Below are 113216 nucleotides of genomic sequence, written 5' to 3' on the forward strand. Positions count from 1 at the left end.
CCCGGACAAGCCTCCCGAGGAGGTCGACGATGCCGGGTGAACGGCTACGGGTGGACGTCGAGGGCCGCCCACTGGAGTTGTCCAACCTGGACAAGGTGCTCTATCCGGCGGCCGGCTTCACCAAGGGCGAGGTGATCGACTACTACACCCGGATCTCCCCGGTGCTGCTGCCGCATCTGCGGGACCGGCCGGTCACCCGGATCCGCTTCCCCAACGGGGTGGACGACAAGTCGTTCTTCGAGAAGAACACGCCGGCCGCGACCCCGGACTGGGTGCGTGTGGAAAACCTGCCCGCGCCCGGCTCGACGAAGGGTCGCGAGACCATCGACTACGTGGTGGCCGACGACCTGCCCACCCTGGTCTGGCTGGCCAACCTGGCCGCGTTGGAGCTGCACACACCGCAGTGGAAGGTCGGCGAGCACCCGGACATGATGGTCGTCGACCTGGACCCGGGGCCGCCCGCAGGGCTCGCCGAGTGCTGCCCGGTGACGGTGCTGATGCGCGACCGGCTCGCCGACGACGGCATCGACTCGTACCCGAAGACGTCCGGCAAGAAGGGCATGCAGCTCTGTTGCCCGATCGCCGGCACACAATCCTCCGAACTGGTCTCCGACTACGCCAAGCGGATCGCCCAGGAGTTGGAGAAGGCGCACCCGAAGCTGATCGTGTCGAAGATGGCCAAGAACCTGCGCCCGGGGAAGGTCTTCATCGACTGGAGTCAGAACAACGCGGCGAAGACCACCGTGGCGCCGTACTCGCTGCGGGCGCAGTCGGTGCCGTCCGTGTCGACGCCGCTGACCTGGGACGAGGTCGAGGCCGGCGCTCGCGGCCGGAAGCCGGCCGTCCGCCAGTTCACCGCCGCCGAGGTCCTGACCCGGGTCGAGGAGTACGGCGACCTGCTCGGCCCACTGCTCGACGGCGGCCCGGAGTTGCCCCTCTGACGGTGGGTCTCTGGATGGCGCGGCGGGCTGTCCGTGACTGAGCGCGACAAGCGTCAGTGCCTCCGCCGGACCCCTCAACCCCTTTGCTCTGCTTACCTATACGCAACACCGCGTTGAGCTGCGGCTTCATGCGGGGCCTCCGAGGGCGGCGGCCGAACCCGTGCTCGCGGAGGGTGAGCGTTGCGTATAGGTAAGCAGAGCAAAGGGTCTGGGGTAGGGGTGATGGCCGCGCCGCGCATCAGCTTGTGGCGACGTGAACAGCGGGCGAAGCGGCGCGCAGCCGCCACCAGGCACCGCCGACCAGGGCCACGGTGATGACGACGGGAGCGACGAAAGTCGTTGAGTAGGGTGGTGCCGATGTCGTCATCGGGGAGCGTGGACATGCAGCCAGCCGTCACGGCCGACCTACCCGTCGACGTCGAGCGCCCCCTGCTCAGCTACCGCGACGAGGCGACCGGCGAACGCGTCGACCTGACCGCACACCAGGTCGGTGCCTGGGCGGCGCGCAGCGCCAGCCTGCTGCGGGACGGATGCGGGCTCGGCCCCGGCAGCCGCGTAGCGGTGCTGTTGCCGCCGCACTGGCGTACCGCCGCGGTGTTGTTGGGCGCGTGGGCCTGCGGCCTGGCGGTGTCGTTCCGGCCACGCGCCACGGCGGGCCTGCCGGTGCTCGAACCCGGCGGCGACCGGCCGTTCGACGCGGTCATCGTGACGCCGCAGCGGCAGGACGACTGGCTGGAGGACGTGCCGGACGCCCCGCACCGCTACCTCGTCGGCACGGGGCCGGGCCGGCTGGCCGACGTCCCGTTGGGCTGGTTGGACTGGTCCGCCGAGGTGCTTCGCCACCCCGAGGTCACGCCCGACCACACCGCCATCCATCCGTCGGACCCGGCCAGCGCGGACGGCACCACCTACGGGCAGTGGGGTGCGCTCGCCCAGGAGGTCGCCGGGATGCTGGGCCTGCGCGCCGGCGACCGGCTGCTGGTCGACGCCGCCGAGCACGAGCAGCCGCTGAAGTGGCTGCTCGCGCCGCTCTCCGCTGGCGCGTCCGTGGTGATCAGCGCCAACCTCGACCCAGCGAACCGGGACACAGTGGTCGCCGCCGAGCGGGCCACCCGGGTTCTGTAGGTCGCCGTCACCCTTCCGGTGGAGCCGCCGCGTTCCATCGGGTTTCACGTTTTCCCTGCTCCTACGCTTCGCCGAAAGCGCGCGCTGTCGCGTTTTCCACACGGGGCGAAGGGGACATGGTGTCGAGGCGTACACGTCGGACTGTGGTTTCGGCGGTGGCCGGCGGCCTCTTCGCCCTCGGGGTGATCGCGCCCGGCCCGGCCGGCGCGCCGCTGCCCCGCGCGGCTCAGGCCGATGGCGCTTCGGCCCCCGCTCCGAGGGAACCGCGCCCCCCGCAGCTCCCGGCCGACTTCCAGGGCACCGGCCGGTACGTCGTGCGCGACCTCGGCATCGACGTGCCGTTCACCTGGCAGGGCAGGGACGGCAACAGCCAGATGGTCGCCGGAGGTCCCGAGCATCCGATCTGGTTCACGAACCTGATCTACGAGAACACGCTCTACACGCTCACCTACAAGTGGCCGAACATCCCGCTGTTCCCGCCGCGCGCGTGCAGCAAGGTCCCGGGGTTCTTCAACCGGCAGATCTTCAACGACAGGCTGAAGACGTCTCGCTTCGTGGGGCCGGAGATCCTGCAGGGCAGGAAGGACCGGCACGTCGAGCACTGGCGGGTGGGTGTCGTCGGCGGTTCCACCGTGCCGGGGGAGTTCTTCCGGTTCCCGATCGCGCTCGGCGACATCTACGTCGACCAGCGGGACCCGAGCCGGTGGTGGCAGGTGTTGCAGTTCGGCCTGCAGAACCTCTTCGACCCAGAACTGGACGAGTGGTTCACAATGGACACCTTCGACCACCGCCCCGGCGAGGTCACCCTCCCGGACCGCTGCCCACCCCCCACGTCCTGACCCCGCCTGCGCCCCACCCCTTGATCGACTCCGTGTCGGCGATGTGGGGGCATCAAAGCGCCCGGATGCCGCCACATCCCCGACATGGAGTCGATCAAGGGCTGCGCCGATCAGTCGATTGTCGGGAGCTTCGGGCCGAGGACGTCGTCGGCGTCGACGATCGTGTACGCGTACCCCTGCTCGGCGAGGAAGCGCTGCCGGTGCGCCGCGTACTCCGTGTCGATCGTGTCCCGGGACACCACCGTGTAGAAGTGCGCCTGCCGCCCATCGGCCTTCGGCCGGAGCACCCGACCCAGCCGCTGCGCCTCCTCCTGCCGTGACCCGAACGTCCCGGACACCTGGATCGCCACCGCCGCCTCGGGCAGGTCGATGGAGAAGTTGCCGACCTTGGAGATCACCAGCGTGCGGATCTCACCGGTGCGGAACGCGTCGAAGAGCCGCTCCCGCTCCTTGTTCGTGGTCGAGCCCTGGATGATCGGCGCGTCGAGGTATTCGCCGAGCTGGTGCAACTGGTCGATGTACGCGCCGATGACCAGCACCTGGTCGTCGGGGTGCCGGTCGACCAGCGCCTTCACCACCGGCAGCTTGGTGCGGGCGGTCGCCGCCATCCGGTAGCGCTCCTCCGCCTCCGCCGTCGCGTACGACATCCGCTCCGCGTCGGTCAGCGTCACCCGGACCTCGGTGCACTGGGCCGGGGCGATCCAGCCCTGCGACTCGATGTCCTTCCACGGCGCGTCGTACCGCTTGGGCCCGATCAGGCTGAACACGTCGCCCTCGCGGCCGTCCTCGCGTACCAGCGTCGCCGTGAGGCCCAGCCGACGGCGGGCCTGGAGGTCCGCGGTGAACCGGAAGATCGGCGCGGGCAGCAGGTGCACCTCGTCGTAGACGACCAGGCCCCAGTCGCGGGCTCCGAACAGGTCCAGGTGGGTGAACGCGCCGCCGCGCCGCGAGGTGAGCACCTGGTACGTCGCGATGGTGACCGGCCGGATCTCCTTGCGCTCGCCGGAGTACTCCCCGATCTCCTCCTCGGTCAGCGAGGTGCGGGCGATCAGCTCCCGCTTCCACTGCCGGCCGGCCACGGTGTTGGTGACCAGGATCAGCGTCGTCGCCTTCGCCTCGGCCATCGCCGCCGCGCCGACCAGGGTCTTGCCGGCGCCGCAGGGCAGCACCACCACACCCGACCCGCCGGCCCAGAACGCCTCGACAGCTTCCCGCTGGTACGACCGCAGCGTCCACGGCTTGCGGCCGTCCTTGCCGGCCTCGGCCAGCTCGATCGGGTGCGCCTCGCCGTCGACGTACCCGGCCAGGTCCTCCGCCGGCCAGCCCAGCTTGAGCAGCGCCTGCTTGAGCCGGCCCCGCTCGGACGGGTGCACCCGGATGGTGTCGTCGTCGATCTTGTCGCCGAGCATGCCGGCGAGCTTCTTGCTCTTGGCCACCTCGATCAGCACCAGCCGGTCCAGTGCCCGCAGCACCAACCCGTACGCCGGGTCGTTGGCGAGCTGGAGCCGGCCGTAGCGGTCCATCGTCTCGGCCACGTCCACCAGCAGCGCGTGCGGCACCGGGTACCGGGAGTACTTGATCAGCGAGTCGACGACACCCTCGGCGTCGTGCCCCGCCGCGCGGGCGTTCCACAGCCCGAGTGGGGTCAGCCGATAGGTGTGCACGTGTTCGGGCGAGCGCTCCAGCTCGGCGAAGGGCGCGATCGCCATCCGGCAGGCCTGCGCGTCGGGGTGGTCGATCTCCAGCAGCAGGGTCTTGTCCGACTGAACGATCAGTGGTCCACCGCTCACGCCAGCGTCCTCTCCTCGGTTGGCCGTCGGGTCGCGGCGGTCGCTTACCCACCGCTGGCCGACCATCCAGTGTTGCACGATGCGGGATCTGCGAAGAAAAATGCCGACCGGGCGCAACCGCAGTGGCACCGGCAGACGTCTAGCAATGGGACGACTGTCCAGGGGAGGTCCCATGAAGCGCTTCCGGATCACTTCCCGACTCGTCGCCCCACTGGTGGTCGTGCTGGTCGGCACCGGCGCGTGCGCGTTCGATCCGCAGTCCGGCGCGGGTGGCGGCGGGGGAGCCGCCCCGGCCGGTGCGGCGGAACAGGTAACGGGGGCGAGCGGCACGTCCGGGCCGGACCAGCGCGGCCGGCCAACGCCGGCCGCGCCGACGCCAGGGCCGACCAGGAGCGCCACGCCGAAACCCACATCAAAGCCGACCCGCGGCACGACGGCACCGGCCACCCCCGCGACGACCACCACGCCGCCGGCCGCCGGCTGCCCGCAGGGCGAGCATCAGCGCGCAGTGGAGACCTACCTGGCCCAGTTGGGCGGGTTCGGGCCGGTGACCGTGGACGGCCGCCAGTCCGCCGCCGACTGCGCGGCCATCAAGAAGTTCCAGAAGAGGTACGGCATTCGCCCCGTCGAGGGTCGCGCCGGGCCGACCACCTCCGACGTGGCCCAGCGGCTCGCCACCACCGACCCGGCCCGCTGCAAGGCCGGCACCGGCACCACGTTCTGCGTGGACCTGACCCGACAGACCGTGTGGGCGGTCCGCAACGGCAAAGTGATCATGGAGCCGACGGTGACCCGGACCGGAATGTCCGGCTATCGCACCCCCTCCGGCACGTACGCCGTCAACTACCGCAACCCCAAGGAGTGGTCCAACCCGTACGAGGTGTGGTTGCCGTACTGGCAGCACTTCACCCAGGGAATGGGCTTCCACGAGACCACGACCTACCTGCACAGCAAGTCCATCGGCTCGCACGGCTGCGTCAATCTGCTGCACGCCGACGCCGTCCGGATGTGGGAGCTGGGCAAGGTCGGCACCCGCGTGGTGCTGGTGGGGCGCCGCCCCGGCACCTGAGTGAGCTGCCCGACTCCGGGTTTTAACCCCTGTCACAGAGGTCCCACAAGTGACACTCTTGGGAGTTCAGGGGTTGGACCGGGCGGGGAGGCTGGGCATGACGGTCGACCGTGACGTGATCGCAGAACATGAGCAGGCGCCGCCCGACGAGGTGTCCCGCGCGACAGTCGTCGCCTACGGCGTCGCGGCAGCGCTCCTGCTCGGGTGGTTCCTCTTCGGCTGGCTGGTGTTGCAGCAGGGCTTCATCGACTCGGTCGGGGAGTCCGCCGGCGCCGGCTTCGCGCTGCTGCTGATCATCTCGGTCGTCGGCACCGTACGCCGCAGCCGCAGCCGCCGCTGATCGACAGCAGCGGCTGCGTTCGCTGTTCCGGTCAGTCCGCCAGCACCGCCGCAGTGATCCGGTGCAGCGCGAACGTATGGAGCATCTCGGTCCGCTCGTCCTCGGCGCGTAGGTAACCGGCGCCGATCGACACCGGCTTGACCAGCCGTGACGCTGTCGCCCCGTGCGCGTCCACGTACCCGACCCAGACCAGCGCCTTGTCGCGGACCGCCTGTTGAAGCACCGCGAGGGCCTCGCTGTGCGTGTGCGCCGGCACCGGGCCGCCGCCGAGCCCCGCCGCGCCGCCGCGTACGACCGCCGGTGCCCGCCGGGCCGCCCGCGCCGCCGCGTCGCCCCGCCGGATGTGCTCCACCACGCCGAGCAGCCGCGGCATCGGCAGTTTCGGGGCGGCCAGCGGATCGAGGGCCCGGGTGGTCATCGGCACCCGCGCAGGGGCCCGCCTGATCCGAGGTCGGGACAGGATGGTGCTGCCGGTGCCGTCCTCCTGCACCGGGGCGTACCCGGCGTCGCGCAGCGCACCCAGCAGTCGACTGACCTGGTACGTGGTGCACAGCACCGTCGGCGCGAGCCGTCGCAGGGCCAGCGATTCCAACCGTCGGTCGGCCAGCACCTCGGTGAGCAGCGTCTCGTCGTCGCTCCGCAGGTACGCCCCGGCCGACCCGACCCGCAGCCCGCCGTGTTTGCGGGCCACGTCGTCCACCAGATAGCTGAGCCCCTGCGGCACCGGGGTACGCGAGCGCCGCCGGAACAACTCGTGCAGGTCGTCGGCCGAGTAACCGGCGTCCAGGGCCCGCCGGATGCTCGCCGTGGTGACCCGGTGAACGCTGGCCCCGCCGGCCGACTCCGGTTCGGTCGTCGCTTCCAACTCGGCGGCGAGCGCGGGCTCGGGCGGGCCGGGCACCACCACGGTCAGGTCGGCCTGCACCAGGAAGTGATCGACCGGGGCGGGCAGCAGCGCGTCCAGCGCCCGGGCGGCGTTGGACGGATCACCGCTCTCCGCGTCCGCGTGCAGCCCCAGCGGGTCGCCGCCGCCCGGCTCGTCGGCCGACGTCAGCTCGCCCAGCAGCAGCCGGCCGTACGAGGTGAGCGCCCCCAGGCCGGTCACGCCGAGCTGCGCCGCCTCGCCCAGCACCTCCCGATGGGCGGCCTCCCGGCCCCGGCTGCGCCGCGGCGCACGCCAGTCCAGCAGGGACTGGACCTCCTCGGGGGTAGGAGAGGTCGCGGGTTCCAGGTCGGCGAGCACAGCGAGCACCGCCCGCCGGGTGGCGGGCGCGCCGGCCCGCTCAGCCTCGGCGGAGAGCGCCGTGATCGGCCGGTCCCGATCGTCGCGCTGGCCGACCAGGCCGACCTGCCGGGTCATGGTCAGCCAGGCGCGGGCCAACTGCTCCCAGCGCTGGGCCAGCGAGGCGGCCCGCCACACCTCGAACCCGCCGGTCGGCAACACCTGCTGATCCGCCCCGTACCGGCCGGCGCTCGAACCGGGCATCTCCAGCTCGCCGGCGATGCCTGCCGCGTACGCCACCTCCAGCAGCAGCGCGGTCGTCGCCTCGTCCAGCCCGGCGGTACGCGCCAGCCGCCGCAGGTCCCGGACGCCGATACCGCCTGAGCGCAGCACCGGCGCGGGTTCGGCGGCGAGCTGCTCCAGCAGCCCTTCGGTGTGCCGGACGACCTCCATGGTCTGCCCGGCCCCGGCCGAGTCGACCGCCTTCGGCTCGCGCGGAGCGCCCGCCACCGGTGGCGGGCTGGTGCGCAACGGTCCGAGTGGGCCGGTGTCGCGGCGCAGCAGGAGGCCGACCTCGCGGGGCAGCTCCACCGTGCCGCCACCCGTCGGCGAGCCGGCCGAGACGGAGACCAGCAGCCGGTTGTCGACCAGCCAGCGCACCGGTGAGCCGGTCGGCGCGCCACCGTTGGTCGGGTCGGCGAGCACGGCGTCCTCGGCGCCGATCGGCGGTGCCTGCAACGCGCCCGGCGGCACGCTGCCGACCGGTGGTCCGGCCGCCAGCCGGTCGAGGATCGCCCGGGCCGACGGGGGCGCGGCGAGCAGCGTCCGGCGCAACTTCGCCGGGTCCGCGCAGAGCGCGGCCGCGCGCAGGTCCAGGTCCGCGGCCGGCCGGCCGAGTCCCGCGGGGTACGGCGAGACCTCGTCGACGGCGGCCGCCACGTGCAGGGCGTGCTCCGGGCCGTACAGCAGAAAAAGCGCCCTGAGCCGGCCGACGGCGGCCCGGACGGCCGTCGGTGCCGGCGGGTGAGGGCCGGCGGTCGCCATGGCGAGTACGGCGTCGGTGGCCGTGGTGCCCTCGTCCGGGTGCCGGGTGAGCCGGGCGGCGTCGAGGATCTGCATGGTGAACTGGTCCAGCCCGTCCAGCGCGCGGGCCACCGAGACCCGGGACTGGGCGCGGATGGCCAGGGCGGAGACGTCGGCTGGCACGGGCACGACGAGGTCCGGCCGGAGCTGGAGCAGCGCGGCCAGTGACTCGTCGGGCAGTGACCGCAGGTGGTCGGCGAGTGAGGTGGTCATCGTCTTTCCACGCTAGCCCGGCACCGGGCCGTCGGCCCCTCGGACGTCCGGCCGGTCCGGAGTCGCCGGGTACGTTTCTCGACATGCCCGCACTGACCGTCGGATTCGACCTCGACATGACCCTGGTGGACTCCCGGCCCGGCATCGCCGCGACCTTCCGGGCGCTGACCGCGAAGACCGGCGTGCCGGTGGACGCCGACCTGGCGGTGTCCCGGCTCGGCCCGCCGCTGCGCACCGAGATCGCGCACTGGTTCCCACCGGAGGAGATCGAGTCGGCGGTGCGGGTGTACCGCGAGCTCTACCCGGCGTACGCGATCACCCCGACGGTGCCGCTGCCCGGCGCGCGGGAGGCGATCGACGCGGTCCATGCTCAGGGCGGTCGTGTGTTGGTCGTCACTGCGAAAATGGGCCGGCTGGCCCGGCTGCACCTGGACCACCTCGGTCTCACGGTCGACGAGTTGGCGGGCGACCTGTTCGCCGAGCAGAAGGCGACCGCCCTGCGGGAGCACGACGCCACCCACTACGTCGGTGACCACGTCGCGGACATGGCGGCTGCGCAGGCCGCCGGGGTGCCGGGCATCGGCGTCGCGACGGGCCCGTGCTCCCCCGATGAGCTGCGCGCGGCCGGGGCGAACGTGGTGCTGGACGAGCTCACCGAATTCTCGGCCGCGCTGAACGGCATGATCCAGCTAGCCTTGGAGCAGTAGCGGCTCAAGTGAAGCAGGGGTTTTCAGGTGCCTACGGGTCGAGTGAAGTGGTACGACACGGCCAAGGGATACGGCTTCGTCACCAGTGACGAGGGCGGCGACGTGTTTTTGCCCAAGGGTGCCCTGCCGGCGGGCGTCACCGACCTCAAGGGTGGCCAGCGGGTCGACTTCAGCGTGGTGGACAGCCGCCGGGGCGCGCAGGCCATGGGGGTCAAGCTGCTGGACGCGCCGCCGTCGATGGCGGAGCTGCGCCGTCGGCCGGCCGAGGAGCTGCACGGTCTGGTCGAAGACATGATCAAGGTGCTGGAGGCGAAGGTCCAGCCGGACCTGCGCCGGGGCCGGTACCCGGACAAGAAGGCCGCGCAGAAGATCGCTCAGCTGGTCCACGCGGTCGCGCGCGAGCTGGAGGTCTGAGGCACCAGGCCGGCGGTGGCGGCCCGGTCGAGCAGTGCCGCCACCGCGGCGAAACCGGCCTCGCCCAGGTCTGCGGTGAACTCGTTGACGTAGAGGCCGATGTGCCGGTCCACCACGTCGAGTTCCATCTCCTGGGCGTGCGCCAGCACGTACTCCCGGCTGGCCGCCGGGTCCGCCCACGCCTGCCGGACCGACTCGCGAACCCAGCCGGCCGCGGCCTCCGGGTCCACCGCGCCACGCTTGGCCAGGATCGCTCCGAGGGGGATGGGCAGGCCGGTGTCGGCCTCCCACCACTCGCCGAGGTCGACCAGCGCGCTCAGGCCGTGCCGGTGGTAGGTGAACCGCGCCTCGTGGATGACCAGCCCGGCGTCGTACCGACCGGCCGCGACGCCCGGCATGATCTCGTGGAACGGGACCACCTCGATCCGGGCCGGCGGCCGACCGGCCGACCAGAGCCGGAACAGCAGGTACGCGGTGGTCCGGTCACCCGGCACCGCCACCGTGGCACCGGTCAGGTCGGTGCGGTCCGGCCCGCCGTCGCGGTCGCCCCGGGTGAGCACCAGCGGCCCACATCCTCGGCCGAGGGCGCCGCCGCAGGGCAGCAGGTGGTAGTCGTCGAGCAGCCACGGCAGCGCCGCGAAGCTCACCTTCACGAGGTCGAAGGCGCCCCGCTCGGCCGCCGTGTTGGTGACGTCCACGTCGGCGTACGTCACCTCGACCGGCGGCGCGCCGGGCACCCGACCGTGCACCAGGGCGTCGAAGACGAACGTGTCATTGGGGCAGGGCGAGATCGCCAGGGAGAGCGCCACGCCCCTCACGTTAGCCCCGCACCCGGCCCGCGGTCCGCGCCCACCCCCGCCCACTGTGATCCGCGACGGCGGCGCGGCACCCGTGAGCAGGCGGTGCCGCGCGCCCCCGTTCGCGCTCAGCTCGCCCTCGCCCTTGTGGGCGTAGTGGGCCCCTCCCGACTCGGCCACCTACCCACCTCGGCTCCCTTTGGAGCTGATGTCGTGAGCGAATCAGTGTTACTTCGGTCGTGGTGGTGCGGGTGGTTGGTGGTGGTGCCGGCCCCTTTGGAGCTGATGTCGTGAACGAATCAGGTTGAATTCGGTCGTAATCGCGCGGGTCGTTGTGGTGCCGACTGTGGTAGCGGCGGCTGCGGTGAAGCGGGCGGTCCGTCGGCGGTTTGCCGCAACGCCACCTGGCTTTCGGCTCGGCCAACCGACAACCGCTCCGGCTGGTCGGGGGCGTGGACGGCCGTGGCGATGTCGCAAACGGTTCAACTCCAAAGGGCCCGTGGAGTGGGTCATCCACCGCCCCGGACAGTTGTCCACAGCATTATCCACAGGCTCGACGAGGGTGTTGATAGCTCGCTGACCAGCGGGGACGATCGGCCTGTGAGCGAGGCGACTGACCACACCGACGGGACTGACCACACCGACGGGACTGACCGCATCGAACTCGGCAGGATGCTTCGAGCTCTGCGTCGTCGTGCCGATCTGAGCCAGCGGGAGTTGGCCGAGAAATCCGGCGTGCCGCAGCCGACGCTGGCGCGGATCGAGTCGGGGCGATCGGTCGATCCCCGGTTCCGGACTGTGGAGCGGCTGGTCCGGGCGGCAGGCGGGGAGGTGGCAGTCGGCGTGCCAGCACCGACACCCGCGATCACCGCGCCGACGCTTGTCCCCCACGACGACATGCGGGACGAGGCCGGACGGCGGTATCCCGCTCACCTGGACGTCTGGGAGGTCCACGAGCCCCGGGACTGGCCGGGCGCATGGTGGGCGGAGTGGTACCGGTTGCCGCCCGAGCGTTATCCACTTCCGCTGCCACCGGCTGCCTACGAGCTGAACCGACGCTACCGGGACAACCGGCGCTGGGGCGCTGAGGTTCGGCGCACGGCTCAGGTGCGGCGGATCACCGGCGACAACCTGCCGGCCACCTGCTGGCGGTTTCTGGCCGAGCTACCCGACGGGGAACTGGTCGGTGAGCTGCGGGCGCACGAGCGGAGCCCGCACCTCGAATACGGGGAGTGGCATCCCGGCATGCCGGAGCGGGAGATGGTGCTCGACGGAGTTCTCGTCGCTGCCCGGTACCGACGGCTGGGGCTCGGGCGCCGACTGGTGACGGCCCTGGTCACCGAGATGCGCCAGGCGGGGATCGAGGACGCGGCGGGGATCGCCGAGGGCTTCGGCGTCGAGCTGCTGCTGGCCTGCGGATTCGAGATCGAGGCCCGCCGGCCGTTCGCCCTACGGCTGAGTCCCAGGTGGCGGCCCTACGGCTGAGCGCAATGCCGCCGCCCTACGGCTGAGCGCAATGCTGCGGCCCTACGGCTGAGCGCAAGGCTGCCGCCTTATGGCTGAGCGCAAGGCTGCGGCCTTACAGCCGAGCCCAAGCCGGCGGCGTTACGGGTGGGTCAGCGCAGTGCGGGAGCCGCCTCGGTCAGGGCGGTGAGGGCCTCGTGCAGGCGCCAGGCGTCACGGTCGCGAGGGCCGATCGGGTTGGAGATGGTGCGCAGTTCGACGAAGGGCACGCCGGCCTGCGCGGCGGCGACCGCCACCCCGTACCCCTCCATGGCCTCGGCCACGGCGGTCGGATGGCGGCGGCGTAGCTCCTCGGTGCTGGCGGCGGTGCCGGTGACCGTGCTGACCGTGAGGACCGGACCGGTCGTGGCGGCCGGCAGGGCGGCCCGCAGCGCCGCCAGCAACTGCGGGTCGGCCGGCACCACGCTGCCGCCCCCGAGCAGCGCGGGCGGCATCCCCAGTTCGTCGACCGGGATGAAGCCTTCGGGTGACTCGGCCCCGAGGTCGGCGGCGACGCTCGCGGTGCCGAGCACGGTGTCACCGACGGCGGCGCGCCCGGCGAAGCCGCCGGCCACGCCGGCGCTGACCACGGCACGGTACGGGCGCCCGGCCGCCTCGGCCAGCGCCAGCAGCCGGGCGGTGGCGGCGCCGGCCACGGCGGGGCCGACCCCGACCGGGGCGACGGTCACGGTGGTGTCCGTCAGGCCCGCCCGCACCGCGTCGGCCTCGGCCGGCACCGCGGTCACCACCAGCAGCCCGGTCACGAGAGGGGCCAGGTAACGGCAGAGTCGGTCACGGCAGGGCCGGTCACGACACGGGCCCGGGGGACTCTCGGCGGGTTTCGTCGTCGGCGCCGTTTCCGGGGCCGCCAACAGCCGAGGATGGGCGGTAGATGTGGTAGCCCGGCGGGGCGAGCCCGGGGTCTTCGTACTGTGGCGAGTTGGCCTGGGCGGGTGCCGGCGAGGTGGGGGCGGCGTCGTTCGGAGTCGTGGGCTCGTCGGCCGTCTCGTCGTCTGCCAGTTCGTCGTCACCCAGCGGCCGGCCGGCCAGCTTCTCGGCGCGCAGCCGGGCGGCTACCAACACCCCCCGGCCGGCGGCCAGGACGCCCACGCCGGCGGCGACCGCGATGCCGGTGCGACCGTCGAACGGGACCAGCCCGAGCCCACCGCCGACGACGAAGGCGAGCATCAGCACCGTCTCGGAGTGGGCGAACGAACTGGCCCGCAGCCGCTCCGGGATGCGCTCCTGGATCGAGGCGTCCACGGCCAGTTTGGCCACACCGCTGACCAGCGCGGTGACCAGGCAGAGCAGGGCCACCATCAGCAGTGAGAACTGGATGACGGCGAGCACCCCCACCCCGGCCACGATGATCATGCTGCTGGACTGGATGGCGGTCGGCCGGTGGATGCGCAGACGGGTGCCGACCGCGGTGGCCAGGAAGCTGCCCACGGCCAGCGCGGCGCCGACCAGCCCCAGCGCCCACTCGGCGCCCAGGTCCCGGCCGAACACCTCGGTGTCCAGGTCGCCCTTCTTTATCGCGAAGGCGAGGAAGAGCAGCAGGAAGCCGTACATCGCGCGCAGGGTCGCGGCGCCGATCAGGCTGGCGATCACCAGCCGGCCGGCGGGGCGGCCCCGGCCCAGCGGCCGGTCGCCCCGTCGCCGGCCCAGAGCCCGCAGCGGCCGAGGGACCCGCTCCGGTGGCTCCGAATCCGCCTTCGGCGGCAGTCGCAGCGAGATGACCATGCCGACCAGGAAGATCACCGACGCGACGCGCAGCGGCCACTGCGGCCCGAACCAGAACGCGGCCAGCCCGATGGGCGCCACGAGTGCGCCCGCCACCGTGCCGTAGACACTGGCTCGTGCGCCCACCTGGGAGAGGCCGAGCCCTGCCGGCAGCAGCCGGGGCACCGCCGCGGACCGGGCCACGCCGTACGCCCGGGACAGCGCGAGCACCCCGAAGGCGGCCGGATAGAGCCCGAAGCCGTGGATGTAGTCGGAGATCAGCCACGCCAGGAATGCCCGGCCGAGCATGGTGGCGGCCAGCGCGTACCGCCGGCCGTGCCGGAAGTGGTCCAGCAGCGGGCCCACCACGGGGGCGAGCATCGCGAACGGAACCATCGTCACCAGCAGGTAGAGCGCGACCTTGCTGCGGGCCTCGCCCAACGGCACGTTGAAGAAGATCGTCCCGGCCAGGCCGATGGCGATCAGGGTGTCGCCCGCGCAGGAGACGGCGTGCAGGTCGAACAGGCGGACCATCCCGACCTCGCCGCCGGCCCCCCGGGTCCGGGCTCGGCCGGCGTGGCGGGTCACCCAGCGTCCGCTGCCCACCGAACCACGCAGGAGCAGGCGGATGGCCCGAATAAGATTGCCGACGGTCCGCCCGAGGACGGATCGCCCGGAGCGGGAGTACGGCGGCATGTGCACCATCCTCGCCCATCCGCTGCCCATACGCCGCACCACTGCGGCGAAAGGTTCCCCGGGAGTCCCTGTCACCCGTGCGGGGCGCATGAGGAACAATGGTTGGGTGACCAGGCCCGCCTCCACCCGTGCCGCCCGTCTCGACCAGGTCTGCGCCGCCGCCGTCGAGGTGGCCCGTGCTGGCATCACCGAGGTGGGTGCCGATGACGTCGGCGACCACCTGCAGGTCGTGGCCGAGGGTGATCGGCTGGTCACCCACTACTTCGACTGTCGTCTCGCCGGCTACCGGGGCTGGCGGTGGGCGGTCACCGTGACCCGGGTGCCGCGCAGCCGGACGGTGACCATCTGCGAAACGGTGCTGCTGCCCGGCCCGGACGCGCTGCTCGCGCCCGGCTGGCTGCCCTGGCAGGAGCGGCTCAAGCCGGGCGACCTCGGCCCGGGCGACCTGCTGCCGACCTCACCGGAGGACGAGCGGCTGGCCCCCGGCTATCTGCTCTCCGACGACCCGGCGGTGGAGGAGACGGCTTGGGAGTTGGGCTTCGGCCGGCCCCGGGTGCTGTCCCGGGAGGGTCGCGCCGACGCGGCGCAGCGCTGGTACGACGGCGACCACGGTCCCAGCGCGGCCATCTCCACCGCCGCCCCGGCCGCCGCCCGCTGCGGCACCTGCGGCTTCTACCTGCCGCTGGCCGGTGCCATGCGGCAGGCCTTCGGTGCGTGCGGCAACTTCTACGCCCCCGACGACGGCCGGGTGGTGAGCGCCGACCACGGTTGCGGCGCCCACTCCGAGACGTTGATCGAGGCCGCCGACACCACGGTCGACGATCTTCCGACGGTGTACGACGACAGCGCGGTGGAGGCCATGTCGGTCAGCCGCGCCCCTGGTTCGGTGGAGTCCGCCGAGCCGGCGGAGCCGTACGGGCACTCCTGACCGTTCGCGGCGGTGCCGGGGCGGGCGGCTGAGGTCAGCTCGCCCGGCGGCGACGTCGGTTGGCGTCGTGCCGCATCATCACGGCGAGGCCCGGGAAGCCCCACAGGAAACCGGCCAGGCAGGTCCAGAGCCAGTTCTGGTGGTCGTGCTCGGTCAGCCAGCTGCGGAAGAAAACAAGCAGGACCAGCCCGGCGACCGCCCAGGCGATCAGCCCGGCGACGGCGAACGGCACCATCGGTGGGTCCAGCGGCGCGGGCCGCGGTTGCTGGTCGTTCGGCACCCGGCAAGCGTACGCGATCTACTTCCCCTGCCCGCCAGTGATCTGGGACGATGCCGGCGTCAAACCGGAAGATCACCCTGCGAGGACCTGATGGCAGTTCTGCCGCCCGAGAACGGCACACCACCCGCTCCCGCTCAACCGCGTAACGGCTTTGACCGCTTCTTCGAGATTTCCGCCCGTGGCTCGACGGTGAGCCGTGAGGTACGTGGTGGTCTGGCGACCTTCTTCACGATGGCGTACATCGTGGTGCTCAACCCGCTGATCCTGGGCGGTGCCGTCGACGGTGACGGAAAGTCTCTCCCGATTCCCGCGCTCGCCGCGGTGACCGCGCTGGTCGCCGGCCTGATGACGATCCTGATGGGGGTGGTCGGCCGGTTCCCGCTGGCGCTCGCCGCCGGCCTGGGTGTCAACGCCCTGGTGGCGTACGAGATCGCACCCGAGATGACCTGGGCCGACGCGATGGGCCTCGTGGTGATCGAGGGTGTGATCATCGCGGTGCTGGTGCTGACCGGCCTGCGGACCGCCGTTTTCCGCTCGGTGCCGACCCAGATGAAGACCGCGATCGGCGTGGGCATCGGCCTCTTCCTGACCATTATCGGCCTGGTGGACGCCGGTTTCGTCCGGCGGATTCCGGACGACGCCAACACCACCGTCCCGGTCGGTCTGGGCATCGGCGGCAAGCTGGTGAGCTGGCCGATGCTCGTCTTCGTGGTGGGTCTGCTGATCACGCTGGTGCTCGTGGTGCGGCGGGTGAAGGGCGCGATCCTGATCGGCATCCTCGCGTCCACCGTGCTGGCGGTGATCGTGGAGGCGGTCGGCAACATCGGCCCGTCGTTCGTCGACGGTAAGCCCAACCCCAAGGGTTGGTCGCTGAACGTGCCGGAGCTGCCGAAGACGGTGGTGGACGTGCCGGACCTGTCGCTGCTCGGCAAGTTCAACGTGCTCGACTCGTGGGGTCGGGCCGGCTGGCTGGTCGTGTTGATGTTCGTCTTCACCCTGTTGATCACGGACTTCTTCGACACCATGGGCACGATGGTGGCGGTCGGCCAGGAGGGCGGTCTGCTCGACGAGAAGGGCACTCCGCCAAGGGCGAAGGAGATCCTGCTGGTCGACTCGATCGCAGCGGCGGCCGGCGGTGCTGCGAGCACCTCCAGCAACACGTCGTACATCGAGAGTGCCGCCGGTGTCGCGGAGGGTGCCCGGACCGGCGCGGCCAACCTGGTCACGGGCGCGCTCTTCCTGCTGGCGATGTTCCTGGCGCCGCTGGTGGTGATCGTGCCGTTCGAGGCTGCCTCGACGGCCCTGGTGGTGGTCGGCTTCCTGATGATGACGGCCGTGCGGACGATCGACTGGTCCGACTACGAGATCGCCATTCCGGCGTTCCTCACCATCGTGCTGATGCCGTTCACCTACTCGATCTCCAACGGGATCGGCGCCGGTCTGATCACCTTCGTGGTGGTCAAGCTGGCCAAGGGCAAGGCCCGGGAGATCCACCCGCTGCTGTACGGGGTGGCCGCGCTGTTCGTGCTGTATTTCCTGCGCGGGCCCATCGAGTCCCTGGTGCTCTGACGACGTTCGGGCGGGGAGTCGAACCAGATTCCCCGCCCGAAACGACGCAAATGTCCTCGTGAGCCTGGTCATATCGGATGTCGTTAGCCAGGCTCATTAGTTAAGCTAACTATCGTGACGGAGCGGACGGTGACGGCGGAACGCGTGCCACCGGCGCAACTGGCTCCCCAGTTGCGTGATGCGATCACCCGACTCAACCGGAGGGTCCGACGGGCCCGGCCGGTCGGCGACCTCACGGTCACCCAGGTCTCGGCCCTCACCAGCCTCCGGCTGGCGGGCACGATGACGCCCCGGGAACTGGCCGAGGTCGAACGGGTGCAGCCACCGACGATGACCAAGATCGTTGCGAAGTTGGAGGAGCGCGGCCTCGTGCAGCGGACCCCCCATCCGACCGACGGCCGGCAGGTCATCCTCGCGGCGACCGAAGGAGGGCAGGCCGTGCTCGACCAGTTCGAGCGGGCCCGCGATGAGTGGCTGGCCCATCGGCTGGCCGCGCTCGACGAGGACCAACGGGAGACCCTGCTCAGGGCCGCCGGGATTCTCCAGCAGCTCGCTCGCGCCTGAGCCCGCGCCCGCGCCACCGGGCCGTGCCGTCACGTGTCGATGACGCGTACGTCCAAGGAGGCGCACCAAGAGTGCAGGCCAAGCTGAGCACGATGTTCCAGTCCCTACAGGTCCGCAACTACCGGCTCTTCGCATCCGGGCAGCTGATCAAAATGATCGGCGTCTGGATGATGTTCATCGCCCAGGACTGGCTGGTCCTCGAGCTCTCCGACAACTCGGCCACCGCGCTCGGCGTGGTGACCGCACTACAGTTCACCCCGGTGCTGCTGCTCACGTTGCTCTCCGGCCGGCTCGCCGACCGGTACGACAAGCGGATGCTGCTCTTCGTCGCCAACGCCTTCTGGACCGTGCTGGCGCTCGGCATGGCCGTGTTGGTCCTCACCGACATGGTGCAGCTCTGGCACGTCTTCGCGTTCGCCGCGCTGCTCGGCACCGCCAACGCCGTGGAGACCCCGGTCCGCCAGTCGTTCGTCTCCGAACTGGTCGGCACGCCGCTGCTGCCCAACGCGCTGTCGCTGAACGCGGCCGTCTTCAACTCCGCCCGGATCGTCGGCCCGGCCGTCGCCGGCCTGGCCATCGCCGCCTTCGACGTGGGCCCGGTGTTCCTCTTCACCGCGCTCAGCTCGATCGCGCCGCTGGTCAACGTGGTCCGGATGCGGACCGCCGAGCTGTACCGAGACGCGCTGCTACCGCGCGACGAACGGGCGCCCGCCCGGGTGGTCGACGGGCTGCGGTACGTGTGGCGTCGCCCGGACCTGCTGCTGCCGATGGCGGTGATGTCGGTGATCGGCATGTCGCTGTTCAACTTCCAGCTCACCCTGGCCGCGCTGGCCAAGACGGTCTTCCACACCGGCGCCGCCTCCTTCGGCCTGTTCAGCACGGCACTGGCGGTCGGCGCGCTCGGCGGCGCCCTCAGCGGCACCGGCCGGCGCAGCCGCCCGTCGGTCTGGCTGGTGCTCGGTGCGGCCATCGCCTGCGCCAGCTTCGGCACCATGGTCGGCTTCGCGTCGACGTACTGGCTGGTCGTGGCGCTGCTGGTGCCCACCGGCTTCTTCATGGTCTTCTTCGCCCAGGCCGCCAACCAGCGCGTCCAGCTTGGCGTGGACGCCGCCTTCCGGGGTCGGGTGATGGCCCTGTGGGTGCTGGTGTTCCTGGGCACCAACCCGGTCGGCGCACCGCTGATCGGCTGGGTCGCGGAGCACTTCGGTGCCGGCGCGAGCATCTGGATGGGCGGGCTGATCTCGCTGACCACCGCCCTGATCGCGCTCACCTGGCAACTGCGCCGCTCCGGCGCCCGGGTGCGCTTCCGGGTGCTGCCGATGCCCCGCTTCTACGTCGTCTCCCCCGACTGCTGACGGGTGCGCAGCGGTCCCTTCCTGCCAGTTCCGTGGAGGAGGGGACCGTTGCCGACAGGGGGAGCCCTGATCGGCGGATCTCGCGGATGCGGCCAAATCGCTGGCGGGGTGGCACGACGGGGCTTAGCGTCGATACGTGGGAGCCGAACGCGCGCTGATGCTGGTCCTGGCGTTCCTCGCCGTGGCCAGCCTCCCGGCGGCGTTCGCCCTGCTCTTCTGCGCCGACGAGATCCTCGACCGGGTGGTCTGCGGCTGGTCGGAGTGGCGCGAGCGCCGTCGGGAACGACGCACGATCGCCCGTCTCGACCGTGCCGTCGAGGCCGACTCGCTGACCCGTGACCTCGACCTCAGCGAGTTCGACCGCACCGACCGACGTCCCCTGGAACAGCTCGCCGCCGACCTGCGTCGCCTCGGCGGCCAGCGGCTCGGCGGCACCGGCCGGTCGATGGTCTGGCACAGCACGGTGGTCCAGGCGTACGACGACCGGCTCCGGCTGGCCTGCCGCGCCCTCGGCATCACCGAGCACCTCGCCGAACTGACAGGCGTCGACCAGGAGATCGAGCGCGTGCGGGTGGAGGGTGTGCTGCACTCCGCCGGCCTGACCCTGCCAGCGGCTCGGGCTGGGCACCGGCAACGGCACCACTGAGCCACCGGGGGTGAACCGCCACCCGTCGACGCGGAGCGTCAGGAAGACTCGCGCGCGGCCGGGCCGCTGCCGAAGAGGACGTCGTCCCAGCTCGGCAGCCGCTTACGCGGCTTGCCGTTGGCGTCGGTGGACTCGCCACCGGCCGCCGCGGCGGCACCGGTCCGTCGAGGCCGCAACACCGCCAGCGATGGCACGGCCGGGACCTCCTTGGGCGCGTCCGCGTCGTCGTCGAAGGCCGACCCCTGGCCACCACCGAGGAGCGCGGCGGCACCGCCGCCGACCGGCCGCTGCCGGGGCGCGTCCGACCCGGCCAGAGCAGCCGGGGTACGCGGTTCCAGGCCGCGACCCGACGAGGAGCCGAGCGGGCGGTCCAGTGAGGCGAGCAGGGCGTCCCGCCCGGCCCGGATCGGGTCACGACCGGGGCGGGGGTGCTCGGACGCCGCCGGCAACCCGTGGCCACCACGGCTCGGCTCACCACGTGACGGACCGGGCAGGGCATGCCCGCCCCGCTCCGGTGCCGGCTCCTGACCGAGGATCGGCGTGGGCCGCTCGGCGCACAGGTACTGCGCCATGTCGTCGTGCGGCGTGACCGCCTGCCGGGTCTTGTCGAGATCCCAGATGGCCTGCGCGGTGGCCTTGCCGGACGGCCAGGTGGCGATGATCCGCCAGGTGCCGTCGTCGCGCCGGTATGCGTCCCAGGAGATCTTCTCGGTGTCGATGCCGTGCTGGCTCAGCCGGCCGTTGACCACCTCGGCGAGTGGCGTGGGCTTCTCCGCGCCCTTGAGGCGGGTGCGGCGGGCGTGCTGGGCGAGCATCGCCCGCTCCTGGAGCACCGGGCCGGCATAGCGCAGCACCCGGTCGACCGGCACACCGGCGATCCGGGCGACGTCCTCCGCGGACTCACCGGAGCGGATCCGGGCCTGAATGTCCCGGGGGGACAGTGAGGGGATCGGGTCGGCGGCGCTCGGTGCCACCGCGAGCGGCGGCGCGCCGGGCTCGGCGTGCATCGCACCGGCGATCCGCTCGTCGATCGGCAGGGCGAGCAGTCGCCCGACCTCGTCGGCGAGAACAAGAGCATGGCCGTCCTCGGAGAGGGCGACGAAGCGTACTGGGCGCATTGCGTTGCCTCCGTCCCGCTTCGCTGGCCGCACGCCACGAGTCGGCCACCCAGGCGTCTCCGAACACCGTACGCGCATCTGCCACGGGGTGGGGGAAGCGACACCCCGCATGTCGCGACTGAGCTGCGGCGATGATCACGGTCGGTGTCGGTCGAGGCTCCGACCAACACCGACCGTGACGATCGTCAGAGGCGTTCGACCACGTAGTCGATGGAGGCGGTCAGCGCCTCGACATCGGACGGCTCGACGGCCGGGAACAGCGCCACCCGCAGCTGGTTGCGACCCAGCTTCCGGTACGGCTCGGTGTCGACGATGCCGTTGGCGCGCAGCGCCTTCGCGATCGCGGTGGCGTCCACCCCGTCGGCGAAGTCGATTGTCGCGACCACGTTGGACCGCAGCGCCGGATCGGTCACGAACGGGGTGGCCACGGTGGACCGCTCCGCCCAGCCGTACACCGCTGCGGCGCTCTCCGCGGTGCGCTTCGCGGCCCAGGTCAGGCCACCCTGCGCGTTCATCCAGTCGGTCTGCTCGGCGGCCAGGAAGATGGTCGCCAGCGCCGGGGTGTTGTACGTCTGCTCCAGCCGCGAGTTGTCGATCGCGGTGACCAGGTCCAGGAAGGCCGGGATGTAGCGCCCGGACGCCTTGATCTCGGCGGCCCGGTCCAGTGCGGCCGGCGACATCAGGGCCAGCCAGAGGCCACCGTCGGAGCCGAAGCACTTCTGCGGCGCGAAGTAGTAGACGTCGGTCTCGCCGACGTTGACCTCCAGGCCACCGGCGCCGGAGGTGGCGTCGACCAGCAGCAACGAGCCCTCGTCCGCCCCGGCGACCCGGCTGATCGGCACGGCCACGCCGGTCGAGGTCTCGTTCTGCGGGGTGGCGTAGACGTCCACGCCGCTCTCGGCGACCAGGGTCGGCGCGCTGCCCGCGTCGGCCTTGCGGACGGTCGGCTCGCCCAGGAACGGGGCGTCCTTGACCGACTTGGCGAACTTGGCGCCGAACTCGCCGAAGCTGGCGAATTGCGCTCGGTCGCGTACGAGGCCGAACGTGGCGACCTCCCAGAACGCGGTGGTGCCGCCGTTGCCGATCACGACCTCGTAGCCCTCGGGCAGCGAGAAGAACTCGGCGATGCCGGCGCGCAGCCGGGCCACCTGATCGCGGACCGTCTTCTGCCGGTGCGAGGTGCCCAGGTAGCTGGTGGCCACGTCGGCGAGGGCGGACACGGCCGCCGGACGGACCTTGGACGGGCCGCAGCCGAATCGTCCGTCAGCGGGCTTGATCTCGTCGGGAATCCGGATGGTGGGTGCGTCAGCCACGGTGTTCAAGATCCTTCCGCATGGGCCAATAGCCCGGTGAGCTGGCAGGGCGCGGACGATGTCTTGCCGCCTACGGCGCGTCCGAGCCTGTTCAGGCGACACTGCCGTGGCCATCCTCGCACCTGCGCCGGCCCGCCTCGACGCCAGTCCCACCCCGGAGAGTGAGGCGTCCGCCACAGGCGCGTCGATGACCTGGAGCTTCTGGCGGGAAGTGACCCGGGAATGCCCGAGGGCCCGTGCCGCTGGTGCGGAGCGGGCCCCCGGGTGCGGCCTTCCTCAGACGCCGTGCGGGATGGCGGCCCAGCCCTCGACGTCGGACGGCTTGCGGGTCTCCGGGCCGACGTAACGGGCGGACGGGCGGACCAGCCGCTGCAGGCGCTTCTGCTCCAGGATGTGCGCGCTCCAGCCGCCCATCCGGGCGCAGGTGAACATCGACGTGAACATGTGCGCCGGCACCTCGGCGAAGTCCAGCACGACGGCCGACCAGAACTCGACATTGGTGGCGAGCACCCGATCCGGGCGGCGGGCCTGCAACTCGGCGAGGGCCGCCTTCTCCAGCGCCTCGGCGATCTCGAAGCGCGGTGCGCCCAACTCCTTGGCGGTACGCCGCAGCACACGGGCGCGCGGGTCCTCGGCCCGGTAGACCCGGTGGCCGAAGCCCATCAGCCGCTCACCCCGGTCGAGGACGCCCCTGACGTACCCCTCGGCATCGCCGCTGCGCTCGACGGCCTCCAGCATGCTGAGCACCCGGGACGGCGCGCCGCCGTGCAGCGGGCCGGAGAGGGCGCCGATGCCGGAGGAGATGCACGCCGCCGCGTCGGCCCCGGTGGAGGCGACGATCCGGGCGGTGAAGGTGGAGGCGTTCAGGCCGTGCTCGGCGGCCGAGATGAAGTACGCGTCGACGGCCTTGACGTGGCGGGGGTCGGGCTCGCCACGCCAGCGCTTCATGAACCGCTCGACGATGGTCTGCGCCTTGTCGATCTCCTTCTGCGGCACCGCCGGCAGGCCGAGGCCCCGGGCGGACTGGGCGACGAAGGAGAGCGCGGTCACGGAGACCCGGGCGAGGTCCTCACGGGCCTGCTCGTCGGAGATGTCCAGCAGTTGGTTGAGCCCCCAGTACGGGGCCAGCATGGCGACCGCGGACTGCACGTCGACCCGGATGTCACCGGAGTGCACCGGCACCGGGAACGGCTCCGCCGGCGGCAGACCCGGCCCGAAGCGGCCGTCGACCAGCAGCGCCCACACGTTGCCGAACGAGACCTGGCCGATCAGATCCTCGATGTCGACCCCGCGATAGCGCAGCGCGCCACCCTCACGGTCAGGTTCGGCGATCTCGGTCTCGAAGGCTACGACGCCCTCCAGCCCGGGTTTGAAATCGGCCATGTCGCTCTCCTGGATCTGCTCGGTGCGCCCGATCAGCTCATCCGGCCCGGTCGGCCGAGGCCCTTAGGCGACCCTCAGGGATGTGTTCGGAACATCTTGCCTGCTGAGTAACTGGATACGCGACCCGCTGCGACTGTGCTGCACACGACATCCCCGGACGCGCATTCTCCGCGCCACTCGGTGAGACTGGGCGGTGCGGGCTGGTCAGCGCGGGAGTGCGCCGACAGGGCCACCGAAAAGGAGTAGGACGTGACGGGGGACACACCTGGTCCGTCCGCGATGCGTAACGAGTACGCCGCGGATCTGGGCCTGACCGAGGCTGACCTGGCCGCCGACTGGCACACCCAGTTCGACCGCTGGTTCGCCGACGCGGTGGCCTTCGGGCTACCCGAGGTGAACGCGATGGTGGTCGGCACGGCCGACGCCGACGGCCGGCCCAGCGGCCGGACGGTACTGCTGAAGGGGTACGACCCCGGGGGCTTCGTCTTCTTCACCAACCACCTCTCGCGCAAGGGTGTCGAGGCGTCCGCGAACCCGTACGCCAGCCTGGTCTTTCCGTGGTTCCCCATGCAGCGGCAGGTGGTCGTCGCCGGCCGGATCACCCCGGTCGACCGGTCGGTGACCGAGGCGTACTTCGCCAGCCGGCCGCGCGGTTCCCAACTGGGTGCCTGGGCCAGCCCGCAGTCGCAGGTGGTGCCGGACCGGGCCGCGCTCCAGGAGCGCTACCGGGAGGTGGCCGAGCGGTTCGTCGACGAGGCGGTCATCCCGACCCCGCCGAACTGGGGTGGGCTGCGGGTCCGGCCCGATTCGGTGGAGTTCTGGCAGGGCCGGGCCGGCCGCCTGCACGACCGGCTGCGCTTCCGCCGTACCGACGACGGGCCGCCGGGCGGCGCCCCGGGCGGCGACGGAAGCTGGATCGTCGAGCGGCTGGCGCCATGACCGGCGTGCAGGAGGCTCGGCGGCGAGGGGTAGGCCGCTGGACGATCGACGTACGTCCGCTGCGCGTGCCCGCGTACCGGCGGCTCTGGCTCGGCAACACCGTGGCGATGTTCGGCTTCCAGTTCACCGCCGTCGCCGTGCCGGTGGAGATGTACGCCCTGACCAGGGACTCCTTGTGGGTCGGCCTGCTGGGCGTGGCGGCCTTCGTACCGCTGCTGGTCTTCGGGCTCTGGGGCGGCGCTATCGCCGACGCCCGCGACCGCCGCGTGGTGCTGCTCGGCGGGTCGGTGCTGCTCTGGGCGTCCACCCTCGGTCTGTTGGTCCAGGCGCTGCTGGACGTGGGCAGCCCGGTGCTGCTGCTGGCGTTGATGGCGGTGCAGTCGGTGGCGTTCGCGATCAGTTCGCCGGCTCGCAGCGCCATGCTGCCCCGGCTGGTTCCGGAGAACCTGGTGCCGGCCGCCAGCACCCTGAACTACACGACGTTCACCGCCGCCTCGGTGGCCGGACCGCTCGCCGCCGGTCTGATCCTCGCCGCCTCCACGGACACCAGGCTGGTCCTCTCGGTCGCGTACGGCGTGGACGCGGTGCTGTTCACCGCGATGCTCTGGGCCGCGCTGCGCCTGCCCGCGCTGCCGCCCGAGCCCGCCGCCGACGGCGAGCCCCGCCGCGGCGGCCTGGCCAGCGTGGTCGACGGGTTCCGCTACCTGGCCACCACGCCGGTGCTGCTGCTCTCCTTCGGGGTGGACCTGATCGCGATGATCCTGGCCATGCCGAGGGCGCTCTTCCCGGAGATCGCGCACGAACGGTTCGGCGGTGGTGGTGCGGTCGGCCTTCTCTACGCCGCCATCGCGATCGGCTCGATGATCGGCGGTTTGACCTCCGGTTGGATCGGCCGACTCCGCCGGCAGGGGCTCGGGCTGGTGGTCGCGGTGGTCGCGTGGGGCCTGGCGATCGCCGCCGCAGGGTTGGCCCACCAACTCTGGCTGATGGTCGTCCTGCTCGCCGTGGCCGGTGCCGCCGACCTGGTCAGCGCGGTGCTGCGTCAGTCGATGCTGTTGATCTACGCGCCGGACCGGATGCGCGGTCGACTTCAGGGCGTCAACACGGTGGTGGTGGCCGGCGGGCCGCGACTGGGCGACCTTCGGGCCGGCACCATGGCCGCCGGGTTCGGCGGAGGGGTGGCCTGGGTGGCCGGCGGGCTCGCCTCGGCGGTGCTCGTGGTGGGGCTCGCGGTCGCCTTCCCGGCGCTGCTGCGCTACCGGGCCGCGACGCCGTCGAGCGGTGACCGGCCGTGACCGGTTAGGGTCGCCGGCATGGACAGCCCCGACCAGCGCCCGTTCTCCGGCGCCCAGTGGACCATCGCCGCAGCCGGCCACGAGGCCGTCATCGTCGAGGTGGGCGGCGGGCTGCGGACGTACCGGCATGACGGTGTCGACCTGCTCGACGGGTACGGGACCGACGAGGTCTGTCCCGGCTGCGCCGGGCAGGTGCTGGCGCCCTGGCCGAACCGGATCCGGGACGGCCGCTACCCGTTCGCGGACCGGACGCACCAGCTCCCGCTGACCGAGCCGGAGCGGCACGTGGCCATCCACGGACTGGTCAACTGGGTGCCGTGGCGGCTGTTGGAGCAGACGGCGGACACGGTGACGGTCGGGTACGACCTGCCGCCGCAGCCCGGCTACCCGTGGCCGCTGCGGCTGGTCAGCAGGTGGAGCGTCGACGCGGACGGTCTGCGCGCCGAGCACGAGGTGACCAACATCGGTGCCGAGGTGGCGCCGTTCGGCTTCTCCGTGCACCCGTACCTGCAACTGCCGGGTGTCGCGGTGGACGACCTGGTCATGCGGCTGCCGACGCGTAGCCGGGTGCTGGTGGACGGTCGGCTGCTGCCGGTCGGGGTCACCCCGGTGAGCGGCACCGAGTACGACTGGACCAGCCCGCGCCGGATCGGCGCGGCCGTGCTGGACCTCTGCTTCGGTGAGGTCATCCGCGACGCCGACGGCGGCTCCTCGGTAAGCCTGGCCGCCCCGGACGGCTCGTCCGGGGTGAGCATCTGGGCGGACGCCGAGTTCGGCTGGTGGCAGGTCTTCACCGGCGACGCGCTCACCGGCGAGCGGCACCGGCGTTCGGTGGCGATCGAGCCGATGACCTGCCCGCCGGACGCGTTCCGTTCCGGCAAGGACATGCTCACGCTCAAGCCCGGCACCACCTGGCGGGGCTCCTGGGGCATCCGGCCCGGGGCCTGAGCGGGCCGACGAGGGGGCGCGGGATGGAGTTCGCCGAGGTCGTCCGGCGTCGACGGATGGTGCGCAACTACGACCCGGACCGTCCGGTCCCGCCCGACGTGGTGGACCGGCTGCTCGACCACGCGGTCCGCGCCCCGTCGGCCGGGTTCGCCCAGGGGTGGGGCTTCCTGCTGCTGGAGGAGGCGGCCGACCGGGAGCGGTTCTGGGCCGCCACCACGCCCGAGGGCGGAGGGCGGGAGCGCTGGCTGGCGGGGATGCGTCGGGCACCGCTGATCGTCGTGCCGCACGCCAACGAATCGGCCTACCTGCGGCGGTACGCGGAGCCGGACAAGGGCTGGACGGACCGTTCCACCGAGCGCTGGCAGGTGCCCTACTGGTACGTGGACACCGGCTTCGCCTCGCTGCTGATGCTGCTCACCGCCGTGGACGAGGGTCTGGGGGCGTGTTTCTTCGGCATTCCGCCGCAGCGGCTGGCCGCGTACCGGGACGCGTTCGGTGTGCCGACGGAGTACCACCCCATCGGCGCGATCACCATCGGTTACCGGGCGCCCGACCATCGGTCACCGTCCCTGCGCCGAGGGCGTCGTGGGCTGGACGAGGTGGTACGACGCGGGCGGTGGAGCTGAGGTGTTCATCCTGTTCGTCCGGGTGCGGAACGGACGAGGGGTAGCGAAACTGACATCAGGCAGCAGAACGCGACGTGCGCTGGGCCGCTAGGCTGGCACGGTCATCGGTGCTGCGCCATGCGGTGCCCGCTGCGGCCCGGCCGGCTCGGCGCCGTCGGTCGGTCCGGCCACAGGGGAGGGGAGCGTGCCGTCGTGATCTTCAGAGCGGTCCGGGACGGGCGTCCCTATCCGGAGCACAACCTGACGCTCAAGCAGTGGGCGGAGATCCCGCCCCGTCCGCTGCGCCTGGATCAGTTGATCACCACCAAGCGTGAGCTCGCGCTCGACAAGCTCCTCGCCGAGGATTCCACCTTCTACGGTGACCTCTTTCCGCACGTGGTGCAGTGGAACGGCGGGCTCTACCTGGAGGACGGTCTGCACCGCGCCCTGCGCGCGGCCCTGCAGCAGCGCAACCAGATCCACGCCCGGGTGCTGGTGCTCTCCGGGTCGATCGAGTGACGCGAGCACTCCTGAAGCTTCGTTAAGGTGACGGCATGGCTGCCCTCGACCTGCTCGACCTGGACCCGTCGCTCAGCGAGGAGGAGCGGCAGATCCGCGACGTCGTCCGCCAACTCGTCGACGACCAGGTCCGCCCGTACGTCGCCGACTGGTACGACCAGGGCCGCGTACCGGCCCGGGAGCTGGCCCGGGAGTTCGGCAAGCTCGGGCTGCTCGGCATGCACCTGACCGGGTACGGCTGCGCCGGCGCCTCCGCCATCGCGTACGGGCTGGCCTGCCAGGAGCTGGAGGCCGGCGACTCCGGCGTCCGCTCGCTGGTCTCGGTGCAGGGCTCGCTGGCCATGTACGCCATCTGGCGCTACGGCAGCGAGGAGCAGAAGCAGCGCTGGCTGCCGTCGATGGCGACCGGCGAGGCGATCGGCTGTTTCGGGCTGACCGAGCCGGACCACGGCTCCGACCCGGCGTCGATGACCACCCGCGCACGCCGCCACGGCGACGACTGGGTGCTCACCGGCGGCAAGATGTGGATCACCAACGCGCCGATCGCCGACGTCGGGGTGATCTGGGCGCGCACCGACTCCGGCGTGCGGGGTTTCGCCGTACCCATGGACACGCCCGGTGTCACGGCCCGCGAGATCCGTCGCAAGATGTCGCTGCGCGCCTCGGTGACCGGCGAGATCGTGCTCGACGACGTCCGGCTCCCGGCGGACGCCCAACTGCCCGAGGCGATCGGGCTCAAGGCTCCGCTGAGCTGCCTCACCGAAGCCCGCTACGGCATCGTCTGGGGCTCGGTCGGCGCCGCCCGGGACTGCCTGGAGACCGCCCTGACGTACGCCACCACCCGCACCCAGTTCGGCCGCCCGCTGGCCGGGTTCCAGCTCACCCAGGCCAAGCTCGCCGACATGGCCGTCGAGCTGGTCAAGGGCCAACTGCTCGCCCTGCACCTCGGCCGGCTCGCCGACGCCGACCGGTTGCGCCCCGAGCAGGTCAGCGTGGGCAAACTGAACAACGTGCGGGAGGCCCTGGCCATCGCCCGGCAGTGCCGCACCATCCTCGGCGCCAACGGCGTCTCCGGTGAGTACCCGGTCATGCGGCACGCGAACAACCTGGAGAGCGTGCTGACGTACGAGGGCACCTCGGAGATCCACCAGTTGGTCATCGGGCAGCGGCTCACCGGGCTCTCTGCCTTCGCCTGACCTGCCCTTTTGCTCTTTCCGTCCGCTCGCCGCGCGACTGTCGTACGGGGGCCGTACCGTCATTGACAGACGACGTGTCTGACGAGGACGGTGAGTGTGATGGCTCGCGACGCTGGCATCAACGAGCCCACGAGGGAGTTCCCCGGTTACCCGACCGGCGACGATCTCAAGGAGCGCTCGACCGCGGCACCCGACCCGACCGCGGACACACCCGACGGCCCGACGACCGGTGGCACGGGTGGGGCAGGTGGGGCGGCTCGTGGCCTGCTCCTGCTGCTCGGCGCTGCCGCGCTGGCCGTGGTGGTGCTGCTCGGTGTGCAGGCGACCGGCTTCCTGCCGGATTTCCGCAACCCGTTCGCCAAGGAGCAGACCGACCGCAGTCAGCCGCCGCTGCTGAAGTCGATTCAGGACCTCAGCCGCTACGTGGCCGCGGAGGGCAACTTCCAGGTCGTGGTCGACACCCAGAACGACCGGCGCAACGTCCCCGACTTCCTGCTCAACGAACGCACCCTCTTCGTCGGGGCCGGCAGCGTGGAGGCGTACGTCGACTTCGCCAAAATCGGTGAGGGTGCGGTCGTCGAGTCCGCCGACGGCACCTCGGTCGAGATCAAACTGCCCGCTCCGCAACTCGGTGAGACCAACCTCGACCTCGAGAAGAGCTACGTCTTCGCCGAGCAGCGCGGTCTGCTCAACCGGCTCGGTGACCTGGTCGGCAACGACCCCAACCGGCAGCAGCAGGTCTACCAACTGGCCGAGGAACGCATCACCGCCGCCGCCCGGGACAGCGGGCTCTCCGCCCGCGCGGAAGAGAACACCCGCAAGATGCTGGAGGGGCTGATGCGCTCGCTGGGCTACCAGCGGGTCGCGGTCACCTACACCGCACCCTGACCCCGCCCCGCGTCCGTACGCGAGCGCCCGCCCTGACGGTCACGTCGGAGCGGGCGCTTCGTGCTGAACACCCCCCGCGCCGTCACCCAAGATCTGCGCAACTTCAGGGATGTTGGTGCTTCCGCCGGTCGCGAGGCAGCAACATCCCTGAAGTTGGCGGCCCGGGGGCGGGGCGTTCTCGGATGGGCGGGAGGCTGTGCAGCGCTTGCCGTGTGAGTCAGTGGCCGGTGGAGGCGAGGTAGCGGTCCTCGTTCGGCATGAGGACCCAGAGGATCAGGTAGACGATCACCTGGGTGCCGGGCAGCAGCAGCGACAGCAGGAACAGCAGCCGCACCATCCCGGCGGACATACCGAACCGCTGACCGAGGCCGGCGCAGACACCGGCGATCATGCGCCCCTGGCGGGGCCGAACCAGTTTGCGACTCATGTCGTACTCCCACTCTGCGGCAGCGCGCCGCGTCTGCAATCCACGGTACGAAGGGGTCACCGTCCCGCCCTCGGTCTGGGGGATGATCGGCAGCCCGTGGACCCGTAGGTACATACCCGTGCGGCCCCACTCCAACGCCCCGCGCCCCGCGCCCCGCGCCCCGCGCCCCGCGCCCCGCGCCCCGCGCCCCGCGCAAGATCGTGCTCGATCCTGGATGTAGTGGGGTCCCAAGCGGCACGAGGCCACTGCATTCAGGATCGTGCGTGATCTTGACGTGTGCATCCCCGCATCCGGCACTCGCGCGCTCGCACCCGGGCTGCCCGGCGGCCCGGGAGCGGCTGGAGCGGCCCGGGAGGGGCGTCCGGGAGGGGGCGAGGGGCGCGAGGGGCGCGAGGGGCGTCCGGGGGAGGCCCCGGAGGCTCCCGGAGGCTCCGGGGAGGTGGCGGTGAGACGGCGGGCGGGTTGCGGGTGGCTGGCGCCGTTGCCGTCGTCGGTCGGGGGATGGCTGGGCGGGTAGGCTCGCTGGTTGGGCACCCATTACCCCGGGTGTCCGAGCGGCCGTCCGACCGGGCGGCCACGAGCGGGGCCGCCTACCGGTGACCACGAGCGGGCCAGATCCCGTACGACGGGACGGCGAGGAAGCGCAGCCATGATCAGTGTTTTCGACCTCTTCAGCGTCGGCATCGGGCCGTCCAGTTCGCACACGGTGGGGCCGATGCGGGCCGCCCGTACGTTCGTGGCGGGGCTCAAGGCCGACGGGCTGCTCACCGACACGGCGCGGGTGCAGGCCGAGCTGTTCGGTTCGCTGGGCGCTACCGGGCATGGGCACGGCAGCGGTCCGGCGGTGCTGCTGGGGCTCTCCGGCGAGGCACCGGAGACGGTCGACACGGACACCGTCGGCCCACGGGTGGAACGGATCAAGGCCGAGCGGCGGATCAGCCTGCTGGGGGCGCACGAGATCGACTTCGACCCGGATCGGGATCTGACGCTGCATCGTCGCCGGTCGTTGCCGTACCACCCGAACGGGATGACCTTCGCGGCGTACGACAGGGCTGGCACTCAACTGCGTGCTCGCACCTACTACTCCGTCGGCGGCGGTTTCGTGGTGGACGAGGCGGCGGCCGGCGCGGACCGGATCAAGCCGGACAGCACTGCGGTGCGGTACCCGTTCCTGACCGGGGCGCAGCTCCTCGACGTCACGACCGCCACCGGCCTGTCGATCAGCGAGGTGATGCTGGCCAACGAGCGCTCCTGGCGCAGCGAGGCGGAGATCCGGGCCGGCCTGCTGGACATCTGGCGGGTGATGCGGGAGTGCGTGCGGCAAGGCTGCGAGCGGGACGGCGTACTCCCTGGTGGTTTGAAGGTTCGGCGGCGCGCGGCGGAGCTGCGGCGCAGCCTGGAGGCGGACACCGGGAGCACCGACCCGCTGCGCGTGATGGACTGGGTGACGCTGTTCGCGCTGGCGGTGAACGAGGAGAACGCGGCCGGCGGTCGGGTGGTCACCGCGCCGACCAACGGCGCGGCGGGGATCATCCCGGCGGTGCTGCACTACTACAGCCGCTTTATCGAGGACGCCGACGAGGATGGAGTGGTGCGGTTCCTGCTGGCGGCCGGGGCGATCGGCGTGCTGTTCAAGGAGAACGCCTCGATCTCCGGCGCGGAGGTCGGCTGCCAGGGTGAGGTCGGCTCGGCCTGCTCGATGGCCGCCGCCGGGTTGGCCGAGGCGCTCGGCGGCACCCCCGAGCAGGTGGAGAACGCCGCCGAGATCGGGATGGAGCACAACCTCGGGTTGACGTGTGACCCGGTGGGTGGCCTGGTGCAGATCCCCTGCATCGAGCGGAACGCGGTGGCTAGCATCAAGGCGATCACGGCCGCCCGGCTCGCGCTGCGCGGTGACGGGGTGCACGCGGTGTCGCTGGACAAGGTCATCAAGACCATGCGGGAGACCGGCGCCGACATGAAGGTCAAGTACAAGGAGACGGCGCGCGGCGGTCTGGCCGTCAACGTGATCGAGTGCTGAGTCGGCCGATTCGGGGCATTCGTTCACCGACTGCTAACCTGTCGTCCGTTTCAGGAGGCGGGAGGCTGCGGTGACCGCTGGCGTCGCGGCGTTGTGGTCGCACCGCAACTCGCTGCGCATCCTGGTCAGGCGGGATCTGGCGGTCAAGTACCAGCAGTCGGTGCTGGGCTACTTCTGGTCGTTGATCGAGCCGCTCGGCATGGGCGCCATCTACTGGTTCGTCTTTGGCGTGCTCTACTCCCGGGACACCGGGCGGCACCTCGGTGAGGCGGCCGGGTCGTACCCGCTGTTCCTGATCACCGGGATCTTCGCCTGGATGTGGACCAGTTCGGCGCTGAGCGAGGCGACGAACGCGCTGACCGGCCAGTCCCGGCTGATCACCACGATGAACGTGCCGCGGCAGGTCTTCCCGATCGGCCGGGTCACCGGCCGGTTCGCCGAGTACGCGGCCGGCCTGCCGATCCTCGTCGCCATCGCGGTGATCTACGCGGTGCACGGTCGGATCCACCCCGGCTGGTCGCTGCTCGCGCTGCCGCTCGCGGTGGCCGTCCAGGCGGTCCTGCTGATCGGGCTGGCCCTGCTGCTGTCGGCGTGGAACGTGCTGATGCGCGACGTGGAACGGTTCATGCGGCTGATCATCCGGCTGCTCTTCTACGCCACGCCGATCATCTACCCGCTCAGCCTGGTCCGGGATTCCAGCCTGCCCGGTTGGCTGAAGGTGGTGTACGAGCTGAACCCGCTGGTCGGGATCTTCCAGCTGCACCACGCGATCTGGTACCCGGACGAGTTCCCGGACGCCCGACTGCTCGTCACCACCGTCGCCGGCAGCCTGCTGGTGCTGGTCGCCGGCTGGTGGTCGTTCCGCCGGCTGGAACCCGCCGTGCTCAAGGAACTCTGAGATGGCCGCGCCGATCATCGAGGCCGATCACCTGGGCATCCGGTTCGTCCGCAACCGTCGTCGGCAGCTGCGGCTGCGGGAGTTGTTCATCCACCGGGGCGGACGCGGTGCCCTGCCCGGCCAGTTCTGGCCGCTGCGCGACGTGTCGTTCGCCGTCGAGCCGGGCGAGACCGTCGGGGTGATCGGCCGCAACGGCACCGGCAAGAGCACCCTGCTGCGGCTGATCGCCGGGGTGCTCATTCCGGACGAGGGCAGCATCCGGGTGCACGGTGCGGTGGCGCCGCTGCTGGAGTTGTCCGCCGGATTCTCCAACGACCTGACCGGGCGGGAGAACCTGCACCTGGTCGGTGGGCTGCACGGGCTGTCGGCGAGCTACCTGAAGCGGCACTTCGACGAGATCGTCGAGTTCGCCGGTGAGCAGGTGGAACGGGCCATCGACACGTCGGTGCGGCACTACTCGTCGGGAATGAAGGTGCGGCTCGGCTTCGCGATCATCTCGCACCTGCCGCACCCGATCCTGCTGATGGACGAGGTGACCGCGGTCGGAGACGCGGAGTTCCGCAAGAAGTGTTACGCGACGATTGATCGTCTGCTCGGGGAGGGGCGCACGCTCGTGTTGGTGTCACACAACGAAAAGGACCTGACCCGGTTCTGCCGTCGGGGGTTGTACCTCGACGCGGGCCGGTTGACGCTCGACGGCACCATCGCCGAGGCGCTCGACGCGTACCACGCCGCGGTCCCGCGGTGACGCTCGCGATCGTGCTCGCCGCCGGGACACCCGCGGCGGGCCTGACCACCGCGACCGGCGAGCCGCTGGCCGACCGTCTCGCCGCCCAGTTGCGCCGGGCCGGGGCGGACGAGGTGCGCTTCGCCGCCAACCTCGACGAGTTGGCCGCGCTGGCCGACGCCGCCACCGGCCCGCTGCTGGTCACCGGCACTGACCTGGTGGCGCACACCGCCGTCCTGCGGCACCTGGCCACCAGCCCGGTCGGGCCCACGGTGGCGTTGGTGCTGAGCGACCCGCCGGTGCCCGGCCGGACGGCCGTGCGCGAGGAGCGCGGACAGGTCGTCGACGCCGGCGCGGTGGGCGATCTCGACGGCGACGCCACCGGCGTGTTCGGCGGAGCGCTGCGGGTCGGCGTGGACGACCTGCCGACCCTGGCCGCCGCTGCCCGGGCCGCTACGGCGGGCCTGCTGCCCGTCGCCACCCCGCTCGGCCCGGCCGGCGACGTGTCGCCGCTGCCGGTGGCCGGGGGAGCCGGCCACAACAGCCCCGGGTCCGCCGTGGACCGGCTCTTCGCGGGTCTCGCGGGGCTCGGCACCCTGATTTTCGCCCAGCGGGTACGCCTGCTCGTCGCGCACCGGGTCGAGGACGCCGCCGGGTTGGCAGCCGCGGAGGCGGCGGTGACGGCGGTCGACGAGGACCGCGCCGAGTTGCGGCTGTCGGTGAAGGAGAAGGACGACTTCTTCTCCACGTACTTCGTCAGCACCTGGTCGCCGTACGTGGTGCGGCTGGCGGCCCGGCTGCGGCTCACCCCGACCGGGGTGACCGTGATCTCGGTGCTGTTCGCGCTGGCCGCCGCCGTGCTGTTCGGCGTCGGCGGGCGACCCGCGCTGGTGGGCGGCGCGGTGCTGCTCTACCTCGGGTTCGTGCTGGACTGCGTGGACGGCCAGTTGGCCCGCTACACCCGGCATTTCAGCGCCTGGGGTGGCTGGCTGGACACGATGGCCGACCGGGCGAAGGAGTACCTGGTCTACGCCGGTCTCGGCTTCGGCGTGAGCCACGCCGGGCTGGGCAACGGCTGGGCGTTGGCGATCGCCGCGATGACGTTGCAGACCGTCCGGCACATGACCGATACCTGGTACGGGGTGCTGCACGACGAGGCGGCACGCCGGCCCCGGTCGGCGACGGGTGCCAGCGGCGGGATCGGCGACCGGCTGAACGCCGCGTCGACCCGGGTGCAGGCCGACACGGGTTCGCTGTCGTACTGGCTGAAGCGGACCGTGGTGTTCCCGATCGGCGAGCGGTGGGCGCTGATCGCGGTGACCGTGGCGCTGTTCAACCCGCTGGTCAGCCTGATCGCGGTGCTGGTGTGGGGCGCGCTGGCGTTCGCGTACACGGGGGCGCTGCGGACGTTGCGGGCCCGCTGGATGTGGGTGCCGGTGCTGGACACGGTCGATGCCACGCTGCACCGTGACGACGGGCCGCTGGCGCGCCGGCTGCCGGTGGTCCGCCCGATGGGGCCGCTCACCCTGGCGGTGGTCGCCGCGCTCGGCCCGGTGGTGCTGCTGGTCGCCGCGCTGCTGGGCGACTCGCCGGAGGACCTGCGCTGGGCGGTGCCGGTGGCGTTGCTGGTGCTGCTTGCCGGTGGCCTCGGCGCCGGGGCGGCGCACAACGGCCCGCTGGACTGGCTGGTGCCGGCGGCGCTGCGGGCCGCCGAGTACCTGTTCGCCATCGCGGTCGGGGTGGTCGGCGGTGCGCCGGGGTGGTTGATCTTCGGGTACGTCTTCGTGCTGACCGTGCACCACTACGACCTGACGGCCCGGCTGGAGAAGCGGCAGGCGGCACCGCCCCTGCATGCGGCCACGCTGGGCTGGGAGGGGCGTTCGGTGCTGCTGGCCCTCGTGGCGATTGCCGGAATCGTCGGTATCGGCATGGCTACACTCGGTGCGTACCTTCTCGTGGTTTTCTTGGCGAGCGCCGTCCTGGCCTGGTTCGTCCGGCCGGCCCGTAGCGCGCGGGCGTCGGCCGCGCCCCTGGGCGCGGGAGGTGTCGCGCCGCGCTGACGGAGGGACGGCCGGATGACCCTGATCAGTTTCGTGGTTCCGGCCTTCCGGGTGCAGGGCTATCTGCGTGAGTGTCTGGACTCGATCCTCGGTCAGCCGGAGACCGACCTCGAGGTGATCGCCGTCGACGACTGCTCGCCGGACGCCAGCGGCGAGATCATCGATGAGTACGCGGCCCGTGACCAGCGGGTTCGATCAGTCCGGCTGCCGGAGAACGTCGGCCTCGGTCCGGCCCGCAACATCGGGCTGGACCGGGCCGTCGGCGAGTACGTGTGGTTCATCGACGGTGACGACTGGCTGGCGCCCGACTGCCTGCCGGAGGTCGCCGAGCGACTGCGGGCGACCCGACCGGACGTGCTGCTGGTCGATCACGTCCGGACGCACTGGAACGACACCGCCACCCGCAGCGCGATGGCCGAGGTGTTCCCGGAGTCACCCGGGCCGGCCACCTTCCGGCTGCGGGACCGGCCGGAGGCGATGCGGCTGCTGCACACCGCCTGGAACCGGCTGGTCCGGCGGGAGTTCCTGGTCGAGTTGGGGCTGCGCTTCTCGGCCGGCTGGTACGAGGACGTCTCGTTCAGCTATCCGGTGCTGATGGCGGCGCGGCGGATCGGCGTACTGGATCGGGTCTGTGTCAACTACCGGCAGCGCCGGGCGGGCGCGATCACCAAGACCCGGGGGGATCGGCACTTCGAGGTGTTCCCGCAGTGGCACCGGGTCTTCCACCTGATGGACGCCTGGGCGCCGGCGGTGGACGCGCTGCGGCCGGCGGTCTTCGAGCGGATGATCTGGCACTACCTGACCGTGCTCGGCAACGGCCAGCGGATCGCCCCGGAGCTGCGCGCCTCCTTCTTCGCGCAGATCACCGCCGACTACGCGCGGTGGTTGCCCGACGGTGGCTACCCCGTGCCGGAGGGGGTGGAGGGGGTCAAGCACCGGTTGGTCGCGACCGGCCGGTGGCGGACGTTCACCGCCTTGCGGACGGCCAGCCGGGCCCGTGACACGGCCCGCCGACAGGTGCGTACCGCCCGCCGCCGGGTCGGGCCGGTCGCCCGGCGCGGTGCCCGACTGACCCGCGACGGCCTGCTGCGCGAGTACTACCGGGCGGAGCTGCGCCGACCGGTTGATCCGACCCTCGCGGTGTACGCGGCCTACTGGTACCGGGGCTACGCCTGCAACCCGGCGGCGATCTACGAGGTCGCCCGCCGGCTGGCCCCCGGTGTGCGCGGGGTGTGGATCGTGCGCCGCGACCGGGTGGACGCCGTACCGGCCGGGGTGGAGTACGTGGTCGCCGGCACCCCGGCCTACTACCGGGTGCTGGCGCGGGCCCGCTGGCTGATCAACAACGTCAACTACCCGGATTTCGTCCGCAAGCGGCCGGAGCAGGTGCACGTGCAGACCCACCACGGCACTCCGGTCAAGGTGATGGGGCTGGACCAGCAGCGCTACCCGATCGGTGCCGGCCGGATGGACTTCGCCGGCCTGCTGCGCCGCGTGGACCGTTGGGACTTCAGCGTCAGCGCCAACAGCTTCTCCACCCAGATGTGGGATCGGGCGTACCCGGCCGCGTACACCACGCTGGAGGTGGGCTATCCGCGCAACGACCGGCTGGTCACCGCCGGCCCGGACGAGGTGCGCCGGCTGCGGGCGGAGTTCGGCTTCGGCCCCGACCAGCAGGTGGTGCTGTACGCCCCGACGCACCGCGAGCACCTGCCCGGCTACCGGCCACCGTTCGACCCGGACCGGTTCGTCGAGGCGCTGGGTGACTCGGGCCGGCTGCTGATGCGCAGTCACTACTTCCACGACCGCGATCGCCGCCCCGGCCGGCCGGTGGACTGGGAGCGGGTGCGCGACGTCAGCGGCTACCAACGGGTCGAGGACCTGTACCTGGTGGCCGACGTGCTGGTCACCGACTATTCCTCGGCGATGTTCGACTACGCGGTGCTGGACCGGCCGATCGTGCTCTACGCACCGGACTGGGAGGCGTACCGCCTGGCCCGGGGTGTCTACTTCGACGTCACGGCCGAGCCACCGGGCGCCGTCGCCACCACCTTCGCGGACTTGCTCGACCTGTTCCGCACCGGCGCGGAGCGCTCGGACGCGGCAATGAGGGCCCGCGAACGTTTCCGGGGCCGTTTCTGCAGGTTGGATGACGGTCGGGCGGCGGAACGGGTGGTGCGTCGCGTGTTCCTGGGCGAGTCGCCCGAGCAGTCGGCGGGGTGCTGATCGCCGACCAACGGTGCCTGGTGTCGCGTAATAGGTGCGTCATCAGCCGAACATGAGACGTTTACCCGATGTGCGGATGGAATGATCCTGGTCACAGTCTTGTGGGGTTCGGCCGACGAGCTGGGGGAGGTGACGGTGAGCACCGTCGCGCTCAAGGATGTCAGCAAGATTTTCAAGGACGGCACGCTGGCCGTCGACAGCGTCAACCTGGACGTGAACGACGGCGAGTTCATGGTGCTGCTCGGTCCATCCGGGTGCGGCAAGTCCACAGTGCTGCGAATGATCGCCGGTCTGGAGGACCCGACCCACGGTGCGGTCCTGCTCGACGGCGAGCTGGCGAACGACCTGCCACCCCGGGACCGCAAGATCGCCATGGTCTTCCAGGACTTCGCGCTCTACCCGCACATGACCGTCGGTGACAACATCGCCTTCCCGTTGCGGCTGGCCGGGGTGGAGCCGACACCGCGGGGTGAGCGGGTCACCGACGTGGCCAGCGCGCTGGGCATCAGCGACGTGTTGGGCCGCAAGCCGGGCCAGCTCTCCGGCGGGCAGCGCCAGCGGGTCGCGATGGGCCGGGCGATCGTCCGCCGACCGGGGTTGTTCCTGATGGACGAGCCGCTGTCCAACCTCGACAGCGGCCTCCGCGCCGAGCTGCGCGCGGAGATCTCGGGCCTGACCCGGGAGTTGGGTGTCACCACCGTCTACGTCACCCACGACCAGGCCGAGGCGTTGACCATGGCCGACCGGGTGGCGATCATGCGCCGTGGTGTGCTCCAGGACGTGGGCACACCCACCCAGGTGTACGGCCGGCCGGCGACGCTCTACGTGGCCGCCTTCCTGGGCAGCCCTCGGATGAACCTGCTGGAGGCGTCGGTCTACGTCCACCTTGACCGGTACGTCACGCTCAACCTCGGTGAGCAGTCGCTCTATCTGCCCTGGAACGACATCCGTAGCCGGGCGGTGGCGCACTACCACGGCGAGCGGATCGTGGTCGGGATGCGGGCCGAGGCGCTCACCCCGGTAGCCCCGGACAGCCCTGGCGACGTGCTGCGCGGCCGGATCCGCTACCTGGAGCACCACGGGCACGAGTCGCTGGCCTTCCTCGACATCGGGGCGACCGCGATCATGGTGGACGAGATGGGCGCGCCGCTGGACACGCCGCCGGTGGGCCAGCGTGGCCTGCGCCGGTTCGGCGCGGTGATGCAGCGGCTCACCGGCAAACCGGTGGAGGCCGAGGAGCCGCCGCCGACCGGCGGCACCCGCACCAGCGTGCTCCCCGACCCGGGCCGGCACCACCGCCGCCCGGCGGAGCTGGCGGTGCGGCTGGCGCCGTACCCGGCGGTCACCGCGGGTCACCCGCTCGCGGTCTCGGTCCGGATGGACGCCCTGCATTTCTTCGACGAGCGCGGTGACCGGATCGACGTGGGTTGGCGGTGACGCCACGCCGGAGCGGGGTGGCGGGGCGGTGGCCCGGTGGCCTACCGTCTGCCCACCCAGTCCACAGTGAAAGTCATCGAGAGGGGTGCACCCGTGTCGGGTGACCGTCCCAGCCCGCTCGTCATCGAGCGCATCCTGCGCGACCGGCAGGGCATCTGGCAGCAGATCGTGGCCGAGCGTGATCTGAACGCGTTGACCGGTCGGATGCTGGCCAGCTCCGCCATCGCGCTCGCCTGCTACGGTGCGGTGCTCGGGGCCTTCCATAGCCCGCTGATGGCGCTGACCTCCGCGCTGAAGCTGCCGCTGCTGTTCCTGGTCACGCTGGCCATCTGCCTGCCCACGCTCTACCTGTTCAACCTGGTGTTCGGCGCTCGGCTGTCGGTGCGCCAGTCGCTGGCGCTGGTGATGGTGGCGATCACGGTCACCTCGATGCTCGCGGTGGCGTTCGCGCCGATCAGCCTCTTCTTCCTGATCACCGCTCCGGACTACGGCTTCTTCAAGCTGCTCAACGTCGCCATCCTGACGCTGTCGGCGTTGGTCGGGCTGCGTTTCCTGACCGGCGGGATGCAGGTCCTCAACGACCACGGTCTGCTGGCACCGGCGGTGGCGACCGCCGAGGCCCCGGCCCAGGTCAACGCCCAGGTTGTGCCGGTCGCCGTGCCCGCCAGCTCGGCGCCGGTCGCCGTGGCCGCCGGTGCGGCCTCGTCCGCCGGTGCGAGTGCCGCGCCGGTCGCGGTGCCGGCCGGAGCGGCGGTGGCGGCCTCGAACGGCGGCACGCCCGACGCGGTGCCGGCCGTCCAGACCCCGCCCCAGGTCCCGGCGCAGGTCCCGGCCCAGTGGGGCGGGCAGCCGGTAGCCGGGTCGTTCCCGCCCGGCTACCCGGTGCCGCAGCGCCCGTGGGGCACCCCGCCGGTACGGCGCGGCGAGCCGACGCAGCGGCCGGCCAGCATGACGCTGCTCTACATCTGGATCCTGCTCTTCGGCTTCGTCGGGACCCAGCTGGCCTGGACACTGCGACCGTTCTTCGGCGACCCGGGTCAGGATTTCGCCTTCTTCCGCAGCATCGACGGCAACTTCTACGCGGAGATCCTGCGCACGATCGCCAACCTGTGACCTCGGCGGCGGCCGGGAAAACCCTGGTTGCCGCCTTGGTTACTGGCGAGTAACGTCGGGCCATGACCATCGACTCACGGCAGGTGGCGGCCGGATTGCTCGAAGCGGTGCCGTTCGCCCGCACACTCGGCATCGAATTCGTCGAGGTGGCACCCGAGGCGGACGGCGGCGTGCGGGTCACCGTGCGGCTCCCCGACACTCCGGCCATCCACAACCACATCGGCGGGCCACACGCCGGGGCGATGTTCACGCTCGGTGAGACGGCCTCCGGCGCGGTCGTGCTGGTCGCCTTCGGACACCTGCTCGACCGGGCCGTGCCCCTCGTCGTCCGGGCCGACATCGCCTACCGCAAGCGTGCATTCGGGCCCGTCCTGGCCACCGCGCGACTCGGGCGACCCGCCCAGGAGGTGGCCGACGAGCTGGAATCTGGTCGGCGACCCGAGTTCCCGGTCGAGGTGGAGATCGGCACCGAGGACGGCAAGCACACCTCGACGCTGACGGTGATCTGGACGCTGCGACCGAACTGACCGAGCGTCGTTCCTCCGCGAAACGGTGGGATCGCCCGTAACGTTGGCTAGATTCGTAGGGTGTTGGGTCTACCTGATCATGTGACCGCCTGTCTCTTCGATCTGGACGGTGTGCTGACGCAGACCGCCCGGGTGCACAACGCCGCCTGGACGCAGACGTTCGACGAGTTTCTGCGCCAGCACGCGACGACCACCGGAACACCGTTCCAGCCGTTCGACCCCGGCCCGGACTACAACCGCTACGTCGACGGCCGACCCCGCGCCGACGGCGTCCGGTCGTTCCTCGCCTCCCGTGGCATCGTGCTCCCCGAGGGCAGCCCGGACGACCCGCCGGACGCCGACACGGTCAACGGCGTCGGCAACCGCAAGAACGTTCTGCTGCTGGAGCGCCTGCGCAGCTCCGGTGTCGAGGTCTACCCGGGCTCGGTGCGCTACCTGGAGGCGGCGACCGCCGCCGGGCTGCGCCGGGCCGTGGTGACCGCGAGCGCCAACGGGCGTGAGGTGGTCAGCGCCGCCGGGCTGGAACACCTGCTGGAGACGCGGGTCGACGGGCTGGTCGCTCGGCAGCAGGGGCTGCGCGGCAAGCCGGAGCCCGACACCTTCCTGGCCGGGGCCGCACTGCTCGGTGTCGACCCCACCCAGGCCGCCGTCTTCGAGGACGCGCTCTCCGGCGTGGCCGCCGGTCGTGCCGGCGGCTTCGGCTACGTGATCGGGGTCGACCGGGTCGGGCAGGCCGACGAGTTGCTCGCGCACGGCGCCGACATCGTGGTCGAGGACCTCGCCGACCTGCTCGACGCGGGCGACGCCGACGCGCCTCGGCGCCCGGCCGCTGCGACATCTGCCGACGAGCGGGGCGCCGCGTGATCCGGGAGCGGGCCTATCCCGTCGAGCCCTGGCACATCCGCGAGACCCGCCTGGACATGGACGTGCTGGCCCAGTCGGAATCGGTCTTCGCGCTCTCCAACGGGCACGTCGGGCTGCGCGGCAACCTCGACGAGGGCGAGCCGCACGGCCTGCCCGGCACGTACCTCAACTCGTTCTTCGAGCTTCGCCCGCTGCCGTACGCGGAGGCCGGCTACGGCTTCCCCGAGTCCGGGCAGACCATCGTCAACGTCACCAACGGCAAGCTGATCCGGCTGCTCGTGGACGACGAACCACTCGACGTGCGCTACGGCCAGTTGCTCTCCCACGAGCGGATCCTCGACATGCGGGCCGGCACCCTGCACCGGGAGCTGCACTGGCGCTCCCCGGCCGGCCGTGAGGTCAAGGTCCGCAGCACCCGGCTGGTGTCGTTCACCCAACGGTCGGTCGCCGCGATCAGCTATGAGGTGGAGGCCGTCGACGGCCCGCTGCGGCTCATCGTGCAGTCCGAGCTGGTGGCGAACGAGTCGCTGCCGGCACAGAGCAAGGATCCCCGGGTCGCGGCCGTCCTGGAGTCGCCCTTGCAGGCCGAGGAGGAGCTGACCACCCCGGACGGCGGGCAGCTGATCCACCGCACCAAGGTCTCCGGGCTGCGGGTGGCCGCCGCCATGGAGCACGAGGTGCACGGCCCGGACCACACCACCATCGAGTCCGAGGGGTACGAGGACTGGGTTCGCACGACCATCGGCTGTGTGCTCCAGCCCGGCGAGAAGCTGCGGGTGGTCAAGTACCTGACGTACGGCTGGTCGAGCCGCCGCTCACTGCCGGCGCTGCGCGACCAGGTCGGCGCGGCGCTGGCCGGCGCCCGGCTCGACGGCTGGGAGGGGCTCCACCGGGAGCAGCGCAGCTACCTCGACAAGTTCTGGGACGCGGCGGACGTGCTGGTCGAGGGCGACCCGGAGATCCAGCAGGCGGTTCGGTTCGGCCTCTTCCACGTGCTCCAGGCTGGCGCCCGCGCCGAGCAGCGGCCGATCTCGGCAAAGGGGCTCACCGGCCCCGGGTACGACGGTCACGCCTTCTGGGACACCGAGATGTTCGTCCTGCCGGTGCTCACGTACACCCAGCCGAGCGCGGTCCGCAGCGCGTTGCAGTGGCGGCACAGCACGCTGGACCAGGCGCGGGAGCGGGCCGAGACGCTCAACCTCAAGGGCGCCGCATTTCCCTGGCGGACCATCGAAGGGCCGGAGTCCTCCGGGTACTGGCCGGCCGGCACCGCCGCGTTCCACATCGCCGCCGACATCGCCGACGCGCTGCGGCGGTACGTGCTGGTCACCGGCGACACCGAGCTGGAGCGGGAGATCGGGCTGGAGTTGCTGGTCGAGACCGCCCGGCTGTGGCGCTCGATCGGGCACCACGATCGGCAGGGCCAGTTCCACATCGACGGGGTGACCGGCCCGGACGAGTACACCGCGGTGAAGAACGACAACATCTACACCAATCTGATGGCGCAGCGGAACCTGCTCACGGCCGCCGAAACGGTGATGCGCTACCGGGACGAGGCGTTCCGCCTGGGTGTCACCGACGAGGAGGCGGCGAGTTGGCGGGACGCCGCCGCCTCGATGCACGTCCCGTACGACGACGAGTTGGAGGTGCACCAGCAGGTGGAGGGGTTCACCCGCCTCCAGGAGTGGGACTTCGCGCACACCCCCGCCGAGAAGTACCCGTTGCTGCTGCACTACCCGTACTTCGAGCTGTATCGCAAGCAGGTGGTGAAGCAGGCCGACCTGATCCTGGCGATGCACTGGCGGGGGGACGCCTTCACCCCCGAGCAGAAGGTGCGCAACTTCCTCTACTACGAGCGCCGGACGGTGCGGGACTCCTCGCTGTCGGCCTGTACGCAGGCGGTCCTCGCCGCCGAGGTGGGCCATCCCGAACTGGCGCACATCTACCTGCGCGAGGCCGCGCTGATGGACCTGCACGACCTCAACGAGAACACCCGCGACGGCGTACACATGGCCTCGCTGGCCGGCGCGTGGCTCGCCCTGGTGGGCGGGCTCGGCGGGTTGCGGGACCACGACGGTCGGCTGTCGTTCGCGCCCCGGCTCTCCAGCCGGCTCAGCCGCCTGGAGTTCTCGTTGCAGTGGCGCGGGCTGGCGCTGCGGGTGGACGTCCGGCCGCACCAGACGACGTACTCGCTGCGCCACGGTGGCCCGGACGACGTGGTGGAGTTGCGCCACCACGACCAACTGCTGCGGGTCACCTGCGACGAGCCGGTGACGGTGCCGGTGCCACCGGCGGAGCCGACGGCAGGACCTCCGGAGCACCCACCGGGCCGGTCACCCCTGCTCCGGTTGCCCGAGCGCGAACAGTGACGGCCGGGGCGGGAGTGATCCCGCCCCGGCCGTGCCACGCGTACGTCAGATGGGCTCTCCGGTCGACGGGCGTCCCAGGGCGTCCCTGGGCGCCATCGCCCGCGGGTCGTCGGGCAGGCGGGCCTCGGAGGCCTCGTCCCCCCAGTTCCGGGGCCGCTCGGCGTCCTGTTCACGCCGGTTGCGTTCGTCCATCTGCTGCTGCCGGGAGGTCTGCTGCTTGCCCATGGCGGTCCTCGCGATCCGTCGGGGCGCGGTTGCGCCTACACGGTCTGCGGTCACCGTTGGCCTACCCGGCGGCCCATTCGACAAACGCGGCCGGGCATCGGGATGCCCTCGGCGTCGGGTGCGTGCGACGCGACGGGCGGGGTACGCGGACCGTAGGCGAGCACGCGGAGGTGTGGCATGGACGAGCAGAGCAACACGGTGACCATTCCGGTCGGGGACGTCCAACTCCCCGCCGACCTGCTGCTGCCCGCTCAGCCGCTCGGCGTGGTGCTCTTTGCGCACGGCAGCGGCAGCTCGCGGCACAGCCCGCGCAACGTGGCGGTGGCCCGGACGCTCAACCGGCGTGGTCTCGGCACCGTGCTCGTGGACCTGCTCACCCCGGCCGAGGACGAGGTGGACGCGCGCACCGCCGAACTGCGGTTCGACATCGGGCTGCTGGCCAGCCGGCTGGCCGGGATCGTCGACTGGCTGGCGGTCGAGCGCCCCGCCGGTGACGCGCCCATCGGCCTCTTCGGGGCCAGTACGGGTGCCGCCGCCGCGCTGGTCGCCGCCGCGTCCCGCGCCGACCGGGTGGGCGCGGTGGTTTCCCGGGGTGGCCGACCCGATCTGGCCGGGGGCGCGCTGGCCCGGGTGCGTGCCCCGACGTTGTTGCTGGTGGGCGGTTCGGACGAGGAAGTGATCGCGCTGAACGAGCAGGCGCTGGCCGAGCTGGGCGAGGTCGGCAAGCTGTGGGTGGTGCCCGGCGCCACGCACCTCTTCGAGGAGCCCGGAGCGCTGGACCAGGTCGCCGACCACGCCGGCACCTGGTTCACCGACCACCTGGCCCGCGCGGCAGCCCCGACCCGTCGAGGATGAGGTCGGCGGACCTCATGGGGTGGGTGGGACCGCCAGGGTTGGGGTGGTGTGGTGGCGTTGGACGGTGTCGATGACGCGCCAGAGGACGGCGGTGATCGGGACGCTGACGAAGGCGCCGGCGATGCCCGCGATCAGAGTGCCGGCGGTGACGGCCACCAGGATCACCGCCGGGTGCAGCCGGACCTGCCGCTTCATGACCAGCGGTTCGAGTAGGTTGCCCTCGATCTGTTGTACGGCGATCACCGCGGCGAGGGTGAGCAGGGCCGTCGTCGGCCCGTTGGCCGCCAGTGCCACCAGCACCGCCACCGCGCCGGCCACCGTCGCCCCGATGATCGGCACGAAGCCGCCGAGGAAGGTGATCAGCGCCAGCGGCAGAGCCAACGGCACCCCCAGCACCACGAGGGCCAGGCCGATGCCGAGCGCGTCGATCGCGGCGATCAACATCGTGCCCCGGCTGTACGCTCCCAGGGTCTGCCAGCCGCCCCGACCGGCCTCGGCCACCACGAGCCGGTTTGGGCCGGTCATCCGGGACAGCACCCAGTGCCACATCGATCGGCCGTCCTTGAGCAGGAAGAAGAGCAGCACCAGGGCGAGCAGCGCGGAGCCGAGCACCTCGGTGGCCGTCCGGGCCCCGGCGACCGGGTCCGGCGAGCTGCCGCTCAACCCCTCCCGGGCTTGGTCGATCAGTCGGTCCAGTTGGGCGTCGGTGACGGGCAGGGTGGACGTGACGAAGTCCCGGCTGCGGTCAAGCCCCTGGGTCAGCTCCTGGCTGAGCTGGTCGAACTGGTTGGCGGTCAGGTTCCACACCAGCGCGCCGACCCCCACCAGGATGCCGAGCAGCAGCAGGACGGTGAGCAGCGCGGCCAGTGCCGCGGGCACCCGCAGCCGGCGCAGTCGGAGCAGCACCGGGTCGAGTAGCGCGGTGAGGAAGATGGTGGCGGCCAGCGCGATGGCCAGTGGTGCCAGCAGCACGGCGATCCGACCCAGCAGGTAGAGGCCGGTGACGATAACCACCAGGCAGGCACTCCACAGCACCGCGGTTCGGACGAGCCACGGCAGCGCCGTCCACCCCTGGCGAGGCCCTGAGCCGTCCGTTGTCTCCCCGGCGCCTGCCCCGGGTTCCTCTGCCGTCATGTCGGTCCTCCTCGATCTCCGCGAGGGTCGGTACCCGGCCTGACGCGCGCCGACACCCGTACTGCTCCAACCTGGGTCTGGTCGTCGTGGCCAGGTGTGTCCGTGCCAGAGCGCTAAGTCTGGATTATCCAGGTTTGAGCATCCTGGACCAGGGAACGTCACCAGGAAGTCAGTCGGAGTGGAGGAGGACCGCGATGAGCGACTTCATGGACAAGGCCAAGGACTTCGCGGACAAGCACGACAAGCAGGTCGACCAGGGGATGGAGAAGGCCGGCGACGCGGCCGACCGCCGTACCGGTGGAAAGTACGACGACCAGATCGACAAGGGTGTGGACCAGGCTCAGGCCCGTACCGGCGAGGGCGACCAGGTCCGCTGACGACGTACCCCGGGTCGCCGCTGACGTGGCGGTGACCCGGCGGCACGGGCCGATGCCCACCGTGTCGCGGGCGGGGTCGAACGGGCACGATTGCCGTGACGACGCCGGGGTATCCGCCGCCATGGCCGACGACCGTCCACCACCCGGCCGCGACCGATCTCGACTCGAAGTGGCTGCCGACAAGGGCGGCCAGATGGTCGAATCAGTGCGGCACCGCAGCGGGCAGGCCGGCCGGATCCGCGCCCGGCAGTGGGAGATCACCCTGGTGATCGCCGCCCAGGCCGGGCTGGCCGCGGCGCTCGCCGCCCTGATCGCCCAGCACTTCCTCGGCCCCGGATCGCACGTCTTCGCTCCCGCCGCCGCCGTCGGAACGATCGCCACCGCCATCGGGCAGCGAGCCCGGCGGACCTTCGAACTGCTGGCCGGTGTCGCGCTGGGCCTCATCATCGGTGACACGCTGCGCTTCGTCGTCGGCTCGGGACCGTGGCAGACCGGCGTGGTCGTCGCTCTCGCCATCGCCACCGCCCTGCTGGTGTCCGGCAAGGGCGGCCCGTTGGTCGGTCAGGCCGGCGGTACCGCCGTGCTGATCACCACGCTGGCCCCGATGGAAAGTGGCCTGGAGGTGCCCCGGATCTTCGACGCGCTGGTCGGTGGGGTTGTCGGCCTGGTGGTGGTCGCGCTGCTGCTGCCGGTCAACCCGATGCGGGTGCTGGACCGGTCGGCCGCGCCGATCTTCGCGATTCTCTGCGAGCAACTCGGCGAACTCGCGCAGGCGGTGCGGGAACGCGACAGCGACCGGACGTTGCGCGTCCTCGACCGGCTCCGCGCCGCCGACGACGACCTGGGGCGACTGCATGACGCGCTGAGCGGTGCCGAGGAGGTGGTGACGATCGCGCCAGCGCGGTGGCACCGCCGCCAGCAGTTCCACCGGTACGCCCTCAGCGCGAGTCACCTCGAACGGCTGCTGTTGGACAGCCGCGCCCTGGCCCGCTGGTCGACGACCGCGCTGCAGTACGACGAGCCGATCCCGCCGGAACTGCCGGACGCGATCGCCCGGCTGGGCGAGGCGGTGACACAGCTGCGTACGGAGTGCAAGGGCGACGACGCGTTCCAACAGACCCGCACGCTGGTCGAGGAGTGCGCCGATCTGGCCGGACGGGCGAGCGCCCGCGGGGTCAGGTCGTTCGGTGACGCCCTCGTCACCGGCCTGCGCACCGCGGCCAGCGACCTGCTCCGCGCCACCGGCTGCGAACCGGACGACGCCAACCGGATCGTGCGCGGTGCCGCCGGAGCCGGGGAGGCCACCGTGCATCCGCCGCCCCGGCGACACCTGTACCGGACCCGGCCGACCCGCGCCGCGCGGACCCGACGGCGGGCGGACCTCGCCGCCCGCCAACGTGAAGACGGCAGGACCGGCCCCCCCGATCGGGGGAGGCCGGCCCGGTGAACCGCCGTATCAGGAGGAGTAGCCGCGCTCCGCGACCCAGTTGGCGACCTTCGGCAGAGTCACCCAGTACTCGCCCAGCGCCGGGTCGGCCGGGTCGGCGACCCGGACGGTGTCCCCACCGTCGCGGTAGCCGACAAGCGTCACGTAGTGGCCGCCCTCGTACGAGTGCGGGTTGCCGTCGACGTCCACGGTCGTGCCCTTGATGTTGGCCACCACCGGCCGTCCGGCGTCGACCGCGGCCAACACGTCCCGCCGCAACTGCTCGACCTGGTCGGGGCGGGCCGCCGAGTCACTGATCTCGGTCGTCCGGTACTTGCCGCCGGTCAGCTCGTTCAGCACCCGGGTCGTGTCCAGGGCCGACGGGGTGCCCGCCTCGGTGGTGCCGAGCAGCTTGGCCACCTCGTCCTGGGGCAGCGCCTTGCCCTGGGCGGAGAGTGCGATCCGGGTCGCGGCCGGCCCGCAGTAGTAGAAGTTCGGCTGCGCCTGGTAGTCGATGTCGAGCACCCGCTCGCCACTCCGGTTGCCCTGGTTCGACGAGGTTGCGGCAGCCGGTGCGGGGGCGGCCTGCGCGGCGACCGCGGGGCCGAGAGCGCAACCGCCGGCGACCAGCAGGCCGACGACGGACAGACCGCTCTTCTGCATGATCGGGTTCATGGTCGAGTCTCCGTTCGAGGGGTTGGAGCCTCCGACTGGCGGAGGGCAGCAGCACCGGGAATGGCGCTCGGCTCATCAGGGGGCGGCCCGCGGCGGTCACGGCCGTGGGCGTACTGGTGTAACGGCCCTGGTCCGGCCCGCATTCCACCCGCTGCCGGGGTCGCCCTCGGACCCCAGATGGGCACAAACCACTCAGCTTTCCCCGAAGGGGGGAGACGGTGGGTCAGAGGCTCCCGAGCAGGCCGGTCACGGTGATCTCGATGACCACCCGCTCCGGATTCGGACGCGGGGTCCGATACCGCTCGGCGTAGCGGCGTTCCGCCTCCGCCACCGAGGCCCGATCCGACCGGAGCACCGCCCGGCCCTCGATGGTCAGCCAACGTCGGCCATCCACGTGGCAGACGGCCACCGGCAGGCCCGCCGCGCCGGCATCGGCCACGTGACGCGCCTTGCGGGACGTACCGGAGGTGATCACGCGGGCCAGCCCGGCCGCCGGGTCGAGAGTGACGCCGACGGGCACCACGTGCGGGGTGCCGTCGGCACGCGGGGTGGTCAGCGTCGCGAGGTGCCGCTCCGCGCAGAAGGCGGCCACCCGGTCGTCGCGTACGTCCAGCCGGTGATCGCCCGCCATGCCCGTCCCCCGTCCGCCGAACCGATCTCGATCATCGTACGGAGCGGCGGGCGCTCTCCGACGCGGGTGGCGCGTCGAGCTGCCCGGGCAGCCGGTGGCTCGCCGCCCGGCGCTGGTGGACCAGCCGGGTCAGATAGATCAGCGCGCCGGCCAGGACGCCCATGTCGTCCAGGTAGATGGGGTCCGGAAGGACGTCGACCGGGAAGATCGTGTAGATCAGCGCCCCGTAGAAGACGACCTTGCCGCTCGCGCCGAGGCCGGTCAGCATCCGCCGGGTACGCACCACCCGTACCGCCAGCAGCACCGCGCCGACCAGGGTGGCGATCGCCAGGATGCCGGCGATCACCACGAGAACCCACGCCTCTCGGGACATGCGGTCACGCTAACGCACCGACGTCCGCCCGGCCGGCTGTCGGCACCGGCGCGCTCTCAGCTCAGAGCGGAGGCATCCGGTGTCGACTGCACAGAACGCCGGGCTGCCGGGCTGCCGGGCTGGGTCGCCGGGCTGGGTCGCCGGGCCGTCCGGTCAGAACGCGGGAACCGCCGCCGAACCACGGGCGACCACGACGTTCTCCCGGGTCGGCTCGGCCGGCGGCCGGACGACCTCACTGAGCGGCAGCACCGAGGCCGACTCCGCCACCCGTCGTCCGGTCGCGGCGTGGGCCTCCTCGCGGAGGCTGCGGGCCGCGGCCACGGCCAGTTCGGCGGCCCGCCAGGCGGCCTGCTCCCGCTCCTGGGCGGCGACGTGCCGGGCCGCCAGATTGTCGCGGATCGCCCGCTGCAACACGAGCTCCTGCTCGACCGGGTGCAGCCGCGGATCCCAGCCGTCGCGGTGCGCGAAGACGTCACTGAGCTGCTCCACCGACAGCTCCTGCCGCCAGTACGCGGTCAGCGCGGCCCGATGCAGGAAGCGCTCGCGGTCGGCGTACTCGGAGGGGGTCTGTGCGGTGTACGGCAGCGGCATCGCGGCCGCGCCGCTGAGCCGACGGACGCCGGCCTCGGCCGCCTCACGAGCCTGCCAGGCGGCCTCGGCCGTCTCCTGAGCGGCCAGCCACTCCGCCCGTCGGCGCTGGGCGGTGGTGGTGGCGCGCTCGGCGGCCACGCCGACCTCCTGCGCGTAGCGGCTCTGCTCCCGCTCCTCGTGCGCCTCTTCGACCTGACTGGGCATGGCGGCGTCGCGGATCCGGGCGGCCGGGTCGAGGCGGAGCCGGCCGGGTCGCAGCAGGAGGACGGAGACAGCGACCACGACCACCCCGAGCAGGCCCAGCCAGATGGCGGCGGCCCGGGGCACGTCGGGTTGGAGGGCGGAGAGGACGGTCTGCATGATCAGCACCTCGCGGTCGAACAACGGGTATCGACGGATGGGTCCTGAGCGCGCCGGGCCGCTGATCGACTGATGTCGACGCGGTCGGCTCCGAGCGGTCGGGAGGGGGCTGTCCGGATGGCCGGCCAAGGACGATCATCGCTGGGCGGATGTGCGGCCCGGTGACCTCAGGCTGCGGGTCGTACCGCGCACCGAGGGCCCGGACGCGCGACCCGGGGTCGGGTCGCGCGGATCGTCGGGCGGCCTGGGTCAGCGGGTGGGTGGGCCGCGTCGGGGCGGTGTGCCCCGGCCGGGCTCGACGGACGGCGCGTGCCTCAGCGCTGCGGTGACCGGGCCGGCTGCCGTGGCGGTGACGATTCCGTCGGCCGGGCGGGACGGGATCGGCCGGCTCGCGTGGTCGGCGGTCGGAGCGGCCTCGGGCCGGAGGGTGTCCACCCGGCTGCTCACGGCGCTCGGCTGCGTCGGGGCGGGAGGCGGTGTCGCGGCGAGGGCGCCGCTGAGGCCGACCGCGAGCACCAGCGCGGTGAACGCCAGCCGGGTCAGCTCCCGCAGTGACCGCAGGGTGACCCACCGAGTTGGGTGGACCAGGTTCGCGGACGGCACCCGACAAACCTATCGTCCGACTCGGCGTGGTGCCGCATGAAAGCCGTGCGATCAGAGTGACCGCCGCCACTGTGCCTACTGTGGATGGACCGAACCGCGGTGCCCCCTGGCGGACCGGGTCCGGCAGGGGTCACCGGGGCGTCGTGTGCGGCCTCGCCGACGGCGGAGCGGTCAGCCCGCTGTGCCGAGCACCGGCGGCGCGGCGTCCCCGCTGTCCCGCCACACCATTTCGTCCTCGGTCAGCCAGGTCAGCCGCTCGTCGGACTCGTCGTCGGTCGGCTGACCGTGCCCGCCGAGAATGCCGGGGCGGTTGGCGCCCGCCGCGCGGCCGGAACCCGGCCGGCCGCTACCGGCAGCGGCCGACCGACCGGTGGCCTCACCGCGCCGACCGTCGATGCCGCGCCCGACTCCGCTGGCGGAACGGGCCTCGGTTGCGGCAGCACCACCGGCCGGTCGGGCCGAGACGGTGGGCGTGCTGCTCGAACCGGCCAGCGCGGAGGTGCGCAGCACGCCGCCGGCCGGTGCCCCACCCGGTGCCCCGAAGAGCAGACCCGGGCCGGACCCGGCGCTGGCGGGCGCGGTGGTCGGCCCGGACAGGCCGACCAGCCCGGCCGTGCCGCCGGCGAGCAGGGCCCCGCCGAGCAGCGGGTCCGCCCCGGCGAGGGAGGTGGTGCCCTCGGAGCCGCCCGGCCCGGTGACGACGCCCGGCGTGCCGCCGGTGGTCGTGCCGCCCACCTCGCCGGTGACGGTCCCGCCGCCGGGGACCGGCGAGGCGGACGAGTGCGTCGGCGCGACGGTCGCGCCGCCGGTGTGCGCGGTGGACTTGGTGGCGGTGGGAGCGGCGGACGGCGTGTCGGTGGCCGGGACACCGCGGGGCGTCGTCTGGTCCTGGTTGGTCGTCTTCGGCGTCTCGGCGTGGGGATGCGGCGGATCGACCACGCGGTCGTAGGCGGAGAGGTCGTAACCGGCGGCCAGTTCGGCCACCACGTTCACCATCCGCTGGTGGGCCTTCTCCTGCTCCGCCTTGTCCTGCTGGTGGCCCATGACGCCCCCGACGACCGCACCGGGCAGACCGAAGACGGCGCCCTTGAGCGCGCCGGAGATCGCGCGGTCGTTGTCGTCGGTCTCGTCCGGGCTCTCCGCCTTCTTGTGGGCGGTGCGAAGCTGGCCGGCCATCATGGTCAGGCCCTGCTGGACGCCGGACATCCCCTCGCTGAGCGCGTCGGTGTGGTCGACGATGAGCGTCAGCCGCCGCTGGAACTCCCGGCCCGCCGAGCCCGTCCAGCTGTTGCCGAGCTTCGCGAGGTCGCCGCTGAGCTCCCGGCTGAGGCTGTCCAGGATGCCCTTGAGCGTGGCCCACTTGGCGGCCAGCGCTTCGATCTGCTCGGGCTCACCGGCCATCACCGCGTCGTACAGCTGCTGGTGGCTGTTGCCCTGGTAACGCTGGGTGTATTCAGACACGCCCATCCCCCTTCGGCTGCAACGCCCGATCGACCCCGGTCAGCGCGGCGGTGATGTCGGTGGCGTTGGCCGCGTTGCGCGCCTCCGCGGTGCGGTAGTTGGCCAAGATGGTGCTGGTCGCCTGCTGTGCCGCCAGCAGCGCCTGCCGGAGTCGCTCAGCCTGCTCCACGTAGGACTGGTGCACGGCGCTGTATCGGCGGGCGTTCTGGGTGGCGTCGGTGAACAGGCCCAACGCCGGAGGGCTGCACTGCATCTCGGTGTTGAGCTTGCGCAGCACCGCCTCGGCCTGACTCAGCCGCGCCGCCAGGTGCTGGTGGAAGTCCTCAAGGGACAGCAGATCGACTTCCGTACGCCCGGTCATGGCAACATCCCCGTCGTTCTGGTTGACAACCGTCAGCGAAACCAGGCTAGTCCACCGCACCAAGCCTCGGCGACCCGTATTGGCCGCTCAGCCGTCGGCGTCGGTCGATTCCCCGGGGGCCCCGCCGCCCGTCCCGCCGCTCGTCGGGGCACCCGAGGCGGGTGCGGACGAGGCGGGTGCGGACGAGGCGGGCGCGGACGAGGCGGGTGCGGACGAGGCGGGCGCGGACGAGGTCGATTGCGGAACCGGGTCGGTCGCCGGCGTGCCGCCGGGCGAGAAGTGCGCACGCGCGTCCCGGCGGTCCAGCGTCGGCCCGGTGGGGATCAGTGCGAGCAGCGAGCCGGGCACCGCCAGCGGCGTGACGCCCTCGTAGCCGAGCGCCCCCAGCGTCTCGCCGGACCCGAGCGGATAGCGGATGCCCTGCGGGCTGATCAGGTAGACCGTCGACCCGGCGGCGCCGGAGCCGCTGGTCCCGGCCCCGGGTGCGGCCTGGGCCAGCACGCCCTTGCCGCCGGGCAACAGCACCGACTCGGCCGTACGGACCGCGTCCCGGTTGGTCTGCCGCACTGGCACCGAGTCCGGTTCGTTGGCGGTCAACTCGGCCGGTGCCCGGTCGAAGACCTCCAGCGTGGTGGTCGGCGGGCCGCCTCCGCTGCTGGCCCGGTACGTAGCGCAGAGCAGCGTCTGTCCGGCCCGGGCCTGGTGCAGGGTCGGCAGCGCCCGAGGCATCCCGTCCGGGTCCACCCGCTGGTCGGTCAGCAGTCGGCCGGCCTGATCCGGCGTGATGTCGGTGATCTGACCGCCGCCGCTGATCATCAGTAGCGCGGTGATCTCACTGATCGAGGCGATCCCCTCCCGGGTCAGCACGTAATGCTGCCCGGCCGCCCGGAACACCTGCCCGATGGTGGCCGGCCGGTCGGCCACCATCAGCCCGCTGCGGTCACCGATGCCCGGCAGTGACGGCTTGCGCAGCGGCGGCCCGGCTGGCAGGGCGTTGAGCAGTTGCTGCCCGACCGGCAGCGGCGCGGTGCCGGTCATCCGCAGCGCCGCGATCGACTGATCCCCGCCGAGCACCTCGAGTCGGGAGTTGCCGGTGAGCAGGTGCCGTTGACCGTCCACGGTGACCAGGACCGCGCGGTCGCCCAACGGCGCGCCTCCGGGCAGTGCGCGGTCGATCACGACGCGGGTGGTGGAGCGGCGCGGGTCGACGGGATCGGGCACGTCGCAGACCGACCATGGCAGGCCGGTCAACGACTTGCGGTCGGGCAACGCGTCCGGGGCACCGACGATGCCGACCGTGCGACCGCGCGGCCGGTCCCGCAACGAGGCCTGGGACATCGTCCGGACGGCCGGGGCCGGCTCGTTGAGGATCAGCCGGGCGGAGGTGTAGTTGAGCGTCGGGTGGAGCTTGCCCTCGACGAACACGTACGTCGCGCCCGTCTCACGCTCGATGACCAGCGTGTTCTCGTCCAGCGGCGCGGTGTTCCCGGTCAACTGGCCGTAGGCGCCCACCCCACCGAGCACCACGGCCGCGGCGATCGCACTGCCGAAGACGGCCATCCCGAGCCGTCGCATCGGCAGGTTCGTGGTCTCCGGGTCGCCCGACAGGAGAGCGGAGACGATCCGGCGGGTGACGAAGCGGTACGCCTGCACCTGATCGCGGCGGGTCCGCATGACTTACCTCCGGCGGGGTGGATCCGCGACGATCAGGTCGGGGTGCCGACGCGGACTTCCCTACGATAAGGGGCCGACGGCCGGCCCTCGGGCCCGCCGCCTTGGTCGGCGCCGGGCCTTCCGGCGCAGAGCCACATCGTGCAGGAGGGACAGTCAGCGATGACGCAGGTTCAGGCGCGACCCGCCCGAGCGGTCACGAGCCCGTCCGACGTCCCGGCGCGGGTGGCCCCGACCGCCGACCGGCCGGGCCGGGGCCGCATCGGCCCGGTGCTGGTCGGCCAGCTCGTCGTGCTGGAGGTGTGCGCGGTCGCCGTCTGGGCCGCGACGGCCGGCCCGAGTTGGCTGCTCGCCGTGGTGGGTGCCGTGGCGGCGCTGGTCGTGGTGGCGGTGTTCGCCCGGCGGGGTGGGCGCTGGTGGTTCGAGGACGTGCTGCTGCGCCGCCGGTTGCGTCGACGCCGCGAACGCGCCGCGGCGGCGCTGGCCGGCGGTGCGACCGCCGATCCCCGGCTGGCCGCGCTCGCGCCGGAGTTGAGCGTCATCGAGCTGACCGACCGGGGCACCCGGCTGGGCATCGGGCAGGACGACCAGGGCTGGTTCGCGGCGGTCGCCCTGCAACCCGCGACCGGCGCGGCGGTCGGTTCGGTCGAGGCGTCCACCGTGGACCGGGCGATGCGGGTGCTCGCCGACTTCTCGGCGCCGGTCTCCCGGGCTCAGGTCGTCGCGCACACCCTGGTCTGGTACCCGGCCCCCGGTGCGCCGCCGGCGGCGCACCGGACCGTCTGGGTGGCTTTGCGGCTCACGGTCCGCGACGCCCGGGTGGAGACGGTCAGTCGGGGCGGCGGGCTGCCCGGCGTCCACCGGACGCTGGCCGCCGGGATCGGCCGGCTGGGCAAGGCGCTGACGGCCGCCGGGCTCGCCCATCGGGCGCTGGGCCGCGACGAGCTGCGCGCGGCCGTGGTCTCGGCCGCCGGTCTCGATCTGGTCCCGGAGCCGCCGACGGAGACCTGGTTGGGGCTGCGCGGCGGCGGCTGGACGCACCGCTGCCTGGCCCTGCGCGGTCGGCCGGACACCCCGCTCGGCCCGCTGGTGGACGCGATCACCGCCACGTCGGCGCCGTCCCACACGGTGGCTGCGGCGGTCTCGTCCAACGGCCGCGTGGCGGCGCCGCTGCTCCGCGTCGCGGCGATGGACAACCACGTCGAGGCGCTGGTCAAGGTCGTGCGGGACGTGGCACAGCGGGCCGGCGTCCCGGCCCGGCCGCTGGACGGGCAGCACGGCCCGGGTGTGTACGCCAGTGCGCCGGTCGCGTCGGCGCCGGGCGACACCGCCCGCCGGCAGCCACGCTGACGAGGTTGTCGGCGGGTCAGGGCCGCAGGTTGACGATCCAGCCGTACAGGCCGCAGACCCAGAAGGCGAGCGGGACCAGCGAGATGATCAGCATGATCTCGACGATGTCGAGCAGCCGGCCCCAGACCGGTGAGATGCGTTTGCCGGCGACGGTCAGGCCGTAGATCAGGCTGACCACGGCCGCCAGCAGCAGGCCGCCGAGGATCAGACCGAGCCGGACCAGCAGCGAGCCGCCGGCGAAGGTGGCCGCGGCGGTCAGGCCCAGCCCGACCGTGCCGGCGAGCAGCACCGGGATGCGCTGGGCCCGGCCGAGGAGCGGGCGGGCCCGCAGCAGCGAGAGCAGGGCCAGCACCAGGCACAGCAGCACCGCCGGCAGGCGGCCGTCCAGGGCCAGCACCAACTCCGCGCCGAGCACCAGCACCGATACCGTCCACAGCAGACTGGCGAGGAACTGGTCGGCCCGGTCGCTGCGTTCGAGCACCTGACGGCCGTCGACCGACTCGCTGTCGGTCTTCAGGTCCTCCGGGCCGGTCGGGATCGACGGCACCGGCAGCCGGGCCAGCCGGTAGGCCGCCATCGGCAGCGCCGGCACCGCGCCGAACGCGATCGTCGCCACCACGGCTGCCGCTGCCGCGGCGTCGAGGCCGAAGGCCAGGCAGAGCAACGCGCCCAGCCCGGCACCCGCACCCACCCCGAGCGCGGCGAAGAAGAGCGGATAGCGGTCACCGACAGCCAGCACGGCCACCGCCCCGAAGACCACCACGGCGGTGGCCGCGAGCAGGGCGTGCGGGCTGGCCAGCTCGGTCAGCCGCCGGTCGCCCGCGAGCAGCAGCAGGCCGCCGGCGCCCGCGTACACCAGGCCGACCACGGCCAGCACCGCGCCGGTCCGGCTGTCACCGGCGGCGCGGGAGAGCACCGCCGCGCCGACCAGCAGCGCCACCGCGACCAGCAGGGCCGCCAGCGCGCCGGGCAGGTGCGGAGGGCCGGCGAAGAGAGCGGCCAACGCGCCGGCGCCGAACGCCGCCGCGGCGAACAGCACCGCGAAGGACCGGGTCGCGCCGACCTGCCAGGAGCCGGGGCGTTGGTTGGTCGCGGTGGCGACCGCGTCCACCACGTCATCGAAGACGATCTCCGGCGCGGCGGCCGACCGGGGGTTGAAGTACAGCACCTCGCCGTCGCGTACGCCCAGCTGCGCGGCGGTGCGCCCGCCGTCCAGGGGTGCGCCGCCCAGCCGGGACAGCGCCCAGCCGCCGTGCCGCACCCCCTCGTCGGCCAGGTCCTCACCGGCGTAGCGCAGCAGGGTGGGGAGCAGATCGGCCATCGGTACGTCCGACGGAAGGGCCAGATCCATCCGGGTACGGGGAGCCACAATGGTGATCCGGCTCAAGCCACCAGTCGCCGTCTTCGTCGCCACAGTGGCCTCCTGGGTCCATCTACGATCGGCGGGCCGCGGTGCCGCAGTGCGGGTGCACCGCGCCCACGGGAGATTACCTACGATGACGAGCACGTACAGTGCCCACCCGCGGGCTTCGATCCGCGACGGCACGTCATCAGGCCGCTTCTGGGGAGGAGACAGCCGTGAGCACGGTGGTGTTCCGCAGACTCCCGCGCCAGCCGGGGCCGGCCCTGCCACGCGGCGAGGTGTTGCTGGAGTCGCCGCCCGAGCTGCCTGAGCCGACACCCCGCGGGATGGGGCAGTTGCTCATGATCCTGCCGATGGTCTGTGGTGTCGGCGCGATGGCCTTCCTCTACGCGGGCCGGGGCGGCGGCATGATGACGTACGTCGCCGGTGGGCTCTTCGGCGTCTCGATGCTCGGCATGGCGATCGGTTCGCTGGCCAACGGCGGCGGCAACGACAAGGCCGAGCTGAACGCCGACCGCCGCGACTACATGCGCTACCTGGCCCAGATGCGCAAGCGCACCCGCAGGGCGGCCGAGCAGCAGCGGGCGGCGATGGCCTGGCGACACCCGGAGCCGGACGCGCTCTGGTCGATCGCGGCGTCGCGCCGGCTCTGGGAGCGGCGGATCACCGAGGACGACTTCGGCGAGACCCGCATTGCGCTCGGCCCGCAGCGGCTGGCGGTCGAGATCGTCCCGCCGGAGACCAAGCCGGTCGAGGACCTGGAACCGATGAGCGCCATCGCGCTGCGCCGGTTCGTACGGGCGCACTCCACCGTGCCCGAGCTGCCGACCGCGCTCTCGGTCCGCGCGTTCAGCCGGGTGGTGCTGCGCGGCGACCGGGAGCCGGTGCTGGACCTGACCCGGGCGGCCCTGGGGCAGCTGGCGACCTTCCACGCCCCCGACGACCTGGTGATCGCGGTGGTCGCCGCGCCCGACCGGCAGTCGGCCTGGGGGTGGGTGAAGTGGCTTCCGCACGCCCACCACAGTGGCCGGACGGACGCGGCCGGTGCCCGCCGGTTGGTCTTCGCCAGCCTGGCCGAGGCCGAGGAGTCGCTCGCCGGGGAGTTGGCCGGGCGTCCCCGGTTCGCGGCCGAGGCCAAGCCGTTGACCACCGCGCCGCACCTCGTCGTGGTGATCGACGGCGGCGAGATCGCACCGACCTGTCAGCTGGTGGGCCAGGGCCTGCTGGGCGCCACCACGATCGACCTCTCGGGGACGGTGCCGCGCGACGCCGGTCGCTGGCTGCTCTGTCTGGACGTCGGCGACGGCAGCTCACTCGACCTGGTCCGGGGCAAGTCGTCGTCGCGGCTGGGTCGACCGGACGGGCTCACCGCCGAGGCCGCCGAGGGGTTGGCCCGGCAGATCGCCCCGTACCGGCTCTCCCAGCAGCAGACCAGCAGCGAGGAGCCGCTGGCCCGCAGCATGGAGCTGCCGGACCTGCTCGGCGTCGGCGACGCGGCGGCCGTGGACGTCCACCAGACCTGGCGGCCGCGCGGTCACCGTGACCGGCTGCGCATCCCGCTCGGCGTCGGGCCGGACGGCAACGTCGTCGAGCTGGACTTCAAGGAGTCGGCGCACGAGGGCATGGGTCCGCACGGTCTGGTGATCGGTGCGACCGGCTCCGGCAAGAGCGAACTGCTCCGTACGGTGGTGGCCGCGCTGGCGGTGACCCACTCGTCGGAGGAGCTGAACTTCGTCCTGGTGGACTTCAAGGGCGGTGCCACGTTCGCCTCGCTGGAGGCGCTGCCGCACACCAGCGCGGTGATCACCAACCTGGCCGACGAGCTGCCGCTGGTCGACCGGATGCGCGACGCGCTCGCCGGTGAGATGGTGCGCCGGCAGGAGCTGCTGCGGGCGGCCGGCAACTACGTCTCCCGCTTCGAGTACGAGAAGGCCCGCGCGGCCGGCGAGCCGCTCGCGCCGATGCCCAGCCTCCTGATCATCTGTGACGAGTTCAGTGAGCTGCTCGCCGCCAAGCCCGACTTCATCGACCTCTTCGTGATGATCGGCCGGCTGGGTCGGTCGCTCGGCGTGCACCTGCTGCTCGCCAGCCAGCGGCTGGAGGAGGGCAAGCTGCGCGGCCTGGACACCCACCTGTCGTACCGGATCGGTCTGCGCACCTTCTCGGCGGTGGAGAGCCGGATCGTGCTCGGCGTGCCGGACGCGTACGAGTTGCCGAACGCGCCGGGGCACGGCTACCTGAAGACCGACACGAGCACGATGCTGCGGTTCCGGGCCGCGTACGTCTCCGGGCCGTACCGGGTGCCCGGCCAGCAGGCATCCGCGTCGCAGGCCCTGGTGCAGCGCCGGATCGTGCCGTACGGCGTCGACTTCCTGCCGGCGCAGGCCCCGCAGGTGCCGTTGGACACCGCACCGGAGCCGGAGCAGCCGGCCGACGGCAAGGCCGTCGCCATGCTGGACGTGCTGATCGACCAGCTCAAGGGCCGGGGCCGCCCGGCGCACCAGGTGTGGCTGCCGCCGTTGGCGGACCCGCCGGGCCTGGGTGAGCTGCTCGGCCCGCTGGCCGTCGACCCGACGTACGGGCTGTGCACCGCGTCCTGGCCGGGCCGGGGTCGACTCACGGTGCCGGTCGGCGTGGTGGACCGTCCGTACGAGCAACGCCGTGACCCGATGATGGTCGAGCTGGCCGGGGCCGGTGGCAACGTGGTCATCGTCGGTCGCTCGCTGAGTGGCAAGAGCACCATGCTGCGCTCGCTGCTCGCCTCGTTGGCGCTCACCCACACGCCGCGCGAGGTGCAGTTCTTCTGCCTGGACTTCGGCGGCGGCGCGCTGCGCAGCCTGGAGCGGCTGCCCCACATGGCCGGGGTGGCCGGCCGGCGGGACGTCGAGGCGGTGCGCCGGACGGTGGCCGAGGTGGTCGCCGTGCTGGACGAGCGGGAGACGCGCTTCGCCCAGCACGGCATCGACTCGGTGGCCAGCTACCGCCGTCGCCGGGCGGCCGGTGAGTTCGCCGACGACCCGTTCGGCGACGTGTTCCTGGTGGTGGACGGCTGGAACACGCTGCGCCAGGAGTACGAGGAGCTGGAGCAGACCATCACGACGCTCGCCAACCGGGGCCTCGGTTTCGGCGTGCACGTGGTGCTCACCGCGGTGCGGTGGGCGGAGATCCGGATCAACATGCGGGACCTGCTCGGCACCAAACTCGAACTGCGCCTGGGTGACGCGGCCGAATCCGAGATCGACCGCCGGTCGGCGATGAACGTGCCGGAGAAGTCGCCCGGCCGCGGTCTGACCCGGGACAAGCTGCATTTCCTCACGGCCATCTCGCGGATCGACGGCCGTCGGGACATCGAGGATCTGAGCGAGGCGTCGATCGCGCTGGCCGGGCACGTGGCGGCCAACTGGCCGGGACGCCCGGCGCCGAAGGTGCGGCTGCTGCCGCGCCGACTCGCGGTGGCCGAGCTGGCCCGGATCATCGACCGGTCGGCGCCCGGCCTGCCGATCGGTGTCAACGAGTCGGCGCTCGCGCCGGTCTACCTGGACCTGGCGAGCGAGCCGCACCTGACGGTCTTCGGTGACGCCGAGTGCGGCAAGACCAACCTGCTGCGGCTGATCGCCCGGGGCATCACCGAGCGGTACACGCCCGCGCAGGCCCGGCTGGTGATCGCCGACTACCGGCGTGGGCTGCTGGGCGCGGTGGAGGGCGAGCACCTGCTGGACTACGCGCCGTCCAACCAGGCGTTCGCCCAGGGGCTCGGCTCGATTCGCAGCGCCCTGTCCAACCGGCTGCCCGGCCCCGACGTGACCACCGCCCAACTGCGCGATCGCAGCTGGTGGAAGGGTCCGGACCTGTACATCCTGGTCGACGACTACGACCTGGTGGCCTCCGGTGGCAGCAACCCGCTCAGCGCCCTGCAGGAGCTGCTGCCGCAGGCCCGCGACATCGGTCTGCACCTGATCGTCACGCGGCGGGTGGGTGGCGTGTCCCGGGCGCTCTACGAGCCCGTGCTGCAACGGTTGCGGGAGCTGGATTCGCCCGGCCTGCTGATGTCCGGTAGCCGGGAGGAGGGCGCGGTCTTCGGCACGTTGCGTCCGAGCCCGCAGCCGCCCGGCCGGGGCACCCTGGTCCGTCGCCGCGACGGCCAACAGCTCATCCAGACCGCTTGGTCCGAGCCGTCCTGATCGGGCGGCGCGGCAGCGGGCGTCGGCTCAGCTGCTCCACTCATGTTGGCTGATTCGTCACTATCCATCGACTGCCGCCGACCAGGGCTGCGAGGACTGGACGGACTCCGCTACCGTCTCTGTTGGAGTGTCCGTCGGTGGGGTGTCGATGCCTTGCCGCGGGGGAGGGGCGCGGCAAAGCCGCCGCCACAACATGACGGAAGGGTGTGAAGCATGGCGTTCGAGGTCGAAGCTGCGACTCTGCATACTGCCGCGAGTGACGTGCGGTCCACGCGCAGCGAGGTCGACGGCGAGCTGAAGAAGCTGTGGAACGTAGTCGACGACCTGGCCATGGCGTGGAAGGGTCAGGCGTCCACGGGCTTCCAGGGGCTCATGACCCGCTGGAACGAGGACACCGCCAAGCTGCTGACCGCGATGGACAGCATCGCGGACCTGCTCGACAAGTCGGGTACGACGCACCAGGTCAACGACGAAGAGCAGCAGCAGATGCTGGACAAGTTCCACTCCGCTCTCAACCCGTGATCCGTAGCCAGCAGAGGAGGAAGTCGTGACGATCAAGGTTGACTACGCGGTCCTCGAGAGCAGCAACCAGCAGATGCAGGCCATCTCGAAGACCATCGACGAGAAGCTCGACACGCTGCGGTCGATGCTGTCCAAGCTCCAGTGGGACGGCGAGGACCGGGTTGCCTACGAGCAGCACCAGGCGAAGTGGGACCAGGCCGTCCGGGACATCAACCGGGTCCTGAACGAGATCGGTGGCGCCGTCGGCATCGCCCGCGAAAACTACGTCTCCACCGAGATGAGCAATTCCAAGGTGTGGGGCTGAGACAATCGCCGGTGCGGCTCCGGTCCGGTTCGACCGGGCCGGAGCCGCATTGCGTTGGCGTCGGCACAGGTTCTGGGAGAGCGATGCGTACGGGGAAGCGTTTCCGATCGGCACGGGTCACTGCTGCGGCCGCGCTGGCGTTCTGCGCCGCGTTGGCCCCCGTCGCGACTGTCGCACCGGCACCGGCGCGGGCCGCCGACACCGTCCGGGGCCTGCAGTGGTATCTCGACTCGCTGAAGATCCCCCAGGCGCACAAGATCACGCAGGGCAAGGGTGTCGTGGTCGCCGTCATCGACGGCGGGGTGGACGCCACCCATCCCGACCTGCGCGGTCAGGTGCTGGCGGGGCACGGTGTCAACGCCGGGGCCGCGCCGGACGGGCGGCGTGACGACGACCGGGAAAAGGGGCACGGCACGTCGATGGCCGGCATCGTCGCCGCACGTGGTGGTGGCCCGATGCGTCAGTTGGGCATCGCCCCGGCCGCCAAGATCCTCCCGGTCTCGATGGGGGCCAGGTCCAACAGCGATGACCTCGACCTGGGGGTCCGGTGGGCGGCGGACGCCGGTGCCGACGTCATCAACATCTCCATCAGCTCCGGGGAGGGCACGCCGCCCCCGGAGCTGGTGGATGCGATCCAGTACGCGTTGAGCAAGGACGCCGTGGTGGTGGCCTCCGCCGGCAACGTGGAGCAGGGCAACCGGCAGGTCACCACGCCCGCCAACATCCCCGGCGTCATCGCCGTCTCGGGTCTGGACAAACGGGGCGGCTTCTTCGCCGGCTCAGTGCGCGGCCCGGAGACCGTGCTCGCCGCACCGATGGAGAGCATCATCGCGCCGGCGCCCAAGACGGTCTCGTCGAACGGCTACTCGGTGGGCAGCGGCACCAGCTCGGCAGCCGCCGTCATGTCGGGGGTGGTGGCACTGGTCCGCGCCGAGTATCCGCAGTTGGACGCCGCTAATGTGATCAACCGGCTGATCAGGACGGCTCGCGATGCCGGGCCGGCGGGCCGTGACCCGCAGTTCGGCTTCGGCGCGGTCGACCCGGTCGCCGCGCTGACCCGCTCGGTGCCACCGGTGACGGCCAACCCGCTGTTGGAGGGTTCGACCGAGTCGACCCGTCCCGGTGGCGCGGCCCGTCCCGCCGACGACGACGGTCCGGCGGTCGAGTTCGGGGTGTCCAACAAGGTCGGTGCCATCGTCCAGGTCGTGCTCTGCCTGGCCCTGCCGATCATCGCGCTGGTCGTCCTGCTGGTGGTGCTCAGGCGCCGCAAGCGGCGTACGCCCGCCGTGACCGGCCCGTATGCCGGCGCAACCGGTCCGCCGCCGCCGGGCTGGCCCGCCGGCGCACCCGGTCCGCCGCAGCCGCCGGGCTGGCCCGCCGGCCCGGCCGGCTGGCAGACCCCGGCGGGGCACGTCGCGCCGCAGCAACCCGTTCCGGGGTACGGTCCGCCGCCGGGCCAGCCTGCTTACCCGCCGCCGGGTCAGCCGGCATCGGGGCACCCTCCGGTGCAGGCCGCGCCGCCGCCGGGAGGGTGGGCGGGGCCGGGCCAGGCGCCTCCGCCACCGGGCACGCAGCAGTAGTGAGCGCAGACCACCAGTCAGGGTTTCGGGGAGGGGACCGATGACGGACGACAGGACCAGCCAGCCGGAACGGTTCAAGAACGACGACATCTACATCCCGGTCCCGGTGGCGGGGATGCCGACGTCGGGTCTGGCCGTGACCGGCTTCGAGATCGACAACGTCAACCACGCCGCGACGCCGGAGGGTCTGGTCACCGCCCCCAGCGAGGCCGGCGTCAAGACCGAGTGGGATGCGACAAGTCTCGACTCGGCGATCGGATGGCTGGAAACCCACGCGGCCTACCTGAACAAGCTCTCCTACAACATGGTCGACATCCAGGACCTGATGGGCGGTGCGACCGCCGGCGTGGCGGGCGGGGTGGGCGGCCAGGCCAGCCCACTCGGCGGGTTCGACTGGGCGGGCCGGTTGGCGGCCAAGCACCAGGGGCTCTACCGGGACACCGAGTCCGGCGTGCAGAAGCTCGCCCAAAGTCTTTACGACGCGGCCGAGGCGCTGCGTCAGGTCAAGCAGAACTACGAGACGGCGGAAGAGCAGAACCGGATGTCCGCCGCCGACATGCAGCGGGTCTTCGGCGATGTGGCCGGCCGCGGCGACGGCCGTTAGGACGGGGGACGGTAGATGGGCCTGAGCTGGGAAGAGATGTGCCAGAAGGTCGTCATCGACGGCCGGCCGGGTGATGTGGAGAGCGCCGCCCTCGGCTGGGAACAGTTGATCAAGAATCTCAACAACATCGAGCAGAGTCTCGATACCAACATCAAGGACCTGGGCACGACCTGGAAGGGCCCTGCGTACGAGGCGTTCAAGGCTCACGTCGAGCAGATCGCCAAGGACACCGGCCAACTCGTGACGGACGCCGAGAAGGGCACCGGCATCGTCCAGTCGCTCAAGACCGCCGCCGACAAGCTCACCGCCGCCCAGCGGGACTTCCCGATCCCGGCGACCTGCGTCAACGACGTACTGGAGGCGCGCAACGCCAAGCTGACCCTCAGCGTCGGCTTCTTCGAGGCAAAGGTCGCACCGGACTTCCTCGGCTGGCTCGACCCGGTGAGCGCGGTCGCTGACTGGATCAACGACCGGTCCAAGGATGCGGCCGACGTCTACCAGCGGGTCAGCGGCGAGTATCAGGCCATCGCGCCGGGCACACCCGGCAGCGCCACCCCGAACATCGCCGGGGACCCGACCCGTCAGCAGCCGAATCTGGACACCGGCGGCGGGGGTGGCGGCGGTGTCCGTGGTGTGCCGGACATCGGCGGCAGCCCGGACATCGGCGGCACGAACGCCAAGCCGTCGCTCGGTGCGTTCGACACCGGCAACCCGCCCGGCGGCTCCGGCGTCCACCCCGCCCTCACGGGCGAGTACGGCCCCGGCACGGGCGGCTACCCGGGCACCGGCGGCGTACCCGGCACGGGCGGGCTGGATGAGGAATTCAGCAGCGGCCTCGCGGGTGCCGGCGGCGGTACGCCCGGCCTGGGCTCCGGTGGCGGTGGCCTCGGCTCGGCTGGCCTCGGGTCCGCCGGCGGCGGGCTCGGCAGCGGCGGCGGCCTGGGCAGCGCCGGGGCCGGTGCCGGCGCTCTCGCCGGCGGCGGCGCGATCGGCCGGCCGGTCGCCCCGGGCATGGGCCCGATGATGGGCGGCGGCGCGGCGGGTGCCGGTCGCGGCGGAGGCTCCGGTGGCCGGCTCGGCGCGGGCGGCAAGCTGGGCGGCGGCGGCATGGCACCCGGAATGGGTGGCGTCGCGGGCGGCGCCGGTGCCGGTCGGGGCGGTGCCGGTCGGGGCGCCGCGGGTGCCGGTGCCGGCGGTCGGGGTGCGGGTGCCCGAGGCGCTGGCGGAATGGCCGGGATGGGCGGCGGCGGTGCCGGCTACGGCGAGGAGGAGGCTCCCCGCAACACCTGGCTGGAGGAGGACGAGGACGTGTGGGGTGCGGACGGCGGAGGGACCTCCGGCGTCCTGCGCTGAAGCTTTGGGCGCCACGGTGTCGATGCGCTCCACCGCATCGGCACCGGCGCTGTCGTCCGGTCAGCCGGTGACCGGTGTGTCGGGGCGTCGGCCGGGGCGCCAGCCGCGTCGGCGGCCCCGCGCCACGATCGGTCGCGCGATCAGCAGCAGCCCAGCGAGCAGACCGCCGACCACGGCGGCCCAGAGCGCGGCGGTGCGTTGCCAGCCCAGCGGGTCGGCCGTGCCGGCGGGTGCCGGGAGCGCGTCGGCCGGCGGGTTCGAGCGGGTGCCCAGCAGGCTCGACACCGCCCGGTACGGGTTGACCACGCCGTAGCCGATCTCCGTGTTGTGCCCTTCCGGTGGGCTGTCCGCCGTCCGTTCCAGCCGGTCGGCGACCTGCTCCGGGGTGAGGTCCGGGTGGGCGGCCCGAACCAGCGCGACCACCCCCGAGACGTACGCGGCGGCGAAGCTGGTGCCGCCTGTCGGTTCGGCGCGGTAGCCGGACCCGCCCGGTGCCGGGCCGACGATGTTCAATCCTGGCGCGGCGACGTCGACGTAGGCGCCGCTGACCGAGGTGCCCACGTGGCCGCCCTGCTCGTCCACACCGGCGACCGCGATCACCCCGGGGTACGCGGCCGGGTAGGCCGGCTTGTCCTCCTGCTGCTCCTGCCGGTTTCCGGCTGCGGCGACCAGCACGACCCGCTTGGCGAGGGCGCGCTCGACGGCCTCCGCCAACTCGGGGCGGGGCAGGGTGACCAGGGAGAGGTTGATCACGTCGGCGCCGTTGTCGACCGCCCAGTTGATGGCCGCCGCGATCTGCCCCGGCAGGGCCTCGTCGTTGGTGCCCTTGGCGTCCGGCAGAACCCGGATCGGCAGGATGCGGGCCGCCGGGGCGACGCCGCTGAAGGGTGCCCCCGTGCCCTCCTGGCCGGCGATGATGCCGGCCACCATCGTGCCGTGACCGGCCAGGTCGCACTGGCCCTGGTTGGCCGGCAGGTCGTTGAAGTCGCGCCCCGCGAGGACCTGGCCCTTCAGCAGGGGGTGGATGGCGGAAACCCCAGAGTCGATCACCGCGACCGTCACCCCGGCGCCCCGGGAGAGCGGCCACGCGGACGCCGGGTCCAGCCGGCGTAGCCCCCAGGGCATCTCCACCAGGCCGTCCTCCCCGGCCGGGCCGCAGGTAGGCGGTGCCGCGACGGCAGGGGAGGCGGGGACCACCAGGGCGGCGCCGAGCAGGGCCGCCAGCGTTCCACTGAGGACTGCTCGGACGCCGTGGCGGGACCGGTCGGTCGCGCTCAACGGCAGGCTCTCGCGCACTCGCAAAGGTTACCGCCGCGTCGCATCGGGCAGCGGCCCGGCGGCGACGGTCAGGGCTGGTGCGCGACGTCCGCGGCGGGCGCGTCGGCGAAGAGCGCGAGCAGGTCACCGACCTGGCGGTAGGCCTCGGCGGGGTGCCGGAATCGGCCGGCCGGGTTGAGGGTGTACTCGTTGCGGCGCCCGACCCGGGTGCGGTGCAGGTAACCGCCCGCCTCCAGGTCGGCGACGATGGCCTGCGCGGCTCGTTCGGTGACGCCGACCTCGGCCGCAACGTCCCGCAGTCGAGCGGTGGGATCACGGGCGATGGCCAGCAGGACATGACCGTGGTTCGTGAGGAATGTCCAGTTCCGGCCGCTGCCGGTGCTGTCGCCGGCCGTTGCCGTGCTCGTCATGGTGGATCGCCTCTCCGGTTGTCCGCCCCGTCTCCCGCGCGTCATCTGCGCCCGGGCCGAGGGCCAACGTATGAAATCTAAATCACGCATATCTTGACGCATCTTGCGGTGCGTGTGAACGTGGAGCCAGCGCCCGCCGCCGGTCCGGCCGATGTGCGGGTTGAGCAGGTCAAATGTGTGGAGACGAGGTGCGGGGATGAGCCGTTCCGCTATGCCCGGTGGGCAGCCGGGCCCGCAGCGGGCCACCGAGCGGGCATCGGCGCTCAGCGAGCCGGCCCGAGCGTACGCCGAGCTGGCCGACGGCAACCGACGCTTCGTCAGCGGGGCTCCGCGCCACCCCAACCAGGACGCCGAGCATCGGGCCGCGGTGGCCGACGGCCAGCACCCGTTCGCGGTGATCGTCGGCTGTTCCGACTCCCGGTTGGCTGCCGAGATCATCTTTGACCGGGGCCTGGGTGACCTCTTCGTGGTCCGCACCGCCGGGCACATCGTGGGCCCGGAGGTGCTGGGCAGCGTCGAGTACGCGGTGACCGTGCTCGGCACCCCCCTGGTGGTGGTGCTCGGCCACGACTCCTGCGGTGCCGTGCAGGCGGCCCGTGAGACGGCCGCCACCGGCACCTCACCCGGAGGGCATCTGCGCACGGTGGTCGACGCGGTGCTGCCCAGCCTGCGGCGAGCCACGGCCGAGGGAGTGGACGACATCGACGGCATCGTCGACATCCACATCGCACAGACCGTCGAGACGCTGCTCGGGCAGTCGCCGGTGCTGGCCGACGCGGTGGCGCAGGGGCGGTGCGCGGTGGTGGGAGTGTCGTACCGCCTCGCCGCAGGTGGAGTGCGTCCGGTGACCCCCGTACCGGCCGGTGCCGCGACGCTCGACGTGCCCGCCGCCCCGGACGGCCCGGCGGCGCCCGCCGCCGCCTGACGTAGCCCGAGACCCGCGACGAGGGCCGCCCCGCGCGATGCGGGGCGGCCCTCGTCGACTGCTGTAGGCGTGGTCAGAGCAGCGACATGTGGACGTGGTCGGTGTGGTTCGACGGCCCGCTGTACGAACTCCACCCGGTCGCCGGGAACCAGATCTGTCGGTTCCAGATCACGTAGTAGATGCCGAGTCGGTCGGCGTTACGGATGAGGAACGCGGCGACGTTGTTGCCGTACTTGCGGGTGTCCTCGTTGTGCCACGGGGCGAAGCCGCTCTTCTGCAGCGACCAGTCGCAGGCGCGGCCCTTCGGGTGCTCCCACGGCCCGCCGGGGCGGTAGCAGCCGACGAAGCGGTTGAAGCCGGCCAGCTTGACCTCCTTGTACGCGTGCAGCGTGCGGGGCGTGACGCAGCCGGAGGTGGTCGGGTCGTCCTCGCTGCACGACTGCGGCTTCCAGTCACCGTCGGCGGTGCGACCCGGGCCGATCTTCGCGACCCGCGAGGTGGCATCCACCAGGCCGCCGGTGAAGCCCTTCCCACCGACGAGGGAGAGCGCCTTGTCCGCCTCGCTCTTGCGCTTCGCCATCAGTGCGGTCTGCTTCTGCTGCTCGCGGACCTCCGTGTCGAGGGCCAGCTTGGCCTGCTCGGCGCGGGCCTTGACCGTGTTGACCTCGGCGAGCTTCTTCTCGTTGACCATGTTCATCTCGTCGAGCGTCGCGGCGCGCTGGACGAACGAGTCGGGAGCGTCGCTCTCCAGCAGCATCGCGATCGCGCCGATCCGGCCGGTCCGGTACGACTGGGCGGCGATCTGCCCGACCTGCGGGGCCAGCGCCTCCAGGTCGGCTTTGGCCCGGTCGACCTCTATCGCGAGCTCCAACTGCCGCTTCTTGGATTTGTCCAACTTGGACTTGGCGGCGGAGTAGTCGCGGTTGGCCTGCTCGATGACGTCGTTGAGCAGCTTTGGCTCGCTGTCCTCCTCGTGCCCGGACGGTGTGGGGGTCGCCGGGGCGGCGTGGGCTGGGAGGGGCCCGGCAAGCACGGTCAGTGCGGCGATCACGGCCACCACGGGTGTCAACCAGCGGCGTAGGGGTGCCGTCACAATGTTCCCTTCCGTCGACCGCCGACCGGGTTAGCTGACGGGTTCGGGGCGGAAGTGGCCCCTACCGCTGCTGCGGATTCACCCCACGTGCCTGGGTCCCCGGCTCGCCGGTTGGCGATTGGGCGGTGGCACCGCAGGCGCCGCTTCGCGCCTACATCGGTAACCGGCAGCGAGGTTACCCGAGAGTCGACCGGGTGAGCTACGCCTGGATGCCCACCAAAAGCGTCATTTCGCCATGGCGTTGAGTGACCAGTGACGTGGCCTCCAGGACGACTGCCCGATCCGGTCACGCTGAGGAGTGTCACCATGCCGTATCTGTGCTCCTGTTCGACTGCGGCCACGGATCGGTGGCGGTGGGTGGGGGTGGGGTCCGCGTCTGGTCCGGCCCGTCGGGTCGATCCGTTCGCGGTGAGCCGAGTGCCGCCAGTGCCTCTGCCCGGTCCGGTCGGGGGCGCGGGGCGGGAGCATCGGCGGACGGGGTGGCATCCGACCGCCCGGCCGCGGTCACCACCGCGGCCAGCCCGGTGGTCAGCGGCACGGCGGCGATCAGGCCGAGTGTGGCGACCGCGCTGCGAACGATCTCCTGCGCGAGGAACTCACTGGTGAGGATCTGCGCGATCGGCCGCGAGTCGGCGGTGAGCAGGAGCAACAGGGGGAGTGACGCGCCCGCGTACGCCAGGACGATGGTGTTGACCGTGGAGGCGATGTGGGCGCGGCCGACCCGGGTGGCCGCCCGGTATAGCTGCAACCGGGTCAGCCCCGGGTTGGCGTTCGCCAACTCGGTGACGGTGGCCGCCTGGGTGACCGTCACGTCGTCGAGCACGCCGAGCGACCCGATGATGATCCCGGCGAGCAGCAGACCGTGCAGGTCCACGTCGCCCTGGAACATCGACAGCGTCGTCGCCTCCTCACTGCCGAAGCCGGTGAGGTGGGTGGCGGCCGTGGCGATGGTGGCGAGTACGCCGGTGAGGATGAGGCTGCCCAGGGTGCCGAGCACCGCGACCGAGGTCTGCGCGGTGACCCCGTGCGTCAGGTAGAGCACCACGAACATGATCAGCGCGGCGCCGACCACCGCCACCAGCAGCGGTGACCCCCCGGCGGCGATGCCCGGCAGCACGAAGGTGAGCAGGATCGCGAAGCTGGCCGCCAGCCCCGCGAGCGCGGCGAGGCCCCGCCATCGGCCGAACGCGACGATCGCGGCGGCGAAGACCACCGCCAGCCACAGCAGCGGCGTTCCCCGCTGGTGCTCGGCGATGTTCCAACTGCTGGCGGCGGGATCGGTCGGATCGGTCAACTCGACCATGATGACCTCGTCGCCCACCGCCACCCGGGGCGCTCCGGGCCCGGCGGGGACCGGGGTCTGGACCTGCTGCCCAGCGCTCGGCCCGTCCTCCACCCGTACGTCCACCGTGCCGCACGGCCCGTCCCCGGCGGCCGATGTGCCCTCGGGGTTCGCCGCCGGCGGGCAGGGCTCGGTCACCACCCGGGTCACCGTGCCGTGGTATCGCGGCACGTCCGCTTCGCCACCGGCGCGCGGTGACCCGTCGCGCGGCCAGAGCACCACCGCGGCGAGGACGGTGGCCACGAAGAGCGGCACCACCGTCGCGACGAGGATCCGTCGCACCCCCGGCGGGGCGGGCGGAGCGGAACGGCTGTGGTCGGAACCCAATGCGAGAACTCCCAACGATCCGGTGCGGGGTACGTGTCAGCGGACCGGTCGGTTCACCGTTGACAGGGAAACGGCTGCGAGAGGCGCGATGGACCGCCGACTGACGATCGTTCGATCACGGACGGTAATCGCCCGGCACGGTTGACCGGCAGTGGCGCCACGACGTGGTGGCGCCGCAGCCTGGGTGTGCGGCGTCGTATGGAGAGTCATCCTGGGAAATGCTAACCAGGCCACAGCGGGCTTGCAGTTCGTGACGGGGTGTCGGATAGGCGAACCACTCGCGTGGCGGCCACCGGCGGGGCATGTTGGAGGAATGCCCGCTCCGTCAGCGCCCGACCCCGACCGCCAGCGGCACGCCACCCCCGCCGCGCCCACGCAGCACGCGGAGCACGACAAGCACGCGGGGCATGACAAGCACGTCGGGCACGATCCGGCGATGTTCCGTCGCCGCTTCTGGGTCTGCCTGGTGCTCACCATCCCGGTGGTCCTGACCAGCCATCTCGTCTCGGATCAGCTGGGCCTGAGCGACGTACCGGGCCGATCCTGGGTGGGCCCGGTGCTCGGCTCGGTGGTGTTCTGGTGGGGCGGCTGGCCGTTCCTGGTCGGCGCGGTCCGGGAGGTACGGGACCGGGCACCGGGCATGATGCTGCTGATCGCGATGGCGATCACCGTGGCCTACACCGCATCGCTGGCCACCAGCGTGGGCGCCTTCGACCTGGACTTCTGGTGGGAGTTGGCCGCGCTGGTCACCATCATGCTGCTGGGGCACTGGCAGGAGATGAAGGCCATCGGGCAGGCGCGGGGCGCGCTCGCGGCGCTGGCCGCGCTGCTGCCGGACGAGGCCGAGCGGGTGGCTGCGGACGGGCGGGTCGAGGCGGTGCCGGTGACCGACCTGCGGATCGACGACGTGGTGCTGGTCCGCCCGGGGGGTCGGGTGCCGGCGGACGGCCGGATCGTCGAGGGTGACGCCGAACTGAACGAATCGATGATCACCGGTGAGTCCCGGCCGGTAGCGCGGTCGACGGGCGATCGGGTGGTGGCCGGTACCGTCGCCACCGACTCGGCTGTCCGGGTCCGTGTCGAGGCGCTCGGTGAGCAGACCGCCCTCGCCGGCATCCAGCGGATGGTCGCGCAGGCGCAGGCCTCCGGTGGCCGGGCGCAACTGTTGGCCGACCGGTTCGCCGCCGCGCTGTTCTACGTGGCCACCGGCACCGCTGTGCTGACCGTGCTGGTCTGGACCGCGCTCGGTCAGCCCGACGAGGCGGTAGTCCGCGCGGTCACGGTTCTGGTGATCGCGTGCCCGCACGCGCTCGGTCTGGCCATCCCTCTGGTCGTCGCGCTCTCGACCGCGCTGGCCGCGCGGTCCGGAATCCTGATCAAGGACCGGTTGGCGTTGGAGCGGATGCGGACCGTCGGCGCGGTGCTCTTCGACAAGACCGGCACCCTCACCCGAGGCGAGCACGTGGTCACCGACGTGGTGGTGGCGGCGGGCACCGAGCGGGGCGAGGTGCTGCGGATCGCGGCGGGCGTCGAGTCGGACAGCGAGCATCCGCTGGCCCGGGCGATCGTGACGGCGGCCGGGCGTGCCGGCCCGGCCCCGGCTGCCAAGTTCCGATCGCTGCCGGGCCGCGGTGTGCAGGCCACCGTCGACGGTACGGAGTACGCGGTGGGCGGGCCGGCGCTGCTGCGGGAGCTGGGCCTGTCGCTCCCGGCGGAGTTGAGGGAGGCGACCGGGCGGTGGTCGGCGCGGGGCGCGGCGGTGCTGCATCTGGTGCGGCTGCCGGGGACCGTGCTCGGCGCGTTCGCGTTGACCGACGAGGTGCGTCCGGAGGCTCAGCGGGCCATCGGCGAGCTGCGTGCCGAGGGCGTACGGACGATCGCCATGATCACGGGTGACGCCCGTCCGGTGGCCGAGGCGGTCGCGGCCCAACTCGGCTTCCGGCCCGGAGTCGACGAGGTCTTCGCCGAGGTGCTGCCGGCGGAGAAGGACAGCCGGGTGGCCGAGCTCCAGGGGCGAGGGCTGACCGTGGCGATGGTCGGCGACGGAGTGAACGACGCGCCCGCGTTGGCCCGAGCGGACGTGGGCATCGCGATCGGGGCGGGCACCGATGTCGCGATCGAGTCCGCCGGGGTGGTGTTGGCGTCGTCGGACCCGCGCGGGGTGGGTGCCGTGGTCCGGCTGTCCCGGGCGTCGTACCGGAAGATGCGGCAGAACCTGGCCTGGGCGGCGGGCTACAACGTGGTGGCGCTGCCGCTGGCGGCGGGAGTGCTGGCCTGGGCGGGTGTGGCGTTGAGCCCGGCGGTGGCCGCGCTGTTGATGTCCGCGTCCACCATCGTCGTGGCGCTCAACGCGCAGTTGCTGCGCCGAGTCCGTCTCGACCCGGCATCGGACTGAGGGTCGTCAGCCGCGCTTCATGAGCCGGCCGACCGCCGCCATCATCTCGGTGGCCATCTCGTCGGCCCGGCCCTCGGCCGCCCCCTCGTGCATGCAGTGCCGGGCGTGCCCGTCGAGCAGGCCCAGGGCAACCTTGTCGAGTGCGGCCTGGATCGCGGAGATCTGGGTGAGCACGTCGATGCAGTAGCGGTCCTCGTCGACCATCTTCTCGATGCCCCGGACCTGCCCCTCGACGCGCCGAAGTCGCGTGAGTAGCTGGTCCTTGCTGGCGGTGTATCCGCGGATCGGGGTCGGTGCGGTCATGGCGACCAGGATAGCGTACCCCTGGGGGGTATGGTACTGTCGCTCTCGCCGGGATACCCCCACCGGGTACCGGTACATGACAAGGGCACGGATCCGTCTCCGACTTACCCCCGGGGGGTATAGGCTCGGAGATGACAGAGGGAGACATTCGATGGTCAGCACGACGTACCAGGTGAAGGGCATGACCTGCGGGCACTGCGTCAGCGCGGTCAGCGCCGAGGTGGGCGCCATCGCGGGCGTGCACGACGTTCAGGTCGACCTCGGCACCGGCCAGGTCACCGTCAGCAGCGAGCAGCCGGTGGCCGTGGAGTCGGTCCGGGCCGCCGTCGACGAGGCCGGCTACGACCTCGTCGAGGCGTGATCGGGCGGCCCGGGATGAACACGGTGACCAGGCTGGGCGGTTTCGCCCTCGGTCTCGCGGCGGTCTTCGGCGCGGCGTACGGGATCGGCCGGGTCGCCGACCCGGCCGCCCCGAGCGCCGAGAGCCGGCACGACGGCGGCGCCGCCCACACCTCGGGCCCCACCGCGCACGACGAGGCGGCCGGTCTGCTCCCCGGTGGTCTGCTCGTCTCCGACCGTGGCTACACCCTCGAACCGGTCGCCGCGCCGGCCGGCGAGTTCGCGTTCCGGATCGCCGGGCCGGACGGCCGCCCGGTGACCCGGTACGACGTGGCGCACGACAAGCGGATGCACCTGATCGTGGCCCGGCGGGACCTGTCCGGCTTCCGCCACGTCCACCCCGACCTCGCACCGGACGGCACCTGGCGGGTCGACACCCCGCTGGCCGGCCCCGGGCAGTGGCGGGCGTTCGCCGACTTCACCCCGACCGGCGGTGAGCCGCTGACCCTCGGGGTGGACGTGACAGTCCCCGGCGCGCTGACCGAGCGGCCCCTGCCCGCCCCGGCCACCAGCACCACCGTCGACGGCTACACGGTCACGCTGACCGGTGAGCCGCAGCCCGGCCGCACCTCACCGCTCACCCTGACCATCAGCCGAAACGGGCAGCCGGTCACCGACCTGGAGCCCTACCTGGGCGCGTACGGGCATCTGGTGGCACTGCGCCGGGGTGATCTGGCGTACCTGCACGTGCACCCGGACGGGACACCCGGCGACGGGCGGACCAAGCCCGGCCCCGCCGTCACCTTCCTGGCCGAGGTGCCGTCGGCCGGTAGCTACCGGCTCTACCTCGACTTCCGGCACGGCGGGAGTGTGCACACCGCCGAGTTCACCGTCGTGGCCGGCACCCCACCGGCCGACGCCCCGCCCAACGGCGGCGACCCGAGCGGACCCGCACCGACCGACGGCGCCGACCACGGCACCCCCGGCCACGGGCACAACTGACGGGACCAGACGATGACCACCACCAGCAGACCGCTGCCCGAGGCGCCGAACCGGATCGAGCTGGCCATCGGCGGGATGACCTGCGCCGCCTGTGCCGCCCGGATCGAGAAGAAGTTGAACCGGATGGACGGGGTCAGCGCCACCGTCAACTACGCCACCGAGAAGGCGACCGTCCGGTACGTCGACGACGTCACGCCGGACGACCTGATCGAGACCGTGCAGAAGACGGGCTACACGGCGGCTCTGCCGTCGCCGCCGGCCACCACCGAGGAGCCGGTGGACCCGCTGCGCGGGCCGCGTACCCGCCTCTGGGTCTCGGCGGCGCTCAGCGTGCCGGTGATCATGCTGGCCATGGTGCCCCCCTGGCAGTTCGACTACTGGCAGTGGCTGTCGTTGACCCTGGCCGCCCCGGTGGTGGTCTGGGGTGGGCTGCCGTTCCACCGGGCCGCGTGGACCAACCTGCGGCACGGCGCGGCGACCATGGACACCCTGGTCTCACTCGGCACCCTGGCCGCGTTCGGCTGGTCGCTCTGGGCGCTCTTCCTCGGCGACGCCGGCATGCCCGGGATGACGCACCCGTTCCGCTTCGACATCACCCGCAGTGACGGTGCCGGCAACATCTACCTGGAAGCGGCCGCCGGGGTGACCGTGTTCATCCTGGCCGGCCGCTACTTCGAGGCCCGATCCAAGCGGACCGCCGGTGCCGCCCTGCGGGCCCTGCTCGAACTCGGCGCCCGGGACGTGGCGGTGCTGCGGGACGGCGTGGAGACCCGGATCCCGGTGGACCGGCTCGCCGTCGGTGACCGGTTCGTGGTCCGCCCCGGCGAGAAGATCGCCACCGACGGGGTGGTCGACGAGGGCACCTCCGCCGTCGACGCCAGCATGCTCACCGGTGAGTCGGTGCCGGTCGAGGTCGGCCCCGGTGACGGCGTGGTCGGCGCAACGATCAACGCGGGCGGACGGCTGGTCGTCACCGCCACCCGGGTCGGCGGGGACACCCAGCTCGCCCGGATGGCCGACCTGGTCGAGCAGGCGCAGAGCGGCAAGGCGGCCGTGCAGCGGCTCGCCGACCGGATCTCCGGCGTCTTCGTGCCGATCGTCATCACCCTGGCCGTCGGCACGCTCGGCTGGTGGCTCGGCACCGGGGCCGGCTCGACCGCCGCGTTCACCGCCGCCGTGGCCGTGCTGATCATCGCCTGTCCCTGCGCGCTCGGCCTGGCCACCCCGACCGCGCTGCTGGTGGGCACCGGCCGGGGCGCCCAGCTCGGTGTGCTGATCAAGGGACCGGAGGTGCTGGAGTCGACCCGCCGGGTGGACACCGTCGTGCTGGACAAGACCGGCACCGTGACGACCGGCCGGATGACGCTGGTGGACGTGGTTCCGGCCAGCGGCGAGGACCGGGCGGAGCTGCTCCGGCTCGCCGGGGCGGTGGAGGCCGCCTCCGAGCACCCGATCGCCCGCGCGATCGCCGCCGGTGCCGCCGAGGCCGGCGCGCTGCCTCCGCTGACCGACTTCGCCAACCTGGAAGGGCTGGGCGTGACCGGCACCGTCGACGACCGGGTCATGCTGATCGGCCGGCCCCGGCTGCTGCGTGAGCGCGGGCTCGACGTACCGCCGGAGGTCGAGTGGGCCGTGCGCGACGCGGAGGCCGCCGGGCGTACCGCGATCGTCGCCGGCTGGGACGGGCGTGCCCGGGGCGTGCTCGCGGTCGCCGACGTGGTCCGGCCGACCAGCCGGGCGGCCGTGACCCGGCTGCGGGCCCTGGGGCTCACCCCGGTCCTGCTGACCGGGGACAACACCACCGTGGCCCGTGCGGTCGCCGCCGAGGTGGGCATCGACGAGGTGATCGCCGAGGTGCTGCCGGCCGGCAAGGTCGACGTGGTCAGGCGGCTCCAGGCCGAGGGGCGCTCGGTGGCGATGGTCGGTGACGGGGTGAACGACGCCCCGGCCCTGGCCCAGGCCGATCTCGGGCTGGCCATGGGCACCGGCACCGACGTGGCGATCGAGGCGTCCGACCTCACGCTGGTCCGGGGCGACCTGGATGCGGCGGTGGACGCCATCCGGCTGTCCCGGCGCACGCTCGGCATCATCCGGGGCAACCTGTTCTGGGCGTTCGGCTACAACGTGGCGGCCCTGCCGCTGGCCGCCGCCGGGCTGCTCAACCCGATGATCGCCGGTGCCACGATGGCGTTGTCCTCGGTGTTCGTGGTGGCCAACAGCCTGCGCCTGCGCCGGTTCCGTTCGGCCGCTGGCGATCTGTGACGGTGGTAATGGTTGGACCGGAGATGCCCGGGGTACTTCTGGTGGCGTAGCGACGCTCGCAATGGAGGTTCGCAAATGGGTATCGACGACAAGATCAGCAACAGCAGCGAGAACGCGGCCGGCAAGCTGAAGGAAGGCGCCGGTCGGGCCACCGACAACGAGCAGCTTGAGGCCGAGGGCCGTGCGGATCAGTCCACGGCCAAGCTCAAGCAGGCCGGCGAGAAGATCAAGGACGCCTTCAAGAGCTGACGTACGACGTAACCGCACGCCGGGCCGGTGATCACTCACCGGCCCGGCGTGCTGTGTGTTCAGGGGCGTCGTGTGGCGCGTACGACGACGTCGTGCAGCGCGGCCTCGTGGCCTCCGGGGCCGGTCACCGCGCGGCGGTGCTCCTCGGCGGTGGTGATCTCCCACCTGGTGCTGGCCAGGCCCGCCGTGATGTCCGCGAGGGTGACCGATGCCTCGGCGGGAGGGTGCTGCCCGTGCCCGTGCGCGCCCGGTGCGTGCAGGTGCCCGACGATCAGGAGGGTGCCGCCGGGCGCCACCCAGGCGGCGATGCGGTCGTAGAAGGCCAGCTGCGGCATCGCGGGGTGCGCGTAGTGCGTCGTGACCAGATCGAACCGCGCACCCGGCTCCCAGACCGTCAGGTCCGCCTCGACCCACCGCACGCGGTCGGACACCCCGCTGTCCGCCGCGCGCTCGGCGGCACGGGCGAGGGCGTCGGAGGCGATGTCGACCGCGGTGACCTGCCACCCGTGGGAGGCGAGCCAGATCGCCTCGGCGCCGGCGCCGCACCCGGCGTCCAGTGCGGCACCCGGCACCAGGCCGCTCGTCTCCTGGGTGAGATAGGGGTGTGCGGGGCTGCTGCCCATCGCCCCGGGGCCGTCGCGGTGCGCCTGGTGCCAGTGCCGATCCCAGTAGTCCTTGTCGAATTCGTGCTGCTCGGCCATCGGGCTGCTCCTTCGCGTGTCGCCTACGACTGTGGCCGGAGGCGGAGCGATTCGCAAAGTATCTTGCCGAAATGGCAAACCGATCACCGCAGGACGCGGTAGCTCACGTGCGTGACGGTCGGCCCGGCCACCACCGCCACCTGCTCAAGGCGCGGCGCGATGCCGTCGAAGAGTCGCTCGCCGGCCCCGAGCGTGATCGGCACCAGGTGCAGTTGCAGGGTGTCGATCAGCCCGGCGGCCAGGTATTGCCGCACCGTGCTCGCCCCGCCTGCGATGGACACCTGCCTGTCGCCCGCCGCCGCTTGTGCCTGCCGCAGCGCCGACTCGATGCCGTCGGTGACGAACCGGAACTCGGTGCCGCCCTGCATCACCAGCGGCGCCCGGAGGTGGTGGCTGAGCACGAACACCGGGGTACGGAACGGCGGGTCGTCGCCCCACCAGCCCTGCCAGCTCTCGTCCCAGTCGCCGTCCCCACCGCCGAACATCTTCCGACCCATGACGTACGCGCCGATGTCGCGGGTCATCTCCTCGACGACATCCGCGTCGACACCCCGGTCACCGCCGGTCAGCCCGTGCTGCGCCCGCCAGGCGTCCAGGCCGAAGAACCACTCGTGCAACCGCAGGCCGCCCCGGCCCAGTGGATCCTGACGACTCTGCCCCGGCCCCGCCACGTACCCGTCCAGCGAGATCGACAGCTGACTGCTCACTATGCCCATGTCCATGTCCCTTCGACTCCGGCCAACGCCGGAACTCATCGCTGCGCGGCCAGTCGGGCGGCCCGCAACTCCAGATAGCGCTGTTCGGGCAGGCTCGTGGTGCCGCGCGCCGCCGCCAGGTACGCGTCCCGCGCCTCCCCGCCCTCCCCGGCCAGCTCCAGCAGATGGCCCCGAACGGCGGCGAGCCGGTGGTGCCCGGCGGTGCGCTCGTCGGCGTCCAGTGCGGTGAGCAGGGCGAGCCCGGCCCGAGGCCCGTCCACCATGGCCACCGCCACCGCCTGGTTGAGGGTGACCATCGGGTTCGGTGCGATCCGGGCGAGCAGCCGGTACAGCGCGACGATCTGCCGCCAGTCCGTCTCCGCGGCCGTCGGCGCCTCCGCGTGCACTGCGGCGATGGCCGCCTGGATCTGGTACGGACCGGGCGGCGACCAGGTCAACGCCTCGGTGATCAGTGCGATCCCCTCCTCGATGGCGGCGGCGTCCCAGCGGGTGCGGTCCTGCTCGGCCAGCGGCACCAGCTCCCCGTCCGGGCCGACGCGGGCCGCCCGGTGTGCGTCGGTGAGCAGCATCAACGCCAGCAGCCCGGCCGCCTCACCGTCGTCGGGCAGCAGCCCGCGCAGGATGCGGGCCAGCCGGATCGCCTCTCCGGTCAGCTCCGCCCGGTGCAGGTCCGGGCCACTGGACGCGGTGTACCCCTCGTTGAAGATCAGGTAGAGCACGCGGAGCACCGTGCGCAACCGTTCGTCCCGCTCACCCGGCGCGGGCATGGTGAACCGGGCGCCGGCCGCCTCGATCCGCTGCTTGGCGCGGCGGATCCGTTGGCTCATCGTCGCCTCCGGCACGAGGTGCGCCCGGGCGATCTGGGCGGTGCTGAGACCGCCGACCGCGCGCAGGGTGAGCGCCACCTGCGCCGAGCCGGTCAGCGCCGGGTGGCAGCAGAGGAAGAGCAGGGTGAGCGTGTCGTCGGCGTCCGCCACCGCCGGCTCCGCGTCGGCCGGTGGCGCGTATGTCGGCTCGCGCAGCGCCACCGCCAACTCCCGGTCCCGGCGGGCGCTCTCGCTGCGCCACTCGTCGGTGAGCCGGCGGGTGGCGACGGTGCGCAGCCAGGCGCGGGGATTGTCGGGTACGCCCTGCTCGGGCCACTGCGTCGAGGCGGCGAGCAGGGCCTCCTGGACCGCGTCCTCGCACCTGTCGAACTGGCCGTGCCGACGGACCAGCAGGCCGAGGACCTGCGGCGCGAGCGTGCGCAGCAGATCCTCGACCGTCCGGTCGTCGGTCACATCTCCGTCCCGGCCTCGTCCATGATCGCGCGGACCTCCATGGCGCCGCCGAAGCGGACGTCCGGCCAGCGGGCGGCGATCTCGGCGGCCCGTTGCGGGCTGTCGCAGTCGACCATCAGGTAGCCCGCGAACTGTTCCTTGCTCTCCATGAACGGCCCGTCGACGACCTCGGTGCTGCCGTCCACGCGCCGGACCGTCAACGTCTGCGCCGGGTTGGCCAGCGCCTGCCCGCCGACCAGTTCGCCGGTCTCGGTCAGCTCCTTCATGATCTCGTCGACCTCGCCGAACAGGGCGGTGCGGTCCTGCTCGGAAAGCTCCTCGGTGAAGCCGGGGCGGTTCCAGATCAGCAGCATGTACTTCACGGCGATGCTCCTCGCGTCCTGGTCGCACCCCGGCCGGGGTGCGGCTCACCGGAGGGTCGGAGCCGTCACTCCGTTCCCTACCGCGTACCGAAGAAAATCGCAGAAAGTCCCGCCGGTGGCGGTCCCACGCCGGGTGAGGTCAGCGCGGGTCGGGTCGGCCGGGCACCTGGCGGGGTTTGCGGGCACCGCCGACGTCCAGTGACGCGCGGTCGGCGGCCGAGGTGCCGGACGACCAGCCCTCGGCGTCGCGGACGCTGAGCCGGTGCCGGGTGACGCCGGGGAAGAGGGTGTCCAGCCGTTCCTGGACCGCCTCGCTCCGCGCGGCCAGCACCGGCAGCAACCGCTCCGGCCCGGTCGCCTTGGCCGCCGCCTGATCGGCCGCCTCGGTGGCCGTACGCAGCCGCTCACCGATTCGCAGCGCGAACGCGTTGAGGAACGACTCGTCCCACACCTTCGTGCGTCGCCCCGACCCCGGCCGGCGCTCGGCGCGCCCGCGCAGCATCGCGGCGGTGGCCTGGACCAGCAGCGAGGTGTAGAGCAACTCCACCGCCACCAGATCCGCCGGCCAGCCCAGCACGGTGGTGAACCCGAGATCATCGGACCAGACCGCCTCGCACCGGTTCGCCGCCGCCACCTCCTGCACCAGCAGCGCCTTCGCTCCCGCGTACGGGGTGTCGGTGCCCAGGCGTACCCCACCGGGCAGGTCGCCGCGCTCCGCGCCGGCGGCCAGCAGCGCCTCGTCGATGCTGTGCCGGGCGATCAACTCCTGAGCCTTGCCGGTCAGCGCCTCCGCCTCCGCCGGGAAGGTCGTCGACTCGGCCTTGGCCAGCAGCGCCCGTACCCGGTCCAGCATCGGTGACCCGCTCCGGGCCGTACCCGCCGGCCGGGCGGTCGCCGCGCCGGCCGACCCGGGTGGCGGGCGCAGCACCGCGATCGGCGGCAGGCTCTCCACCAGCGCCAGGGTGTCCACGGCCGTGCGGAGCGCGTCGGCCCGGTCCAGCCCTTCCCGGGCTGACCAGCCGGCCAGCACGCCCCGGTCGTCGGCCCCGGCGGTCAGCTCGCGCAGTTGCTCGTCCCACCAGGCCGGGACCGGCTCGGCCTGCTCGCGCCGCTGCGCGGCCATCGCGTCACGGAGCAGCCGGGCCGCCCGGGCGTCGAGCCGCCGGGTGGTGATCCGGTCCAGGTCGACCGGCTGCCAGCCACGCGGCCAGAGTCGCCCCAGGCCACGGAGCAGGCGACGCAGCAGGGCGGCATCCACCGCCGTGGTGCCGTCCGCCGCGCCGGTGCCGACCATCAGTTGGTCCAGCTGCCGTTCGGCCTGTCGTACGTCGGTGCCGCGCACCGCCGCGAGCGCGTTGGCGACGAGTTCGTCCGCGTCCGGCACGGGCACCTCCTTTTTTGGGTCCGCTGCCGACGGGGCTTTCCGGCCCGCCCCAGCTCCATGATCATGCCGCGAGCGGTGCCGAAGGCACGAAACGGGGGATGTTGCCGCCCGCACGCCCGCCCGCCCGGACTCGCGGGACGTGATCAACACCAGTTCCCCGAAGTTGCGGTATCCCACGAGCCGGATACCGCGATGTCGCCGACCTCGTGTTGACCTTGGCACGACCGACGTTCCCCGCCGGCCGATCAAGAGGCGCGCGTCCCTGGCGCGCGAACTTCCCGATCAACTCGAAGCGCGGGCCGACAGGGCGGTGGAGAGCCGGGTCAGGAAGGCGCGGATGCTCTCCTCGCTGTGGTGCGTCTCGGCCTGGTCGTTGAGGGGGCCCGAGTAGCGCAGCGCCTGGTCGAGCGCTTCCACCGTCTCGGCCCGGTCGCCCGGGTAGAGCCCGCCGACCACCCCGTCGGCGACCCGGGACACCACCGAATCGTCGAGCGTCCGGTCGAACTGGATCCCGTAGAGGATCCCGTTGACGTGGCCCTTCCAACTGTCCGTACCCATGCTCGATCTGCTCCCCTAGAAGATCTGGCCAGGATCGGGACGCGGGGCGCCCTCCACACCGCGCCAGGCCTGCTCGAACGCGCGGACATCGGCGCCCGGATTGGTCGCCACAACCGTCGCGGCACCCGCCTCCGCCTCACCCGTCGCCGTACGCAGCCGACCGGCGAACGCGAACCACAGCTGCGACGCCTCGAACAGCAGCTCCTCGTCGGCCAGTCGGCCAGGTGAAACCGACCCAGCCCAGAGCCTCGGCGAGCTCAGGAGGTAGCTGCATACCCACGGGGCAGCTCCATCCTGGTGAACAGTTCGGCGTTGGCGGTCTCGGTCGCCTCGTGCGCGTCGGCACCCTGGTCGAGGTTGGCGGCGGCCTCCAGCAACTGGTCGCCCATCGACCGGAACACGTCCAGCGCGTGCGTCAGCACCTCGACGTACACGGCGCCGAAGAGGGACCCCGCCTCGTCGGCGCCCCACGGATTACCCGCACCGTTCACCGTGGACTCAAGCCCGCTGACCTCCGCGCCCAGTTGCTGGCCGGTGGCGGCGAGCGCATCCGCCGCGCTGCGGAGAGCCTCGAGGTCGACCTCAATCCCGTCCGCCATGGGTTCAGCGACGATCCGTCCGGCGGGTCACCGCGTCGAGGTCGCCGATCATCTGCTGGAACCCGCGGAACGCGTCCTCCGAGACCCGTTCGAGCTGCTGGGACAGGGCCGCGCCGTCGGCGCTCGCCGCCGCCGTCAGCTCGACTCGGCGGGCGCGCTCGTCGGCCTGGGCCGCCTGGACCGCCTCCAGGACGTACTCGGCGATCGCGCTGGTGCCGGCGCGGGACAGGCCGGGGTCGATCACGAGGCTCCGCAGGCCACCGAACGCGGAGACCTCGGCCTGGACGAGACCGTTGCCGCCGACGCCCCGACCGACCATCTGCTCGGCGGTCGGTGCAGCCCGGTCGTCGTCGGCGTCCGGCTGCGCCGACGTGGCGGCCGTGGCCTGGCTCAGCAGACGCATCGCCTCTTCGAGCGACCGGCTCAGGCCGGACGGATCGATCCCACTCGCCATGCTCGTCCCCCTGCGACTCGCAGTCCTTCCCCGGGCAGCGACAGTACCAACGTGGTCATCGCGCTCGCGAGGCGCGAACATCCCCTGTGGATGACCGGGCTGCGGGAGTCACCGCCAGTCGGCGAGGATCGTGTCGACCGGCAGGGTGTCGCGCTCCGGGTCCGGTGCCGGAGCGGGCCGGCCGAGCGGCGTCCGACCGAAGCGCGGCGCCGGGGCCGGCTGGACCTCGCCGCCCACCTCCACGAACGTGCCCCGGGCCGCGTTGTGCGGATGCCGGTACGCCTCACCGGGTGCGAGCACCGGAGCGACGCAGGCGTCCAGGTCGGCGAAGACCGCCGTCCACTCGTCCCGGGTCCGCTCGGCGAACCGCTCGGTGAACCGCCCGCGCAGCTCGTCCCAGCCGCTCGGGTCGTACTGGGCGGGCAGGTCCGGCTCGTCGGCGAGGCCAAGGGCCGTCAGCAGCACGGCGTAGAAGGCCGGCTCCACCGCACCGACGGCCATGAACCCGCCGTCGGCGGTGGCGTACGTGTCGTAGAACGGCGCGCCGCCGTCGAAGATGTTGCGCCCGCGCGGGGCGGACCACGTGCCGGCGTGGAGCATCCCGTGCAGGAACGAGGTGAGCAGCGCCGACCCGTCGACCATCGCCGCGTCGACCACCTGGCCGACACCGGAGCGTTCCCGTTCCAGCAGCGCGGCGAGCACGCCCACCGCGAGCAGCATGCCGCCGCCGCCGAAGTCACCGAGCAGGTTCATCGGCGCGTGGGGGCGCTCGCCGGCCCGACCCAGCGGCTCCAGCGCCCCGGCCACCGCGATGTAGTCGATGTCGTGACCGGCCCGGGACGCCAGTGGGCCGTCCTGGCCCCAGCCGGTCATCCGCGCGTACACCAGTCGGGGGTTGCGGGCCTGGCAGACCTCCGGCCCGAAACCCAGCCGCTCGGCCACGCCCGGCCGGTACCCCTCGACGAGCACGTCCGCGCAGTCCACCAGGCGCAGCAGGTCCGCCAGGCCGGCCGGAGACTTCAGGTCAAGTGCGGTGACCCGCCGGCCACGCTGCAACGGACCGCCGGTCAACGCGGCCAGCCGCCCCGGGCCGGGGCCACCCGGCCGGTCCACCCGCACGACGTCCGCGCCCAGGTCGGCGAGCACCATGCAACCGAACGGCGCGGGAGCGAGACTCGCCAGCTCGACAACCCGCACCCCGGCGAGCGGCCCGCGCCCCGAAGCGCCCGGCCCGCCATGCGCCTCAGAGGACACGGGCGATCAGCTCCTTCATGATCTCGTTGGTGCCGCCGTAGATCTTCTGGACGCGGGCGTCGGCGTACATCCGGGCGATCGGGTACTCCGTGGTGTAGCCGTAGCCGCCGAAGATCTGCAGACACCGGTCGATGACCTCGCACTGGCCGTCGGTGAGCCACGACTTCGCCATGGCGGCGGTCGCCACGTCCAGGTCACCACGGTTGTGCCGGACGATGCAGTCGTCCAGGAAAACCCGGCTGACCCGGGCGCGGGTGGCGCACTCGGCGAGCACCATCCGGGTGTTCTGGTGCCCCATCAGCGGCTTGCCGAAGGCGGTGCGTTCCTTGGCGTACGCGACGGTCAGCTCGACCGCGCGCTCCATGGCGGCGACCGCGCCGACGCCGATGACCAGTCGCTCCTGCGGAAGCTGCTGCATCATCTGGATGAAGCCCAGCCCTTCGGCACCGCCGAGCAGGTTGGCCGCCGGCACCCGGAAGTCGTCGAAGAACAGCTCGGCGGTGTCGTTGCCGTGCAGCCCGATCTTGGACAGCAGTCGACCCCGGCGGAAGCCCTCCGGGTCGCCGCCGACCTCGCAGACCAGCAGGGAGATGCCGGAGGCACGCTGGTCGGGGTCGGTCTTCACGGCCATGATGATCAGGTCAGCCAGGCCACCGTTGGTGATGAACGTCTTCGCGCCGGTGACCAGGTAGTCGTCGCCGTCGCGCACCGCCCGGGTACGCATCGCCTGGAGGTCGGAGCCGCCGTCCGGCTCGGTCATCGCGATCGCGCCGACCAGTTCGCCGCTGCACAGGCCGGGCAGCCAGCGGCGCTTCTGCTCCTCGCTGCCGTACGCCACCAGGTAACCGGTGACGATGCCACTGTGGACGGCCAGCCCGAGGGTGCTCTCCCCGGTGTACGCCTGCTCGTGCAGCAGCACCGCCTCGTGGGTGAAGCCGCCGCCCCCGCCGCCGTACTCCTCCGGGACGGACAGGCCGAGCAGCCCCAGCGCCCCGGCGCGCCGGTAGTGCTCGCGGTCCGGGTGGCCCTGGGCCAGCAGGCGCTCGGTGTGCGGCAGCACCTCCTTCGTGAAGAAGGTGCGGGCCAGGTCGGCCAGGTCGTCGTGCTCCGGCTGCCGCCAGGGCGAGGGGGGACCGTCGGGCGTCGGCATGTCCATCACCCTCGCGCGCTGTTGGCAGCATGTCAACAACTCTTGATCCACTCGGCTTCCCTGATATCGGGCTATCAGCGGCATGGGGACACCCCGATTTCAGGGACGGCGAGTCGATCAAGGTACGGCGATGGTTCGCGTCGCGGGTCGACGCCGTGAGCTGCCGATAAGGTCGGGCAGATGAGTGTCGAGACGGCTCCGCGCCGCCGCCGTCTGGAGCCGGACGCCCGGCGCGGGCAGATCCTGGCCTGTGCGGTCCGGCTGTTCGGCGAGCGCCCGTACGCGGACGTGTCGACCACCGACGTCGCCCGCGAGGCAGGCGTCGCCCGGGGCCTGGTCAACCACTACTTCGGTGCGAAGAAGGACCTCTACCTGGAGGTCGTCCGGGTCATGGTGACCATCCCCGAGGTGGCCCTGGAGCGGCTGCCCAAGGGTGACCTGCGGACCCGGGTCGACGCCAGCGTCACCTGGTTCCTCGACGTGGTGTCCCGGCACAGCACCTCCTGGCTGGCCGCCGTCACCGCCCGGGGGATGGGCGGCGACGCCGACGTGGAGCGGGTGCTCGCCGAGGCCGAGGAGGTCGCCGCGGACCGGATGCTCGTCGCCGTCGGGCTGGCCGGCGAGGCGGAGCACCACGAGGAGTTGCGCGGAATGGTCCGGGCGTACTGCGGTCTGGCCACGTCGACCGCCCGGGAGTGGCTCCAGCGCGGCGCGCTCACCCGCGAGCAGGTGCACCTGCTGCTCACCACCACGCTGCTGACCATCGTCGAACAGGTCATCCCGCAGGTCATCGACGGGCCGGCTCGACCGCCGGGCTGAGTGCCCCGCTCAGGCCGCGCGCCGGTCGCCGCCGCGACCGGTGCGCGCCGCCGGGGCGGCCTGACCGGTGCGCGCCGCCGGGGCGGCCTGACCGGTGCGCGCCGCCGGTGCGGCGAATCGGTTGGCGGCCTGCCCCGGGTGCGGCTCGGAGCGGACCACCCGCAGCGGCTGATCCACCTCGTCGGCGCGGAACCGCCAGCGTGACGGCGCCGGTTGCCGCTGCGGCGCGGGTCCGCCGGGGCGCAGGCCGGGCCGGGACAGCAGCACGGTGATCAGGTAGCCGACCACCAGGAAGCCGTGGCTGACCAGCCGCTCCCCACCCACCGAGCCGGTGGCCAGGTCGTTGACCGAGAGCAGCAGCAGCGTGCCGACGAACGCGCTGAGCATCGGCAGCAGGCCGGCCGGCGGGCTGCGGCGTACCGCCACGAAGAGGAAGCCGGCACCCACCGCCACGTTCCAGGCGGCCGACTCGTGCCACAGGTGCTGGCCGGTGGGGTGCAGGTGGTCGGCGGCCGCGCCCCGGCCCACCTGGGCCAGGCCGAGCACCAACTGCACCGCGCCGAGCAGCCCGAGCGCCGCGCGCAGCCCGGCGACCAGTCGGCCGCGTCCCACCATGCGCCGCCACCACGGCTGGCGGGCCGGCGCCACGGCGGCGGCGGCCAGGATCGCCTCGGTACGGTCGGGCACGTCGGTGACCAACCGGGTACGCACCCGGCGCGTCACCGCGGCCACCGCCGTGAACCAGACCTGGCACTCGGCGCACCCGTCGAGGTGCCCCTGCGCCGCCGTCCGTTCGGCGGCGGTCTCCTCGCCGTCCAACTGCGCGGACAGAACCTCCCGCCACTGCTCACACCCCATGTACGGATAGTCGGTCCGGCCGCCGCTCCGGTTCCCGGCGACCAGGGCCGGTTGTGGAATACTCGCCGGACCATGACGCGCTACGGCCTGCTGATCCTGCCCGCCACCAACCGGGTGTACGCCCGTTCCGCCATCGACCTCACCCGGGCCGAGCTGGAGATCTTCGGCCGGTCGGCGCTCGACGGCAAGATCGGTGAACTGGACACCACGATCGTCGGCGGGGCGAACTACGTCACCTTCACCGGTGACGGGTTGACCGACCGGGATCTGGCCGCGCTGGGCAATCTCTCCGCCGGGTACGCGCTGTTCGAGATCGTCGGCGAGCTGTTGCGCCCGATCGAGTGGAGCCGGCTGGACCGCTACGACGACGACCTGCTCACCATCCAGAAGTACCCGGGCAAGACCAACGAGCAGTTCACCAAGCTGCTGCTCAACGTCACCCTGCTCGCCTCGGACTGGGCCGGCGAGCTGACCAGCCGGCGGTTCCGGGTGCTCGACCCGCTGTGCGGTCGCGGCACCACCCTCAACCAGGCCCTGATGTACGGCTTCGACGCCGCCGGGGTGGAGCGCGACCAGAAGGACGTCGAGGCGTACCGGGCGTTCATCACCACCTGGCTGAAGCAGAAGCGGGTCAAGCACCGGGTGCTGGAATCGGGGCCGGTGCGGCGGGAGCGCAAGGTCGTCGGCCGACGGGTGCGGATCGAGCTGGCACCGACCCGCGAGGAGCACAAGGCGGGCCGGACGCAACTGCTGGACGTGGTCAACGCCGACACCGCCCGGTCGGCGGAGTTCTTCCGCCCGGAGACCGTCGACCTGATCGTCGCGGACGCGCCGTACGGCGTACAGCACGGCAGTCGTACCGCCGATCAGGGTCTCTCGCGCGATCCGCTGGCGCTGCTCGCGGACGCCGCGCCGGTCTGGGCGCGGCTGCTGCGCCCCGGCGGGGCGCTCGGCATCTCCTGGAACACCCACGTCGCGAGCCGGGACGACGCGGCGGCGGCGCTTGCCGACGCCGGCCTGAGCGTGGTCGACGCGGAGCCCTACCGCGCGCTGCGGCACCGGGTGGACCAGTCGATCATGCGTGACGTGCTGGTGGCCCGCCGCCCGGCCTGACCCGCCTGCCGCAACACCCCGCCCCTGCACCCCCGGGCTGACCGCCCGCTTCGCACCGAATCTCCCGCGCCCGGCTCTGTGGGTGTTTTGTGTCGTTTTCCACCCATTTGATGGGCTGGCGTGAAAACCGCGTCAAGAAACGGTTCGCCTCCGTCATGGTCGCGTCATGACCCCTGCCGTTCGGCGTGTGGCGGGGCTTTGATTGCCCGGCGCGACCGGGAGGCGGTCGCGACGAACCTTTCCGGTCTGAGGAGTCAGCGTGTCTGACGTGGTGTTCGTGGTCCTGACGGTGGCGCTGTTCGCAGCGCTCGCCCTGGTGGTCCGGGCGGTGGAGAAGCTGTGAACGCGGTCAATGCCGTCGGTCTGGTGCTCGCGATCGTCCTGGGCGCGTTCCTGGTGTTCGCCCTGTTGTTTCCGGAGCGCTTCTGATGACCATGACAACAGCGGGCGTCATCTTCGTGCTGACGCTGGTGGCGGCCCTGGTGGCCGTCTACAAGCCGTTCGGCGACTACATGTTCCGGGTGGTCTCCGGCACCCGGCAGTCCCGGGTCGAGCGGGGGATCTACCGACTGGTCGGGGTCAACCCGGCCGCCGAGCAGACCTGGGGCGTGTACGCCCGCAGCGTGCTGGCGTTCTCGGCCATCTCGCTGCTGTTCCTGTACCTGCTCCAGCGGGTGCAGAACCACCTGTGGCTGTCGCTGGGCTTCGACCCGGTGGTGCCGCACGGCGCGTGGAACACGGCCGTGTCGTTCGTGGCCAACACCAACTGGCAGTCGTACTCGGGTGAGTCGACGATGGGCCACCTGGTGCAGATGGCCGGCCTGGCGGTGCAGAACTTCGTCTCGGCGGCGGTCGGCATCGCGGTGGCGGTCGCGCTGGTGCGCGGTTTCGCCCGCAGCCGCACCGGGCAGCTCGGCAACTTCTGGGTCGACCTGACCCGGATCACGCTGCGGATCCTGCTGCCGGTCGCGGTGCTCGGCGCCATCGCGTTCATGATCGGCGGCGCGGTGCAGAACCTCTCGGCCGGCACCGACGTGACCACCCTGACCGGCGGCACCCAGACCATCACCGGTGGTCCGGTCGCCAGCCAGGAAGTGATCAAGCTGCTGGGCACCAACGGCGGCGGCTTCTACAACGCCAACAGCGCCCACCCGTTCGAGAACCCCACCACCTGGACGAACTGGTTGCAGATCTTCCTGATCCTGCTGATCCCGTTCAGCCTGCCCCGGGTCTTCGGCCGGATGGTCGGGCAGAACCGTCAGGGCTACGCCATCGCCGCGGTGATGGGCATCCTGGCGTTCGCCAGCGTGGTCATCACCAACGCCTTCGAGCTGGCCGGGCACGGCACGGTGCCGCAGGCGGTCGGTGCCGCGCTGGAGGGCAAGGAGGTCCGGTTCGACGTGTCGAACTCGGCCACCTTCGCCGCCGCCACCACGCTGACCTCGACCGGTGCGGTGAACTCGTTCCACGACTCGTTCACTCCGCTCGGCGGCATGATGCCGATGTTCAACATGATGCTCGGCGAGGTCGCCCCCGGTGGCACCGGCTCCGGCATGTACGGCCTGCTCATCCTCGCGGTGATCACCGTCTTCGTGGCCGGCCTGATGGTGGGCCGCACCCCGGAGTACCTGGGCAAGAAGATCGGCTCGCGGGAGATCAAGTTCGCCTCGCTGTACTTCCTGATCACGCCGATCCTGGTGCTGGTCGGCACGGCGGCGGCGTTCGCCACCGGCAACAATTCCACCGCGCTCAACGTCGGGCCGCACGGCCTCTCCGAGGTGCTCTACGCGTTCACCTCGGCCAGCAACAACAACGGCTCCGCCTTCGGCGGCATCACGGTGAACACCACCTGGTGGGACACCGCGCTCGGGTTGTGCATGCTGCTGGGCCGCTTCCTCCCGATCATCTTCGTGCTCGCGCTGGCCGGCTCGCTGGCCCGCCAGGCACCCACCCCCGCGTCCGAGGGCACCCTGCCGACCCACCGTCCGCTGTTCATCGGAATGGTCGTCGGCGTCACCGTGGTCCTCGTCGCGCTGACCTTCCTGCCCGCGCTCGCGCTCGGCCCGCTGGCGGAAGGGCTCTGACCATCATGAGGAACGAGGACATGTCCGTCACGTCCGCGCCAACAGAGCAACTCCCCGGCACCCCTGCCACACAGGGCAACCGGGTCGGTGGGGGCCTGCTCGACCCCCAGCAGATGATCCGGTCCCTGCCGGACGCCGTACGCAAGCTCAACCCGGCCACCATGTGGCGCAACCCGGTGATGCTCATCGTCGAAGTCGGCGCGGCCTTCACCACCGTCCTGGCGGTGACCGACCCGTCGGTGTTCGCCTGGGCGATCACCGTCTGGCTCTGGCTGACCGTGCTCTTCGCCAACCTGGCCGAGGCGGTCGCCGAAGGCCGGGGCAAGGCCCAGGCGGCCGCGCTGCGGCAGGCCAAGCAGGACACCATCGCCACCCGGCTGCTCGACTGGAAGCCCGGTGCCCGCGCCAACACCTACCGCGACGAGGCGGTGCCCGCACCGCAACTGCGCCAGGGCGACATCGTGCTGGTCGAGGCGGGCGGCATCATCCCCGGCGACGGTGACATCGTCGAGGGCATCGCCAGCGTCGACGAGTCGGCCATCACCGGCGAGTCGGCCCCGGTCATCCGCGAGTCCGGCGGCGACCGCAGCGCGGTCACCGGTGGCACGAAGGTGCTCTCCGACCAGATCATCGTGAAGATCACCCAGAAGCCCGGGGAGAGCTTCATCGACCGGATGATCGCCCTGGTCGAGGGCGCCAACCGGCAGAAGACGCCGAACGAGATCGCGCTGAACATCCTGCTCGCCGCGCTCACGATCATCTTCCTGCTGGCCGTGGTCACCCTTCAGCCGCTGGCCATCTTCTCCAAGGCGTACCAGGCGGCAGCGCCGGACAGCGGGGCGATCACCGACTCCGGTGTCACCGGGGTGGTGCTGATCTCGCTGCTCGTCTGCCTGATCCCCACCACCATCGGCGCGCTGCTCTCCGCCATCGGCATCGCCGGAATGGACCGGCTGGTGCAGCGCAACGTGCTGGCCATGAGCGGCCGGGCCGTCGAGGCTGCCGGCGACGTCAACACCCTGCTGCTGGACAAGACCGGAACCATCACGCTGGGCAACCGGCAGGCCGCCGAGTTCGTACCCGTCGAAGGGGTCACCGCCGCGACCCTGGCCGACGCCGCACAGCTCTCCAGCCTGGCCGACGAGACCCCGGAGGGGCGCTCGGTGGTGGTGCTGGCCAAGAACGAGTTCGGGCTGCGCGAGCGCGAGCCCGGCGTCATGCCGCACGCCACCTTCGTACCGTTCACCGCGCAGACCCGGATGAGCGGCGTCGACCTGACGCCGGACGCCAGCGTCGACGGCGGGGCGGTCGAGACGGCGCGGAGGGTCCGCAAGGGCGCCGCCGCGGCGGTCATGAAGTGGGTACGGGAGAACGGCGGTCACCCGACCGAGGAGGTCGGCGAGATCGTCGACGCGATCAGCGGCACCGGCGGCACCCCGCTGGTCGTCGCCGAGCACATCGACGGTGAGCCCGCCCGCGCGTTGGGCGTCATCCACCTCAAGGACGTCGTCAAGTCCGGCATGCGGGAGCGGTTCGACGAGATGCGCCGGATGGGCATCCGTACCGTGATGATCACCGGCGACAACCCGCGTACCGCGAAGGCCATCGCCGACGAGGCCGGGGTGGACGACTTCCTGGCCGAGGCGACGCCGGAGGACAAGCTCGCGCTGATCAAGCGGGAGCAGGAGGGCGGCCGGCTGGTCGCGATGACCGGTGACGGCACCAACGACGCCCCGGCGCTCGCGCAGGCCGACGTCGGCGTGGCCATGAACACCGGCACGTCGGCCGCCAAGGAGGCCGGCAACATGGTCGACCTCGACTCCGACCCGACCAAGCTGATCGAGATCGTGGAGATCGGCAAGCAGTTGCTGATCACCCGGGGTGCGCTGACCACGTTCAGCATCTCCAACGACATCGCGAAGTACTTCGCGATCATCCCGGCCATGTTCGCCGGCCTCTACCCGAGCCTGGACGCGCTGAACATCATGCGGCTGTCCAGCCCGGAGTCGGCGATCCTGTCCGCGGTCATCTTCAACGCCCTGGTGATCATCGCGCTGATCCCGCTCGCCCTGCGGGGTGTGCGGTACCGGCCGGCCGCCGCGTCGAAGCTGCTCAGCCGCAACCTGCTGGTGTACGGACTGGGCGGCATCATCGTGCCGTTCATCGGGATCAAGCTCATCGACCTGCTCATCCAGTTCATCCCGGGGATTTCGTGATGCGCCTACCCACCTGGATCGCCCAACACCTCGCCGCCCTGCGCGCCGTACTCGTCTTCACGGTGCTGCTCGGCCTGGTCTACCCGCTGGCCCTGGTAGCGGTTGGTCAGCTGCCCGGCCTCAACCACAAGGCCGACGGCTCGCTGATCACCTCGGGCGGGACGACGATCGGCAGCTCGTTGATCGGCCAGTCCTTCACCGACGCCGACGGCAACCCCGTCCCGCGCTACTTCCAGTCCCGCCCCTCGGCCGCCGGTGACGGCTACGACCCGACCTCCACCTCGGCCAGCAACCTCGGCCCGGAGAGCGTGGTCGACACCATCGCCACCGACCCGGAGGAGTCCAGCGAGAGCCTGCTCACCCAGGTGTGCGGGCGCAGCAAGTCCGTCGGCGAGCTGGACGGCGTCGACGGCCGTCGCCCCTTCTGCACCGACGACGGGGTGGGTGCCGTGCTCGCGGTCTTCCGCGCCGACGGTCTGACCGGGCCGGTCACCCGCGTGGTCAGCGTCAACCAGACCGCCCCGGCCACCCCGTTCGTGTCCTCGTACGAGGGGGTGCCGGTGGAGCTGGCCCAACCCGGCGAGGACTACGTGGCCGCCGGCGGGCTGGTCACCCCGATCCGCGGCAACGCCCCCGCCGACCCGGCTGTGCCCGCCGACGCGGTCACCGCCAGCGGCAGCGGCCTCGACCCCCAGATCAGCCCGGCGTACGCCGAGTTGCAGGTCAACCGCGTCGCGCGGGAGCGCGGCGCGGACCCGGCAGCGGTCCGCAAGCTGGTGGACGAGCACACCGGCGGACGAGGGCTCGGCTTCATGGGCGAGCCGGGCGTGAACGTGCTGGAGCTGAACATCGCGCTGGACAAGCAGTTCCCGGCACGCTGAGCAGGCTCTGAGCACGACACCGGGCGAGGCCGTTCCACGGGGACGGCCTCGCCCGGTCTCCCGCATCGGCGATCCCCACCAGGAAGGATGTTCCCGTGCCACGCGGAGAACTGCGCATCTACCTCGGAGCCGCCCCCGGCGTCGGCAAGACGTACGCCATGTTGGAGGAGGCCCAGCGGCGTGCCGCGCGCGGCACCGACGTGGTCATCGGTTTCGTGGAGACCCACGGCCGTCCGCACACCGCCGCCATGCTCGGCGACCTGGAGCAGGTGCCCCGCCGCGCGATGACCTACCGGGGCGCCGAGTTCACCGAGATGGACCTGGACGCGGTGCTGGCCCGCCGGCCGGAGATCGCGGTGGTCGACGAACTGGCACACACCAACGTGCCCGGCTCGCGGCACGACAAGCGCTGGCAGGACGTCCAGGAGTTGCTCGACGCGGGCATCGACGTGCTGTCCACGGTCAACGTGCAGCACCTGGAGTCCGTCAACGACGTCGTCGCGCAGATCACCGGCACCACCCAGCGGGAGACCGTGCCGGACGAGATCGTCCGCGCCGCCGAGCAGGTCGAGCTGGTCGACATGACCCCCGAGGCGCTGCGCCGCCGGATGGCACACGGCAACATCTACCGCCCCGACAAGATCGACGCCGCGCTGGGCAACTATTTCCGGGTCGGCAACCTCACCGCGCTGCGCGAGCTGGCGCTGCTCTGGCTGGCCGACAAGGTCGACGAGCAGCTCGACCGGTACCGCAGCCAGCAGGGCATCGCCGCCACCTGGGAGGCCCGGGAGCGGGTCGTGGTGGCCCTGACCGGCGGCCCGGAGGGCGAGACACTGATCCGTCGCGCGGCCCGCGTCGCGGCCCGCAGCAAGGGCGCCGACCTGCTCGCCGTGCACGTCTCGCGCAGCGACGGCCTGGCCGGCGCGGACCCGGCCCAGCTCGCCCGCCAGCGGGTGCTGGTGGAGAGCCTCGGTGGCACCTACCACCAGGTGCTCGGCACCGACGTGCCGGCCGCGCTGCTGGACTTCGCCCGTGGCGTGAACGCCACCCAACTGGTGCTCGGTGCCAGCCGACGGGGCCGCTTCGCGCAGTTCTTCGCCCGGGGTGTCGGGATGACCACCACCGCGCTCTCAGGGTCGATCGACGTGCACCTGGTCACCCACAAGCAGGCCGGCAAGGGCCGCCGGGCAGCGGCGGTGCCGGCGGCGCTGTCGCGGCGTCGGCGGCTGCTCGGGTTCGCCCTGGCCGTGCTGGGGATGCCGCTGCTCACCCTGCTGCTGAGGACCCTGCCCGATCTGACGCTGACCAACGACATCCTGCTGTTCCTCGCCGGGGTCGTCGGGGTCGCCCTGGTCGGCGGGGTGTGGCCCGCCCTGGTCGCCGCGCTCGGCGGATCGCTGCTGCTCAACTGGTTCTTCACCCCGCCGTTTCGCACGCTGACCATCGCCGAGGCGGACAATTTGCTCGCCCTGGCCGTCTTCGTCGGCGTGGCGTTGGCGGTGAGCTGGGTCGTCGACGTGGCCGCCCGACGTACCCGGGAGGCCGCCCGCGCCGCCGCCGACGCGCAGACCCTCGCCGCCGTCGCCGGTGGCGTGCTGCGCGGCGAACGTCCCCTGCCCGCCCTGCTGGACCAGCTCCGGGAGACCTTTGGGCTGCGGGCGGTGAGCGTGCTGGAGCTGGCCGAGGAGGCCAGTGGGCGCCCCGAGCGCGCCCGTGAGGAGCACGCCTGGTGCGTCGTGGCCAGCGTCGGCGAGCAGCCGGCCTGCACGCCCGACAGTGGTGAGACGGCGGTACCGGTCGACGAGCGGATCACCGTGGTGCTCAGCGGCCGACGACTGGAGGCCGCCGACCGGCGGATCGTCGAGGCGTTCGCCGCCCAGGCCGCCGTGGCGCTGCGTCAGGAGCGACTCGCCGAGGAGGCCGCCACCGCCAAACCCCTCGCCGCGGCCGACCGCATGCGCACCGCGCTGCTCGCCGCGGTCAGCCATGATCTGCGTACGCCACTGGCGTCGGCGAAGGCGGCCGTGACCAGTCTGCGCAGCCAGGACATCGAGTTCGACGAGCAGGACCGGGAGGAGTTGCTGGAGACCGCCGAGGAGTCGCTGGACCGTCTCGCCCGGCTCGTCGCCAACCTCCTGGACATGAGCCGCCTCCAGGCCGGCGTCCTCGGCATCACGGCGACCGCGATCGGCCTGGAGGACGCCGTACCCCTGGCGCTGGACGAACTTGGCCCGGCGGCCGCGACCGTCGGGACGGACATCCCGGCCGACCTGCCGGCCGCCACCGCCGACCCGGGCCTGCTGGAACGGGTGCTGGTCAACATCGTCGCCAACGCGCTGCGCTACAGCCCGCCCGACGAGCCACCCACGATCACCGCCAGCGCGCACGCCGGGCAGGTCGAGCTGCGGGTGATCGACCGGGGGCCGGGCATCCCGGAGGACCAGTGGGAGAACGTCTTCCTGCCGTTCCAACGCCTCGGCGACCGGGACAACCAGACCGGTGTCGGTCTCGGTCTTGCCCTGTCCCGGGGGTTGGTCGAGGCGATGGGTGGCAGCATCACCCCCGAGACCACCCCCGGTGGTGGGCTCACCCTTGTGCTGCGGCTGCCCGCCGCGCAGACCAGCTCGGAGGGGCCGCAGGAATGACCCGCATCCTGGTCGTCGACGACGAACCGCAGATCCTGCGTGCCCTGCGGATCAACCTGCGTGCCCGCCGGTACGACGTGGACGTCGCCGGCACCGGTGCCGCCGCCCTGAAGGCCGCCGCCACCCACCCGCCCGACCTGGTGGTGCTGGACCTCGGCCTGCCCGACATCGACGGGGTGGAGGTGATCCGTGGCCTACGAGGATGGACGGCCGTGCCGATCATCGTGCTCTCCGGCCGGGCCGGCAGCGAGGACAAGGTGGCGGCGCTCGACGCCGGGGCCGACGACTACGTCACCAAGCCCTTCGGGGTGGAGGAGCTGCTGGCCCGCATCCGCGCGGTGACCCGGCGGCTCGGCACGTCGAGCGAGGCGGTGCCCGCGCTGCGCATCGGCCAGCACACCGTTGATCTGGCCGACCACAGCGTACGGCGGGACGACGGCACCGAGGTCAAGCTGACGCCCACCCAGTGGAGCGTGCTGGAGAAGCTGCTCCGGCATCCCGGCAAGCTGGTCAGCCAACGGCAGCTCCTCCAGGAGGTGTGGGGGCCGGAATACCAGAACGAGACAAACTACCTGCGGCAGTACCTCGCCCAGCTACGGCGCAAGCTTGAGGACGACCCGGCCCGCCCCCGCCACCTCATCACCGAGCCGGGGATGGGATACCGCTACCGCCCCTGACCCGGTCGCCTCCGACGGCCGCCAGGGCGGGTACGGGAGGAATCCGGCCCGGCGCGGTCGGTGCCGTCCGGTCGCCGACGCCCTCCCCGAGCGGTGGCGCCACCAGCAGCGGGTCGACCTGGATCCGGTCGATGCCGAGCGGGCGCAACATGCCGCGCAACGCCGACTCGCAGAGTTCCTCCCACGGTTGGTCCGCGCCCATCGCAGCGGCCAGCAGCTCGACCCGGGTGAAGGCGATCCCCACCCGTTGCCCCTGCGGCGAACGGCCGGTTCGCACCGTCCGCACCTGCCGTCCCGGCAGATCCCGCACCGGAACGGCGTAAATTATCGGGGCCTCGTCCATGGTCGGGTTGGTCCTTTCCATTCGTGCCGCACGTGCGGCGGTCATCGGCTGAAACGTTCGAGGTCACGGGCGAAGCGGCGGATCGTCGCGGCCCGCGCCCAGGACGGCGCGGGGACCGCGACGACCGGCACGGTGGCCCGTTCCACGCAGTACCGGGTGACGTGGCCGGGCGACCGGCCGAACCGGCCGCGCTCGGGGCTGCCGACGACGAGCAGGTCGGACTCCCGGTGTGCGTGGTCGACCAGCACCTGCCCGGCGTACCCCTGGGTCGCCACCAGCCGTACGGCCACGTCCCGGGGCATGCCACCCAGCGCCGCGTCGAAGACACCGCGCAGGTAGACCAGGGAAGCCCTGTCGCACTCGTCCTGCCAGCGCCAGGTCAGCGTGCCGGGCCGCCAGGTCGGCGCGAAGACCCACGCGCGTACGGCGTCCAGGTGCGCGCCGTCGCGGCGGGCCAACTGGACAGCGCGGCGCAGCGCCTGCATCCCGGCGAACGACCGGTCGACGCCCACCACGATCCGGCGGGCAACGTCTGGGCGGCTCATGCGGCGGACACCACCCAGGCCGGGGCATCCTGCGGGGTACGCGGGTCCGCCGGCGTGGTCAGGTCGAGCGCGCGGAGGATCGAGTGCGCCACCACCACCTCCACCCCCGCGCGGCGGCGCAGGTCGGCCACGGCGCGGTGCAGCACGGTCATGCTGTCGGCGGAGAGCCGCACCACGGCATCGACGTCGGCGGCGATCCACCACGCGGCGACGGCGCACGGCTCGTGCCGCAGGTACTCGACCAGGTGACTGCCGGGCGCGGACGGGCCGAGCCGGACGCTGACCAGCGCCTCGTGCCGGCGGGCCGGCTCGTCCGTCCCGAACGCGGGAGGTCGCGCCGGGCCGGTTCCGCCATCGCGGGCGGGGAGTTCGTCGTCGGCGCCGGGTGTCAGGTTGCCACGTTCCCAGCGCGTCATCCGCCAAGGACTCATGGCCCCATCGTCACCACCCGGCGGCGGCCCAGCGCCCGCCGATACGTCGTTCTGACGGGTCGCCGCGAATTCTTGACGGCCTGTTCACGCGGGCGCTCGGCGGGCCCGCCGACCTGGCGGGTAACGTTCGGGACGGACCAAGATCGCGTACGAGGAGGCCCGGTGCAGACGACGACGGTGGACATCCCGACCAGCGACGGAGTGGCGGACGCGTGTCTGACCCGGCCGGACGGGGACGGACCGTTCCCGGCGGTGCTCCTCTTCATGGACGCCTTCGGGCCGCGCCCGCGCCTGGTGGAGATGGCCGAGCGGATCGCCGCCCGGGGTTACCTGGTGCTGACGCCCCACCTGCTCTACCGGGCGGGCCGGGCGCCACTTGCCGACCTGTCCCGCCTCGGCGACCCCGCCCAGCGCGGCGCGATCATCGAAAAGGTCATGCCGCTGATCCGCGCGTTGACCGCCGACGTGATCAACCGGGACACCGCCGCGTACCTCGACTTCCTGGCGGCCCGCGACGACGTCCGACCCGGCCCGGTCGCGATCACCGGCTACTGCATGGGTGGCACGAACGCGCTGCTGGCCATCGAGGCGCACCCGGACCGGATCGCCGCGGCGGCCAGCTTCCACGGCGGGCGGATCGTCACGGACGCACCGGACAGCCCACACCTGGGCGTCGGCTCGATCACCGGCGAGGTGTACTTCGGGCACGCGGAAGCGGACCAGTCGATGACGCCCGAGCAGATCGCGACGCTGGAGAAGGCGCTCGACGCCGCCGGTGTCCGGTACGGCTCGGAGGTGTACGCGGGCGCCCACCACGGCTACACCATGGCCGACACGCCGGCGTACGACGAGCAGGCCACCGAACGGCACTGGGTCGCCCTGTTCGACCTGCTGGACCGGAACCTGCCGACCGGCTGACGCTGCCTCTGCCCCCGAATCGTTCGACCGTCAGCCGAAGCCGCTCGCGCTGCGACCGTTGCGGTGCCGGCCGGGCGTACGGGTGGTGACGCTGAACCGGCCGTCGGGCTCCATCCGCACCTCGCGGACGTCCGCGAGGTCGGTGACGCCCTGCTGCCGCAGCAGGGTGTGCAACTCCTCGTTGGTGATCAGTTCGCGGCGCATGTTCTCCCGCATGACCTGCCCGTCCCGCACCAGCACCAGCGAGCTGGGCCGGATCAGCCGGGCGGCGGCCTGCCAGCGGTACGCGACGGCGTTCAACAGGTACGACCAGCCGATGATCACCCCGACCAGCAGCAGCCCGTCGGTGATCGAGTTGTAGCCGCCGGACATGCCGTTCTGTGCGGCGTCCGCGAGCAGCACGATCACCAGCAGGTCGGTGACGCCGGTGGTGCCGCTCTCCCGCTTGAGGATGACCCGAAGGAGCGTGAACAGGGCGAGGTACATGACGCTGCCCCGGATCACGATCTCCAACAGCGGGGTGTCCGGGATGAACACCTTGCCCCAGTCGGCCACCTGACCGGCTACCCGCCGGCCGACCAGCCATGCCTGCCCACCACCGGAAACGCCGGGAGCAGGACGGGTGGGCCGGGGATCGGTCGGCCCACCCGTCCTGCTCGACGGCGAGCACGGCGAGCACGGCGAGCACGGCGGGCCGACCGTGGCCGGCTCAGCTCGCGGCGGGTGCGGCTGCGGTCGCGGTGGGCAGGCCGGGGACCTCGACGTCGATCGCGAGCAGCGCACCGTCGACCGCGCTCGCCTCCGCGAGCCCGAGCCGGGCGGTCCCGATGAAGAGCCGCCGCAGGTCGGGGCCGCCCAGGCAGATGCCGGCCGGCTGGCGGGCGGGGAGACGGATCTGGCGGTCCAGCGTCCCGTCGGGCCGGTAGCGGCGTACCGCCGAGCCGCCCCACAGCGCGACCCAGAGGTGCCCGGCCGCGTCGACGGTCATCCCGTCCGGGCTGCCGTCGGAGTCGTCCAGTCGAAGGAACGGCTCCCGCCCGTGCAGGTCGCCGGTGGCCGGGTCGACGGTGAACCGGTCGACCTCGCCGCGCGGGGAGTCGGCCAGGTACATGGTGGTGCCGGTGGCGTCGAACGCCGGCCCGTTCGGGATGCTCAGCCCGGTCACCGCCGGCACCGGCGTCGCGCCCGGGGCGAGCCGGTACAGCGTGCCCCCTCCGGGCAGCCCGGCGTACGTCATGCTGCCGGCCCAGAAGCGGCCGTGCGGGTCGGCGACCGCGTCGTTCATCCGGGTCGGCTCGGGCGCGTCGCCGACCAGGTCGGCGACCGGCCGAGGGTCACCGGTGGTGGGCAGCAGGGTGACGCCGGTGCCGGCGGCGGCCAACCACTCACCGGGGCGGTCGGCCACCGGGGCGATCGCGCCGAGTGGCACGTCGAGGCGGCGCAGCTCCCGCAGCGGGGCCGGCGCGTCGCCGTCGGTCTCCAACAGCCGGCCGGCGAGCAGGTCGACCAGGACCAGCCGGTTGTCGACCCAGCGCAGCCCCTCGCCCAGCTCCAACCGGTCGGTGCTCCAGACGGTCGGCTCGGTCAGCTCCATCGTGCTCCTCCAACGATCTCGGGCGGCCGAGGCCGGCCGCCGCACCGGTCAGCGGACCGTACCGCCGGGGCCGTGGTCGAGCAGCCCCAGCTCCGCCCGGTCGGGCAGGCCCTCCCAGTCACCCCGGGTGGCGACGGCGAACGCGCCGGTGGTGACCGCCCGGTCCAGCCGGGCCGGCACGTCGGCGTCGTCCAGCCAGCCGGAGAGCAGACCGGCCACGAAGGCGTCGCCGGCGCCCACGGTGTCCACCACCGGCACCTGCCGGGCCGGCCGGTGCACGGTGCCGGCCGCGCTGTGGCTGGTGGCCCCGCCGGCACCGTGCTTCACGACAACCTCGGTCACGCCGGCCTCGCGCAGCGCGGCGACCGGGTCGGCGGCGTCGGTCAGGACGGCCAGCTCGTCGTCGGAGGCGACCACGAGATCGATCGAGGGCAGCAGCGGTCGCAGCGCGGCCGCTGCCTCGTCGACCGACCAGAGGCGGTTGCGGTGGTTGACGTCCAGGCAGACGGTGCTGCCCGCCGCGCGGGCGAGCCGCACCGCTGTGACCACCGCGTCGTACGGCTCGACGCCGAGCGCGCAGGTGATGCCTGTGACGTGCAGCAGCCGGGGTGGCCGGCCCGAAGGGTCGAACGCGGGCGTGACGTCGGCCTGGCGCAGCCGCGAGCCGGCGGACCCGGCGCGGTGGTAGGTGACCCGGTTGATGTCGGCGACCCGGGCCTCGAAGAGGATCAGCCCGGTGGGGGCCGCCGGATCGACCCGGGCCCAGGTCAGGTCGACGCCCTCGGCGCGCAGCGTGCGGCGGATCAGTTCGCCGGGCTCGTCGGCACCGGTGACCCCGACCCAGGCCGCCCGATGGCCGAGCCGGGCCAGCCCGATCGCCACAGTCGACTCGGACCCGGCGACGGAGATCCCGGCGGTGCCGCCCAGTCGCAGCGGGCCGGTGGTGCGGAAGGCCGCCATGGTCTCGCCGAGGGTGAGCAGGTCGGTCACGAGCGGACCACCGCGAGGAAGGTGGCCGCCCGCTCGCGCAGCGCCGCCAGGTCGCCGCCGCGGACGGCGTCGCCGAGGAGCGGGGAGCCGACGCCGACCGCGACCGCCCCCCGGTCCAGATAGCCCCGGACGCTGTCCGCGTCGACCCCACCGACCGGCACGAACGCGGTGTCGGGGAACGGGTCACGCAGCGCGCCCAGGTAGCCGGGCCCGCCGAGGGAGGCCGGGAACAGCTTGACCGCGGTGGCCCCCGCACTGGCGGCCTGCACGACCTCGGTGGGGGTGAGGGCACCGGCGAGCACCGGCAGGCCGAGCCGGCCGGCCTCGGTGGGGGTGAGGGCACCGGCGAGCACCGGCAGGCCGAGCCGGCCGGCCTCGGTGACACTCGGCGCCAGCGCCGGGGTGACCAGGAAGCCGGCGCCCGCGTCGGCCGCCGCCCGGGCGTCCTCGACGGTGAGCACGGTGCCCGCGCCCAGGGCGAAGTCGGGCCCGAGCGCGACCCGGGCGCTCCGGATGATGCCGAGCGCGTCGGCGCTGGTCAGCGAGACCTCGACAAGCGCGACGCCGCTCTCGGCCAGGGTGAGCACCGAGGCCAGCGCGGCCGCCGGGTCCGGGCCGCGCACGATGGCCAGCAACCGGTGGGTACGCAGCTCGTCGATCAGGTTCATCGCGGATGTCCTCAGTGGATGCGGTGGGCGGAGATGGTGAGCCGCCAGGCGACCTCACCGGTGGGTGGAACGATCGCCGCGTCGGCCGGGCCGGCGTCGGCCAGGTCGAAGGCGGCGCCGAGCATCGGCTCGACGCCGAGGCTGCGGTAGGGGGCGGTTGCCGGCCAGCCGCCCAGGTTGCGCCAGAGCGCGGTGCTGCGGGGCTGCCCGTCGCACTCCAGCGCCAGGGTCAGCCGGTCGGGGCCGTCGGTCACCCGGACCACCGGGCAGTCGAGCAGCACCGCGCCGAGCGCGGTGCCGTCGGCCGGGCCGAACGTGTCCAGCGGCAGCCCGGCCGGAGCCGGCCACGGCCCGGTCAGCCAGGGGTCGTCACCGGGCCAGGTGCCCGGCGGCAGCAGGGCCGCGGCCTCCGGGTGCAGTCGGGTGGGGGTGCCGGCGGGTGCGTCGAGGCGGGCATCGGGGGAGAGGTCGAGCAGGGCGTGCGCGGCCCAGACGAACCGGTAACCGGGGTCGGCGGCCAGTCGGTAGTCGGCCACCACCACGCCGCCGGATTCGCTGATCCGGCGGGTCAGGGTGAACGTCGGCCGCTCGATGACCACGCTGTCCGGCCCGGCCGCGTCGGGGCCGGCGGCGTCGGGGCCGGCGGTGTCGGGACCGGCGGCGTCGGGACCGGCGCTGTCGGGACCGGCGGTTCGCCACGGGCGCGGCCACACCTCGCCGTGGTCGGGCTCGCCGCGCACGGTGGGCAGGCACTCCTCCAGCCCGCCGGCGTCGACGAACGCGTCGCCGGGGCGTACCTCGTGTCGGCCGGGCTCCGGGCCCTGCCACAGCCACTCCCGGCCGCCGCCGCGCAGGCTGGTCCACCGACCGCCGTGCGCCGCGTCGTACGCCGCGCGCAGCGGGACCGGCGCGAGCCCGGTCACCATTCGGCGAACGACCCGTCGCGGTGCTGCCAGACCGGGTTGCGCCAGGCGTGCGGGGTACGCGCGGCCTCGCGGACCGCCGCCTCGTCCACGGTGATGCCCAGGCCGGGCCGGTCGAAGCGGGCGATGTGCCCGTCCACGAACCGGAACGGCTCCCGGTTGACCACGTAGTCGAGCAGCTCGGAACCCACGTTGTAGTGGATGCCGATGCTCTGCTCCTGGATCAGGAAGTTCGGTGTCGCGAAGGCCACCTGGAGGCTTGCCGCCAGCGAGATCGGCCCGAGCGGGCAGTGCGGAGCGAGCAGCGCGCCGTACGTCTCGGCCAGCGCGGCGATCCGGCGGACCTCGGAGATGCCACCGGCGTGCGACAGGTCGGGCTGGACCACGGTGACCCCGGCCTGTAGCGGGCCGAGGAACTCGGAACGGCCGTAGAGGCGTTCGCCGGTGGCCACCGGGATCGGGGTGCTGGCGACGATGTCGCGCAGGTGGTGGGCCTGGTCGGGCAGGACCGGCTCCTCCACGAAGAACGGGCGCAGCCCGGCCAGCTCGGGCAGGATCCGCCGGACCGCGGCCAGCCCGGCTCGGCCGTGGAAGTCCAGCGCGATGTCCCGGTCGGGGCCGAGCACCTCCCGGGCGGCGGCGACCCGGCCGATCACCGCGTCCACCTCGGCGGAGGTGGGGATGGGGGACAGTCGCCCGCTCGCGTTCATCTTGACGCCGGTGAGACCGGCGGCGACCTGTGCGGCGGCGGCGTCGGCCACCTCGCCGGGCTCGTCCCCGCCGATCCACGAGTAGACGCGCACCCGGTCCCGTACCGGCCCACCGAGCAGCGCGTGCACCGGCGCACCGTACGCCTGCCCGGCGATGTCCCAGAGGGCCTGGTCGAGGCCGGCGACCGCGCTGGAGAGGATCGGGCCGCCGCGGTAGAAGCCGCCCTTGGTGAGCACCTGCCAGTGCTGCTCGATCCGCAGTGGATCCTCGCCGATCAGATATTCGGAGAGCACCTCGACGGCGCTGCGCACCACCTCGGCGCGCCCCTCGACCACCGGCTCACCCCACCCGACGAGCCCGTCGTCGGTCTCCACCCGGCAGAACAACCACCGTGGCGCGACCAGGAAGGTCTCGATCCGCTCGATCTTCACTGACTGCCCCTTCGTCCCCGTGCCTTTTCGACGTCGCGGACGGCCTTGTCCAGCAACTCACGCATGGCGGTCTCGGCCGCTGTCTCGTCCCGGGCGCGCAGCGCGTCGACCACCGCGCGGTGACTCGGCACCGGGTCGTCGTGGGCGGCGCCGCCGTGCACGAGCCGGTCCCGTTCGGCGAGGCCCGTCTCCATCACCACCTCCATGCGCTCCAGCAGCTCGTTGTGGGTGGCGGCGAGCAGCCCGCGGTGGAAGGCGAGGTCGGCGGCGACGGCGGCGATGGGATCACCGTCGGCCTCGGCCATCTCGGTCAGCGCCCGGTCCAGTGCGGCGACGTCGTCGTCGGTGCACCGGAGGGCGGCCAGCCGCGCGGCGGCCGGCTCGATGATGGCGCGGACCTCGTGCAGTTGGTCGAGCAGCCGTTCGTGGGGGCCCTCGGCGAACTGCCAGCGGATCACGTCGCCGTCGAGCAGGTTCCAGTCGGCCCGTGGCCGGACGAACGTGCCGCGCTTCTGCCGGGCGTCGACGATGCCCTTGGCCGAGAGGACCTTCAGCGCCTCGCGCAGCGCCGTCAGGCTGACGTCGAACTCCTCCTGCAGAGCGGCGATGTTCAACGTCGACCCGGCGGCGATCTCACCGGTGAGGATGCGGCGGGCGATGGCCTCGACGGTCTGCCCGTGGACGCCGCGGCTTGCGTACTGTGCCAATGGTTTCCTGGCCTTCTCGCTGGTGTCGGTATCGATCTGCTCAGGCCGAGGTTTTCACCGCTGTCCAGCCACCGTCCACCACCAGGCTCGCGCCGGTGACGTAGGCGGCGTCCGGTGAGGCGAGGAACGCCACGGTCGCGGCCACCTCGTCCGGTGTGCCGAACCGCTTGGCCACGGTCTCGTCGACGCTGCGCTGGCGGTCCTCTTCGGACACGTCGGCCCAGGCGGCGGTGAAGATCGGCCCGGGCAGCACGGTGTTGACCCGCACCCGTGGGCCGTACTCCACAGCGAGCTGGCGGCCGAGCGCGACCAGGCCGCCCTTGGCCGCCGCGTACGCGGGACGGCCGGGCAGCCCGACCAGGGCGTGCACCGACGAGATCAGCACCACCGCGCCAGACCGTGCCCGCAGGTCGTCCAGGCAGGCGCGGACGCCGAGGAAGGAACCGGTGAGGCTGACGCCGAGCTGGTGGTCCCATGACTGCCGGCTGGTTTCGTGGGCCGGAGCGACCTGCACCGCGTAGGCGGTGCTGACCAGGATGTCGACCGGGCCGAGCCCGGCCCGCACGGCGGCCACGGCGGCCGTCCAGTCGGCGTCGTCACTGACATCGCCGATTACGGACAGTGCCCGGTCGCCACGTGCGGTCAGCTCGTCGGCCAGCGGGCCGGAGTCGGTCACGTCGAGCAGCGCGACTGCCGCTCCTTCGGCGGCGAGCCGCCGGGCGATTGCGGCGCCGATCCCGCCCATCGCTCCGGTGACCAGCGCGTTCTTGCCTTCAAGCCGGCGCATAGGCTGATCCTCCTGACCCTCGCCTTGATCTCGAATAATCATTAATTACGAAGATATCTTGACAGGCGGCGAGGGCCGATGCAACCTTCTGGTCACACACATTCACATGGCCGACACATTGCGTCGTGACGCTGCGTGTCGTAGAGGAAGGACACCCTCGTGAGCGACTTCGACCCCGGTCGCCGGCGATTCCTTGGCCACCTCGGGCTTGCCGGCCTCGGCGCCCTCGGTGCCGGCTCGTTGCTCAGCGCGTGCGCCAGCTCTGCCAGCGGGCCGACGACGAGCAACGGCTCCGGCGCGGTAACCATCCAGTCGAACCTCTCCTCGCCGCAGGCCAAGGTGGCGATGGAGAAGCTGATCGAGACCTTCAACGCGCAGGGCAAGGGCACGGCGAGCCTCAACACGGTCGCCTCGGAGACCTTCCGGACCCAGCTGCCGACCTACCTGACCTCCGCCAACCCGCCGGACCTCTACACCTGGTACGCGGGCTCGGTCGCCAACGACTACGCCAGCCGTGGCCTGCTGTTGGACGTCTCCGACGTCTGGAAGTCACTGGGCGACTACCCCCAGTCGCTGCGCACGCTCTCCACCGACGCCAGCGGCAAGCAGGTCTTCATGCCGATGAACAACTACTGGTGGGGCTTCTTCTACCGCAAGTCCAACTTCGCCAAGTGGGGCGTGCAGGAGCCGAAGACCTGGACCGAGTTCCTGGCCCTGTGCGAGACGCTGAAGAGCAAGGGCATCCCGCCGATCGGCATCGGCCTCGGCGACACCCCATGGATCGCCTCGGCCTGGTTCGACTACCTGAACATCCGGATCAACGGCGCGCCGTTCCACCGCGAGCTGCTCGCCGGCAAGCAGCGCTTCGACGACCCCAAGGTCAAGGCGGTCTTCACCCGCTGGCGCGAGGCCCTGCCCTACTTTGACCCCAAGGGCAAGGCGTACCCGTTCCAGGAGGCGACCACCGCGCTGCTGGCCGGCAAGTCCGGCATGTTCCTGATCGGCACGTTCTTCGCCGACGCGGCACCCAAGGACGCCCTCGGTGACCTGGACTTCTTCCGGTTCCCGATCATCGACCCGGCGGTGCCCCTGGCCGAGGAGGCCCCGACGGACGGCTTCTTCGCCAGCGCGAAGACCGGCAACCCGACCGGCACGAAGGCCCTGCTCACCTACCTCGGCGGAGTCGAGGCCCAGGAGGCGTACGTCAAGGCCAGCTCCGGCATCGTGCTGCCGGCCAACCCGAAGGCCAAGGCGTCCGACTCGCCGCTGGTGGTCAAGGGTAAGGCGATGCTCGACGAGGCCAAGGAGCTGACCCAGTTCTTCAACCGCGACTCCAGCGACGCGCTCCAGCCGACCGCGGACACCGCGCTGACCAAGTTCATCGACAAGCCGGACCAGATCGACGCGATCCTGCGGGAGTGGCAGGCGGGCGCCGAGAAGGTCTTCAAGGGCTGACGTGACAGCAACGATCTCTACGACTTCGGTCACCCCCACTCGGCGGCGGCGACGGTCGGCTCGACTGTCGCCGCTGCTGGTGGCGTTCGTCCTGGTGCCGTTCGCGGTCGAGAGCATCTGGGTGTTCTGGCCGGCGCTCCAGGGCTTCTGGTTCTCCCTCACCCGCTGGGACGGCATGTCCGCGCCCAGCTTCGTCGGGGTGGACAACTACGTCGAGTTGGCCAGCGACGCCACCTTCCGGGGTGCGCTGGTCAACACCGTGATCTGGTTGGTGCTCTTCGGTGGCCTCTCCGTGCTGGGCGGCTTCGGCATGGCGCTGGTCCTGCAGAAGGAGCGGCGTGGGGTCGGCTTCTACCGGGCCGCGCTGTTCACCCCGGTGGTCTTCTCGCTGGTGGTGACGGCGCTGGTCTGGCGGGTCTTCTACCAGCCCGACGGCATCGCCGACACGGTGCTGCGGGCCGTCGGCCTGGAGCACCTGATCCGGCCCTGGCTCGCCGACCCGCAGACCGCGCTGTACGCGGTGATCCTGCCCGCGCTGTGGCGGCAGATCGGCTACGTGATGGTGCTGTTCCTGGCCGGGCTGAAGGCCATCGACCCGGCGCTGCACGAGGCGGCCCGGATGGACGGCGCCAACTCCTGGCAGCGCCTGCGGCACGTCACGATTCCCCAGCTCAAGGGGGTCAACGCCGTCGTGCTGTCGGTCATCGTGATCGACTCGCTGCGGTCGTTCGACATCGTCTGGTCGCTGACCAAGGGCGGGCCGTACCACTCGTCGGAGCTGCTCAGCACCTACATGTATTCGACCGCGTTCCAGAGTCTGCGGCTGGGCTACGCCTCCGCGATCGCCGTGGTGATCTTCGTGCTCGCGCTGGCCGTCATCCTCGGTTACCTGGTCCGCGCGTTCCGGGAGGAAGCGTGATGAACAAGCTCCGCACCGGGGCCTTCCACACCGGCATGATCCTGCTCTCGCTGCTGTGGCTGGGCCCGGTGATCTGGGTCGTGGTGATGTCCACCCGATCGTTCGACGACATCGCCGCGCACGGCGTGGGCAGCCTGCCCCGGTCGTTCACGCTCGACACCTACCAGCAGGCCTGGACCGACGGCGGTGAGCTGCGCGCCCTGATCAACAGCATGCTGGTCACCATTCCGTCGGTGGCGTTGAGCCTGGGGCTGGCCGCGATGGCCGCGTTCGCGCTGAGTCGCTTCCGGATCCCCGGCCGGCGGACCATCCTGCTGCTGATGCTCGCCGGCAACCTCCTGCCGCCGCAGATCCTGCTCATCCCGGTGGCGAAGTTCAGCGAGCTGACCGGCCTGTACGACACGCTCTGGGCGCTGATCGCCGTGCAGGTCGGCTTCGGGCTCGGCTTCTACACCTTCGTCCTGCACGGCTTCATGCGGGACCTGCCGGGCGAGATCCAGGAGGCGGCGACGATCGACGGTGCCGGCACGGCGCAGATCTTCACCCGGGTGATGTTGCCGCTGACCCGGCCCGCGCTGGCCGCCCTCGGCGCGCTCTCCTTCACCTGGATCTTCAACGACCTGCTCTGGGCGATCACCGTGCTGCGCACCGACGACAACATGCCGGTCACCCCGGCACTGCTCGCCCTCCAGGGCCAGTTCGTCTCGTCCTGGAACGTCATCGCCGCCGGCACGGTCATCGCGGCCGTCCCGACCGTCGCGGTCTTCCTCCGCTTCCAGCGGCACTTCGTCTCCGGCCTGGCGCTCGGAGCGGTCAAGTGACCGCCGCGTCCGGGCAGCGCTGGACGCTGCGCGGCGCGCACACCGAGTACACGGTGACCGTGCCGGCGCACGGCCGTTGGCTGGAACTGGTCGCGTGGGGTCCGCACGGCGTCTCGGAGGGGCCGTCGCCGGTCGCCTACGACGGCCCGGTCCCGTTCCTCACCGCCGGGGACGCCGCCCCCATCGAGTACGCCACCGACGCCGACCGCCCGTTCACGGGCGCCGACCTGGTGGTGGAGACCCCTGCCGGGGAGCGCCGGGTCGGTTTCGTGCACACCGACGTGCGGGCCGCCGCCGACGGGCGGGAGTTGGCAGTCGACTTCGCCGACCCGGTGACCGGGCTGCGCGCCACCGTGCACTACCGGGTGCCCGCCGGCACCGACGTGGTGCAGCGCTGGGTCGAGCTGACCAACGCCGGCACCGGGCCGCTGCGGGTGGTCCGGGCCGGGTCGGCCGGGTTCTGCGTACCGACGCCGCACGGCGCGCTGCTCAGCCACCAGTGGGGGCAGTGGGCGCAGGAGTTCCAGCTCTCCCATGTCGAGTTGGGCCACGGCACGTTCTCCGTCGGCAGCTCCCAGGGCGTACCCGGGCATCTGCACGTGCCCTGGCTGGCCGTGCGGGACACCGCCGAGCCGGCTGGTCCGGCGTGGGCGGTGGCGTTGGCCTGGACCGGCTCGTGGGAGATCAGCGCCGAGCGGGACACCGGCGGCCTGACCCGGGTACGGGCCGGCCGTCACCTCGTCGACGGTCCGCTGGACCTGGCCCCCGGTGAGCGGCTGACGTTGCCGGTGGCCACCGGGGCATACAGCCCGGACGGCCTGGACGGGCTGGCCCGGGTCTGGCACACCCACCAGCGGCTGCTCGCCGCCGAGCGGCTCACCCCGCGTCCGGTGCTCTACAACTCCTGGGAGGCCACCTACTTCGCGGTCGAGGCGCAGAGCCAGTTTGCGCTGGCCAGAATCGCCGCCGAGCTGGGCGTGGAGACGTTCGTCGTGGACGACGGCTGGTTCGTCGGCCGCAACGACGACACCGCCGGACTGGGCGACTGGACGCCCGACCCGGCGAAGTTCCCGGCCGGGTTCGACGCGTTCATCGCCGACGTCCGCGCGCTCGGGCTGAACTTCGGGCTCTGGGTCGAGCCGGAGTGCGTCAACCCGAAGTCCGCGCTCTACGCCGAGCACCCGGAGTGGGTCTACGCCGTCGACGGCCGGCCGCTCACCCCGGTACGCAACCAGTACCTGCTCGACCTGGGCCGACCGGAGGTCGCCGAGTTCGTCCACTCCACAGTGGACGGTCTGCTGCGCCGGTACGACATCGACTACCTGAAGTGGGACTTCAACCGCCCGCGTACCGAGCCGGGACGGCCGGGCGGGGTCGGCCCGCTCGACCTGGACGGCGCGCACGTCGCCAACCTGCACCGGATCTACGAGCGGCTGCGCCGGGACCACCCCGGCGTGCTGATCGAGGCGTGCGCCGGCGGTGGCGCGCGGACCGACCTGGCGATGGCCGCCCGCGCCGACGTGTTCTGGCCCAGCGACAACACCGGCCCACTGGACCGGCTGGCCATCCAGTACGGCTTCCTGCACGCCAACGCACCGCACCTGCTCAGCTCCTGGGTCACCGACGCGCCCGGCCTGTTCGACCCGCGTCCCCGCTCGCTGGCGTTCCGCTTCGTCCTGGCGATGGCCGGTGTGCTCGGCATCGGCGCGGACATCCGGGCCTGGACCCCGGCCGAGCGGGCCGAGGCCGCCGGCTGGATCGCCCGGTACAAGGAGATTCGGGACGTCGTCACGTACGGCGAGGTGCACCTGATCGGCGGCCCCGACCAGGCGCGCTGCGCGGTGCAGTACACGGCGCCGGACGAAAGCCGGGTGGTCGTGCTGGCCTGGCACACCGGCCGGCTCGACGGCACCGGCCTGCTCCCGTCCCGCCCGGTGCGGCTGCCGCTGCGCGGGCTCGACCCCGCGGCGCGCTACCGGCACGGCGACCGGCACTACTCCGGCAGCCACCTCAGCGCCGTCGGTCTGCCGGTGCGGTGGAGCCCGACCCACGACGCCGACCTCATCGTGCTGACCCGCGACTGAGGTCGGAGCACCACCACCCCACCCCCGAGGGACAGGAGTACCACCATGCGCCTGATCCGACCGCTGACCGTCGCCCTGGCCGTGCTCGGCCTGGGCGTCGTCGGCCCGCTGCCGGCCAACGCCGGCCCACCGCAGGCACCCCCGCCGCCCGCCGGCCACGGACCGGGCGGGCCGGGTAGACCCGGTCACGCCCCGGCCGCGACCGGCACCGAAGACCAGGGCGCGCCGACGTTTCACAACAGCGGGCTCGCCCCCACGCCCTACCAGGGCTGGAACACCTACTTCGGCCTCGGTGGCGACCCCACCGAGGCCGAAGTACGGTCGGTCACCGACCACATGGTCACCAGTGGCCTCCGCGACGCCGGCTACACCTACGTCTGGATCGACGGCAACTGGGCCGCGCCCACCCCGCGTAACGAAGCCGGTCAGCTCGTCGCCGACCCGGCCCGGTTCCCCGGTGGGATGGCCGCGCTCGCCGCGTACATCCACAGCAAGGGCATGAAGGCCGGCATCTACACCGACGCCGGCCCGTACCTGC

General features: G+C 72.3%; 109 protein-coding genes and 1 riboswitch (2 of these 110 cut by a window edge). Of the genes, 61 read left to right on the forward strand and 48 right to left on the reverse strand.

From position 1 onward, the window contains the following. The 4 genes from ligD (ABZ808_RS12015) to ABZ808_RS12030 all read left to right on the forward strand — a co-directional run. Positions 1 to 40 carry the final stretch of a non-homologous end-joining DNA ligase gene (gene ligD / locus ABZ808_RS12015; protein WP_357004190.1) on the forward strand. 902 nt of this gene lie to the left of the window's left edge, so only the last 40 of its 942 coding nucleotides appear in the window; its start codon lies off the left edge, out of view; the stop codon is at positions 38 to 40. Continuing rightward, on the forward strand, positions 30 to 941 hold the full coding sequence (gene ligD / locus ABZ808_RS12020) for a non-homologous end-joining DNA ligase (RefSeq protein ID WP_357004192.1): 912 nt from the start codon (positions 30 to 32) through the stop codon (positions 939 to 941). The genes ligD (ABZ808_RS12015) and ligD (ABZ808_RS12020) overlap by 11 nt, the downstream gene beginning before the upstream one ends. Positions 942 to 1322: 381 nt before the next feature. Continuing rightward, a complete protein-coding gene (locus ABZ808_RS12025; protein WP_357004194.1) occupies positions 1323 to 2066 on the forward strand; it encodes a TIGR03089 family protein in 744 nt (247 codons plus the stop codon). Between the two features lie 143 nt (positions 2067 to 2209). Then, on the forward strand, positions 2210 to 2905 hold the full coding sequence (locus ABZ808_RS12030) for a hypothetical protein (RefSeq protein WP_357004198.1): 696 nt from the start codon (positions 2210 to 2212) through the stop codon (positions 2903 to 2905). A 110-nt stretch (positions 2906 to 3015) separates the two neighbouring features. Here the strand turns inward: ABZ808_RS12030 and ABZ808_RS12035 are convergent, their stop codons facing one another. Beyond that, a complete protein-coding gene (locus ABZ808_RS12035) occupies positions 3016 to 4695 on the reverse strand; it encodes a DNA repair helicase XPB (protein WP_357004200.1) in 1680 nt (559 codons plus the stop codon). Positions 4696 to 4867: 172 nt separating this feature from the next. On the opposite strand from ABZ808_RS12035, the gene ABZ808_RS12040 reads away from it, so the two are divergent. Next, entirely contained in the window at positions 4868 to 5764 is an 897-nt protein-coding gene (locus tag ABZ808_RS12040) for a L,D-transpeptidase family protein (RefSeq protein ID WP_357004202.1), read from the forward strand. 97 nt (positions 5765 to 5861) lie between these two features. Further along, positions 5862 to 6104, forward strand: a complete 243-nt coding sequence (locus ABZ808_RS12045; protein ID WP_357004204.1) for a hypothetical protein — start codon at positions 5862 to 5864, stop codon at positions 6102 to 6104. A gap of 31 nt (positions 6105 to 6135) precedes the next feature. Here the strand turns inward: ABZ808_RS12045 and ABZ808_RS12050 are convergent, their stop codons facing one another. Continuing rightward, positions 6136 to 8622 carry a helicase-associated domain-containing protein gene (locus ABZ808_RS12050; RefSeq protein ID WP_357004207.1) on the reverse strand — a complete coding sequence of 829 codons (2487 nt, stop codon included), beginning with the start codon at positions 8620 to 8622 and terminating at the stop codon, positions 6136 to 6138. Between the two features lie 83 nt (positions 8623 to 8705). Here ABZ808_RS12050 and ABZ808_RS12055 point away from each other — a divergent pair, with 83 nt between their 5' ends. Both ABZ808_RS12055 and ABZ808_RS12060 read left to right on the forward strand, forming a co-directional pair. Continuing rightward, positions 8706 to 9329: an HAD hydrolase-like protein gene (locus tag ABZ808_RS12055; RefSeq protein ID WP_357004210.1), complete on the forward strand. Its 624-nt coding sequence runs from the start codon at positions 8706 to 8708 to the stop codon at positions 9327 to 9329. A 27-nt stretch (positions 9330 to 9356) separates the two neighbouring features. Continuing rightward, on the forward strand, positions 9357 to 9743 hold the full coding sequence (locus ABZ808_RS12060; protein ID WP_074316242.1) for a cold shock domain-containing protein: 387 nt from the start codon (positions 9357 to 9359) through the stop codon (positions 9741 to 9743). Here the strand turns inward: ABZ808_RS12060 and ABZ808_RS12065 are convergent. Further along, positions 9704 to 10552 (reverse strand): 1,4-dihydroxy-6-naphthoate synthase, encoded by an 849-nt coding sequence (locus ABZ808_RS12065; RefSeq protein WP_357004213.1) that lies wholly within the window; start codon positions 10550 to 10552, stop codon positions 9704 to 9706. The genes ABZ808_RS12060 and ABZ808_RS12065 overlap by 40 nt on opposite strands. Positions 10553 to 11140: 588 nt before the next feature. Here ABZ808_RS12065 and ABZ808_RS12070 point away from each other — a divergent pair. Continuing rightward, entirely contained in the window at positions 11141 to 12025 is an 885-nt protein-coding gene (locus tag ABZ808_RS12070; RefSeq protein ID WP_357004216.1) for a GNAT family N-acetyltransferase, read from the forward strand. Positions 12026 to 12156: 131 nt separating this feature from the next. Here the strand turns inward: ABZ808_RS12070 and ABZ808_RS12075 are convergent, their stop codons facing one another. Both ABZ808_RS12075 and ABZ808_RS12080 read right to left on the reverse strand, forming a co-directional pair. Continuing rightward, positions 12157 to 12807 (reverse strand): futalosine hydrolase, encoded by a 651-nt coding sequence (locus tag ABZ808_RS12075; protein ID WP_357004220.1) that lies wholly within the window; start codon positions 12805 to 12807, stop codon positions 12157 to 12159. A 43-nt stretch (positions 12808 to 12850) separates the two neighbouring features. Further along, positions 12851 to 14461 (reverse strand): MFS transporter, encoded by a 1611-nt coding sequence (locus ABZ808_RS12080; RefSeq protein ID WP_357004223.1) that lies wholly within the window; start codon positions 14459 to 14461, stop codon positions 12851 to 12853. Here ABZ808_RS12080 and ABZ808_RS12085 point away from each other — a divergent pair. Next, positions 14460 to 15389 carry a DUF3027 domain-containing protein gene (locus ABZ808_RS12085; protein WP_357004226.1) on the forward strand — a complete coding sequence of 310 codons (930 nt, stop codon included), beginning with the start codon at positions 14460 to 14462 and terminating at the stop codon, positions 15387 to 15389. The genes ABZ808_RS12080 and ABZ808_RS12085 overlap by 2 nt on opposite strands. Before the next feature lie 34 nt (positions 15390 to 15423). Here the strand turns inward: ABZ808_RS12085 and ABZ808_RS12090 are convergent, their stop codons facing one another. After that, a complete protein-coding gene (locus ABZ808_RS12090) occupies positions 15424 to 15669 on the reverse strand; it encodes a DUF2530 domain-containing protein (protein WP_357004229.1) in 246 nt (81 codons plus the stop codon). Positions 15670 to 15759: 90 nt separating this feature from the next. Here ABZ808_RS12090 and ABZ808_RS12095 point away from each other — a divergent pair, with 90 nt between their 5' ends. From ABZ808_RS12095 to ABZ808_RS12110, 4 genes are all read left to right on the forward strand, one after another. Further along, positions 15760 to 17238, forward strand: a complete 1479-nt coding sequence (locus ABZ808_RS12095) for an NCS2 family permease (protein ID WP_357004232.1) — start codon at positions 15760 to 15762, stop codon at positions 17236 to 17238. 114 nt (positions 17239 to 17352) lie between these two features. Continuing rightward, complete coding sequence (locus ABZ808_RS12100; RefSeq protein WP_357004234.1) at positions 17353 to 17802, forward strand: MarR family transcriptional regulator; 450 nt, start codon at positions 17353 to 17355, stop codon at positions 17800 to 17802. Between the two features lie 71 nt (positions 17803 to 17873). Further along, positions 17874 to 19157 carry an MFS transporter gene (locus tag ABZ808_RS12105; RefSeq protein WP_357004237.1) on the forward strand — a complete coding sequence of 428 codons (1284 nt, stop codon included), beginning with the start codon at positions 17874 to 17876 and terminating at the stop codon, positions 19155 to 19157. 136 nt (positions 19158 to 19293) lie between these two features. Then, complete coding sequence (locus ABZ808_RS12110; protein ID WP_357004240.1) at positions 19294 to 19803, forward strand: hypothetical protein; 510 nt, start codon at positions 19294 to 19296, stop codon at positions 19801 to 19803. A 38-nt stretch (positions 19804 to 19841) separates the two neighbouring features. Here ABZ808_RS12110 and sepH read toward each other — a convergent pair whose 3' ends face one another. The 3 genes from sepH to ABZ808_RS12125 form a co-directional block, all read right to left on the reverse strand. Next, on the reverse strand, positions 19842 to 20921 hold the full coding sequence (gene sepH, locus ABZ808_RS12115) for a septation protein SepH (RefSeq protein WP_357004243.1): 1080 nt from the start codon (positions 20919 to 20921) through the stop codon (positions 19842 to 19844). A gap of 185 nt (positions 20922 to 21106) precedes the next feature. Further along, positions 21107 to 22234, reverse strand: a complete 1128-nt coding sequence (gene serC, locus ABZ808_RS12120; protein WP_357004246.1) for a phosphoserine transaminase — start codon at positions 22232 to 22234, stop codon at positions 21107 to 21109. A gap of 276 nt (positions 22235 to 22510) precedes the next feature. Next, positions 22511 to 23617 carry a citrate synthase 2 gene (locus ABZ808_RS12125; RefSeq protein WP_357004249.1) on the reverse strand — a complete coding sequence of 369 codons (1107 nt, stop codon included), beginning with the start codon at positions 23615 to 23617 and terminating at the stop codon, positions 22511 to 22513. 279 nt (positions 23618 to 23896) lie between these two features. Here ABZ808_RS12125 and pdxH point away from each other — a divergent pair, with 279 nt between their 5' ends. From pdxH to ABZ808_RS12160, 7 genes are all read left to right on the forward strand, one after another. Then, positions 23897 to 24556, forward strand: coding sequence for a pyridoxamine 5'-phosphate oxidase (gene pdxH / locus ABZ808_RS12130; protein ID WP_357004854.1), 660 nt, complete (start codon positions 23897 to 23899; stop codon positions 24554 to 24556). Then, entirely contained in the window at positions 24553 to 25851 is a 1299-nt protein-coding gene (locus ABZ808_RS12135; protein ID WP_357004252.1) for an MFS transporter, read from the forward strand. Before pdxH ends, ABZ808_RS12135 begins: the two co-directional genes overlap by 4 nt. A gap of 18 nt (positions 25852 to 25869) precedes the next feature. Continuing rightward, the gene (locus tag ABZ808_RS12140; RefSeq protein WP_357004255.1) at positions 25870 to 26799 is read left to right on the forward strand and encodes an aldose 1-epimerase family protein; all 930 of its coding nucleotides are present in this window, start codon (positions 25870 to 25872) and stop codon (positions 26797 to 26799) included. A gap of 23 nt (positions 26800 to 26822) precedes the next feature. Then, positions 26823 to 27425 (forward strand): nitroreductase family protein, encoded by a 603-nt coding sequence (locus ABZ808_RS12145; RefSeq protein WP_357004258.1) that lies wholly within the window; start codon positions 26823 to 26825, stop codon positions 27423 to 27425. A gap of 192 nt (positions 27426 to 27617) precedes the next feature. Then, positions 27618 to 27923, forward strand: a complete 306-nt coding sequence (locus ABZ808_RS12150; RefSeq protein ID WP_357004262.1) for a type II toxin-antitoxin system VapB family antitoxin — start codon at positions 27618 to 27620, stop codon at positions 27921 to 27923. Between the two features lie 35 nt (positions 27924 to 27958). Further along, positions 27959 to 29119 carry an acyl-CoA dehydrogenase family protein gene (locus ABZ808_RS12155; RefSeq protein WP_357004264.1) on the forward strand — a complete coding sequence of 387 codons (1161 nt, stop codon included), beginning with the start codon at positions 27959 to 27961 and terminating at the stop codon, positions 29117 to 29119. Positions 29120 to 29218: 99 nt separating this feature from the next. After that, a complete protein-coding gene (locus ABZ808_RS12160) occupies positions 29219 to 30007 on the forward strand; it encodes a DUF4230 domain-containing protein (protein WP_357004267.1) in 789 nt (262 codons plus the stop codon). A gap of 217 nt (positions 30008 to 30224) precedes the next feature. On the opposite strand, the gene ABZ808_RS12165 is transcribed toward ABZ808_RS12160, so the two are convergent. Further along, positions 30225 to 30434 (reverse strand): PspC domain-containing protein, encoded by a 210-nt coding sequence (locus tag ABZ808_RS12165; RefSeq protein ID WP_354816434.1) that lies wholly within the window; start codon positions 30432 to 30434, stop codon positions 30225 to 30227. Between the two features lie 649 nt (positions 30435 to 31083). Between ABZ808_RS12165 and ABZ808_RS12170 the strand changes: the two genes are divergently transcribed. From ABZ808_RS12170 to ABZ808_RS12215, 10 genes are all read left to right on the forward strand, one after another. Continuing rightward, positions 31084 to 32454 (forward strand): L-serine ammonia-lyase, encoded by a 1371-nt coding sequence (locus ABZ808_RS12170; RefSeq protein ID WP_357004270.1) that lies wholly within the window; start codon positions 31084 to 31086, stop codon positions 32452 to 32454. Between the two features lie 70 nt (positions 32455 to 32524). Next, entirely contained in the window at positions 32525 to 33352 is an 828-nt protein-coding gene (locus ABZ808_RS12175; protein ID WP_357004272.1) for an ABC transporter permease, read from the forward strand. Position 33353: 1 nt separating this feature from the next. After that, entirely contained in the window at positions 33354 to 34100 is a 747-nt protein-coding gene (locus ABZ808_RS12180; protein ID WP_357004274.1) for an ABC transporter ATP-binding protein, read from the forward strand. A 41-nt stretch (positions 34101 to 34141) separates the two neighbouring features. Continuing rightward, a complete protein-coding gene (locus tag ABZ808_RS12185) occupies positions 34142 to 36139 on the forward strand; it encodes a DUF5941 domain-containing protein (RefSeq protein WP_357004857.1) in 1998 nt (665 codons plus the stop codon). A gap of 15 nt (positions 36140 to 36154) precedes the next feature. Beyond that, complete coding sequence (locus ABZ808_RS12190; protein WP_357004277.1) at positions 36155 to 38365, forward strand: bifunctional glycosyltransferase family 2 protein/CDP-glycerol:glycerophosphate glycerophosphotransferase; 2211 nt, start codon at positions 36155 to 36157, stop codon at positions 38363 to 38365. A gap of 135 nt (positions 38366 to 38500) precedes the next feature. Then, positions 38501 to 39802 carry an ABC transporter ATP-binding protein gene (locus tag ABZ808_RS12195; protein ID WP_357004280.1) on the forward strand — a complete coding sequence of 434 codons (1302 nt, stop codon included), beginning with the start codon at positions 38501 to 38503 and terminating at the stop codon, positions 39800 to 39802. Positions 39803 to 39895: 93 nt separating this feature from the next. After that, positions 39896 to 40915, forward strand: a complete 1020-nt coding sequence (locus tag ABZ808_RS12200) for a hypothetical protein (RefSeq protein WP_357004283.1) — start codon at positions 39896 to 39898, stop codon at positions 40913 to 40915. A 62-nt stretch (positions 40916 to 40977) separates the two neighbouring features. Beyond that, positions 40978 to 41442, forward strand: a complete 465-nt coding sequence (locus ABZ808_RS12205) for a DUF4442 domain-containing protein (RefSeq protein WP_357004285.1) — start codon at positions 40978 to 40980, stop codon at positions 41440 to 41442. Between the two features lie 60 nt (positions 41443 to 41502). Further along, positions 41503 to 42306, forward strand: coding sequence for a beta-phosphoglucomutase family hydrolase (locus ABZ808_RS12210; protein WP_357004288.1), 804 nt, complete (start codon positions 41503 to 41505; stop codon positions 42304 to 42306). Then, on the forward strand, positions 42303 to 44675 hold the full coding sequence (locus ABZ808_RS12215) for a glycosyl hydrolase family 65 protein (RefSeq protein WP_357004291.1): 2373 nt from the start codon (positions 42303 to 42305) through the stop codon (positions 44673 to 44675). The genes ABZ808_RS12210 and ABZ808_RS12215 overlap by 4 nt, the downstream gene beginning before the upstream one ends. A 45-nt stretch (positions 44676 to 44720) precedes the next feature. Here the strand turns inward: ABZ808_RS12215 and ABZ808_RS12220 are convergent, their stop codons facing one another. Further along, positions 44721 to 44900 (reverse strand): hypothetical protein, encoded by a 180-nt coding sequence (locus tag ABZ808_RS12220; protein ID WP_357004294.1) that lies wholly within the window; start codon positions 44898 to 44900, stop codon positions 44721 to 44723. Positions 44901 to 45077: 177 nt separating this feature from the next. Here ABZ808_RS12220 and ABZ808_RS12225 point away from each other — a divergent pair, with 177 nt between their 5' ends. After that, on the forward strand, positions 45078 to 45755 hold the full coding sequence (locus tag ABZ808_RS12225) for an alpha/beta fold hydrolase (protein WP_357004297.1): 678 nt from the start codon (positions 45078 to 45080) through the stop codon (positions 45753 to 45755). Positions 45756 to 45767: 12 nt separating this feature from the next. On the opposite strand, the gene ABZ808_RS12230 is transcribed toward ABZ808_RS12225, so the two are convergent. Beyond that, positions 45768 to 46889, reverse strand: coding sequence for an AI-2E family transporter (locus ABZ808_RS12230; RefSeq protein WP_357004300.1), 1122 nt, complete (start codon positions 46887 to 46889; stop codon positions 45768 to 45770). Positions 46890 to 47083: 194 nt separating this feature from the next. Between ABZ808_RS12230 and ABZ808_RS12235 the strand changes: the two genes are divergently transcribed. Both ABZ808_RS12235 and ABZ808_RS12240 read left to right on the forward strand, forming a co-directional pair. Continuing rightward, a complete protein-coding gene (locus tag ABZ808_RS12235) occupies positions 47084 to 47266 on the forward strand; it encodes an antitoxin (RefSeq protein WP_053658884.1) in 183 nt (60 codons plus the stop codon). Positions 47267 to 47459: 193 nt separating this feature from the next. Further along, positions 47460 to 48713 carry an FUSC family protein gene (locus ABZ808_RS12240; RefSeq protein ID WP_357004302.1) on the forward strand — a complete coding sequence of 418 codons (1254 nt, stop codon included), beginning with the start codon at positions 47460 to 47462 and terminating at the stop codon, positions 48711 to 48713. A 9-nt stretch (positions 48714 to 48722) separates the two neighbouring features. Here the strand turns inward: ABZ808_RS12240 and ABZ808_RS12245 are convergent, their stop codons facing one another. From ABZ808_RS12245 to eccB, 8 genes are all read right to left on the reverse strand, one after another. Continuing rightward, positions 48723 to 49367 carry a C39 family peptidase gene (locus ABZ808_RS12245; protein ID WP_357004305.1) on the reverse strand — a complete coding sequence of 215 codons (645 nt, stop codon included), beginning with the start codon at positions 49365 to 49367 and terminating at the stop codon, positions 48723 to 48725. A 223-nt stretch (positions 49368 to 49590) separates the two neighbouring features. Then, positions 49591 to 49998, reverse strand: coding sequence for a TIGR03618 family F420-dependent PPOX class oxidoreductase (locus ABZ808_RS12250; RefSeq protein WP_357004308.1), 408 nt, complete (start codon positions 49996 to 49998; stop codon positions 49591 to 49593). A 31-nt stretch (positions 49999 to 50029) separates the two neighbouring features. Further along, positions 50030 to 50371, reverse strand: a complete 342-nt coding sequence (locus ABZ808_RS12255; RefSeq protein WP_357004311.1) for a YkvA family protein — start codon at positions 50369 to 50371, stop codon at positions 50030 to 50032. Between the two features lie 153 nt (positions 50372 to 50524). Then, entirely contained in the window at positions 50525 to 51322 is a 798-nt protein-coding gene (locus ABZ808_RS12260; RefSeq protein ID WP_357004315.1) for a hypothetical protein, read from the reverse strand. A gap of 249 nt (positions 51323 to 51571) precedes the next feature. Further along, positions 51572 to 51925 (reverse strand): hypothetical protein, encoded by a 354-nt coding sequence (locus ABZ808_RS12265; RefSeq protein ID WP_357004318.1) that lies wholly within the window; start codon positions 51923 to 51925, stop codon positions 51572 to 51574. A gap of 171 nt (positions 51926 to 52096) precedes the next feature. After that, complete coding sequence (locus tag ABZ808_RS12270) at positions 52097 to 53386, reverse strand: WXG100 family type VII secretion target (protein ID WP_357004320.1); 1290 nt, start codon at positions 53384 to 53386, stop codon at positions 52097 to 52099. Continuing rightward, on the reverse strand, positions 53379 to 53747 hold the full coding sequence (locus ABZ808_RS12275; RefSeq protein ID WP_357004322.1) for a hypothetical protein: 369 nt from the start codon (positions 53745 to 53747) through the stop codon (positions 53379 to 53381). Before ABZ808_RS12275 ends, ABZ808_RS12270 begins: the two co-directional genes overlap by 8 nt. Before the next feature lie 87 nt (positions 53748 to 53834). Then, complete coding sequence (gene eccB / locus ABZ808_RS12280; RefSeq protein ID WP_357004324.1) at positions 53835 to 55421, reverse strand: type VII secretion protein EccB; 1587 nt, start codon at positions 55419 to 55421, stop codon at positions 53835 to 53837. 159 nt (positions 55422 to 55580) lie between these two features. Here eccB and ABZ808_RS12285 point away from each other — a divergent pair, with 159 nt between their 5' ends. Next, a complete protein-coding gene (locus ABZ808_RS12285) occupies positions 55581 to 56768 on the forward strand; it encodes a type VII secretion protein EccE (protein WP_357004326.1) in 1188 nt (395 codons plus the stop codon). Positions 56769 to 56784: 16 nt separating this feature from the next. Here the strand turns inward: ABZ808_RS12285 and eccD are convergent, their stop codons facing one another. After that, positions 56785 to 58182, reverse strand: coding sequence for a type VII secretion integral membrane protein EccD (eccD, locus tag ABZ808_RS12290; RefSeq protein ID WP_357004328.1), 1398 nt, complete (start codon positions 58180 to 58182; stop codon positions 56785 to 56787). Between the two features lie 164 nt (positions 58183 to 58346). On the opposite strand from eccD, the gene eccCa reads away from it, so the two are divergent. From eccCa to ABZ808_RS12320, 6 genes are all read left to right on the forward strand, one after another. Further along, positions 58347 to 62312 carry a type VII secretion protein EccCa gene (gene eccCa / locus ABZ808_RS12295; protein ID WP_357004331.1) on the forward strand — a complete coding sequence of 1322 codons (3966 nt, stop codon included), beginning with the start codon at positions 58347 to 58349 and terminating at the stop codon, positions 62310 to 62312. Between the two features lie 213 nt (positions 62313 to 62525). Beyond that, on the forward strand, positions 62526 to 62834 hold the full coding sequence (locus ABZ808_RS12300) for a WXG100 family type VII secretion target (protein ID WP_357004334.1): 309 nt from the start codon (positions 62526 to 62528) through the stop codon (positions 62832 to 62834). A gap of 25 nt (positions 62835 to 62859) precedes the next feature. Further along, on the forward strand, positions 62860 to 63138 hold the full coding sequence (locus tag ABZ808_RS12305) for a WXG100 family type VII secretion target (protein ID WP_357004337.1): 279 nt from the start codon (positions 62860 to 62862) through the stop codon (positions 63136 to 63138). Between the two features lie 83 nt (positions 63139 to 63221). Continuing rightward, positions 63222 to 64718, forward strand: a complete 1497-nt coding sequence (locus ABZ808_RS12310; RefSeq protein WP_357004340.1) for a S8 family serine peptidase — start codon at positions 63222 to 63224, stop codon at positions 64716 to 64718. Between the two features lie 40 nt (positions 64719 to 64758). Then, entirely contained in the window at positions 64759 to 65322 is a 564-nt protein-coding gene (locus tag ABZ808_RS12315; protein ID WP_357004343.1) for a hypothetical protein, read from the forward strand. Between the two features lie 15 nt (positions 65323 to 65337). Further along, positions 65338 to 66675: a WXG100 family type VII secretion target gene (locus ABZ808_RS12320; protein ID WP_357004346.1), complete on the forward strand. Its 1338-nt coding sequence runs from the start codon at positions 65338 to 65340 to the stop codon at positions 66673 to 66675. A gap of 60 nt (positions 66676 to 66735) precedes the next feature. Here the strand turns inward: ABZ808_RS12320 and mycP are convergent, their stop codons facing one another. Both mycP and ABZ808_RS12330 read right to left on the reverse strand, forming a co-directional pair. Beyond that, complete coding sequence (gene mycP, locus ABZ808_RS12325; protein WP_357004349.1) at positions 66736 to 67971, reverse strand: type VII secretion-associated serine protease mycosin; 1236 nt, start codon at positions 67969 to 67971, stop codon at positions 66736 to 66738. Positions 67972 to 68021: 50 nt separating this feature from the next. Beyond that, positions 68022 to 68363, reverse strand: a complete 342-nt coding sequence (locus ABZ808_RS12330) for a MarR family winged helix-turn-helix transcriptional regulator (RefSeq protein WP_357004352.1) — start codon at positions 68361 to 68363, stop codon at positions 68022 to 68024. A gap of 211 nt (positions 68364 to 68574) precedes the next feature. On the opposite strand from ABZ808_RS12330, the gene ABZ808_RS12335 reads away from it, so the two are divergent. After that, on the forward strand, positions 68575 to 69288 hold the full coding sequence (locus ABZ808_RS12335; protein ID WP_357004861.1) for a carbonic anhydrase: 714 nt from the start codon (positions 68575 to 68577) through the stop codon (positions 69286 to 69288). A gap of 73 nt (positions 69289 to 69361) precedes the next feature. Here ABZ808_RS12335 and ABZ808_RS12340 read toward each other — a convergent pair whose 3' ends face one another. Beyond that, a complete protein-coding gene (locus tag ABZ808_RS12340) occupies positions 69362 to 70381 on the reverse strand; it encodes a hypothetical protein (RefSeq protein WP_357004355.1) in 1020 nt (339 codons plus the stop codon). Between the two features lie 4 nt (positions 70382 to 70385). Continuing rightward, positions 70386 to 70516: riboswitch (cyclic di-AMP (ydaO/yuaA leader) on the reverse strand. A 166-nt stretch (positions 70517 to 70682) separates the two neighbouring features. Further along, positions 70683 to 72050: a YibE/F family protein gene (locus ABZ808_RS12345; protein ID WP_357004358.1), complete on the reverse strand. Its 1368-nt coding sequence runs from the start codon at positions 72048 to 72050 to the stop codon at positions 70683 to 70685. 436 nt (positions 72051 to 72486) lie between these two features. Between ABZ808_RS12345 and ABZ808_RS12350 the strand changes: the two genes are divergently transcribed. Beyond that, complete coding sequence (locus tag ABZ808_RS12350; protein ID WP_357004863.1) at positions 72487 to 74445, forward strand: heavy metal translocating P-type ATPase; 1959 nt, start codon at positions 72487 to 72489, stop codon at positions 74443 to 74445. Between the two features lie 6 nt (positions 74446 to 74451). Here the strand turns inward: ABZ808_RS12350 and ABZ808_RS12355 are convergent, their stop codons facing one another. Further along, on the reverse strand, positions 74452 to 74748 hold the full coding sequence (locus tag ABZ808_RS12355) for a metal-sensitive transcriptional regulator (RefSeq protein ID WP_252416044.1): 297 nt from the start codon (positions 74746 to 74748) through the stop codon (positions 74452 to 74454). Positions 74749 to 74899: 151 nt separating this feature from the next. On the opposite strand from ABZ808_RS12355, the gene ABZ808_RS12360 reads away from it, so the two are divergent. From ABZ808_RS12360 to ABZ808_RS12375, 4 genes are all read left to right on the forward strand, one after another. Further along, entirely contained in the window at positions 74900 to 75109 is a 210-nt protein-coding gene (locus ABZ808_RS12360; protein WP_357004361.1) for a copper ion binding protein, read from the forward strand. A gap of 14 nt (positions 75110 to 75123) precedes the next feature. After that, complete coding sequence (locus ABZ808_RS12365; protein WP_357004866.1) at positions 75124 to 76089, forward strand: hypothetical protein; 966 nt, start codon at positions 75124 to 75126, stop codon at positions 76087 to 76089. Between the two features lie 12 nt (positions 76090 to 76101). Continuing rightward, positions 76102 to 78351 carry a heavy metal translocating P-type ATPase gene (locus tag ABZ808_RS12370; RefSeq protein ID WP_357004364.1) on the forward strand — a complete coding sequence of 750 codons (2250 nt, stop codon included), beginning with the start codon at positions 76102 to 76104 and terminating at the stop codon, positions 78349 to 78351. 75 nt (positions 78352 to 78426) lie between these two features. Further along, positions 78427 to 78600: a CsbD family protein gene (locus ABZ808_RS12375; protein ID WP_357004367.1), complete on the forward strand. Its 174-nt coding sequence runs from the start codon at positions 78427 to 78429 to the stop codon at positions 78598 to 78600. 59 nt (positions 78601 to 78659) lie between these two features. Here the strand turns inward: ABZ808_RS12375 and ABZ808_RS12380 are convergent, their stop codons facing one another. The 10 genes from ABZ808_RS12380 to ABZ808_RS12425 form a co-directional block, all read right to left on the reverse strand. Then, positions 78660 to 79301 carry a class I SAM-dependent methyltransferase gene (locus tag ABZ808_RS12380; RefSeq protein ID WP_357004370.1) on the reverse strand — a complete coding sequence of 214 codons (642 nt, stop codon included), beginning with the start codon at positions 79299 to 79301 and terminating at the stop codon, positions 78660 to 78662. Positions 79302 to 79384: 83 nt separating this feature from the next. Then, entirely contained in the window at positions 79385 to 80017 is a 633-nt protein-coding gene (locus ABZ808_RS12385) for a dihydrofolate reductase family protein (protein WP_357004373.1), read from the reverse strand. A 35-nt stretch (positions 80018 to 80052) separates the two neighbouring features. Next, entirely contained in the window at positions 80053 to 81297 is a 1245-nt protein-coding gene (locus tag ABZ808_RS12390) for a DUF6596 domain-containing protein (RefSeq protein ID WP_357004376.1), read from the reverse strand. Continuing rightward, the gene (locus tag ABZ808_RS12395) at positions 81294 to 81650 is read right to left on the reverse strand and encodes a YciI family protein (RefSeq protein WP_357004868.1); all 357 of its coding nucleotides are present in this window, start codon (positions 81648 to 81650) and stop codon (positions 81294 to 81296) included. Before ABZ808_RS12395 ends, ABZ808_RS12390 begins: the two co-directional genes overlap by 4 nt. Before the next feature lie 148 nt (positions 81651 to 81798). Beyond that, entirely contained in the window at positions 81799 to 83043 is a 1245-nt protein-coding gene (locus tag ABZ808_RS12400; protein ID WP_357004378.1) for a DUF2786 domain-containing protein, read from the reverse strand. Between the two features lie 282 nt (positions 83044 to 83325). Further along, positions 83326 to 83601 carry a hypothetical protein gene (locus tag ABZ808_RS12405; RefSeq protein ID WP_357004381.1) on the reverse strand — a complete coding sequence of 92 codons (276 nt, stop codon included), beginning with the start codon at positions 83599 to 83601 and terminating at the stop codon, positions 83326 to 83328. A 257-nt stretch (positions 83602 to 83858) separates the two neighbouring features. Beyond that, a complete protein-coding gene (locus ABZ808_RS12410; protein WP_357004384.1) occupies positions 83859 to 84200 on the reverse strand; it encodes a hypothetical protein in 342 nt (113 codons plus the stop codon). Between the two features lie 4 nt (positions 84201 to 84204). Beyond that, entirely contained in the window at positions 84205 to 84654 is a 450-nt protein-coding gene (locus ABZ808_RS12415; RefSeq protein WP_357004385.1) for a YbaB/EbfC family nucleoid-associated protein, read from the reverse strand. A 108-nt stretch (positions 84655 to 84762) separates the two neighbouring features. Further along, complete coding sequence (locus ABZ808_RS12420) at positions 84763 to 85908, reverse strand: CaiB/BaiF CoA-transferase family protein (RefSeq protein ID WP_357004388.1); 1146 nt, start codon at positions 85906 to 85908, stop codon at positions 84763 to 84765. Further along, positions 85898 to 87058: an acyl-CoA dehydrogenase family protein gene (locus ABZ808_RS12425; protein ID WP_357004391.1), complete on the reverse strand. Its 1161-nt coding sequence runs from the start codon at positions 87056 to 87058 to the stop codon at positions 85898 to 85900. Before ABZ808_RS12425 ends, ABZ808_RS12420 begins: the two co-directional genes overlap by 11 nt. Positions 87059 to 87238: 180 nt before the next feature. Here ABZ808_RS12425 and ABZ808_RS12430 point away from each other — a divergent pair, with 180 nt between their 5' ends. Further along, positions 87239 to 87877 carry a TetR/AcrR family transcriptional regulator gene (locus tag ABZ808_RS12430; protein ID WP_357004394.1) on the forward strand — a complete coding sequence of 213 codons (639 nt, stop codon included), beginning with the start codon at positions 87239 to 87241 and terminating at the stop codon, positions 87875 to 87877. A 9-nt stretch (positions 87878 to 87886) separates the two neighbouring features. Here the strand turns inward: ABZ808_RS12430 and ABZ808_RS12435 are convergent, their stop codons facing one another. After that, on the reverse strand, positions 87887 to 88735 hold the full coding sequence (locus ABZ808_RS12435; protein ID WP_357004397.1) for a zf-HC2 domain-containing protein: 849 nt from the start codon (positions 88733 to 88735) through the stop codon (positions 87887 to 87889). 72 nt (positions 88736 to 88807) lie between these two features. Here ABZ808_RS12435 and ABZ808_RS12440 point away from each other — a divergent pair, with 72 nt between their 5' ends. The 7 genes from ABZ808_RS12440 (at position 88808) to ABZ808_RS12470 (ending at position 98351) form a co-directional block, all read left to right on the forward strand. Beyond that, on the forward strand, positions 88808 to 89848 hold the full coding sequence (locus tag ABZ808_RS12440; protein WP_357004400.1) for an SAM-dependent methyltransferase: 1041 nt from the start codon (positions 88808 to 88810) through the stop codon (positions 89846 to 89848). A 339-nt stretch (positions 89849 to 90187) separates the two neighbouring features. Then, complete coding sequence (kdpF, locus tag ABZ808_RS12445) at positions 90188 to 90277, forward strand: K(+)-transporting ATPase subunit F (RefSeq protein WP_036390805.1); 90 nt, start codon at positions 90188 to 90190, stop codon at positions 90275 to 90277. Further along, entirely contained in the window at positions 90277 to 91932 is a 1656-nt protein-coding gene (gene kdpA, locus ABZ808_RS12450; protein WP_357004402.1) for a potassium-transporting ATPase subunit KdpA, read from the forward strand. The genes kdpF and kdpA overlap by 1 nt, the downstream gene beginning before the upstream one ends. Positions 91933 to 91952: 20 nt before the next feature. After that, a complete protein-coding gene (gene kdpB / locus ABZ808_RS12455) occupies positions 91953 to 94148 on the forward strand; it encodes a potassium-transporting ATPase subunit KdpB (RefSeq protein WP_357004405.1) in 2196 nt (731 codons plus the stop codon). Then, positions 94148 to 95029, forward strand: coding sequence for a potassium-transporting ATPase subunit C (locus ABZ808_RS12460; RefSeq protein ID WP_357004408.1), 882 nt, complete (start codon positions 94148 to 94150; stop codon positions 95027 to 95029). The genes kdpB and ABZ808_RS12460 overlap by 1 nt, the downstream gene beginning before the upstream one ends. Positions 95030 to 95124: 95 nt before the next feature. After that, positions 95125 to 97674, forward strand: a complete 2550-nt coding sequence (locus ABZ808_RS12465) for a DUF4118 domain-containing protein (protein WP_357004411.1) — start codon at positions 95125 to 95127, stop codon at positions 97672 to 97674. Then, positions 97671 to 98351: a response regulator gene (locus ABZ808_RS12470; RefSeq protein WP_357004413.1), complete on the forward strand. Its 681-nt coding sequence runs from the start codon at positions 97671 to 97673 to the stop codon at positions 98349 to 98351. Before ABZ808_RS12465 ends, ABZ808_RS12470 begins: the two co-directional genes overlap by 4 nt. On the opposite strand, the gene ABZ808_RS12475 is transcribed toward ABZ808_RS12470, so the two are convergent. From ABZ808_RS12475 to ABZ808_RS12485, 3 genes are read right to left on the reverse strand one after another with little or no spacing between them, the layout of a single operon-like run. Further along, positions 98314 to 98739, reverse strand: coding sequence for an SAV_915 family protein (locus ABZ808_RS12475; protein ID WP_357004415.1), 426 nt, complete (start codon positions 98737 to 98739; stop codon positions 98314 to 98316). The genes ABZ808_RS12470 and ABZ808_RS12475 overlap by 38 nt on opposite strands. Then, complete coding sequence (locus ABZ808_RS12480; RefSeq protein WP_357004417.1) at positions 98736 to 99239, reverse strand: universal stress protein; 504 nt, start codon at positions 99237 to 99239, stop codon at positions 98736 to 98738. Before ABZ808_RS12480 ends, ABZ808_RS12475 begins: the two co-directional genes overlap by 4 nt. Further along, complete coding sequence (locus ABZ808_RS12485; protein WP_357004420.1) at positions 99236 to 99670, reverse strand: hypothetical protein; 435 nt, start codon at positions 99668 to 99670, stop codon at positions 99236 to 99238. The genes ABZ808_RS12480 and ABZ808_RS12485 overlap by 4 nt, the downstream gene beginning before the upstream one ends. Positions 99671 to 99832: 162 nt before the next feature. On the opposite strand from ABZ808_RS12485, the gene ABZ808_RS12490 reads away from it, so the two are divergent. After that, complete coding sequence (locus tag ABZ808_RS12490) at positions 99833 to 100588, forward strand: dienelactone hydrolase family protein (protein WP_357004423.1); 756 nt, start codon at positions 99833 to 99835, stop codon at positions 100586 to 100588. 30 nt (positions 100589 to 100618) lie between these two features. Here the strand turns inward: ABZ808_RS12490 and ABZ808_RS12495 are convergent, their stop codons facing one another. The 8 genes from ABZ808_RS12495 to ABZ808_RS12530 form a co-directional block, all read right to left on the reverse strand. Then, positions 100619 to 101143, reverse strand: a complete 525-nt coding sequence (locus ABZ808_RS12495) for a YetF domain-containing protein (RefSeq protein ID WP_357004425.1) — start codon at positions 101141 to 101143, stop codon at positions 100619 to 100621. A 154-nt stretch (positions 101144 to 101297) separates the two neighbouring features. Further along, positions 101298 to 102182, reverse strand: a complete 885-nt coding sequence (locus ABZ808_RS12500) for an SMP-30/gluconolactonase/LRE family protein (RefSeq protein WP_357004427.1) — start codon at positions 102180 to 102182, stop codon at positions 101298 to 101300. Between the two features lie 48 nt (positions 102183 to 102230). Further along, a complete protein-coding gene (locus ABZ808_RS12505; protein ID WP_357004430.1) occupies positions 102231 to 103172 on the reverse strand; it encodes a sugar kinase in 942 nt (313 codons plus the stop codon). After that, positions 103169 to 103840 carry a bifunctional 4-hydroxy-2-oxoglutarate aldolase/2-dehydro-3-deoxy-phosphogluconate aldolase gene (locus ABZ808_RS12510; protein WP_357004432.1) on the reverse strand — a complete coding sequence of 224 codons (672 nt, stop codon included), beginning with the start codon at positions 103838 to 103840 and terminating at the stop codon, positions 103169 to 103171. Before ABZ808_RS12510 ends, ABZ808_RS12505 begins: the two co-directional genes overlap by 4 nt. Positions 103841 to 103851: 11 nt before the next feature. Then, on the reverse strand, positions 103852 to 104766 hold the full coding sequence (locus ABZ808_RS12515) for a hypothetical protein (RefSeq protein WP_357004434.1): 915 nt from the start codon (positions 104764 to 104766) through the stop codon (positions 103852 to 103854). Next, complete coding sequence (gene dgoD / locus ABZ808_RS12520) at positions 104760 to 105905, reverse strand: galactonate dehydratase (protein ID WP_357004436.1); 1146 nt, start codon at positions 105903 to 105905, stop codon at positions 104760 to 104762. Before dgoD ends, ABZ808_RS12515 begins: the two co-directional genes overlap by 7 nt. Continuing rightward, positions 105902 to 106612 (reverse strand): FadR/GntR family transcriptional regulator, encoded by a 711-nt coding sequence (locus ABZ808_RS12525; protein ID WP_357004440.1) that lies wholly within the window; start codon positions 106610 to 106612, stop codon positions 105902 to 105904. The genes dgoD and ABZ808_RS12525 overlap by 4 nt, the downstream gene beginning before the upstream one ends. 40 nt (positions 106613 to 106652) lie before the next feature. Then, a complete protein-coding gene (locus ABZ808_RS12530; RefSeq protein WP_357004442.1) occupies positions 106653 to 107399 on the reverse strand; it encodes an SDR family oxidoreductase in 747 nt (248 codons plus the stop codon). 159 nt (positions 107400 to 107558) lie between these two features. Between ABZ808_RS12530 and ABZ808_RS12535 the strand changes: the two genes are divergently transcribed. From ABZ808_RS12535 to ABZ808_RS12555, 5 genes are all read left to right on the forward strand, one after another. Further along, a complete protein-coding gene (locus tag ABZ808_RS12535; protein ID WP_357004446.1) occupies positions 107559 to 108854 on the forward strand; it encodes an extracellular solute-binding protein in 1296 nt (431 codons plus the stop codon). A 79-nt stretch (positions 108855 to 108933) separates the two neighbouring features. After that, positions 108934 to 109773: a sugar ABC transporter permease gene (locus ABZ808_RS12540; protein ID WP_357004449.1), complete on the forward strand. Its 840-nt coding sequence runs from the start codon at positions 108934 to 108936 to the stop codon at positions 109771 to 109773. Then, entirely contained in the window at positions 109773 to 110594 is an 822-nt protein-coding gene (locus tag ABZ808_RS12545) for a carbohydrate ABC transporter permease (RefSeq protein ID WP_357004452.1), read from the forward strand. The genes ABZ808_RS12540 and ABZ808_RS12545 overlap by 1 nt, the downstream gene beginning before the upstream one ends. Beyond that, positions 110591 to 112678: an alpha-galactosidase gene (locus ABZ808_RS12550; protein ID WP_357004455.1), complete on the forward strand. Its 2088-nt coding sequence runs from the start codon at positions 110591 to 110593 to the stop codon at positions 112676 to 112678. Before ABZ808_RS12545 ends, ABZ808_RS12550 begins: the two co-directional genes overlap by 4 nt. 45 nt (positions 112679 to 112723) lie before the next feature. After that, on the forward strand, positions 112724 to 113216 hold the start of the coding sequence (locus ABZ808_RS12555) for a glycoside hydrolase family 27 protein (RefSeq protein ID WP_357004458.1). Its footprint extends 1730 nt past the window's final position; the window shows 493 of its 2223 coding nt (coding positions 1–493); its start codon is at positions 112724 to 112726; the stop codon falls past the right edge of the window.

Origin of the sequence: Micromonospora sp. NPDC047527 (genome assembly GCF_040643015.1) — a bacterium.
Lineage (GTDB): Bacteria > Actinomycetota > Actinomycetes > Mycobacteriales > Micromonosporaceae > Micromonospora.

What these genes read in the sequence shown, in the direction of transcription:
- ligD (WP_357004192.1), top strand. Translation starts at nt 30, where the DNA reads ATGCCGGGTGAACGGCTACGGGTGGACGTCGAGGGCCGCCCACTGGAG.
- ABZ808_RS12025 (WP_357004194.1), top strand. Translation starts at nt 1,323, where the DNA reads ATGCAGCCAGCCGTCACGGCCGACCTACCCGTCGACGTCGAGCGCCCC.
- ABZ808_RS12040 (WP_357004202.1), top strand. Translation starts at nt 4,868, where the DNA reads ATGAAGCGCTTCCGGATCACTTCCCGACTCGTCGCCCCACTGGTGGTC.
- ABZ808_RS12045 (WP_357004204.1), top strand. Translation starts at nt 5,862, where the DNA reads ATGACGGTCGACCGTGACGTGATCGCAGAACATGAGCAGGCGCCGCCC.
- ABZ808_RS12050 (WP_357004207.1), bottom strand. Translation starts at nt 8,622, where the DNA reads ATGACCACCTCACTCGCCGACCACCTGCGGTCACTGCCCGACGAGTCA.
- ABZ808_RS12055 (WP_357004210.1), top strand. Translation starts at nt 8,706, where the DNA reads ATGCCCGCACTGACCGTCGGATTCGACCTCGACATGACCCTGGTGGAC.
- ABZ808_RS12085 (WP_357004226.1), top strand. Translation starts at nt 14,460, where the DNA reads ATGTGCACCATCCTCGCCCATCCGCTGCCCATACGCCGCACCACTGCG.
- ABZ808_RS12080 (WP_357004223.1), bottom strand. Translation starts at nt 14,461, where the DNA reads ATGCCGCCGTACTCCCGCTCCGGGCGATCCGTCCTCGGGCGGACCGTC.
- ABZ808_RS12095 (WP_357004232.1), top strand. Translation starts at nt 15,760, where the DNA reads ATGGCAGTTCTGCCGCCCGAGAACGGCACACCACCCGCTCCCGCTCAA.
- sepH (WP_357004243.1), bottom strand. Translation starts at nt 20,921, where the DNA reads ATGCGCCCAGTACGCTTCGTCGCCCTCTCCGAGGACGGCCATGCTCTT.
- ABZ808_RS12125 (WP_357004249.1), bottom strand. Translation starts at nt 23,617, where the DNA reads ATGGCCGATTTCAAACCCGGGCTGGAGGGCGTCGTAGCCTTCGAGACC.
- pdxH (WP_357004854.1), top strand. Translation starts at nt 23,897, where the DNA reads ATGCGTAACGAGTACGCCGCGGATCTGGGCCTGACCGAGGCTGACCTG.
- ABZ808_RS12135 (WP_357004252.1), top strand. Translation starts at nt 24,553, where the DNA reads ATGACCGGCGTGCAGGAGGCTCGGCGGCGAGGGGTAGGCCGCTGGACG.
- ABZ808_RS12140 (WP_357004255.1), top strand. Translation starts at nt 25,870, where the DNA reads ATGGACAGCCCCGACCAGCGCCCGTTCTCCGGCGCCCAGTGGACCATC.
- ABZ808_RS12145 (WP_357004258.1), top strand. Translation starts at nt 26,823, where the DNA reads ATGGAGTTCGCCGAGGTCGTCCGGCGTCGACGGATGGTGCGCAACTAC.
- ABZ808_RS12155 (WP_357004264.1), top strand. Translation starts at nt 27,959, where the DNA reads ATGGCTGCCCTCGACCTGCTCGACCTGGACCCGTCGCTCAGCGAGGAG.
- ABZ808_RS12160 (WP_357004267.1), top strand. Translation starts at nt 29,219, where the DNA reads ATGGCTCGCGACGCTGGCATCAACGAGCCCACGAGGGAGTTCCCCGGT.
- ABZ808_RS12165 (WP_354816434.1), bottom strand. Translation starts at nt 30,434, where the DNA reads ATGAGTCGCAAACTGGTTCGGCCCCGCCAGGGGCGCATGATCGCCGGT.
- ABZ808_RS12170 (WP_357004270.1), top strand. Translation starts at nt 31,084, where the DNA reads ATGATCAGTGTTTTCGACCTCTTCAGCGTCGGCATCGGGCCGTCCAGT.
- ABZ808_RS12180 (WP_357004274.1), top strand. Translation starts at nt 33,354, where the DNA reads ATGGCCGCGCCGATCATCGAGGCCGATCACCTGGGCATCCGGTTCGTC.
- ABZ808_RS12190 (WP_357004277.1), top strand. Translation starts at nt 36,155, where the DNA reads ATGACCCTGATCAGTTTCGTGGTTCCGGCCTTCCGGGTGCAGGGCTAT.
- ABZ808_RS12205 (WP_357004285.1), top strand. Translation starts at nt 40,978, where the DNA reads ATGACCATCGACTCACGGCAGGTGGCGGCCGGATTGCTCGAAGCGGTG.
- ABZ808_RS12220 (WP_357004294.1), bottom strand. Translation starts at nt 44,900, where the DNA reads ATGGGCAAGCAGCAGACCTCCCGGCAGCAGCAGATGGACGAACGCAAC.
- ABZ808_RS12225 (WP_357004297.1), top strand. Translation starts at nt 45,078, where the DNA reads ATGGACGAGCAGAGCAACACGGTGACCATTCCGGTCGGGGACGTCCAA.
- ABZ808_RS12230 (WP_357004300.1), bottom strand. Translation starts at nt 46,889, where the DNA reads ATGACGGCAGAGGAACCCGGGGCAGGCGCCGGGGAGACAACGGACGGC.
- ABZ808_RS12235 (WP_053658884.1), top strand. Translation starts at nt 47,084, where the DNA reads ATGAGCGACTTCATGGACAAGGCCAAGGACTTCGCGGACAAGCACGAC.
- ABZ808_RS12240 (WP_357004302.1), top strand. Translation starts at nt 47,460, where the DNA reads ATGGTCGAATCAGTGCGGCACCGCAGCGGGCAGGCCGGCCGGATCCGC.
- ABZ808_RS12245 (WP_357004305.1), bottom strand. Translation starts at nt 49,367, where the DNA reads ATGAACCCGATCATGCAGAAGAGCGGTCTGTCCGTCGTCGGCCTGCTG.
- ABZ808_RS12250 (WP_357004308.1), bottom strand. Translation starts at nt 49,998, where the DNA reads ATGGCGGGCGATCACCGGCTGGACGTACGCGACGACCGGGTGGCCGCC.
- ABZ808_RS12255 (WP_357004311.1), bottom strand. Translation starts at nt 50,371, where the DNA reads ATGTCCCGAGAGGCGTGGGTTCTCGTGGTGATCGCCGGCATCCTGGCG.
- ABZ808_RS12260 (WP_357004315.1), bottom strand. Translation starts at nt 51,322, where the DNA reads ATGCAGACCGTCCTCTCCGCCCTCCAACCCGACGTGCCCCGGGCCGCC.
- ABZ808_RS12275 (WP_357004322.1), bottom strand. Translation starts at nt 53,747, where the DNA reads ATGACCGGGCGTACGGAAGTCGATCTGCTGTCCCTTGAGGACTTCCAC.
- eccB (WP_357004324.1), bottom strand. Translation starts at nt 55,421, where the DNA reads ATGCGGACCCGCCGCGATCAGGTGCAGGCGTACCGCTTCGTCACCCGC.
- ABZ808_RS12285 (WP_357004326.1), top strand. Translation starts at nt 55,581, where the DNA reads ATGACGCAGGTTCAGGCGCGACCCGCCCGAGCGGTCACGAGCCCGTCC.
- ABZ808_RS12300 (WP_357004334.1), top strand. Translation starts at nt 62,526, where the DNA reads ATGGCGTTCGAGGTCGAAGCTGCGACTCTGCATACTGCCGCGAGTGAC.
- ABZ808_RS12310 (WP_357004340.1), top strand. Translation starts at nt 63,222, where the DNA reads ATGCGTACGGGGAAGCGTTTCCGATCGGCACGGGTCACTGCTGCGGCC.
- ABZ808_RS12315 (WP_357004343.1), top strand. Translation starts at nt 64,759, where the DNA reads ATGACGGACGACAGGACCAGCCAGCCGGAACGGTTCAAGAACGACGAC.
- ABZ808_RS12320 (WP_357004346.1), top strand. Translation starts at nt 65,338, where the DNA reads ATGGGCCTGAGCTGGGAAGAGATGTGCCAGAAGGTCGTCATCGACGGC.
- ABZ808_RS12330 (WP_357004352.1), bottom strand. Translation starts at nt 68,363, where the DNA reads ATGACGAGCACGGCAACGGCCGGCGACAGCACCGGCAGCGGCCGGAAC.
- ABZ808_RS12335 (WP_357004861.1), top strand. Translation starts at nt 68,575, where the DNA reads ATGCCCGGTGGGCAGCCGGGCCCGCAGCGGGCCACCGAGCGGGCATCG.
- ABZ808_RS12350 (WP_357004863.1), top strand. Translation starts at nt 72,487, where the DNA reads ATGTTCCGTCGCCGCTTCTGGGTCTGCCTGGTGCTCACCATCCCGGTG.
- ABZ808_RS12355 (WP_252416044.1), bottom strand. Translation starts at nt 74,748, where the DNA reads ATGACCGCACCGACCCCGATCCGCGGATACACCGCCAGCAAGGACCAG.
- ABZ808_RS12360 (WP_357004361.1), top strand. Translation starts at nt 74,900, where the DNA reads ATGGTCAGCACGACGTACCAGGTGAAGGGCATGACCTGCGGGCACTGC.
- ABZ808_RS12365 (WP_357004866.1), top strand. Translation starts at nt 75,124, where the DNA reads ATGAACACGGTGACCAGGCTGGGCGGTTTCGCCCTCGGTCTCGCGGCG.
- ABZ808_RS12370 (WP_357004364.1), top strand. Translation starts at nt 76,102, where the DNA reads ATGACCACCACCAGCAGACCGCTGCCCGAGGCGCCGAACCGGATCGAG.
- ABZ808_RS12375 (WP_357004367.1), top strand. Translation starts at nt 78,427, where the DNA reads ATGGGTATCGACGACAAGATCAGCAACAGCAGCGAGAACGCGGCCGGC.
- ABZ808_RS12380 (WP_357004370.1), bottom strand. Translation starts at nt 79,301, where the DNA reads ATGGCCGAGCAGCACGAATTCGACAAGGACTACTGGGATCGGCACTGG.
- ABZ808_RS12385 (WP_357004373.1), bottom strand. Translation starts at nt 80,017, where the DNA reads ATGGGCATAGTGAGCAGTCAGCTGTCGATCTCGCTGGACGGGTACGTG.
- ABZ808_RS12395 (WP_357004868.1), bottom strand. Translation starts at nt 81,650, where the DNA reads ATGCTGCTGATCTGGAACCGCCCCGGCTTCACCGAGGAGCTTTCCGAG.
- ABZ808_RS12405 (WP_357004381.1), bottom strand. Translation starts at nt 83,601, where the DNA reads ATGGGTACGGACAGTTGGAAGGGCCACGTCAACGGGATCCTCTACGGG.
- ABZ808_RS12410 (WP_357004384.1), bottom strand. Translation starts at nt 84,200, where the DNA reads ATGGCGGACGGGATTGAGGTCGACCTCGAGGCTCTCCGCAGCGCGGCG.
- ABZ808_RS12415 (WP_357004385.1), bottom strand. Translation starts at nt 84,654, where the DNA reads ATGGCGAGTGGGATCGATCCGTCCGGCCTGAGCCGGTCGCTCGAAGAG.
- ABZ808_RS12425 (WP_357004391.1), bottom strand. Translation starts at nt 87,058, where the DNA reads ATGCCGACGCCCGACGGTCCCCCCTCGCCCTGGCGGCAGCCGGAGCAC.
- ABZ808_RS12430 (WP_357004394.1), top strand. Translation starts at nt 87,239, where the DNA reads ATGAGTGTCGAGACGGCTCCGCGCCGCCGCCGTCTGGAGCCGGACGCC.
- ABZ808_RS12435 (WP_357004397.1), bottom strand. Translation starts at nt 88,735, where the DNA reads ATGGGGTGTGAGCAGTGGCGGGAGGTTCTGTCCGCGCAGTTGGACGGC.
- ABZ808_RS12440 (WP_357004400.1), top strand. Translation starts at nt 88,808, where the DNA reads ATGACGCGCTACGGCCTGCTGATCCTGCCCGCCACCAACCGGGTGTAC.
- kdpA (WP_357004402.1), top strand. Translation starts at nt 90,277, where the DNA reads ATGACCATGACAACAGCGGGCGTCATCTTCGTGCTGACGCTGGTGGCG.
- kdpB (WP_357004405.1), top strand. Translation starts at nt 91,953, where the DNA reads ATGTCCGTCACGTCCGCGCCAACAGAGCAACTCCCCGGCACCCCTGCC.
- ABZ808_RS12460 (WP_357004408.1), top strand. Translation starts at nt 94,148, where the DNA reads ATGCGCCTACCCACCTGGATCGCCCAACACCTCGCCGCCCTGCGCGCC.
- ABZ808_RS12470 (WP_357004413.1), top strand. Translation starts at nt 97,671, where the DNA reads ATGACCCGCATCCTGGTCGTCGACGACGAACCGCAGATCCTGCGTGCC.
- ABZ808_RS12475 (WP_357004415.1), bottom strand. Translation starts at nt 98,739, where the DNA reads ATGACCGCCGCACGTGCGGCACGAATGGAAAGGACCAACCCGACCATG.
- ABZ808_RS12480 (WP_357004417.1), bottom strand. Translation starts at nt 99,239, where the DNA reads ATGAGCCGCCCAGACGTTGCCCGCCGGATCGTGGTGGGCGTCGACCGG.
- ABZ808_RS12485 (WP_357004420.1), bottom strand. Translation starts at nt 99,670, where the DNA reads ATGAGTCCTTGGCGGATGACGCGCTGGGAACGTGGCAACCTGACACCC.
- ABZ808_RS12500 (WP_357004427.1), bottom strand. Translation starts at nt 102,182, where the DNA reads ATGGAGCTGACCGAGCCGACCGTCTGGAGCACCGACCGGTTGGAGCTG.
- ABZ808_RS12510 (WP_357004432.1), bottom strand. Translation starts at nt 103,840, where the DNA reads ATGAACCTGATCGACGAGCTGCGTACCCACCGGTTGCTGGCCATCGTG.
- ABZ808_RS12515 (WP_357004434.1), bottom strand. Translation starts at nt 104,766, where the DNA reads ATGGTGACCGGGCTCGCGCCGGTCCCGCTGCGCGCGGCGTACGACGCG.
- ABZ808_RS12530 (WP_357004442.1), bottom strand. Translation starts at nt 107,399, where the DNA reads ATGCGCCGGCTTGAAGGCAAGAACGCGCTGGTCACCGGAGCGATGGGC.
- ABZ808_RS12545 (WP_357004452.1), top strand. Translation starts at nt 109,773, where the DNA reads ATGAACAAGCTCCGCACCGGGGCCTTCCACACCGGCATGATCCTGCTC.